The sequence below is a fragment of the Maribacter sp. UH1 genome, assembly GCF_056839145.1.
This window is the reverse complement of sequence record NZ_CM166387.1, coordinates 4,525,120-4,640,462: the sequence shown is the minus strand read 5'-3', so window position 1 is coordinate 4,640,462 and position 115,343 is coordinate 4,525,120. Positions and strand designations below refer to the sequence as shown.

Here is a 115,343-nt window from a genome sequence, read left to right as displayed (position 1 = left end):
AGTTAATTCCCAGTTTTTTAATTAAAAAGGGCATCACGTTTTCTTCAACCTCGGTAAGGGCTTTAAATAAATGTTCGTTCTCAATTTGCTGATGCCCGTGATTTTGGGCAATCAGCTGGGCTTGTTGAATAGCCTCCTGTGATTTTATAGTAAAATTATTTATATTCATTTTCTTTCGGTTTTAGTTAATTGTAATACTTTTGATATGTAATAGTCAACAATCTTACCAATTGAATTTACAAGACAAAATGGCTGTAAATTAGAAAATTTTAATGACATTAAGTCAGTCGTATGTTGTTGAAATGACAATATTAAATTAAGAATTATATGGGAATATTTGGTAGTTTATTTGGTTCTAAAAGTGAAGATGAAGGTAGTTCTTCAGGAATTCCTTGGATTCCTCTAAATTCTGTGAATCAATTAAGTAATATTAAAGAAGCGTCTAAATCTAGACCCCAAGTTATATTTAAACACTCCACATCTTGCGGGATCAGCAGAATGGTGCTAAATATGTTTAAAAGTAGTTATGGTCTTGAAGATGGCCAAATGGATCTGTATTTTTTAGATTTGTTAGCGAATAGGGATGTTTCTAATGCGGTAGCGTCAGAATTTGGGGTAATGCATCAATCTCCTCAGCTTTTAATAGTTAAGAATGGGGTAGTGGTCATTCATGATTCGCATGGTGCAATATCAGATATTAAGCTAGAACAATATGTATAAAAAAAGCCCCGTATTTAAGGGGCTTTTTATTAGTTGAAACGTTGTGTATTCAATATGGTCTTAAGATTATTCTTTAAATCTTCTCCTGCATCATAGACCATTTGTTCGTTGCTGGGGAATGGCACCCTTGCAAGTTGTAAAAGAGATACTAGGTCATTATCTAGCGCTCTTTTATCTCCATCATAATTTGCATATATATGCTCAAATTCGAATTGACTTGATAATGGGTATTGATTTATCTTCTGTTGCTTTTTTAAATCTATAAAGCTTACCACTCCTGTTACTTGAGCGCTTTTAAATTGAGTAAATTGATAGAAATCACATCTAACGGTTTTAAACTTATCAACCTTTATACTGTTGCCAAGACTGTCTGATACCACATTGCCATTTTGATCCTCAACAAAGGTGTAACCATCTTTAATTTGTCTTTCCTTACTAATTTGTTTCTCTCTAATTTGTTCTGGAGAAATATTGATATCTTGAAAGGAAACCTCCATTTGGTAGTCATACAGTTGATTTTGTATTCTATTGGTATGGTATTCTGTCCAATTAGAATTTAATCCGTAAGTATTTAAATTTAAAAGTTCGTCCTCTAATCTTTTTGGTATAATCTGATCTGTATTATTGATCATATCCACAATTACATAATCTAGCCCTTTTTCATAAGCTTCGTTGATTTTAGCGACAACGTCTTTATAATTGGGATTGATTTTATTTAAATAATTAAGATCGTTATAAGATTTTCTAAATTCGGTTTTAAAATTTCCATCCTTCAATTGCACAGTAGCATTGGAGTAAAGGAATTCTGATAACTCAGCTTTAGCGTTAAGTATATCATCATCGTAATTTTCAAAAGTAAAATCAGCTTTTCTACCTTCATCTTCAATGTATAATGGTAGTAAAGGACGAATACGCTCTTGAATAGATTTTAACCTGCCATAGCTATTATAGATTTCCTCATAGTTTGCAGCATTGCTATCTTTTTTAAGAAATTTAATGTGTTGCAATTCCCTTTCGGTATTTTTTTTATACCCTTCTTCAAGAAGAACTATATATTGCTGATTACTTTTTTTGGTCTTATTTTCTGCAATATTCATTACCGCTTTATTGATTGCGGTTTCATAATTACCAGAATTAAGAGCTTCCTGTGTTTTTTTAACACCACTACATGCAAGTAGTAGTCCGATAAAACTAAATAGTAGAAATTTTTTCATATCTATTATTTTTTAGAATTTATAATAGCTATTCAACAGCCGTGCCATAAAAGGGTTTTAATTAAACGTAAAGGGATAAGGAATAGTATATTTTCGAGGACCTGCATAAAATCATAAAATTATAAGCATCTAAAAAGGATATAGTTATTAACTTATTTTGATAAAAAAGTTATGTGTTTATGTTCTTTTTTATATTTCATTAGGTGTGCTATTTGTATTTTTGTCACTTATTTAAAAGATAAAGTACCATGCAACGCGATACCACAATTTTTAATCTAATTGAAGAAGAGAAGCAACGTCAAATCAACGGAATTGAATTGATTGCCTCTGAAAATTTTACTAGTCCGCAAGTAATGGAGGCTCAAGGCTCTGTACTTACAAACAAGTATGCCGAAGGATATCCAGGAAAAAGATATTACGGTGGGTGTGAAGTAGTAGATAAAGTAGAGCAATTAGCAATAGATAGGGCTAAGGAACTTTTTGGTGCAGCATATGCCAATGTGCAACCACATTCAGGTTCTCAGGCAAATGCAGCTGTGTATCATGCATGTTTAAAGCCAGGAGATAAAATTTTAGGTTTTGATCTATCTCATGGTGGTCACCTAACACATGGTTCTCCTGTAAACTTTTCAGGTAGATTGTATACTCCGGTATTTTATGGTGTTGATAAAGAAACAGGAAGATTGGATTATGACAAAATTCAAGAAGTGGCTACAAAAGAGCAGCCAAAATTAATAATCGCCGGTGCATCTGCATATTCTAGAGATATGGATTTTGAGCGTTTTCGTAAGATTGCTGATAGTGTAAATGCTATACTTCTTGCAGATATCTCTCACCCAGCAGGATTGATTGCGAAGGGACTTTTAAATAATCCAATTCCTCATTGTCATATTGTAACTACAACTACTCATAAAACATTGAGGGGTCCTAGAGGAGGTTTAATATTAATGGGTACTGATTTTGAAAATCCATTTGGGATTAAGTTAAAAAATGGAAACTTAAGAAAAATGTCCGCTTTATTGGACTTGGCTGTTTTTCCAGGAAATCAAGGCGGTCCTTTAGAGCATGTTATTGCTGGTAAAGCAATTGCTTTTGGTGAGGCATTAACAGATTCATATGCTACATATATAGCTCAGGTAAAGAAAAACGCCGATGCAATGGCCAAATCTTTTGTAGCGCGAGGATATAATATCATTTCTGATGGTACTGATAATCATATGATGCTAATTGATCTTAGAAATAAAGATATTTCAGGAAAAGATGCCGAGAAAGCGTTGGTTTTAGCAGATATTACTGCGAATAAGAATATGGTTCCATTTGATGATAAATCGCCATTTGTAACTTCTGGTATTCGTTTTGGAACAGCAGCAATTACCACTAGAGGTTTATTGGAAAGTGATATGGAAAAAGTGGTAGATTTTATTGATCAGGTAATTTCAAATCCTGAAAATGAAACTATTATAAAAGAGGTAAGAGGTAAAGTAAATGCAATGATGAATACAAGACCAATTTTTAATGCTTAATTAAAAATTGAAAATAGATTTAGAGTTTTTATTCCGATAAAAACTCTAAATCTCCACTTACGTAAGTGTTTTTGTGTACATCATAAATAGATGCTTCGTCATCTTTGTCAAGATAGATACCCCAGAATTCTGAATATGATTTAGGAGCTGTATTTATTTGATCTTCGTTTGCATCTATATTATCAATTATATCTTCAAATATAGGAACGAAAATCTCATATGGTTTTTGATTGAGCCCTCTTGTTAAAAACACATAATTAAATGCAATTTGCTTTAAAATATCATTTAATTGAGAAGGTATACTTTTATCGTAGATACGTTTTATAACAATACTAGTGTCATTTAAAAAGAATGTAAGCTCTTCAATATCAATACTGTATTGGTTGTTTAGATTCAATATATCCAAAGCATGTTGTAATGGAGACTCTTCTGTACCGTTATTACCCCATCTTCCTGTATTAAAATGAGATAGAAGTTCTAACAAATCTAAATTACAGGATACTTCTAAAACTAAACTAATAGAATTTAATGTAATATGCTTGTTATTTAGTTTTACGTCAGAGAAATAATGAAAACCAATTGAGCTTAGAAATTCATCCAAACCAGCAATATCTTTGGTGTATTCTAATTTTGAATTCTTGATGAAGTTTTCGTAGTTAAAAGGCATAAAGGTGGAAATTTATAGCATTCTTTTATATAAAGATACTTTTCTAACTTCGCAATCTGACCTAGGAAAACCTTAGAATTTCGGAGGATATTATGATAAAATGAAAATTTTTTTAGTAATTTACTGGTAATCAAATAATTGAAAATAGCAGTTTTTAAAGGAAACCTCTAGTTTTTGCTTCGTTGATCAAAGCTAGGTCATTACCATTTTTAACATCAAACAGGGCTTTAAGTTGCCTTTTTCTTGCTTCAACTGTAGTGTTTGCTGAACCAATTAGTGGTGCTATATCTCTTGTGTGAATGCCTTGAGAAAGGTGATATAGAATTTTTTGATCTTGCTCATCAATGATAATATCCGTAGACATTCTTCGGCGTATAGCAGATAGGGCACTTGCAGTGTAATAAGGAGATTCGTTTACAATGGTTTCTACCATAGTTTTAAGAGACATTTCATCAATCTCAGATTTAACCATATATCCATCAGGATTTACAGTTTTAAAAATATTATTGATTCTGTAATTATCGCTGTAAGAAGACATAAATACAACCTTAGATTTAGGAACTTCTGCTCTTGCTATAATTCCTAAATCAATTCCCGTTCTGGGGTCTTTTGATTCTGGTGAGAATAATTGAATATCTAAAAGAATGATATCATATGGAACAGCGCGCTTAGAATTTTCAATTTTTATTTTGCCTTTTTCAAAACTGGTAGCAATTTCTACTTTGACATTAAAATCTGTAAAGTCAGAGTCTTCCAGGATATATTTATACCCTAGAGCTGTCATTTCGTGGTCATCTACCGCTAAAATTCGTACCGTGTTCATAGTTTACGATTCTATTGTAATTTACTAAACGTTTTATAATTAGGTATTATTATTACCTATTTTTTTAATATCAACTTTAATAGGGATGTTTAATGAAATAGTGGTGCCTTGTCCCTCGGTAGAATCTATATGAAAGGTACCATTTAGCTTATCCATTCTAGAAGTTATATTTCTTATGCCAATACCCTTTTTACCCTTATTAACGTTATAACCAATTCCGTTATCACTCATGATAACATTGAAATTATCATCATTTCTATAAAAAGTAACTTCAAAATAAGAGCATTTTGAGTGTTTAGTTGCATTTTGAAAAGTCTCTTGAATAATACGATATACGTTAATTTTAATATTACCGGCTAAACTATCCCAGTTTTCATCTTCATTAAAATGAAAATAGGTCTTTATTTCCTTGTTTTTGTTATTAGCAAGAAGGGTTTCTACAGAATCTGTAAAATTATTTATTTTTTGATACGCGCTATGACTCAACTCATGCGATATAGATCTAATCTCATTCTCAATTTCTTGTAACGACCCTAGGGCTTTAGATTTCTCTTGAATAGCTTCATCTGTAGCACGCTTGTTTAAACCGGTAAGAATCATGCGGGCACCCAGCATTTTACCTAGAACCCCATCATGTAATTCTTCTGAAATTCGTTTTTGCTCTAAGCGTTTAACTTCATCAACTTTTTGCTTTTGCATCAACATTAAATTAAATATTTCTTGGTTGTTTGCCTGCTGTTGCTGATCAAAGCGAAGTTTTTGATTTTTTGCCCGCTGGTTAATTATAATATAGATAGATAGACCAAGTAAAAAGAATCCGGTAGCTATTCCAATCCAAATTTGTTTTTGTTTTGACAGCGTTTCTTTTTCACTTTCAAGCTCTATATTTTCAGCAATAAATTCATCAGTTTCAAAACTTATGCGGGCAAATTTGTTCAATTGTTTACGTTCTGCTATTTGTAGACTATCGTTAAGTTTTGTGAATTTTTGGAAATAGTCAGAAGCATGTTGCTTGTCTAAAATCGCTAAATATTGCCATGTTTTTAAAAGCTGCTCATTTGAATTACCTGCAATTGATGATTCTTCTGCCAATTTAGCCTTGCTAATTGCCATTAATGTATCTCTGGCGTATGCCTTATATTCAGCGTAACTATGGTAGCTTGACGCCAAACTACCGGTATCATCTAATTTTTCTTTTATTTTAATAGCTTTGATTAGTAGACGGTCAACGTTTACAGTGTCTTTACTATATAATTTTGCAGTGGCAAGGTTACTTATTGCTTTGGCATATAGACCAGGGTTATTCGTATATAAGTTATTTGTACTTAAAACTTTCTCAAAATTTTCAATTGCTTGTGGATATTGTTTGTTGTTTCTATAGGTTACCCCTATGTTGTTTATAAGTTGGGCTTCGTTAATAATAGAATAAGAAGTCTTTTTTAGATAAAATAATGATTCTTTGTAATAAGAAAGTGATTTATCATATTCTTTCAAATCATTTAAAACGATACCTAAAATATTGTAACAATTAGATAGTTTAATGTCGTTCTTAATTAATTTAAAATGTTCAATAGCTTTTATGGTATTTGCTTCGCTGCCTATATAATCTTTGATTTTCATCTGAATGACCGCCATATTCAAATGCAATTGCCCAGCGCTATATTTATCTTCAGTAGTTTCAAAAATATCTAGTGCTTCTCCGTAATAAAAAAATGCACTATCCTTTATAATTCTATTATTTAAAAAAGCTCCTAAATCCCAGTAAGCGTTTGCTAAACCTATGGAATCTTTAATCCTGGTATTTACGGAAATGGCATTTTTATTTACTTTACGGTAAAGTAAGCTGTCGGTAATAAAATTTTGGGCAATCGATAGTTTAGAGAAATATATTGCTTTTAAGGAATCGTTGTTTGTATTTTCCGCTAGTTTAAAAGCTTTTAATTGTAGCGCTAATTTTTGTTCTTCAGTAGTTTCGGGATTATTACTTTCAGCTATCCAGATAGAGATACTATCTTTTGAGTTTTTGGTTTCTTGTACAGACTTAGCGGGTTCTTTTTTTGAACAACTAAAGCATAGTAGAAGAAGTAGTGTTATGAAAAAATGAGACCTGTTCAAAAAAATGATTTTAAGGGAATGAAAAAACCAAGGTATAAAAAAAGCCTTTAACGAGTTCGTTAAAGGCTTTTTTTATATTTTAAATTTTGTTTATGCAATTTTCTTTGGCGGATTTCTACTATCGTCTGTTGGATACGAACAATCGTCACATGCCAATGCATTTGAAATATCGTTTAGAAAATCGAATTCGTTAGCTGTGTTTTCAATGACTACTGTAGCCATACCTAATGCCATAACTGCAATTGCTAAAATACTTGTGACTTTTTTCATACTGTTTCTGTTTTTTAGGGGTTTTTGGTTTATGATATAGCCAAAGTAATACCGTTCGTTGATTAACGAAGGCAGAATTTTTAGTCTTAAGTAGATGACCTGATTCTGTTAGTAAACGAACCAATTGTGAGAGAATTCTTTAATTTAAAGAGGAAAAGGTTTTTTTAGAAAGAATATTCTTAAGATTGTTCATATTCTCTCTGTATGTTTTTGAAAAAGGAATATTCTCGTTTACCGCTTTAATGGCACAGATAGATTTTCCGAAATTGATGCGAGAAACATAACTTGTGTTTACAATATAACTTTGGTGAACACGCATAAAATTATCTGGCAAAGTATTTTCAAAAGTCTTTAACGTTTTATAGGCGTTGATAATTGTACCATCTTTCATAAAAAATTCGGTGGTATTGTTATCTGCCTTTAAGTAAAGAATATCGTTGGTATTTAAGTACTGAAAATCATTATATGATTTTAGGCATATTGTAGCGGGCGCCTTCTCTTTTGGCATTCTTTTTTGCAATTTCAATAAAGACTTGCGAATATCAAATTCATTAAAGGGTTGTAACCAGTAATCAAAGAAGCCATTTTTTATAGCATCGTAAGCATAGTTTTTTGTTGAGGCAATACCAATTAAAATAGGGAGCTCTTTAAGGTACTGGTGAATCTCTGTAACCATTAAAAAGATAGAAGCATAATCGTTGTTTAGATTAATGAAAACAATATCTGGAGCGTATTTTAGTATATCATTCAATCCGTCAGAAGGATTGCTAGTGGTGTTAATACACTCAAAATCTCCATACTCCTCCAAAAAAGCATGCAATTGCAAATTTGAAACAGCATCAGGGTCTATTATGGTGTACGTATAATTCAAGAAAAATAGAGTATACTACGAATTTAAACATAGGTAAGAAAAGGAAGACCTAGAATGTCCTTATAAAAACCAAGGATATGTTGATAAAATCAGTGTTCATGGGGTTTGTGAGCGAAAAATCTTGCAAAATAATGCTAGATTTACCTATAAATCCTTCTCTTTTGCTTGAAAAACACCAAGGTCAGGTTTTGGGATTCTTGCTGTTCCTACAATATCAAATGGAGTAGAATTGGCAATATTTAAATCCCCTTTATTAATTATTTCAGAGTCTAATCCAATTCTATAATCATTTTTGAACGGTTGAAAATAATCTAATTCTCCGCTAAGAATTACGTTGAGATAGTGCTCTTCGTTTTCAAAATCATAAAGTTCATCATCATTGGTTGTAGATTGATTCTCATTGAACTTTATAAAGCAATTTTGAAATTTGTAATTAAAGATATTTTGATTGTTCGCTTGAATAGAAATCTCATTGGAGCTACTACCGTCAATTATACAATTGTTGAAATTTGCTTGTAATAGGTCAAAATCGTTTTCGCTATTAGTGTTAGAAGTATTACTTATGGTAACACTAGGATTGAATCTGAAACCCTTGTTCCAATAATTTGCAATAGTAGCATGAGTAAAAGAATACCTACCACCGTTTTCTATTAAAAGAGATGAATTTCCAGATGATCCTAAAACTAGGTTAGAAGCGTCAATGTTTGCGCTTCTAGCCCAAAGATTGTATCTAGAGCTATTGACAATACGGCTGTTGGTGATGGTCAATGTTATTTCTGGTTCATTAGTTTGTCCTTCTACATATAAACCTAATTCGGCATTTTTTATAGTTAAGTGATTAATGGTGTTGCTTCCGCTACCTTCACTAATCCAGATGGTGCCCCATTGTCCTGAAATTTCATCAAATTCTGGCTCTAATCGATCTCCTTCAAATATGACTTCGTTTTCAAATAGTATATCGTCAGAACTTAATTCGCCGTTTATAGTAATAGTAGATTCCTCTTGTACTAATATACCCGAGTTTTCATGAAAGTGAACTCTTGTACCAGGGTCAATAACAAGTTCTTTACCTTTTGGTACAATAGCGTATCCATAGATAGCGTATGATTTTTCTCTATTAAAATTTAAGTGAGTGTCAGGTAATTCAAAACCTTCTATTTCTATAGGGTTACCTGTTTCATCATTATATAAAACTATAGTTTCAACATTGTTCTCATTAGCATCATTAGGATAAAGAAATATAGCATCTTTTACCAGTGTTACCAATTCAACGGTTTGCTGAAATGGTTCATTGTCAAAAAGAATGGCATCGGTGTAAAGTAATTCATTGAGGGAATTGTCAGTAATATCTATTGTAGTTTCTACAAATACAAAAAGGCTGTCTTCAGCGTAAATAGGAGTGTTTACAAATTCTTTGCCGGCAACACCATCAACATTTAGTCTGTAAAAGCTCTCGCTACCATTTCTAAGAGATATATTAGGTATTATAATGTCATCTTTAGTATCGTTATAAACTTTTAAAGTATACGTACTACTACCTATGTTTGAGAAAACAGTATCAAGGTAAACAGTGTCTCTAGAAAAAGAAAGGTGACCATTACTTTCAGCGTATTCAAAATCTTTTCTACATGAAGTACCCCAAAGAAGAGCAAATAGGGCAGAAAGTATAATCAAGATTCTAAGGCGCACAATAAAAGGTTTTACTTCATCTAAGTTAAAGGAAAATTTCTTTGATCTCCTCAGGAATTCGTAAAGGTCTATAGGATTTACTATCAAGGAGACACCATTCTGTACTTGATCTAACCAGTAATTTATTGGTTGTGCCATGTTTCATCTCTACAATTCTAACACATTTGGCGCCAGAACTTGATGCTATGTGTGTTGATATAATAATAGGATCATCCAATACTGCTGCACGTTTATATTCTATATGATGCGTTAGAACTACCCAAATGACATCTTGCTGCATTTTTGTAGTAGCAACTGTTTCCCAATGTTCTTTAGAGATGTCCTGTATCCACTGAACATAACGTACATTGTTCACATGATTTAAATCGTCTAGGTCGTCATGTGAAACAATGAGCTCTTTTTGAAATGCCATATTGCTATTTTTTCTCAATTCGCACTTCAAACATTTTGTCCCAAAACTTTCCGGTAACAAAAAAAGTTTTTCGATTAGCGTGATACGCTATTCCATTAAGCACGTAGTTGGTTTTATCCCAATTTTCGGTTTTGGTAATCATATCGCTCAATCCGCTGAAATTAATAACCCCTTCAATTGCACCTGTTTTACTGTCTATAATCATTACACTAGGTTTTTGATATACGTTAGCGTAAATTTTTCCATCCACATACTCCAGCTCGTTAGCAGAATTAAAAATAGAAGAATTGGTTACGGTTTCTATATATCCTTCTTCTGTCATGGTATCAGGATTTATAAACCAAATTTTCTCTGTACCATCACTTTTGAAAATTTTAGAGCCATCATTGGTTAATCCCCAGCCTTCGCGACTTTTTCCGTATTGAAAATTATCCAATTTTTCAAATGTGTTTAGGTCATAAATAAACCCTAATCCGCTTTGCCAAGTAAGTTGAAAGATTTTATCATTTAATATAGTGATGCCTTCTCCAAAATAAGTTTCGTCCAAATCTATTTGCTCAAATACCTTACCTGATTTAAAATCTAGTTTTCTTAAAATTGATTGCCCCTTTTTACCAGTTGATTCATATAAAGTGTCATTATGAAATTCTAAGCCTTGTGTATAAGATTTTGTATCGTGCGGGTATTCGTTAATAATAGTATACGTGTAAATTTCAGGAGCTTTATCTGAAAGTACTTTTAGGTTTTTGTTGATATCTACAGTTTCACCATCAAAAGTGATTTTTGCGGTCAACACTTTGTTTCCTAATGTTGGTAAATTAAATTTTATTTTATCATTATTAAGGGGAATAGGCATACCGTCAATGCTATATGCTACGCTTTCTATCTCTTTTTCCTTTTTATTTTTAATACTTATACCAATTTCTTGATTTAGTTGAACCTGGTTTACATTTTTCTCTAAACTAATCTCGAATAGGGAAGATGCTTTTTGATTGCCACTGCCACATGCAGTAAATAAGCTGGTAATAAGAACGATACAGAAATAATTAATAATTTTCATTAAGAAAATGGGTGTTTAAGTTGATGTAGTATTTGACTACAAGAAGGCTTTCTTGTTATTTCTAGGCAATTTAATTCATAAAAATAAGAAACTAAAGGATTGTCAAAGTTTTAAAAGATTGTATATTTGCACCCGGCAAGTCCTACACGACCAGCTCCTGTAGAATCCCCCAGGGTGGGAACGCAGCAAGGGTATACGGTCGTAGCGGTGCGATGTAGGTAGCTTGCCTTTTTTTGTGCCCTAAAGTGAAATATTTTATTTTTAGGTAACACATTCATAACCAATTCTATATAATGTTTAGCATCGCTTATTTTCTATAAAATGAAAACAAAAGTAGTACTAATTACAGGTGGGTCTTCAGGTATTGGCAAAGCAATAGGTATACATTTAAAGGAAAAAGGATATAAAGTCTACGGTACAACACGTAGCAAAAGTAAATATCCTTCATTTTCAGATTTTCCACTATTAGAGATGGATGTTAGAAATACAGATACCATTAAGAGTTGTATTGCATCATTACTTGAACTTGAAGATAGAATTGATGTATTGATCAATAATGCAGGGGTAGGTATAACTGGTCCTATGGAAGAAACACCACATGAGGAGGTACTAAAAGCATTTGCAACCAATTTCAACGGACCTTTAAATGTGATGAATACTGTTTTGCCTGTAATGCGTGAGCAGAAAGAAGGTCTTATCATTAATATTACATCTATTGCAGGTTATATGGGGTTACCGTTTAGAGGTATTTATTCAGCATCTAAGGGGGCTCTAGAGATTGTAACGGAAAGTTATAGAATGGAAACGAAATCCTTTGGAGTTCATCTTACTACACTTGCACCCGGTGATTTTGCAACTAATATTGCTTCTGGTAGATATCATACTCCGGTTTACGATGATTCTGCATATAGAAAGGCATATAAGAATACCTTAGAGGCTATTGATGCAGATGTTGATAGTGGAGGTGACCCTGCAGATGTTGCAAAAAAAATCGCAAAAATAATACAGACTAAAAACCCGAAGCCTCATTATAAGGTGGGTTCATTTATTCAAAAATTTTCCTTGACGCTTAAAAATCTACTACCTGGTCGTTGGTTCGAGAAGTTACTTGAAGGTCATAGCTCTCATTAAATTTTATCTGAAAATAATAAAGCTAAATTTTTAGTTTTTATATATGTTAGAAAAACCGTCTACTATTACAGAGTTGTCTGTAATGATAGCCTTGTTCATAGGATATAAAACTAATTTTTCTGTTAGTTCTTTAAAGTCATTACTATGGTACTGTAATGAAGGATCTACACCAATTGAAGCTATAATCTTTTTCCACTGTGCATAATCCGTTTTAATATTAATGCCAATAAGTTGATGGTCGGGCTTTTTCTCCTTAAGTATAGCTATTCTCTTAAAGATGTTTTTGTATTGTCTACTATTGGTTCCTGACCAGAAATAAAATAAAACTTTTTTATTGGCTGCAATCTCTGTTAATGTTTTGCTTTCATTTTCATAACTGACAACATCTAAATCAGGAATCGTCTTTGTGGGTTGAAGATTTGCAATACCCTCGTACAGGTTTTCAATTTCTTCTAGATGCATGTTGTTTTTGGAAACTTTCTTAAATTCCTTCAAGAAAATTTCAGTGTTTTCAGGAGCATCTTTTCTCTTTAATAAATAATCAAAAGCAACATTTCTAAAAAGATTATCTCTTAATTCTTTTTCTACTACAAGGCTGTCTATTAGATGTAGTTTGTGCTTTTTATAATGCAATTGCCTGCTTTCGTTCTTAAAATCATTTTCGCAATCGTTTAAACAGCTCATGTAAGCCAAATTTCCTAAATGGGCTTTCATAAAATCATAATAAGGTCTAAGGTAGGTAAGTGTATGGTCACCGTAGTTTACTTGATTTCTATATGCATAAAAATCTTTAGGTAATTCGTGAAGATTTTCTTCAGCAGTTTTGCTTTTATGTCTAAAGGGATAAATTTCTTTGTATCTATTGTAGGTGTAATCTATACTGCCGTTCAGTAGTTCCATTGCTTCGTTAGATAGAAGACTTTCAGAATTTAACTCGGCTAATTTATTGACCTTATCTTGTTTTAAGGATGTTATTTTATCTAAAAACTCTACCGGTTCCATTTTGTAATATTCTGAGTACATATCAGAATCTTCTTCTTCAGTAGCTAAAAAGAGTTCTAATAAAAAATTATTGGTTTCTTCATTACTGCCAGAGAAAACCAAAGACTCATCAAAATAAATGGTATTTAATCGTACCATTAAACTATCGCCCTTTTCTAAATAAACATATTGATGTTCTGGGGCTAGGTTAAAATGATACAGCCCATTTTCAATTGAAGTTAACTTAAACTTAAATCGGTTTTTATCATCAAGTTTTGCGGAGTCAACTTTTATTCCTCCCTTTAATAAAATCACTTGATCACTCGTAGGATTCACGATTTCACCGGCAAAAAGTACGGTTTCAGAATCCTTTTTAGTGGAGGAACAACCCAATAATAAGGCTACAAATGTAGAGAGTAAAATTCTAGTCATATAGTATATGGGACTGGTGTTAGCCAAAAATAATAAACCTAATCACCAGATGTTGTTAATAGCTAGTTAAATGTTGTGGTGCGCTAACTTAAGAATCTTTTATGGAATTTGATACTAAACTAGGTAGTTCAAGCCTATAAATTCTGTATTTTTGCACGGATTTTTAAAATTTTGTTTCTATGTTATCTGTTTCTAATCTTTCTGTCCAATTTGGTAAACGAGTATTGTTCGATGAAGTAAACGTTGCCTTTACCCAAGGTAACTGTTATGGTATTATTGGTGCTAACGGTGCCGGTAAATCTACTTTTTTGAAAATACTAGCTGGGCAAATGGACCCAACTTCTGGTCATGTGCATTTAGAGCCAGGTAAGAGAATGTCCATATTAGAACAGAATCATAACTCTGCTGATGATTTTACGGTATTAGAAGCTGTTGTTATGGGTAACAAACCGCTTTATGAAATCAAAAAAGAGATAGATGCCCTTTATGCTGATTACGATGATAAAAATGCAGATAGAATAGGGGAGTTGCAGGTGAAATTTGAAGAAATGAACGGGTGGAACGCAGATAGTAACGCAGCTGCATTATTGTCAAACTTAGGTATAAATGCAGATTTGCATTTCACCTTAATGTCCGAGTTGGATTCTAAATTAAAAGTACGTGTGCTTTTGGCACAGGCATTATTTGGAAATCCTGATGTGTTGATTATGGATGAGCCTACCAACGACTTGGATTATGAAACAATTAGTTGGTTAGAAAATTTCTTGGCAGATTATGAAAATACGGTAATAGTAGTAAGTCATGACCGTCACTTCTTAGATACGGTTTGTACTGATATTGGCGATATAGATTTCGGAAAATTGAATTTATATTCAGGTAACTATACGTTTTGGTATGAGAGTAGCCAATTAGCTGCTCGTCAACGTGCGCAACAAAACAAGAAGGCGGAAGAAAAAGCAAAGGAACTACAAGAATTTATTGCTCGTTTTAGTGCAAACGTTGCAAAAAGTAAGCAAGCAACTTCTCGTAAAAAGATGTTGTCTAAGTTAAAGGTAGATGATATTAAACCTTCTAGCCGTAGATATCCTGCAATTATATTTGATAGAGAGCGAGAAGCCGGTGATCAAATATTGAATGTAGAAGGACTTTCCGCTTCAACTGATGAAGGAGATATATTATTCGACAATGTAAACATCAACTTGGCAAAAGGAGATAAAATTGCCATTATTTCAAGAGATTCTAGAGCAACATCAGCGTTCTATGATATAATAAACGGAAATAAAAAAGCAGATAAAGGTACTTTTCAGTGGGGTATTACTACCACACAATCTTATCTGCCAGCAGATAATTCAGACTTTTTTACAAGTAACATCAATTTAGTGGATTGGTTGCGCCAATACGCCAAAACCGAGGAAGAACGTGAAGAAGTTTACATACGTGGTTTCTTAGGTAAAATGCTATTTAGTGGAGAGGAAGCCTTAAAAAAATGTACGGTTCTTTCTGGAGGAGAGAAAGTACGTTGTATGTTGAGTAGAATGATGTTAATGCGTGCAAATGTATTAATGTTAGATGAGCCAACAAATCACTTAGATTTAGAAAGTATTACGGCATTCAATAACTCTCTTAAGAACTTTAAGGGAACTGTTATGTTAACAACACATGATCATGAGTTTGCACAAACAGTTGCAAATAGAATCATAGAATTAACTCCTAAAGGCAACATTGATAGGTATTCAACGTTTGATGAATATATGTCTGACAAGGCATTAAAAGATCAGCGTAACAAAATGTACGCTGAATAAGCATAGAATAGATTAACCCAAATCGATGTTTTATGAAAACCTACAAATATGTGGCCTGCTTTGTGCTGGCCTTTAATTTCTTTGCATGCGAAAAATCTTCTGAACAAGTTGATGAAGAAGAAGTAGCTACAAGTGTACAAGTTGATTACACTGTTTTTCTTCAAAATAACAATCTATTAAATGGGGTTGTTGTGGGATCTGGTAATGAAGAATTTGCAGTAAAAAGTACCTTAAGTTCATTTACTGATATTCCTTCTAACGCTATAACTTATAAAACAGCAACAGATATAAGTTATTACGCTACCACCAATTGCCAAGCAATGTTACAGTGGTATAATGCTGATACTTCAACCTCTGAATCGGTTTCACTTTTTGAAGATATAAATGCATGTGATATAAATGTGCTTTCAATGGCTCATTCAAATGACTTGTTGGCAGTAGCTTACCAGAGAGAGTTGCTTGGTAAGGATAAGCAATTTGTTGTTCGTATAAATTCACTTATTGGTTCGGTTAATGATCCAACAGAAATTTCTTTGGACAAGAAGCCTGTTGATGTAGTTATTTCGACTGACAGATTATTTGTATTAACAATAAACGAATTCATAACAGATGAATTTCATTTATCTGCAATAGATCTGAATACCAATGAAGTTTTAATGGAATTGGATTTGGGATTAGATGCACAACGTTTATTTACCAATAGCAGTGGTGATATTATTATCAGCTATCCTGAATTACACACTATTTTAGACCCTGTTACTTTAGATAAATCGTACACTACTTATGGTGAAAATACGGAACCGGGTTTTATAACAACTACAGATTTTTATATTGATAATAGCGGTAAGTTTTATTTTCAAAAAAACGTGCCAAGTGCAGAGATAGAAGAGGTGCCGGCAATTTACGACTTTGAAAAGAATAGTACCGTTGTATACCTATTTGAAAATTTCTTGACAGAGACTGAGTTAAATATGAAATATAGTGTAGCAAATACATCTGCAATTGCGTACGATGAAAAGAATAATTATGTTCTAATAGGCTATGAGAAAAATGGTCAAACAGACAAAGGAGGTATTCTAAGAATTACTCCTGCTCCTGATTTTAAATTAATTGATAATATTGATTTAGACGGAGTGCCTAGAACCATTTTTGTAGAATAGATTTAGCTATTAAAATATTTACTGTTCCAAATAGCCGGGTTAAAGTTCTTGCCCATTGCAAACCCGTAAAATATTACTACTGAGGCCATACACTTAAACATGAAAAAGAACAATATCCAAAATTGAGCATTAGTGCTTGATTTTGAAAAGAGTCCGTCTGGTATTAGTAATGTTGTAGCAAAACTCAACAAAAATACTATAAAGGCTAAATTGACTATATTTTTAAATGGCCACATCAATAACTTGCGTAACGGGTGCAGGTCATTGCCCCATTGATGTACTAAGTAGTGATATCCATTGCCTATTGGAGCAAATAATAATGGATCATCTTTATCTTCTAGTTTAAAAAGTTTAGACGGAGCAATTATTTTAAATGCTTTTATTTCTAATTCATGTTCTTTCTCTAGCGTTTTAATTTTTGATAACGCTTCTGTAGGAATTTGTCCTTTAAAATATTTTGTATCTAAAAATCGTAATCTATAATCGATGCAAATTTGTTTGATTTCGTCAATGTGATAAATCTTTCCACTATCCAATAAGTCAATATTGAAATTATTAAATGGGATACCTTTGCTTGTTGAAATATTATCTTCAATTCTCTCTAGTTCATTATCAAGATTAGAAAGAATGTCATAGACTTCTTTCATTCTTGTCTCATCAGATAAAATCTGCTTATTTCTAACTTTAGATAGCTTTTGTTCAATATTCGTTTTAGGTAAAAACATATTCTTTTTTTAGCAATACACTCAAAGTTAATCAATTAGTGATTTTATCAAAATCTTGTTTAACTTAATTAAAAGTTAATAAAATGTTAAAATCGTACTATCGCTTATTTTAGACTAGGTGTCAAAGACATCTAATTGTATATTGACGAAGAAATCGAGCCGTTTATCGATTTTTAGAACATTTGCCCCTTAATAACCACCTATTATGAAAAAATGGACATCCCTCGTGTCCCTGTGTATCCTATTTTTTGGGATTCAGACCTATGCACAGGACAATGCAATTGAATTTAAATTCGAGAATCTTATCTCTACTATTAAGACGGAAAAATCCATTTTAGAACGAACAGAGTCTTTTGCTAATCATTCTTCTTTATTAAATGCGCTGAGAGCCACAAATTTAGATAAGGTATTAGATTATACTGGAGAATTTACAATTTTTGCACCTTCAAATATGGCATTTGACAAGTTGTCTAAAGCTACTATCGATAAATTATATGATCCTGAAAATAGAAAGGCATTAAAAGATATGCTTTCCTATCATATTATTGCAGATAAATTATCGGCATCTAAAATTTTAAAAGCAATGTGCAGAGGCAATGGTAGTGCAAAGTTTACTACTATTCAAGGGGACAAGATTACCGCAACCATGAAGGGTATAGACATTGTACTTACAGATACGTTTGGGAACACTGCAACAATTACCACTGCAGATTCTAATCAATCTAACGGCATCATTCATGAAGTTGACACCGTTTTTGTTCCAGAAAAAATGCTTTAATTAACGAAGTGTAGCTCCTAAATTACGCTCGTAGGTATTCTGTAACTTCGACATAATTTTTTCTATCTGTTTTTCCGTTAAAGTACTTTTGTCATCCTGTAAAGTAAAGCTTACTGCATAAGATTTCTTACCTTCTGGTAAATTTTCACCTTCATAGACATCAAAAAGTGTCATGTCTTTTAAAAACTTACGTTCTGCGCCAAATGCTAGATCATGAAGTTCTTTGTAAGTAGCTTTGTTGTCTAGTAATAATGCAAAATCCCTCTTTACTTCTGGGTGTTTTGGAATTTCTTTATAAGCTACAGGCGATGTTTCTATTTGTTTTAGAACAGCACCCCAATCAAAATCTGCAAACAACACATCTTGTTTGATATCAAATTGTTTTAGAGTTGATTTTTTTATGAGACCAAAAGAAACCAATTCTTTCTTTTTATGCGTAAATGATAATCCTTCAGAAAATAAAGTTGAAGTAGTCGGTGTACTTTTTAAATCGGTTAATCCCAGTCTATAAAGTACGGTTTCTACAATAGATTTAAGTTCAAAAAAGTTTGTGGCAACCGCTTTATTCGTCCAGCTATCTGGTACTGAATCTCCGCTTATTAATATGCTTAAATATTTTGGTTCAATTCTTTTGTCCCCTTTGGCATAGTAAGTTTTACCAAATTCAAATAATTTAAGATTAGGTCGTCTACGGTTAATATTATAGCTGGCCGCTTCTAATGCAGAGAATAATGAAGTTCTCCTTAATATTGATAAATCACCACTTAATGGGTTGATGATTTCTATGGATTTACGTTCCTCATCCTCGTCTGCCAATAAAGAAGTATAATCCGGGTTTGTTAAGCTATTGGTCAAGATTTCGTAAAAACCTTTTGCGGCTAATGCATTACCAATTGTGTTTTGAATGGTATGATCAGCAGCTGCTTCCGTAGTTGCAATAGATGCATTTAATTTTTGGCTAAAAGCTACATTGTTGTATCCGTAAACTCTTAAGATCTCTTCAATAACATCTACTTGTCGCTGAACATCTACACGGTAAGAAGGTACTTCAAGACCCATACCTGCTTCAGTTACATTTTTGACCTTAATGTCTAAAGATGCTAATATTGATTTAATAGTGTCTTTCTGAATTTCTTGTCCAATCAGCTTATTGATTTTTTCAAAAGCCAAGAACACTTCAAAATTTAGGTGTTTTTTAGGATAAAGGTCGTAAACGTCAGACGTTATTTCTCCACCAGCAATTTCTTTAATTAAAAGAGCGGCACGTTTAAGACTGTATTCTACATTTTCAATATCAATACCACGTTCAAATCTAAAAGATGCATCTGTATTTAGTGCATGTCTTTTTGCTGATTTTCTTATGGACACAGGATTGAAATAAGCACTTTCTAAAAATATTGAAGTAGTCTCTTCTGTAACTCCAGACCCTAATCCTCCAAATACACCGGCCAAACACAATGGTTTTTCGCTATCGCATATCATCAGGTCATCTTCATGTAAAGTTCTTTCAACTCCGTCAAGTGTCGTGAATTTGGTACCCTTCTCTAATGTTTTGACGACTATTTTGTTTCCTTTAATTTTTGCAGCATCAAAAGCATGTAATGGCTGCCCAAGTTCATGTAAAACGTAGTTGGTGGCATCTACTACATTGTTTTTGGGTGTAAGACCTATGGCTTTAAGTCTGTTTTGCAACCAAGTAGGAGACGGTTGAACAATAAGATTACTTAAGGTAACTCCACAATAACGCGGGGCTAACTCAGTTTTTATTACGTCTATATCAATTTTTAATGATCTATCGTTTATATTGAAATGACTTGTAGAAGGAGTAATTAGTTCCTTTGTGATTTCCTTTTGCTTAAGTCCTGCTTTCAAATCTCTTGCTACGCCAAAATGACTCATAGCATCTGCTCTGTTTGGGGTTAGGCCAATTTCAAAAACCTCGTCCTCTTCAATGTCAAAAACTTCTGAACATGGTGTTCCCGCCTTTAGGCTTTTGTCAAGCACCATGATACCATCATGACTAGTGCCAAGACCCAACTCGTCTTCTGCGCAAATCATTCCAAAGCTTTCCTCTCCTCTAATTTTGCCTTTTTTAATGGTCCAAGCTTCACCTTCAGCAGTGTATAATGTCGTGCCAATTGTAGCAACCGGTACTTTCTGACCTGCAGCAACATTCTTGGCGCCACAAACTATTTGTACAGGTGCCTCTAGACCTATATCTACCATTGTAACATTCAACTTATCCGCATTGGTGTGTTTTTCACAACTTAAGACATGACCAACAACGATACCTTTTAATCCGCCTTTTACAGATTCAAATTTTTCCACTCCTTCAACTTCCAAGCCTAAATCGGTTAAAAGTTCTCCGGTTTTCTGTGATTCCCAATCTATTTGTATGAACTGTTTAAGCCAGTTATATGATATTTTCATTCAAAAAATTTATAGGTTGCAAAGATAAAACAATGCCCGTATACATTCAATAAGCTATGAAGTCTTTATTTTAATTTTTAATTCTGCTATTTTAATTGTTTATTAGAAGTTAAATTAAAAAAAACACTATGAGATTTAGTATTGCAGTACTATCCGTTTTGATGTTATTAGGTGGATGTAAGGAGAATAAACAAAACGTAAACTTGTCTGAGGGTATTTGGCTTGTAGAATTAGGTGTTAAGGATAACCAAGTATTACCCTTCAATTTAAAAGTCAATAAAATGGATGATGGTAATTATGCAATGCAAATTTTTAATGCGGAAGAGGTTATAGATGTAGATGAAATAGAAATAAAAGGTGACTCTATAATTATACAGGCACCAGTTTTTGAAGGTTACTTGGCAGGTACTTTTACTAAAGATTCTATTCAAGGTCAGTTCATTATAGGAAGTTTAGATAGAGTTGTTCCTTTTAAAGCCATTTATGGTATTGAAGATAGGTTTGAATTAAAAAATAACAAGACGGATAGGAATGTATCTGGTATTTGGGAAACCTATTTTAGTCCTGACTTAGAAGCTGAATATGTGGGTAAAGGTATTTTTTTACAAGAAGATAATAAGGTTACGGGTACTTTTAGAACTGCAACTGGTGATTATAGATTTTTAGATGGTGTTTTAGACGGGGATTCTCTAAAATTATCTGCTTTTGATGGAGCCCATGCTTTTCTGTTTAATGCAAAAATTACAGATTCTACAATGAACGGTGTTTTTTACTCAGGCAATCATTTTAAGGAGCCTTTTGTAGCTACTAGAAATGATGGGTTTGAATTGCCAGACCCGGATTCATTAACTTTTTTAAAGGAAGGATATGATAAATTGGCATTTACTTTCCCTGATGTAGAAGGAAACATGATTTCTTTAAGCGATAAGAAATATCAAGATAAAGTGGTCTTAGTTCAATTAATGGGAACATGGTGTCCAAATTGTTTGGATGAAACTAAATTCTTGGTTGATTATTTAAAAGATAATAACGACATTGAAGTAATAGGTTTAGCCTTTGAATCTGCCAAAACAGAAGAAATTGCCAAAAAGGGGATTAAAAGATTGAAAGATAGGGTAGAGGTGACATATCCTATTCTATTGGCACAATACGGGACTTATGATAAGCAAAAAGCTCAAGAAAAGTTACCAATGCTAAATCATGTACTTTCTTACCCTACTACAATTTTTATTGATAAAATTGGGAATGTAAGGAAAATTCATACCGGATTCAACGGTCCTGCAACCGGAGAAAAATATGAGGAATTTAAATCAGACTTTAACTCATTGATTGCTGAATTAAGTAATGAATAGTTTAAATAATCGTAGATTTTCCTAAGCCGATATTTTCGTCGTTAATATTGAAGCTTCCATCTAGTTCCATGATGTTATCGGCTATAAAATCACCTACATAATTAGTACCGTATTTAGAGCTTCCTAAAATATCTGGGGTAACAATTTTTTTAGAAAATGATTTTAAAACTGCAGCAACTACCGCATCAGATTCTTCGTTCATCTTAAAATGTTGCAATAACATGGCCATGCTCAAGATGGAAGCTACGGGGTTTGCAATATTTTTACCAGCTGCATCTGGATAAGAACCATGTATGGGCTCGAACATAGCATGCTCAAGTCCTACTGATGCCGAAGGTAAAAGTCCTATAGAGCCTGCTATAACACTTCCTTGGTCAGAAAGAATATCACCGAACATATTATCCGTTAAAATAACATCGAACTGAGAAGGGTTTAAAATCATCTGTATAGCGGCATTGTCTATAAATAGGCAATTTAACGTTACATCTGGGTAACTTTCAGATATTGAACGTACCACACGTCGCCATAAACGAGACGTTTCAAGTACATTGGCTTTATCTACCAATGTCACCTTCTTTTTTCTTGAACGGGCAGATTTAAAAGCTAAATGTGCAATTCTACTAATTTCAGATTCGGTATATGTACACGTATCCGTTGCAGAATTTTTATCTTCATCAACAGATTTTTCACCGTAGTAAATTCCACCGGCAAGCTCTCTGAAAATAACTAAATCTGTATTCTGTACTTGGGTTTTTGAAAGAGGTGATTGTTTTACTAAAGAAGGAAAAACCTTTACAGGTCTAATATTAGCGAACAATCCTAATTTTTTACGCAATTTTAGTAGACCTTGCTCCGGCCATACTTTTGCTTTTGGGTCGTCATCAAATTCCGGTAAACCTAATGCGCCAAATAAAGTGGCATCTGTACTTTTGCATAATTTTAGAGTTTCCTTTGGTAATGGACTACCTGTTTGTTTTATAGCAGTTGCCCCAATAAGTCCTTTTTTAAAGGTGAAGCTATGTCCAAAAGTTTCTTCAACAGAACGTAGGCACTTAATTGATTGTGCAACGACCTCAGGTCCAATTCCATCTCCTTCTAAAACCGCAATGTCTAAATGCATAATTAGCTAATACTTTGTAAATCTATATTTGAAGTCTCTATAATTTGATGAATATCATCATCTTTTACTTCTTTTCTAGTGTCAGCATATCTCAAGAATTCTTGATACACGTCATCTAATTGTGTTTTTGTTAATTCGTAACCCACTATTTTAGCTCTGTAGGCTAGGGCAGCTCTACCACTTCTAGCGGTTAAAACAATAGAAGACTCCGTTACACCTACATCCGCAGGGTCAATAATCTCATAAGTTTCTCTATTTTTGATAACGCCATCTTGGTGAATACCAGAGCTATGTGCAAATGCATTGGCACCTACAATAGCTTTATTTGGTTGCACCATCATACCCATTTTACTAGAAACCATTAAACTGGTATCATAAAGTAATTTACTATTTATGGTAGTATCAAAATTTAAATTAGGATGTTGACGCATAATCATAACAACCTCTTCTAAAGAAGTGTTACCTGCACGCTCACCAATACCATTTATGGTACATTCAATTTGTCTTGCCCCGTTAATGACACCAGCAATGGAATTTGCCGTTGCCAATCCTAAATCATTATGACAGTGACATGATAGTATGGCCTTGTCTATTCCTTTTACGTTTTCACGTAGGTATTTAATTTTAGCTCCATATTCATCTGGTAAACAATACCCTGTAGTATCAGGAATATTAAGAACAGTAGCACCTGCTTTAATTACCGCTTCGCATACGCGAGCCAAAAACTCATTATCTGTACGGCCGGCATCTTCCGCATAAAATTCAACATCTTCAACAAAGGTCTTTGCATAGCTAACAGCGGAAACTGCACGCTCTATAATGGCATCTCTATTAGAATTGAATTTAAATTTAATATGAGAGTCAGATGTGCCAATACCTGTATGAATTCTTGGTGTTTTAGCATATTTAAGAGCTTCTGCAGCAACTTCAATGTCATTTTTGACAGCACGTGTCAATCCACAAACAGTAGCATTTTTAACGAGTTTAGCTATAGCTTCTACAGATTGAAAATCTCCTGGGCTAGATACAGGAAAACCAGCTTCAATTACATTAACCCCCAATACATCTAGGCGTTCAGCGATGACCAATTTTTGTTCCCGGTCTAATTTACAGCCCGGAACTTGCTCTCCATCTCTTAAAGTAGTGTCAAATATTTGAACGATATCTTTACTCATATTATTTACGTAGTTTTACTCGTCAAACGAATATATAACCTAAAACATAAGGCTAAGAAAATTTGTAAACATGTTTACAACGTTAAGTCAGTTTTTTAGGTGTATAAAACATTGAATTTCAATTATTTAAACTCATTTTTTTACGATGACAAATGCGCATAAAGATGCTTTGTTCGTTTTAGTTAAATCACTTTCCAAATCTGAGAAGCGTCAATTTAAGCTTTATGTAGGCAGATTAGGGGTGAATACCGACGCCAAATTTTTGGCGCTGTTCAATTTATTGGATAAAATTAAACAATATGATGAGAAAACAATACTGGAGAGTGGTATTGTTAAGAAAGCGCAACTTTCTAATTTAAAAGCACACTTATATAAGCAAATATTGGTTAGTTTAAGGCTAAATCCTGTTAATCAGAATATAAGGGTACAAATAAGGGAACAGTTAGATTTTGCCACTATTTTATATCAAAAAGGTCTTTACAAACAGAGTTTAAAAATTTTGGATAAAGTAAAGGGTATCGCTATTGAGAATGAAGAGAAAAATATAGCCTATGAAATTGTTGAGCTAGAAAAGATAATTGAAACTCAGTATATTACAAGAAGTATACCTGACCGGGCGGATGAACTTGCTATTCAAGCCAAAGAATTATCCGGTCATAATGTAATGACCAGTAAGCTGTCAAATTTATCTTTACAGCTATATGGTATGATGTTGAAAGTAGGTTACGTGCGCAGCGATGAAGATTATCAAAAGGTAAAAACATATTTTAATGACCACTTACCCTTATATAATATTGAGGACTTAGGCTTTCGAGAAAAGTTATGGTTATACAAAGCTCATTTATGGTATAGTTTTTTAACCCAAGATTTCCTGTCGTGTTTTAAATATGCCAGTAAATGGGTAGATCTTTTCTATGATCATAAGGACATGATTTATTTAAATCCGGTGTTCTTCTTAAAAGGGAATCATTATTTGTTAGAATCTCTTTTTTATGTTCAGTATAGTTCTCAGTTTAAGGAAGTTTTGGAACGTTTGGAAATTACAATAAAAGAGAAAGAATTTCCAAATAACGACAATATTAATTCACTGGTATTTATGTATTTAAATGCCAATAAATTAAATCTGCATTTTCTTGAAGGAACTTTTGAAAAAGGATTATATCTGGTAAAGATTATTGAATACGGTATCAATAAGCATAGAGATAGAATAGATGTACACCATGTAATGGTTCTTTATTATAAAATAGCATGTCTGTATTTTGGTATTGGAGATAATAAAACCTGTATTCAATATTTAAAAAAGATTATTGAAAATAAGAACTTAAAAATGCGAGAAGACCTAATGTGTTTTGCGCGTGTATTAAGTTTAGTTGCTCATTATGAGGCGGGTATGGACTATCATTTAGAAGTTCAATTAAAAAGCACGTATAAGTTTTTATTGAAGATGGATGATATGCATGCGGTACAAAAAGAGATGATTAAGTTTCTTAGAAGTTTAGGCGGTATTTACCCTAACCAGTTAAAAGCTGAATTTCAAAAATTATATAACGAACTTAAAAAGTACGAGGATCATCCGTATGAAAAAAGGGCTTTCTTATACTTGGATATTTTATCATGGTTAGAGAGTCATTTGCAGAATAAACCTGTCTCTCAAATTATGCGAGAAAAAGCGTTGAAAAAATCACGTTAGGTGAAATTTATGTAGATGAAAAGTAATCACCTTCAGCATTTATTGGAAATTAACCTCGCCATGCTTTTTGTAGCTACGTCTGGTGCCTTAGGACGCTATGTTCAGTTGTCGGTGCCTGTTGCAATTGGTGCCAGGGCAATACTAGCTTTTTTGGCATTGTTCCTATATTGTAAATGGAAAGGATTCAGTTTAAAAATCGATAAAAGAGATGCTCCGGTAATTTTTCTAAGTGGGATATTAATGGGAGTACACTGGGTAACTTATTTCTACGCATTAAAGTTATCTAATGTGGCAATAGGTATGCTTTCTATATTTACATACCCAGTGATAACGGCGTTTTTAGAACCTATTCTTTTAAAAACCAAGTTTCAATTAGTGCATTTGCTACTTGCTTTTTTAGTGCTTACCGGAATGTATTTTCTTAGTCCCACCTTAGATTTTGAAAATTCATATTCAATAGCTATCGGTTTTGGTGTATTTTCTGCTCTTGCATACGCTTTGCGCAATATTATTTTGAAGCAAAAAGTTTCAAAATATAATGGTTCAATGTTGATGACGTATCAGACTGCAATTGTTGGCGTTGTTTTATTTCCTTTCTTATTTTCAGTACCAACAAGTACGCTTTTAAATCAATGGGAAGTATTGGTTGCATTAGCGGTTTTAACAACGGCAATTGGTCATACCATGTTCTTGATGACGTTTAAACATTTCAATATAACAACAGTAAGTATATTAAGTAGTGTACAGCCTGTTTATGGTATTTTAATAGGAGCTATTTTTTTGTCTGAAATACCAAAAGGAACGACAATTTTAGGAGGTATACTTATTTTAAGTTCGGTGGTAATAGAAAGTATACGTTCTAAAAAACCGACTTGAAGTTATTTTTAGTTCTGTGAATTGATACCTGGTGTACTAGCTCCAAATTGATTGATGATATTATCTCCGAATTTGGTAAACTGTTCATTTTTAGCCATCTCTCTAACTTTTATAGGGTCAAAATCACCATTAAAATATAAAAACGAACCGTTTAGGTTGTCGTTGTTGTAAATCAATATCTCTTTTACGGAATTCTTTTTTTCACGTACAGAAACTACATTACGTTTTAAATTATCATTTTTTCTAAATACCTCAATAAAAGAGTTTCCCGTAATTCCGTTCATTTGCTGATTTAAAAATTGGGTTCTATCTGCCGTTGTGCTTGGAAATTGCATGTATCTTAAATCTTTGGTATTTCCTACCATAGCTTTCATTTCTGGAGAGATTTCACTAATCATAGATAACATGAATTGTGGTACACGCACCGCGGTAACTTGATTATCATTTTTATGGGCATTATAAAATGTGTCAATAGAGTTGTAACTACCGCAAGAAGTAATTACTAAGAATATAATTAAGACGAAAATTTTCTTTACCATGGTTATAGTGTTTGTGCTAAAATTAAGAAAATTAAAGACATGCATTCCAAATAGGATCATCTGGTGGAGGAGCAATAATTTCTAGAGGTTCTTTTTTTACTGGATGTATTAAACGCAGTTTTCTAGCATGTAAATGAATACTGCCGTTAGCATTGCTTCTGTCAAATCCGTATTTTAAGTCGCCCTTAATAGGGCTGCCAATGGCAGTAAGCTGTGACCTTATTTGATGGTGACGACCAGTTTCCAAATCAACTTCCAAAAGGAAATATCTATCTAATTTTTTTAAGATGCGATACGTTAAAATTGCCTTTTTACTATCTGGAACTTCTTTGATGTGGGCGTAAGATTTGTTTTGTTTCGTATTACGCTTCATATAATGAACCAATCTTTTCTCAGCTTCGTTCGGACAATTTTTTACCACTGCCCAATAGGTTTTTTTTGCATCTTTCTCGGCAAACATTTTGTTTAGTCTAGGTAAAGCTTTAGAGGTTTTGGCAAATACTACAATACCAGATGTAGGGCGATCCAAACGATGCACAACTCCTAAATATACATTGCCGGGTTTGTTATACTTTTTCTTTAGAAATGCTTTTACGGTGTCACTTAACGGTCTATCGCCAGTTTTATCACCTTGTACGATATCACCTGGGCGTTTGTTGATTATGATTAAGTGATTGTCTTCAAATAGTACTTGAAGATTATCTACGGTAGAATGTTGTTTTTTCGACAAATTTTAGTCTTATCTAATTAATTATTGCACTACCTAAATTGCCAGTTTTTTTCCTCTTATTATTAAGACTATAAACATAAGAACGCCAATGGTAACTGCAACGTCAGCCATATTGAATATTCCCGTTCTCAACACGCCTAATCTAATCTGAAAGAAATCTGTTACGGACCCATAAGCAATTCGATCTATTAAATTTCCTAATCCGCCACCTATGACCAAAGCAAAAGCAACAATCAATAAAAGATTTAAATTGGGTTTACTCATAATTCTATAGAGCATTATCAATAGTAATAACATTGGTAATGCCTGTAGCAGAAATCTCTTTAAAATAGGAGGGAAGTCTTGTCCAAAACCAAGCATAGCACCTGTATTCTCCACATTTGTAAGAATCAAATGATTTTTTATTACAGGAATAAAAACTTCTGGCTCTACTTTTCGGCGTGTTAGTTCTTTAGAAACTTGATCGCAGCCAACCGTCATTAAAACAATGATTAGAATCAAAAATTTACTAAAATATTTAGAACGCTTCAAAAGTGTTTGTTATTTAATACTGCTCTTCATCATTAGGGAAATCTTGACTTTTTACATCGCTTACATAGTTAGAAATGGCATTCCCCATTTCTTCATAAAGGTTCATATATCTACGTAGAAAACGAGGATTGAATTCATGTGTCATTCCTAATAAATCATGCACTACAAGAACTTGTCCGTCAGCGTGCTTACCACCACCTATACCAATGGTTGGTATGGTTAAGCTTTCGGAGACCTTTTTTGTTAATTGAGCGGGTATTTTTTCTAAAACTAGACCAAAGCATCCTAGTTTCTCTAGTAATTTGGCATCTTCCATTAATTTTTCAGCTTCTTCCTCTTCTTTAGCACGAACTGTGTAGGTTCCAAACTTGTAGATGGACTGTGGTGTTAGACCTAAATGTCCCATTACGGGTATACCAGCGGCAAGAATTCTTTTAACAGACTCCTTTATCTCTGCGCCGCCTTCTAATTTTACGGCGTGTGCACCACTTTCTTTCATAATTCTAATAGCAGAACGCAAAGCTTCCTTGGGGTCACTTTGGTAACTTCCAAACGGTAAATCAACCACAACTAATGCTCTGTCAATTGCTCTAATAACAGAAGAAGCATGATAAATCATTTGGTCTAAGGTAATAGGTAAAGTCGTTTCATGACCGGCCATTACATTACTTGCAGAATCGCCAACTAAAATAACATCGACTTTCGCGGCATCTACTATTTTTGCCATTGAATAGTCGTATGCAGTCAACATGGAGATTTTCTCTCCGTTCTTCTTCATTTCTACTAATGATTTTACGGTGACTCTTTTGTATTCTTTTTTAGCTACAGACATATTTCAATATTGATTAACAAGCATAAAAGTAAGGAGTTTTACTGAGATTAAGCATTAAGGATATAGAATCCATTTAAAAGAATACAATTAATAATTAATTAATTTTACAGTGAATTCTTAATCGAAGCGGAAACATGAACAATATCATTATTCTATTTGCATTTTTAACATATAGTTTGGTCAATGCCCAAATAGAAGAAGAGGTGAAGGTAAAGTATGCGGTAGAGACTTTTTTTTATGCTTTAAACGGTAAAAATGAATTAGCGATGAAGCGTGTTGTAGATGCCGATATTAAAATGCAAACGGTAAATTTAAATGTGCTAGGTAAGATGATTGTTAGTGATACGAATTTTAATGATTTAATAAACTTTATGATTACCACACCAGATTCTATACCTTTTCATGAAAAGATTTTGGATTATAAAATACAAATTGATGGTGGTATGGCGCACGTTTGGGCGCCATATGAATTTTGGTACAATGGAGAATTCAGTCATTGCGGAGTTAACTCCTTTCAGTTATTTAAAGAAGAAGATGCTTGGAAAATTATATATCTAGTTGATTCTAGAAGAAAGGAAGATTGCAAGCCGGTTTCAGACTAATTAATAGCATACTATTTCCACGGTCTTGAATTTGAGGCATCAGCTAATGGGAAATCTTTTGGAACTTCTTGAGTAACCTTTCCTGTTGCTGCCCATTCAGCACCACGTTGTAAAGTTGTAATAAAACCAACACATTCCATGGAGTAATCAAAATGGCCTAATGTAGAGTGAAATACACGTCCTTTACCATAATTGATAGCCATTAACTGCGGTACATTCTGTCCTAAGCCCTTAACGTTAGGGTCCCATGGCGGAGCATTTTTCTCCACATCCGCAAAAGCAGTTGCCAATATTGTAGCATTTTCAAACGGTCCCCTCATGCGTTCGTACATTTCGTCTGGTGTGTGCAACCATTTCTCAGGTATGCCTTTCATTATAGGGTGTTCCGGTGCTCTGGTTGTTAATTGAAATTTATACTCCGGTCCGTGAGAGCCACAAACTCCTTCAGACGGATCTTTTATAATTTTACCTGCATCGTTATAATATACATACGGTCCAGACTTCTCATCACGTCCTCCCCATGCACCTAAACCGATCATTTTATTATACTCGTCCCATTCTCCCCAAGCATTGTCGGCCGCATGAACAACCACTAAACCACCACCGTTATTCATATAGGCTTCAAAATCCTTTCTAGTTCCCTCTGGCCACAATGGTGAATCGGCACCTAGGTTAGAAATAATAACATCATAATCATTGAAATTAAATGTAAATTCTGAAGTCTGAATAGGACTCTCGGAAATATGATAGGTCTTATCTTCTAATGGGTAAGTTTCTATAAATGAATGGTAAGTTTCTGGTCTATCTTTATTGTATTTAATACCCAACCAAACAGAGTCCATTCTTTGAACATCTACCGTAAATAAATCGGTTTGTTCTAAATAATCTTTCATCATCATGGTAGTTTTTGGCCAGACGTAGTGGTTGTTCTGTCCGTCAATAATTAAAGCTTTTAATTTAGCCGGTGGTTGAACTTGTTCTACTGTTGCTTTTTTTTTCTCTCCACAAGCTGTAAGTAATAAGCTAAATAAAACAACTGCCATTAAATTTTTCATGTTGATGTATTATGGTTAATTCCAATGTTGACTTTAAATGTACATGAAGAAGTTAAGATGGCAAAAAACAGACAACAATAAGTAAAGAACAAAAAGTAGATTTCTTTTTGCTGATGATAAAAACTGATCTTAAATTAGCATGAAACAAAATTAGAGTACAATGAAAATATTAGGAATAGGATCTAGAATATTACATGCAGAATATGGTAAGGGAGTAATCACTAATGTGTCTAGCAATATGTATTGGGTTACATTCATGGATAAAGGATTGGAAACTATTGAGATTGATGCTGATTTTGAGGTTATAGAAGCTATTGATAATGAAGTGGATACCGTAAGTTTTTTTGATGTAGAAAGTTCATTGGTTGCTATTTTACAAAAATGGAGTGATGCAACCCAGCGTGTAGCTATTGCAGATAAATGGAAAGGCGGAAATATAGTTTTAGAGCCAGGTGAAAGTGGCGGTAGTAACAAAGAAATACCTATTAATACATTTTTTCATAAAATAGTAATGGTACGTGATCGTATACGTGTTATGGAGCAAAAAATAAATGCAAGTAAGAATTTAGATGATCAGGAAAAAATAGACTTACAGCAGTACATTACCCGTATTTATGGTAGTTTAACCACATTTAATGTTCTCTTTAAAGCAAAAAGCGACCATTTTATTGGAGAGAGATCAGGTAAGTAGCTCTTTTGTATTGAAGATTGCATATTTCAATTTTGCACACGGAGCGATTTTGCAATTTCATATTGCTTCTTTATAATATGTTCATTAAATCCATGGGCTGCATTAGAAACGATTACATATTCTTTTCTTGGAGCCCTAATTTTCTCAAAATATGGTTTGTTCAACTCTTTAGAGCATAAAATATCATGTTCCCCTTGAATCATGAATATTGGTAGTTTAAAGGTTAGTGCGGTTTTGTCAAAATCAATATTGCTAACCATGGAGGGTACGCCAATAGTTTTGTCACCAACAAGGTTTAAAAAGGAGTAATCATCACCGTTATATCTATCTCTACTATCTTCATTGTTTTCGTATTCTGCAGCAATTTTCCACCAGTTAGATGGGGCAGGATCTGCAAATTCTTTTTCAAACTGTTTTACTACACGTAAAAGTTGACCGTAGTTTTTAGCTTTTTGGTAAGGCGGCGGACCTAAATCATTAAGTTTTAAAAGGGTAGGGGTATCTTCTTTAATATTTGCTATTTTGTATACATGTGAATAGGCGTCATCAATGTTTCTAGTAAAATCCACAAATTGAGCATGACCAATATAGGCATGAAATAATTCTGGATGCTTCTGCGCCATTTTCGTAGCAAGAATTGAACCCCATGAAGTACCCATCAATATCGCTTTTCTTTGACCTAAACGTTTAAGTATATATTGAGTAACAGCAATACCGTCATTGGTCATATCTGAAATCGATAGCAGATTGTTAGTGTAGAATTCATCATTGATTTCTTTAGGGCAATTTCTGCCAAATGTTCTGCCTGCACCTCTCTGGTCCCAGTGAACAATGGTAAATTCTTTCTGCCATTCAGCATAGATATCATCTTTAAAATGACTCATACTACTACCCGGACCACCATGTATTAACAAAACTACAGGGTTGCTGATGTCGCTTCCGTTAATGGTAATCCATTGATCAATACCACCAATACTAATAAACTTAGCTTCAGCAATTTTTTTTTGAGCAAAAGATGTACTAGTGGTAAGTAATATGAAAAAGAAAATGATATTCCTTAATTGCATTTTGTTGATGATTTGATGATGAATATGGATGCTACGAAGATATCTTTCCTAATTCTAATTATTGGTGTAAGGTGCCTATCTTAACTTTTATTTTGCTTTGTGATATATTGCATAAATTTTTATACCTCTAATTGAAAACGTAAAACGGTTTTTAACTTCTCTTCAGCAACCTTTCTAAAATCAGATAAATAGATTTCTTTATGAACTTTAGACTTTCTTTTTAGGTTTTTTGACATGGCAAAAGCTTCCATTTTTTCAAAGGTTTCAATTTCATTGTCATAACTACCAATATGTAGCATTTGAATACATGGACCTTCGGTAATTTCTGTAAACTGTATACGATCTAAAAGTCTTTGTGGTTTCTTTTTTTTAGTATGTTCTAGCATTTCATTAAAAAAATCAATAGATATAAATGCCGGTTGCCTAATCATTAAATGATAAACCAGTTCATTTTTATTTAGTACGCATTTATAATTCTTTTTTGCACTTTCAGAAATATCCCATGTACCTTCTAATGGGTAAACCGTCCAGTCAATATAGTTTTCAGGTACAATTGTCATTTTTTTTAAAGTCATTTTAATAGCATATGCAACGCTGTATAAAGTTTGAATATGTTCTGTAAAAAGAGAACTACTTGGATTTCCTTCACCATGTATGCTCAAATACTGAAATTTTGGAACATTAATGAGTTCAGGTTTATTTTTTGGCATATAAATACCTTTCTCCGTTTTTCTCCACTCATGTTTTAATGTAGACTTCATATAAACAAAGTAAATAAATAAGGAAGAAGGTTGCACTTATAACATAGGTATTATGCAAATTGTAGTATTTCATAACAGTTTTGTTGCATAGATATCATTCATTTATCTCTTGTTTTGATATATTTTTTAACAACTATGGTTTTTAATTGTGCAATGGCTATTTTAGGATAAAATTTATATTATGGGTAAGGTCATTACATTCGGTGAAGTATTAATGCGAATTTCACCAAGGGGTAATAAGAAGTTTGTTCAATCTAATATTGTTGAATTTTATTTTGGAGGAACAGAATTGAATGTAGGAATTTCCATTTCTAATTTTGGAGGGAATGTAAAACATATTAGTGCCGTATCCGATGATTTTATTGGAGATACTGCTTTGACCTATATTCAAAAGTTTGGAGTGGATACATCAGCGGTAGTTAAATCTAAAAGACCCTTGGGAGTCTACTTTTTAGAAGTGGGAGCCGTAATTAGACCTAGCATGATTTCTTATAACCGATCCCATTCCGCATTTTCTGAAATAGAACCATCTAAAGTTAACTGGGAAACTGCATTGGAAGGTGGCGAATGGTTACATTGGACAGGGATAACACCAGCCTTATCTCAAGGAGCTTTTGACGTATTAAAAGAGGGTTTAAAATTAGCTAGGGAAAAAGGTTTAGCTGTTTCTGCTGATCCAACCTACCGTAGTGGTTTATGGAAATATGGTCAAGACCCTAAAGAAGCACTTATAGAACTACTAAATTATTCTACCATATTTATTGGCGGTGTAAATGAAATCAACGAGGTTTTAGGAACGGACTTTAGTTATGAAAATGATGATTTTATTGAGGCTAGCAAGCAGTTGATTAAAGAATTTCCAAGTATTGAAAAAGTATTCGATAAAATAAGGACTTCTTTGAACTCCTCTTGGCATAAAATAAGAGCACGCATGTGGAATGGTCATGAGTTTAGGGAAACCGAAGATATTGATATCACCCATGTAGTTGATCGTATAGGTACGGGAGATGCTTTTGCGGCAGGACTAATTTATGGGTTACAAGAATATGAAGATTATAAAGCTATGGAGTTTGCCAGCGCAGCATGTGCTTTAAAACATACCTACGAAGGAGACGTCAATTTTGCTACCGTTAATGAGGTCAATAATATAATTGCAGGAAATATTACCGGTAGATTAAAGCGTTGAGATATCATTACATTTATTTCCACTTGCGTAATCTAAGTATCGCTTTTAGCTTATAAATACTTTTAGAAAATGCAAATGAAAAAGAAAAGGTGGTTAATAGCGCAATAAATGCCAGGGCACCAAGAGCACCGCCAAAACCTTGAAATAAATTGTTCTTATTGATATAAATAATGCTAAACAGACATCCTGCAATTGCCAAATGAATGTAACTTCTTCTAGTGGTTGTTGAAATCATACCTATGAAAGAAGTTCCTATAAATACTACAGGTATGTTTTTGGTTAGGTATGTATTTAACAAATCAGGGAAATAGTAAAAAAATAAGCCTACTAAAAGTGATAAAAGGGCAGATGCCCTTACTGCACCTTGATTATGGTGATGACTCACATAAAAAGTTGTTGTTGCACCTAAAATTCCGGTAACTATTATGATAAAATTGTTCATTAAGCAATTAGATTAAGTAGATAGACAATAAAAACACCAAGAAAAGCCATAGTACCTAACTTACCGCCAATACCAATAAATAGATTTTTTGATAATAGAAAAAATAATCCGGCGATGATTCCTGCGGCAATTACAAATCCCAGTGTAGGGGTAATGGTATTACTGGACATACCAACGAACACACCGCAATATATTGCTGTTGGTAGTTCTTTGTAATAGTCAGATTGCTTATTTAATTTTGGGGTAAATGAGCCCAATGTACCAATTATGCCTGCAGATAAAACACTACCCAATTCATAATTTACATTGAGTAAATGGCAAGCAATAGCACCTATTGGTACCCAAATGACAACAGATAGTTTTTCATAATCATGTTTACTATGATGTAGGTCCAGATAGCCATGACCAAGCAAGACTATGACAGAAATTAAAAGTATAGCTACTATGGAAAAAAAATTATTACTGTCGTAATTATTTTTAGCAATTAAAAGTAGAAAGACAATTTGCACAATTAAAACAGTCGCTATCGTAAACCTACGGATCGCTTTGTTTTTTTTCATTACGTAAGTTAAATTTTACGGGTTTTTAAAAACATGATTACATCTTAGGCAAAGTTCAAGAATATGATTTGATTCTACTCCTTACATGTGGCTTTATTTTTATTAATAACATCAGTTTTTAGGTAGTCGGATTTTAAAATAGGATTCCAGTCAAAATCTGTTGTTTCAGTAACTGTAAAATTATTCTTAGGATCAGTAATTAAGAGTTTCTCTGTAAATTCATCTTCCATAGCCTTTAATTTATCCAATTCACAAGATGGTAATTCTCCTTTTACGGCAATTGAGCCAAGTATGTCAATTTCTTTAGGTTTTAAACCAGATTTCATGGCTACTGTAACAGTTTTCTTAGTGTCTATTCTTTGTACTGTATACAGTTCTTTCATTTCATTTGAAATGTAAAACGTATTGAATTGATATCTTCCGCCTGTGTTATAAATTGCAGCATCGGTCAGGCAAGGGGAGGACTTACTTACAATTCTTGTATTGGTGCGGTCAACTGTACCATCAGGGTATAATTCATGAAGGGCTTGTTGCAGGGCAAGATGACCTACAACCAATCCATCACAAAGGTGACCATGAAATTTAACTAGGTCTTCAATATCTATCTGTTGTATATTTCCTAAACGACCTTTTGAGAAATCAGTATCATTTAAGTGAATGGTAGAATTTATACTGGTTCCTATTTTAGGTAGATACAATTTAAAAGATCGGTCGTTGGTTTTTATATTATCTAGATGTCCCATAAAGGTTTGATCATCTCTTAAATAGTGAACATGAACAAAACTTTTTGAACCCGTATAGATGCCCTGATCTTTTTCAGAGTAAAAACCCAATAATTCCCCATTATCATTTGTGAAATTGAATTTTTGAGATTTAATTTCAGGCTTATAACCTTCCACCTCACTATTTCTTGGAGTAACTATATGAAGTGTCATTTGGTCAAACACACCAGCTATTCTAAATGCAAAAGGCTCTTTTAAATTATAACCTTTTTCAACAGCAATTTCGGCTACTTTGTTTTGAATGTCTTCAGTATTGTTCAACGGACCGTTTAATGTAAATTCTTCCCACAACTCAACATTACTATAAACAAAGAATGGAGAGCGAATATCCCAACTTTGACTAACAACTGCTTTACCTTCAATAAATGCCGAAGCATGAAAAGGTTTGCCATCAAAAACAGTTATTTCTCCTTTCATTCTGTCATAAGGTCCCATACCAAACATATTTTTTTTAATGGGTAGTGTATCAAGCCATACCTTTGTTTGGTACGTATTACCCATATCCTTCATTGCACCAATAGAATGAACTTCTGAAATGGATTGACCAATTACAGTTTGTAATAGTAGAAAGAAACTAAAAATAAATAAGTAGTGATTTTTCATTGTAAAGTGATGTTATAAAATGAGATTAAATAAATATCCAGAAATGATAATACAAAGGGTTACTACGCTAAAAAATATAAAAATCAGTTTTACGGACATTACTTTTTTAAGTAAGGTAGCTTCAGGTATTGATAACCCCACTGTTGCCATCATAAAAGCAATAGCAGTGCCTAACGGAACCCCTTTTGCTACAAATACTTGAACCACCGGTACAATGCCTGCAGCGTTCGCATACATAGGTACGGCAAGTAGAACAGCTAATGGAACTGTCCACCAGTGATCACCACCCAAATAATTATTAAAGAAATTCTCTGGTACATATCCATGCATGGCAGCACCTATTGCTATACCGATAATGACATAGACAATAACTCCTTTGACAATGTCCCAAGCACTGCGCGAAATTTCCGGAAGACGTTGGTAAAAAGTGAGTTGTTGCCCTTGAAATTGAGATTGTTGTTGTTTGTTATCAAGAATTTGCTTGACCCAATCAGATAGTAGTGGTTCTAAATTACACCTTCCTAGAAGCCAGCCTCCAATGGTTCCTAGAACAATACCGGAAACGGCATAAATTAAAGTAGCTTTTATACCGAACAGCCCTAAAAACATGGCTACTGCCACTTCATTTACCAAAGGAGATGTAATCAAAAATGCAAATGTTACGCCTAATGGAATTCCGCCTTGCACAAAACCAATGAATAAAGGTACTGAAGAGCAGGAGCAGAAAGGTGTAATAGCGCCAAAAATAGAAGCAAAAAAATGTTCTAAACCGTATAGTTTCTTCTTGTGTAGATAATCTTTTAAACGTTCAATAGGGAAATAGGCATTTACAATTCCCATTATAAAAACTATGATAAACAAAAGTATTAGAATCTTAAGGGTATCATACACAAAGAAATTTAATGCATCACCTAGGTGAGAGCCTATTTCAATACTAAATACCGAGTATATAAGCCAATCAGCAAAATGTTGTAACCAATTAAACATTGGGTGTTCTTATAATTGTTCCATCAATTTGGCAAACTTGTTTTACCGTATTGTATATGGTTCCATATTTCTCAATATTCTTCTTCAGCAAATCAATATTCAGTTTGCTGTCGTCACTATAAATATTTAGATTGTAGACTATGTTATCCATTCTTGGAGGGTGGTCAAGCCTAACAGCCTTTACTATTAAATCGGTTCTCTCGTATTTGAACTTCATCATTTCAGAAAATCGTTCCACATTTTTTAGCATGCAAGCGGCAAATGACCCTAAAAATAATTCAGCAGGATTTGGTAATACCTCAGATGTTTTAGCCGTGGTTCCAAAATCTATCTCAGATTCCTTTATATGAATTACTGCATCATCACTGAAGTTGGAAAAAGCCTTTATTTGATAATTCATAATGCTGTGTTTATTCATTTAATAGAGCAAGAACTTCAGCTTTAGTAGGTACTCTACCTTTAATAGAAATTACACCATCAATCGCCAATGCGGGAGTTGTCATTACATTAAACTTCATTATTTCCATAATGTCCTCAACTTTTTCAATAGTTGCATCTAGGTTGTTTTCAGAAACTACTTCTTTTACCACGCCGGTCATAGATTGGCATTTTGGACAACCTATGCCTAAAATCTTTATTATTTTACTCATGCTATTGTTATTTTAATGTCTTTGAACGTTTATGTTTATTATTCTAGAAATTGTTTAAATAAGATTCTAGTAGTGTTCCATTTATCCTTATTAATACAATACTTAATTTTAGGAGGCTCTAATTCACCTTTAATTAGTCCCGCGTTTTTTAATTCTTTTAAATGTTGGGAAACTGTAGACTGGGCTAAGGGGAATACATCTACTAAATCACCTGTAAAACAGCTTGAGCGATCTTTTAGGTATTTTAAAATTGCAATTCGTGTAGGGTGACCTAAAGCCTTAGCCAATAGGGCTAATTCTTCCGTATCCTCTTTATATTCTATATGGTTTATACTTCTTTTCATAATTACTATCGTAAATGTACGATGGGTAATTATTCTAAAATATGACTTAGGTCATGATTGAAAATTTAAGAGGGGGCTTTCTAAACGCAATTTATATTTGAAAAGAAGGAAGATGTTGGGAAGTGCGTATAATTTTAAATCACTACTTAATTATAAAAATAGATAAAATGAATCTCTACTATATAGGTTTGAAGTTATGATTCCTCTAAATATTTATAAATAGAATTGAGAATAGATTATTAATTAAGAAAACTATCTAAGGGCATATCAGTATAAAGGATTTCAGATATTTATTGATTTAGAAATCTAAAATTCAAATGGAATTACAGCGATGAAGAAAGAAAGTTAAAATTATTAAACCGCTTCCTTTTTTTCGGACAAGTATTTCCAGTAACGCTTTGGTACATGTTGCACATGTAATTTGGTGTTAATACGAGATTTAATGGTGGTACTTTTAAAGTAGTTATTCCATAAGTCTTGATATTCATATTCTTCAACGGTAAAAGCATCGCTCTTCTCAATACTATTAGTATGAATATCAGTAAGATCAAGCGAAATAATTTCTACGGTTTGTAAATCATAAAAAATACCATACTTGCGTTTTAGGTCGTAAATAATCCATTGCTGATCCGCATATCTATTTCTAAAGTGTTTGGATACTAATGGCAACACATCAAAATCTGGTTCTATATTGGCAAAATAAACATCATCCTTGGTCAATTGAAACCGTACAAAAGCCTCCATTCTATGCTTTTCTCTTCCTACTTTATGCGCTAATTGGTTAATCTTTAAAACACCCGCATCGCTAAAATCCGTAGTGCCTAGGTACATGCCTCCCATTAACTTTTGAATATAATGATAGAGTAGGGCCTCAATATTATTCTGCTCACTTAAAAAAGCAAAGTATATGTTCTTTATTGCCGAATTACTTTTTTTTCGCACTCCGTTCCAAACGCGTTGTGCTTTATCAATATTGGTGAATATAGTTTCAGTATCAGCAAATAGTCCACTTTGAAATTGACTATTTTTTTGAATATCGGCATGAGATAATTTTTGTTCAAAGCCGACAAAAACAGCGGTCAAAAAACCATTAAAACTACCATCGTAAACTAAAGTTTTTGAAGTATTCATATAAACAGTTTTAGAAGTTGAAGAAAAAGATTCGAGATACAATTTTCAGCCTTTTCTTAATTTTAGTTTTTAATAATACCATTTGGTATCCCAGGGCTAACATTTGACTTTGACTACGGTCAACCACAGTACTAAACATTGATAAATTCTGTGAATTAAGGGTGCTATTTAGGTTTTCCATAGTCGAAAAAAATGATTAAGTTATACTTTAATTAAATAATGATAATTGATTGTTATATTGATTTTTGAATTTTCCATTTTGAGATTGTAAAATCATTCCCTTTATCGTGGAAGCATCTAAATCTCTTCGTTCCCAATCATTGGAATTACAGATGATAAAATATTTAGCTCGGTTAAGCGCTATTCCCATTTTTTTAAGATGTTCCCAGTTTAAACTACGGTACTTTCTACCACTTATAATTTTATGAACAGAGCCCATTCCTATACCAGGAATTCTTGCCAACATTCGTGGTTCAGCTTTATTAATATCTACAGGAAAATAATTTAGGTTTCTAAGTGCCCACATTAGTTTGGGATCTATGTCCATATCTAAATTAGGATTGTCCGCATCTAATATTTCGTTCACGCTAAAACCATAAAAACGAAGTAGCCAATCTGTCTGATATAGTCGGTTTTCACGAAGCATTGGAACTTCGGAACCTAAAGAAGGTAATCTGCTATCTGTAGAAATGGGTACGTAACCAGAGTAATACACGCGTTTCATTTTATAATTCTTGTAAAAATGAGTTGCAGAGTACATGATGTCCTTATCACTTTCGCCTGTTGCACCTACTATCATTTGGGTACTTTGTCCTGCAGGGGCATATTTGGCAGTGCTTTTAATGATTTTTCGCTCTTCTTTATAACGAATAATTTCATCTTTTACCTTTTGCATAGGTTTAATGAAGTCTTCATGTTTTTTGTCTGGAGCCAATAGTTTAAGGCCGGAGATAGTGGGGATTTCAATGTTGACCGACAAACGATCAGCATATAAACCGGCCTCATACATAAGTTCATCACTGGCGCCTGGTATAGACTTTAAGTGAATGTATCCGTTAAAATTTTCTTCTTCACGCAATTTTTTAGCTACAGAAATAAGTCTTTCCATTGTATGGTCTGCACTTTTAAATATGCCAGAACTTAAGAACAGACCTTCTATATAATTTCTTCTATAGAAATTAATGGTTAAATCCACTACCTCTTGAATTTTAAAAGCAGCTCTTTGTATGTCGTTACTTTTACGTGTTACACAATAGGCGCAATCAAAAATGCAATGATTGGTCAGTAAGATCTTTAATAAAGAAACACAACGGCCGTCCTCTGTGTATGTGTGACAAATTCCGTTTCCAGTATCTCCTAAGCCATTATCCTTATTCTTACGGTTACTGCCGCTACTAGAACAAGACACATCGTATTTAGCAGCATCCGCGAGTATATTTAATTTTTCCTTTATTCTATTAAAATCCATAGCAATTTGTAATTAATCCAAAATTATGGAATAATTCCTAATTATGGAAATAATCCAAATAATATTTTGGATATAATCCATAATCACTATATTTGATGTATCGAGAATGCTAAATACTTGATTGATACCAAGCTATATTATGGAAAATGAATTGACATTAAAACGATTTACGGATTTACGACGGGAACTGGGTTATACACAGGCGGATTTTGCTGCCTTGATTGGTGTCTCTAGTACAACTGCAGATATAGAACGAGGTAGGACTAAACTTTCCGGTAAAGTGGTTTCAGAATTATTAAAACAATTCAAGATTAATCCGTTGTGGTTATTTGGCGAGAGTGAGGAACAGTATTTAGAGACTTCTAAGACAAGTGTAATACCTAAGGTAGTAACGGTAGATTCTGCCAATAGGGATAACATGGTTTTGGTGAATGCAAAAGCAGCGGCAGGATATCCACAAAATATATCCGATACCAGTTGGTATCAACAATTACCAGCTTTTGATTTACCTATTCCTGAATTTAGAAATGCAACCTATCGCGGGTTTCAAGTAGAGGGTGATAGTATGTTGCCTAATTTACATCCGGGTGAGTGGGTTTTAGCTAGGGCAATTGAACATATAGATTATGTAAGCGCAAACAAAATGTACGTGGTAGTTTTACAAGATTCTATAATGGTTAAAAAGGTTGAGAAGCGACCAAATTCAAATAATGTAACGTTGATTTCTTTGAACGAAACATATCCACCTTATGATATTAAGCCTTTTCAAATTCAAGAAATTTGGGAAGTAAGTAGCAAAATAACGTTTAATGTAGATGCTACTACCGATAGCGGACTACTACGACAATTACAAGAGTCTATGAAAGAGTTAAAAGATCAATTACAACATGTTAAGAAGGTTAATTAAACTATAGGTTTAATATTTTTTAATATACATTCCACTTTCTTTCAGCTTAAATCCTAAGCTTTTATAAAGAGAAATTGCAGCGGTTCTGTGGTGACCGCTAAATAATAATACATCATCTAGTTTTGATGATTCTGCTTGTTCTAATAGTTTTTCCATTAGCTTTCTTCCAATGCCCTGACCTCTATAATCAGAGGAGACAACTACGTCTTCTATCATACCTTTATGACCGGATACTACCTTGTATTTTGCCATCATAGCAATACCAACTAATTTATCTTCATCCATACAGATTACGGCCTCAGTGGTGTTGTAATCAGATAATGCACTCGCAATATCCAATTGCGTCAAATCTGCATTTAACTGCTTATAAAGTTCCGTAAGTTGAGATTGCAGGTCTGACGTCACCTCATTTAGTGTTATTAATTTAATTTCCATATGCTAAAATTTTCTTTAAGAACTTAAAATTACTTCATTTTTCATCATTTAGGTAATCCATGTAAACATTCTAAAATGATTATATTAAGAAAAATAAAATCTCCTCCTATTATGAGAATGCTATTATTCGTTTGTGTATTACTTTTTTCCTTTTCTTCAAATAGTCAGACAGAAGGTGAAAGATTACGTATAGGATATACTTCTGCAGCACCCTTTATAGTGAAAAACGGAGAGCATATTGAAGGGCTTAATGTCTGGTTATGGAAAAGGGTAGCTAATGATTTAAACCTGGAGTATGAGTTGATACCCATGCAGTTCTCTCCCATGTTAGATTCTTTACGTTCTGGTGGGATTGATTTAAGTATAAATCCGTTAACCATTACCAGTCAGCGTAGTAAAGAAATGGAGTTTACGCATTCTTTCTATGCTTCTAATGCAACCATAGCTATAGCTGAAGTTTCTTCAATAGATAGGTTAAAGTCTTATTTAAGGGGTTTTTTAAATGTTGGATTTCTAAGTGGTTTGTTGATTTTACTGTTTGTTATATTCTTGTTCGGGGTATTGGGTTGGCTATTTGAACGAAAAAGAAACCCGGATGTATTTAGACCGGGAAGTAGAGGACTATGGGACGGTATGTGGTGGTCTGCCGTAACACTGACCACTGTTGGATATGGAGATAAAGCTCCCGTTACCAAATTTGGAAAAATTACCGCTTTGGTTCTAATGTTTGGCGGACTACTGTTTATCTCAGGATTAACAGCAAGTATAGCATCTAGTTTAACTGTTAATCAGTTAACCAATAACCCAGACGGTTTTAATGAGTTTAAGGATAGGGCAGTGGGTACTATTAAGAACTCGGGTACGGAAAATTTCTTATCGGAACATTTTTTTAAAAAAATACATACTTATACAAATGTACCAGCTGGTTTAAAAAATTTGAACCAAGGTAACATAAACGCATTCATATACGATGAGCCTATTTTAAAATATGCCATTCAAAGAGATTCTACGCTACATAAATTAGAATTGTTACCTGTAAAGTTCGATATACAGTTTTATGCATTTGCACTCCCCAAAACACATGTAGAGTTAGAGCAACGCATAACTCAGCGAATTCTCGAAATTATAGAAACCGAAGAATGGGATATCGTTTTAAATGAATATGGATTGGCAGAATTTTAGCCTTTACGGCGTTCTAATAATACCATCATCATTAAGCTTAATATGATAATATCATCATCATTACCGTTCAGTTTTTTTACTTCACTAACCTTAAAACGGCGACCAACTAATGATTTTTCTTTAGATAAACGCACCACTGTCTCATTGTTTCCATTGATGACCAAGTAAGCGGGATTAAGAAATAAACCTGTAAATAGGTTGATAATAGGAATTTGACCAACCAAACCGTCCATTACTTTAACCCAGGCATTTTCTTCTCTAATGGTATACTTTAATTGTTTATTTTGATCAAAAACCTCATAATGCGCTTTCCATAAAGAAGCCCATCCTTTACGACCTATTTTGCCAAATTCCTTACCAGTAGGGTCAGAAAAAGAATAGCATGCAGAGAAGTCAATCCACCTATCAGCTTTAATATTGTAAAGTAAATTGGTTTTACTGTCATTTTCATAAACACCAACATTCTCCTTGAATTTAAAAAGCTTTTGCTTTACATAAGCAACCATTTTTCCATTGGCGTCTACGGCTGAGAAATCATTTGATAAAGTGCCAATGTGGAAAGTAAAATCTAAAGGAAATTTATAATCTTGCATGAAGTTGATTTTATGTTGGTGTCCTAAGCTAACTCAGTTAGCCATATTATATTATGTTTTAACAAATAAAATAGATGTTAGCGCCCACTAACTTCGCCCATAGAAATAGAGAGTGGACCAAGTTTATGTTGTGTAGGTAAAAAGACGCCGCTTTCTGTTTTAACCCATTCTTCCCATGTAGCTTCTACACCGCCAATAGGTATAATTTTTGTCCAAAGTTTAAAACTCTTAGGTCTTCCGCTGGGTTCAATAATCCACATATAAGAATCTCCCGGGGTATCTCCGCCTCGGGTATATGTAACCAATAATGCTTCTGAACCATCTTTCATATCTACTAAATATCGTTCGGTACCTCGGTCAAAAGCTTTAAAAGGAGCCACAAGCCAGAAAGAATCATTATTAAAATAGCTTTGTGCTTTTTCAATTAAGTCTTGTGTTTTTTCATATGCAACAGGTACATTATTAATAGCTGCTGTGCTGGAAGAAGGGGTTATTAGATCTAATTGAACGACAATGTCGTCCCAAGAAACGGTAACAATCTCTTTCTCTCTATTCCAGATGTAATGGTGATCGCCTCTGAAAGACCATTCCAATACCTTTGTGTTGTTATAATTTTTATAATTAAGTGCATCGAACATTCTGTATGCTAAAGCATCCGCTTCTGGTCCAGATTCTCCAGTAGGTAAAGGTTCGTTATAGAGGTAATATAAGACTCCATAGCCTATTATGGCTAGTAAAATTAGAATACCTAATAACTTAAATAATTTTTTTAGCATAATGTATTTAAATATTTCAATAATAAATTGTTGTATAAAGTATATAACCTTATTAAATTTAATTCAGAGTTGATTAAAAACCTACAGCGGCATCATCTCCACGTTTATCAGCACCCCCTTCAAGTTTTCCATTTGCTAAAACGCGAATAGCATCAACTTTACCTATAATAGGTGTTCTTTCTTCATTAATAATATATCCTTTAGATTTCATTTCTTCTTTTAATTCAGCAGAAAATCCGTCCGGTTCAAAAATGACCATATCTGGTAACCATTGATGATGAAAACGAGGAGCGTTAACGGCATCTTGCATGCTCATTTTAAATTCATATCCATTTAAAATAGTTTGTGCCACAGCAGTAATTATTGTAGATCCTCCTGGAGTTCCAACAACCATCCATAATTTACCGTTACGTTCAACAATAGTTGGGGTCATACTGCTCAACATTCTTTTTTCAGCAGCAATACTATTTGCCTCGGCTCCTACAAGACCAAACATGTTGGGTACGCCTGCCTTAGAGCTGAAATCATCCATTTCATTGTTTAAAAAGAAACCAAGTTCATCTGAATATAATTTAGAGCCGTAAGCGCCGTTAAGTGTTGTGGTGACCGATATGGCATTACCTTCTTGATCTACAATAGAGTAGTGGGTGGTTTCCATGCTCTCTACGATCTCTATATTTCCATGTTCAACTTCGGAAGATTTAGTAGCCTTTTCAAAAGAAAAGTTAGCCATTCTTTCGGCTAGGTAATCGTCACTCAATAATTTATCATACGGAATTTCAACAAAGTCAGGGTCCCCTAAAAAGTAATTTCTATCAGCATAAGCTCTTCTAGAAGCTTCTGTGAATAACTGAACCATTTTTGGAGAATTGTGACCAAGTTTTGCAACGTCATGTTTTTCCATCATTTTGAATATTTGGTTGATGGTTACGCCACCACTACTAGGTGGGCTCATAGAAATAATATGTAAATCTTTGTAGTTGAAGGTAATTGGGTCTCTCCATACCGCCTGGTATTTTTCTAAATCATCTTCAGTAATATACCCCCCTTTTTCTTGAATGAAAGCGGCTAGTTTTTGAGCTACTTCACCTTTATAGAATCCGTCTCTACCATGCTTTGCAATGCTCCTAAATGTATTTGCCAACGCAGGATATTTTATGGTGTCATTAGTTTTGAAGGCAGTAGCAAACTTAGTGCTGTCACTGTTTACCTCTATAAATTTATCGCGTTGGCTAGCTAGTCTTTTTTCTTGATTAGCGGTTACCACAACACCACGTTCCGCTAAAGCAATCACCGGAGCCATGATTTCCTCTAAAGGAAGTGATCCAAACTTTTTATGCACTTCAATAATACCTGCAACTGTACCGGGTACACCAACGGCAGTGGCGCCTAAAGTACTTTTACCGGGAATAACGTTACCCAATGAATCTAAATACATGTCTCTGTGAGCAGATAAAGGAGCTTTCTCCCTATAATCTAAAGCACCAACTTCACCATCTGCTTTTCTATACACCATAAAGCCGCCGCCGCCAAGATTTCCTGCAAATGGATATGCGACCACCAAAGCCATTTCTGTGGCTACCATGGCATCAAAAGCGTTACCGCCTTTTTCCATAATATCACTTCCTATTTTAGAGGCTTCTTCGCGAGCAGATACTACCATTGCTTTTTCTGTAACTGTGCCTGTTGGGGTCGCAGGATTCTCTTTGCAACTGCCTAGAATAACTAAGATGGCAAGTGAAATTGTTGTTTTAAATTGGTTCATAAGTGTATTAAATTAAAAGTTTAGGTAGATTGATTCAAAATTTTGATATTAAATTATTTATATTATAAATATTGAGCCTTAATTTGATTTATTGGTTAATGAAATTGATTATGGAATTCTTTCTTTTGGGTATATTAAAGTCTAATTGGTCTTTTATAAGTGAAATTAATTTTGTCATTACTTTAATACTTCAAACATATATTCATTATCACTGGTTGATGATCTGAAAGTAGTTTCAAGGTTTATATAGTTAATCAAATCATCATTGTATTCAGAAGAAAAATTATAAATTAAATTATCTGCATATAATGGTTTCATTTTAAATTGACCATCTTGCCTCAATAGAATGCCATGTCTTGCAATATAAAAGGTATTTACCAATGTCGCTTCAGATGAAACGACACGAGTGTCATGTTCGTAAGGACTCAAAGTACCGGTTATGTTTATGATTTCACTTTTAGAAATATTTATAGTTGCAGGTTGTTCAAATTCCGTTTCTAAAAACATTGATAAATTAATTAATGCGGTGTTTTGTGATGTAAGCTCGTAAATGTTTAATTCTTTACCTTCAACATCCTTTAATACATTCGGTATTTGAACATTGACCCATAAGGTGTCACCAACGGTAAACACATTTTTATCATCTTGTATAAAAATAGTATTTGGAACTTTTACCGTATAATCATCATAATTTGGTTCATTTTCTTCCTTACAACACATGCTTGCACAAAGAATATATAACGGACAAAAAACGTAAATTAAGAATGGCTTTAACATTATGAAACTATTTATTTAAAGAATTGAATTTTTGTTTTGAGAAAATAATCAGCTCTTTGAAGAACTCGGTAAATTCAGCTTCAAAAGCATCATAATGCTCTTCAAGGTCAATGATGGCAAAATTCATTTTAGATTTATTATTCGTTCTACGGTTCATACCGTTCAGTACACGAGCAATTCCGTCCATTTTAGAATAGTTAAAAATCCAATTATCAGCAATCATATAAGGCATCATCTTTTTAACCCCAATAGGTAATATTTCGTAATTGTCTTCTAAGAGGTCGTAAAAATTATCTACAAAAACATCCAATGGGATATCTGAATATTTAGACCAATTTTTGGCTAAAAAGTGATCGTAATAGATGTCAACGATAACCCTACTGTAATGGCTGTAATTTGCATGAAGTCGTTTGCTGCTTATTTTAGGAATTGGATGAGAGTCGGTATAGGTGTCTATATGTCGATGTAATTTTATTCCCTTTTGTACCTTATTAGGTAAGTGATCAAATTTATTGGCACGTATGCTATCGGCTATAAAGTTTCCTATCGTAATTTCTTTGTCGTTGAAAGAAAGAAATATGTGTGCTAAAAAATTCATTGGATTAAATTACGCTTCTAAAGTCTAATTTACAAAGAAGGGCAATAGTGATAAGTATGATACGTTTATATTTGCAAAAAACTTATTAAGATTATATGACACTAATAAAATCTATTTCAGGAATACGTGGAACCATTGGAGGTAAGCCCGGTGACAATCTTACACCTATTGATGCGGTAAAGTTTGCCGCTTCTTACGGAATTTGGTTAAAAGACTATTCTAAAAAGGAGAAGTTGAAAGTAGTTATTGGTCGTGATGCACGTTTGTCTGGCGAGATGATTCAAAATCTTGTAGTTTCTACTTTAGTTGGTTTGGGTATAGATGTAGTAGATTTAGATTTATCTACAACACCAACTGTTGAAATAGCGGTGCCAATGGAAAAGGCGGATGGAGGTATCATCTTAACGGCAAGTCATAACCCAAAACAATGGAATGCACTTAAACTATTGAATGAAAAAGGAGAATTTTTAGATGCTGCCCAAGGTGCTAAAATTTTGGCAATAGCTGAAAAAGAAGATTTCGACTTTTCAGATGTAGATTATTTAGGGGTTATAAATAAGAATGACAGTTATATAGATATACATATAGATGAAGTTTTAAACCTGTCTTTGGTAGATGCCGAAGTGGTAAAAAAAGCGAAATTTAAAGTTGTGGTTGATGGAGTGAATTCTACAGGAGGAATTGCGATACCAAAACTTTTAAAGGAATTTGGCGTTGAAGTGGTTGAGTTGTATTGTGAGCCAACCGGTCATTTTCCACATAATCCAGAACCATTAAAAGAACACTTAAAGGATATTTGCGATTTAGTAGTTAAAGAAAAAGCTGATTTCGGTATCGTTGTAGATCCAGACGTTGACCGTTTGGCATTTATAAGTAACGATGGTGAAATGTTTGGTGAAGAATACACCTTGGTGGCTTGTGCAGATTATGTTTTGGGTAAAACCAAAGGTAATACGGTTTCTAACCTATCATCTTCACGTGCTTTAAGAGATATTACACAAAAGCATGGTGGTACTTATGAGGCTGCGGCAGTTGGTGAAGTTAATGTAGTTACTAAAATGAAAGCAAATAATGCCGTTATTGGTGGTGAAGGTAATGGAGGTATCATTTATCCAGAAAGTCACTACGGTAGAGATTCATTAGTAGGTACTGCATTGTTTTTAATGTTAATGGCTGAAAAAGGTGGTACAGTGGCAGAGCTTAGAGCTAGCTACCCAAGCTACTTTATGAGTAAAAAGAAAATTCAGTTAACACCTGGTTTGGATGTTGATGGTATATTAAAGTCAATGGCAGAAAAATATGCATCTGAAGAACTGTCTACTATAGATGGTGTAAAGGTTGACTTTGCTGAAAACTGGGTGCATCTTAGAAAATCTAATACGGAGCCTATTATTAGAATTTATACGGAAGCTAAAAGTCAGACCGAAGCAGATGGTCTTGCAGATAGAATTATTGGAGAAATTAAATCTATAGCCGGTTTATAATCATAGAACCAGTTGTGAAAATAAGAAACCGGAAGTAGTTCAACTACTTCCGGTTTTTTCTTTTTATCCTTTTAGTTTACATCGGCAAATGCTGCAGGTTTTTTACCTCTATGTTTCCATCGTTTGTGGGTCCATAGGTAATATTCTGGTTTTTCTCGAATTTGCTCTTCGGTGAGTCTTAGGAATTTGTCCGTGATTTCATGTTCTCCGGTTTCTTTACTATTTATAGCAATAGGGGTAAACTCTGCTTTGTAGTGTCCGCGCTTTACCTTACTAACTTTAAGGAAAACAGTAGCCAATCCTGTTTTACGTGCCAATGCTTCTCCGCCGTTAAAAATTGGTACGGTGATACCCATAAAATCTGTCCAATAATGAGCTCTGTGTGCTTGCGGAGATTGGTCACTGACCATACCGTAGGTAGCACGGACATTATTTCTAAAATTATGAATAACCGTTTTTGCAGTTTGTGCCTGGGTAATTAAAGTGGTATTCCAGCGGGCTCTTACTTTTCTAATAAATTTATCAAAATAAGAGTTGTTTATTTTTTGATAAACCGCATATCCTTTAGAGTTAACGTAATTGTTAATGCTTACATTCCATTCCCAATTGGCATAATGTGCGCATAAAATAATAATGCTTCGTTCTTTTTCTATCTCCAGTAAAACTTCTGGATTAACAAGGTGGTATTTTTTTGCAACGGCCTCCTTGCTTAAATTCATGGTTTTTACCATTTCTAAAAACATATCACAGAGGTGTTTGTAGAAATCTTTTTCAATACGATGTATTTCTTCTTTAGACTTGTCAGGGAAAACTAAGTTTAAGTTTTCTTGTACCACTTTTCTTCTATAACCAAATACACGGTATATGAAGAAACAGGCAATATCAGATAAACCGTAAAATAGACGATGTGGCAAAATGGAAACTACCCATAAAAACGGATAAATTAAAACAAAGGCCAATAGTTGCATTCTCAAAAAAAATTATGGACAAATATAGTTATATTTGACGCCAAATAAAGGGCAGATAATGTACAACATTGATATAGCGACCATAGCAATAATAGCGGCAAATGTATTAGTGTCAATGAAGGGATTCAATGATACTACTTTTTTTGAACGATATAAATTCAGTATTGGTGCTATAAAGGCGGGGCAAAAAGATCGTATGGCAACTTCGGGATTTTTGCATGTAGATATTTCCCATTTGCTTTTTAATATGCTAACCCTTTATTTTTTTGCGGGTGTCGTAATTAATTGGTTTGATACTACAAAATTTCTGATTATTTATGCCGTAAGTCTTTTAGGAGGTAGCTTGTTGGCATTAAGTTTCCATAAAGATGAACCCTATTACTCGGCAGTTGGTGCCAGTGGTGCAGTAACGGGTATTTTGTATTCGGCGATTCTTCTTCAACCAGACATGAGATTAGGTATCATGTTTATACCGATTCCTGTCCCTGCATATGTTGTGGGTATTGGTTATTTGTTGTATTCTATTTATGGTATGAAGAAAAGATTGGGTAACATAGGGCATACGGCACACTTTGGGGGTGCAATAGGCGGTTATTTAACTACACTCTTGTTTATGCCAAGTTTGTTACAAACAGATACGCTAATGGTGGGCTTACTAGCATTACCAATTTTATTGTTGTTGGTCCTAGAAAAAATGGGTAAGATTTAAGCTACTTTGTACATTTTTATAGATAAAGTGTATGATTTACGCTAAAAAAGTGCATTTCATCGTATTTCCCTGTGTATAGACAACAATCGCAAAGGTCGGGTCGTTATTGCAAAAACCCCGATTAAAATGAATTTACCCCTATCTGTAAGAAAAGTATGTTTAACTGCTGTAACTGCATCTTTGTTTATAGCAAGTTGTAGCGATGAAACAACAGTTTTTGAAAACCCTGAAGATAATTTAGTAAGTGAAACTGATCAGTCTAAGCTAGATAATAGTGTTAGCTTTGAGCGGGCCGGTGTTTTGGATATTTTTGAAGATCCGATTAACAGTGCTAAAAGATCAAGTGTTACAGGAAAAGACGAAGAAGAGGAAGCAGGTGATTATCCGCTTTCACTTGTAGCTCAGATTGAACCACCTACATTCACAAACGGTGAAAACCTAGCCGCTACCCATGTTGCTTTAGATGGTGATTATGGCTACGTATCATATAATACAGTTGGTCTAGACTACGTTGGTGCTATAGATGTAATTGATATTAGTGACCCTACAAGTCCAAGGGTAACCTCTAGAGTATATTATACAAATGCAGATTTAAACTCAATTGCTTATGACAATGGATATATATATGTAGCCGGTGGTGTAGATTCTGAGCAATCGGTTACCGCAACGGCTAATTCATTGGTGGCTAAAATTGCAGTAAGTGGTGGTAGAATGAATACTTCTAATATTTCATACGGTTTTCAAGAAGGCTTTAATGCTACTGATGTTCGTATAGTAAATGACAATGTAGTTGTAACAAGTGGTCAAGATGGCTTTGTAGTCGTTTATAATAAAACTGACCTAAGTGTATTGAACGAGGCTGCTTTTTCAGATTTACGTTCTGTAGCATATAATGGGAGTGAAATGGCTGTTTTAGATGCCGCGCAAGGTGTTAGCTTCTTAGATCAAAATTTGAACACTACCCGTAGTATCGCTATTAATTCTGATTTTGGAATAGATGCCAAACGTACTTTGGACTTTTTGGATGAAAATATTATTGTTTCGGAAGGAACAAAAGGTGCCGGGGTATATAATGCAACTTCAGGAAGTTTTGTAGAATATTTGCCTATTTTAACAAGTCCGGAAAATGCGGAGCCAGGTGAAATAGTTACCAATGGTGTAGCGGTAAACGAAAATGTGCTGTTAATGGCTAACGGTGCCGGCGGATTAAGTCTTTCTGAAACTAATAATGACAACACTGTTGGTGTTGGTGTAATTGAGCTAACTGGTTCAATAAATTATGTAGCAACAAAAGGTGATTATATTTTTGCTGCATCAGGTAAATCAGGATTTCAGATTATTAAACTTAATAGACCTAGCGATAGCTTAACAGAGCGTTGTTCAGATTTAGAAAGTTATTCCGGTAGTGCAAATTTAAACGTAAACGGCGGCGACGATTTTGCATATAGAGGGTCTAAAAGATTCAATAGTATGAACATTGGAGGCAATTTGTTGCTATGTGGCTCTTGGACCGTAAAAGAAGGTGTTAATATCAATTCAAATGGATTGTTTGAGATGAATGGAACTATAGTGGTTGGTAGAAATAATAGCCAAAGAAATATTACTGTGAATGCAGGAGCAACTCTAAGAGTAGAAGGTAATTTAACCATATATGGTAATTTAACTCTTAATGAAGGTGCTACTATTGAATTTATAGGTGATGATTCTGTAGTTAATATCTTTGGTAATGTTACTAGAGGAGCGAATACTACAGTGGATGGTACTTTTAGAGATGTAAGAGATGTATTTTAATTAATAAGTAAAGACATAAAAAAAGCCCGAACATAAAATGTTCGGGCTTTTTTTTAATATTATTTGAAAACCTAGTTCAGTAACTCTGCAACTTTAGCTTCAAGAGCAGGACCTCTTAAGTTTTTGGCAACGATAACACCGTTTTCATCCAATAAGAATGCAGCGGGTATGGCATCAACATTATAAAGCTTGGCAATTTGATCGTCAAAGTAAGCAATGTTAGAAATATGGTTCCAAACCAATCCGTCTTCTACGATAGCTTTTTTCCAAGCTTCTTCTGTTCTATCCAGCGAAACACCTAAAACGTTTAGACCTTTGTCATGGTATTTGTTATATACTGCCACAATATTAGGGTTCTCAGCTCTACATGGTCTGCACCATCCTGCCCAAAAATCAATTAAAGTAACTTTTCCCATTACATCTTTCAAGGCAAGTTCAGTTCCGTCAGGGCTAGGACCTGAAAATTCAGGAGCCTTTGCGCCAATACTAGAGTTTTTACCAGCTGCCTCAGAAGCCTTTAGTTTTTCAATACCTTCTTGTATTTGTTTTCCAGGTTTAGAGTTTTTAATCTCTTCTGAAAGCGTTTTGTAAATATCTTCAGCTTCCTCTAGTTCAACTGCTTTGGTAGCAACAGCTCTATCTAATACTAAGGCTGAGATTAACGCTTTAGGGTGACTTTTTACATAGTCAAGTTCAAAAGTTTTATACTCCTCTTGAAGTTCTTTCATTTCATCTTGTAGTGCCAATGCAGACTCACCAGATGCAGCTTTCATATCTTGTTGTATAGATTGTGCTTGAAGAGATATTTCTCTTGATTGCTCCATATAATCTGCGAAAGTGTCATTTTGGAAGGTTCCACTTATATCTGCAAAGCCCATACTATCTCTTTGAGCACTAAATTGAATTTCTCCGTTTTCAAGTATTACGGCAGTATAGCCAGGCAATTGTTCAACAAAGATATAATGAAGCTCAGGAATATCGGATTTTCCGGTAAAGGTAAATTCACCATTTGTTGTAGTAGCGGTATCAACTTCCATGGGTTGATTGTTTTCTCCTATTTTCTTCAAGAAAACACGAGTGCCATCTGTCATTTCACCTCTCAACTTACCATTTAGGGTAAAGCCTTCTGGCTTTGAGTTGCAGCTAAACAATAAAACGCCTGCAAGCAGTATTAAAATACTATTTTTCATAAATTTCACTTAGGTTAAGTTACAAATGTACTTATATATAGGATATAAAAAAAGACCCTTAACGCAATGGTTAAAGGTCTTTTCAATATCGTTATAACTGAGATTAAAACTGGTAGCGTATACCGAGTCCGATATCAAAATCAAAATTATCCGAAAAACCGTCGTAACCTACTACTCCAAGCTCTGGTCTAAAATCCAATGATATAATTAATGGAATGTCAAAGTTGTATTCTATACCTACGTCGCCAGCGGCAAATACAAATAATCCACCGTCATCTCCAGGGAAATCAACACTTCCTAATCCGCCTCCAACGCCATAATACCATTGAAAATCTCCTTCTATTGGACGAACCCATTGGTAAAGCCCTGCAATTTTAAACGCATTAAAATTTCTACTATCTCTCCATCCTAGGTCAAATTCAACCCTGGTGTCTCTTGTTAGTGATTTTTGATAACTGATTTCTGCTCCAAATCCGTCACTATCCCCTAATCGTAATCCTAATGCATGATTAGATATTTCTTGTGCGGAAAGCGAACAGGTTGCCATAAAAATGAATACGGTAATACCTTTTAAAATCTTCATATAGTTATTCCTTTTTGTGATGAAAAATGAGCCGATTTGTAATGTGGCTCACACAATAAAACTTAATTTAGCAATCAAAATTGTGTTACGTTGGATAATAATTCGCTGTTAAAGTTACGACAAGATATAGAGGGAGATGTACGATTTGATAATCTTACGAAGACTATTTATGCTACAGATGCATCGGTTTACCGAAAAATACCTCTAGGGGCAGCTTTTCCAAAGAGTGTTGATGATATTAAAAAAATCATACGCTTTGCCAACGATGAAAACGTAGCACTTATACCAAGAACTGCAGGAACTTCTCTAGCTGGACAATGTGTAGGTGATGGTTTGGTGGTTGATGTGTCAAAGCATTTTACGGAAATCATAAGTCTAGATAAGGATAAGAAACAAGTAACTGTTCAACCTGGAGTTATTAGAGATGAGCTGAATCAATTTCTAAAACCATATGGATTGTTTTTTGGACCTAATACATCAACATCAAATAGATGTATGATCGGTGGTATGGTGGGTAATAATTCTTCTGGTACTACATCTATACAATATGGGGTAACTAGAGATAAGGTTATTTCAATGAAAACCATACTTTCAGATGGTAGTGAAGCTGAATTTGGAAGAATATCAGCAGCAGATTTCAAGCAAAAACAACTTGGTAAATCACTTGAAGCATCACTTTATAACAACATTTTTAAAGAGCTAGATAATAAAGGCATAGCATCTGAAATAAAAGAACATTTTCCTAAGCCTGAAATTCACAGAAGAAGTACTGGATATGCCGTAGATGAATTATTGAAATCAGATATTCTAGGAGGTGAATTACCGTATTTTAATATGGCAGAATTGCTGTGCGGAAGTGAAGGTACATTAGCTTTTACAACAGAAATTACCGTTCAATTAGACGACCTTCCGCCGGCATTATCTGCAATGGTTGTTACGCATTATACCTCTTTGGAAGATTGCTTAATGGATGTAGTTCCTGTAATGGAGCATCCGTTGCAACTATGTGAAATGATGGATAAAGTCATTTTAGATTGTACAAAAAATAACCGGGCGCAATTAGCAAATCGTTTTTTTGTAGAAGGTGATCCGGCAGCATTATTAATGCTACAAGTTTCTGCACATACAGAAACTGAATTGAAAGAAGCGGTAACGTCATTACAAAAAACCATAGCCAAATCTGGACTCAGTTATTCCAATCCTGTGTTATATGGAGATCAGATACCAAAAGCGATTGAGCTAAGAAAAGCAGGGTTGGGTCTGTTAGGTAATATAGTTGGGGACATGAAAGCCGTTGCCTGTATAGAAGATACCGCGGTAGCCTTGCCGGATTTAAAGGATTTTATTGCGGAGTTTTCGGTAATTATGAAAGGTTATGGTCAGAGCGCGGTATACTATGCTCATGCAGGTGCTGGTGAACTGCACTTAAGGCCTATTCTAAATCTTAAAAAATCAACAGATGTAAGTTTGTTTAGAAACATAACCACAGATGTTGCCAAATTGACTAAAAAATATAAAGGTTCATTTAGTGGGGAGCATGGTGATGGTATTGTCCGTGCGGAGTTTATCCCTATAATGATAGGTGATAAGAACTATGAACTTCTAAAAAGGATTAAATCTTATTTTGATCCTAAAGGTATTTTTAACCCAGGTAAAATTGTAGACGCCTATCCTATGGATAAGTCGTTTAGATACGAAGTTGACCGTAAAGAACCGGAGATAGAGACATTGATGGATTTTTCGGATAGTGAGGGAATACTAAAAGCAGCTGAAAAATGTAATGGAAGTGGTGATTGTAGAAAGACCCACCACATGAACGGTGGTATGTGTCCAAGTTACCACGCAACCAAAAATGAAAAAGATACTACTAGAGGTAGGGCAAATACCTTAAGAGAGTTTTTGACGAACCCAAGTAGTTTGGCAAAGAATAGTTTTGATAGTCCTGAAATTAAGGAGGCGTTTGATCTTTGTTTAAGTTGTAAGGCTTGTGCAAGTGAGTGTCCAAGTAATGTAGATGTATCCACTTTAAAAGCAGAGTTTTTATATCAATATCAAGAGGCTAACGGGTACTCTTTAAGAGGTAAATTGTTTGCATATAATACCAAGCTAAATGGATTGGGGAGTAAGGTTTCTGGTTTAACAAATGCTGTTTATGATTCCAAATTTCTAGGCGGATTATTAAAAAAGACTAGCGGAGTAGCTAAAGAACGAACTTTGCCAAAAGTTTATAGTTTTAATTTCGATAAACATCTTCAAGAATATGGTAGTCAGTATACTAAGTCAAAGAGTAAAGTAGTTTTATTTATAGATGAATTTACTAAATACTTAGATATTGAAGTAGGTAAAGATGCTATTGAATTATTATCTAAACTAGGCTACGAAATTGAATTGTATTATGCGGAAAGTGGAAGAACATTTCTTTCAAAAGGCTTTTTAAAGCAAGCTCAAAAGTTAGCGATTAAGAATACGCAAGAATTAAAAAAGTTTGCAGATGCAGGTTTGCCTATTTTAGGTTTAGAGCCTTCGGCCATTTTGTCTTTTAGAGATGAATACAAACGTATGACCTCGGATAAAGAGATGGCGCAGAAGATAGCAGATAATTCATTTTTGATAGAAGAGTTTTTAGCAAAGGAAATAACAGAAGGCAATTTAAAATCATCTGATTTTACAGATGAAGCTAGAGATATAAAAATTCATAATCATTGTCACCAAAAAGCATTGAGTAATCAAAAAGTAACTTTTGATGTTTTGAATTTGCCCATAAATTATAAGGTCACCATTATAGCATCTGGTTGTTGTGGCATGGCGGGCTCTTTTGGTTATGAAGAAGAGCATTATGAAACCAGCATGAAAATTGGGTCTTTGAAATTATTCCCTGCAGTGAAAAAATCATCTGCAGAAACAATAATTGCAGCCAATGGTACTAGTTGTAGGCATCAAATATTTGATGGTACCAAGAGAATAGCCAAACATCCAGTAAGTATATTGAAAGATGCTTTGGTGTAATTCTTAGTCATTAAGACCATTTCTTTCATTTTGATTCAGTTCCCTGGTCTTACGTTGTGTAATGGTAGCTATAAGCTCGTTCATGTCCATAGACTTAAGTTCTTCATCCATATAGAATGAAGCTAGCTTGTCGTTTTCGTAACGGTAGAGTTTCCAACGTTTAAAAGAATATTCAAGGGCTGTCATATGCTTAACCCAATCTCCAGAATTTAGATATAGGCATTCTCCCTTTTTTGTTTCAAAAAGTTGTTTGTTAGGTGCATGGCTATGTCCACATACGACATGGTCAAAATGCTGTTTTATAGCCATTTTAGCTACATTTTTTTCAAATAAGGCTATTTGTTCAGGGTCACGATTACCATGTTCTAATTCTGGATTGGAGAATGGTTTATTTTTCTTTCCAAATAATTGCAGTCCCTTGGTTTTTAGTTTTGCTAGTTTTAATAAAACATCAAAACCTGCTCCACCAAAATTTAGTAGCCATTGGGAGTGACGAAATGAAAAATCGAAAATATCACCATGAAAAAATAATGTGTTTTTCCCATTAAGTTTTAATGTAAGTCTATCGGAAACTTGTATTGCTCCCATGTAAATGTCGTCTATCTTACGAAAGGGCTCATCACGATTACCGGTAATATAGTGAACAACGGTACCTTTGGCAGCCAATGAGAATATCTTCTTTACTACCTTAAGATGAGAAGGAGGAAAGTAGTTATTGCGCATTTTTTTTGCATCAAGTATATCCCCATTAAGAATAAGAATCTTAGGGTCTATGCTAGATAGATATGTCAATAACTCCTCTGCATGACATGCATATGAGCCTAAGTGAACATCTGATAAAACAGCTATTTCGAGACGGCGTTTTTTCAAGGGGATAATTTTAAGGACAAAATTAATCCTAATGGTATACGTGGTGGTTATTTAGTTGGTCAACAATTTTTAATCATAAGGTTAAATAATCATTATCACAAAAGAGTAAGGTTAAGCTAATATTAAGCACTTTTTAAATTTTTCTTTCCAGCATTTAACATTTACCTTTGAAGCTAGTTGAATTGTAAGTTTACAATCTGTATTATATTATTTAGAACGTACATATTATGGCAGGAAATACCTTTGGAAACATATTTAGGGTAAGCACTTTTGGAGAATCTCATGGAAAAGCAATTGGAGGGGTTATAGATGGCTGTCCATCAGAAATAGAATTAGATTTTGATGCCATACAGAATGATCTTAATCGTCGTAAACCAGGACAATCTGCCATTGTAACCCAAAGAAAAGAGCCAGATGAAGTAGAGTTTTATTCAGGAATTTTTGAAGGTAAAACTACGGGAACACCAATAGGTTTTGCGATTCATAATACAAATCAAAAATCTAAAGATTACGGACACATAAAAGATTCTTACAGACCATCACATGCAGATTACGTGTATGATAAAAAGTATGGATTTAGGGATTACCGTGGTGGTGGTAGAAGTTCTGCACGTGAAACGGCAAGTAGAGTAGTGGCAGGAGCTATTGCAAAACAGTTTTTGAAAGGGATAGAAATACAAGCTTTTGTATCTCAAGTTGGGGATATGAGTTTGGGTAAGCATTATACTGAATTAGATTTATCGTTAACGGAAACTAATGATGTACGTTGCCCTGATCTAGAAATGGCTTCTAAAATGGAAGAATATATCAAGTCTATTAAAAAAGACGGAGATACCATTGGCGGAATTATTACCTGTGTCGCCAAAAATGTACCGATTGGTTTAGGAGAACCGGTTTTTGATAAACTTCATGCAGAATTAGGCAAAGCAATGTTATCTATAAACGCTGTTAAAGGATTTGAATACGGAAGCGGATTTGAAGGTGTGAAGATGAAAGGTAGTGAACACAACGATCAATTCAATAAAGATGGTTCTACAAAAACTAACTATAGCGGAGGTATACAAGGCGGAATTAGTAATGGTATGGATATCTATTTTAACGTAGCTTTCAAGCCCGTTGCAACCGTAATTCAAGGCTACGAAACAATTGATAAAGAGGGTAATACCGTTAAAACTCAGGGTAAAGGTAGACATGATCCCTGTGTGGTACCTAGAGCAGTACCAATAGTTGAGGCTATGACTGCATTGGTTTTGGCAGATTACACCCTATTGAACAGGACCATTAAATTATAGGTTCCGTTTTTAGCACTTTTCCTTGCAAAATACTATCTTACTTCCCTAAACTAATTTATATATGAGGAAGCTTGAGTTGCATTGGCAAATTCTAATAGGAATGTTAGCGGGAGTTTTATTTGCTTTAGCCATGGTTCAATTAGAATGGGGGCCAAAATTCATTTCAGATTGGATCAAACCTTTTGGTAATATTTTCATCAACTCATTAAAGCTTATTGCCGTTCCTCTTATTCTAGGTTCATTGATAAAAGGAGTGTCCGATTTAAAGGATATCTCTAAACTTTCTCAAATGGGCGGTCGTACAATCGGTATATATATTGCAACTACGGTTATAGCTGTTACCATTGGTTTAGGTGTAGTGAACATTGTAAAACCCGGTGCATCTATTACGGAAGCAACCAGGATGGAATTGGTTGAAAATTATAAAGGTGATGCAGATGCTATTAAAACAAAGGCTGATAAGCAGAAAGAGGCTGGACCTTTACAAGCTTTAGAGGATTTAGTTCCAAGTAACATCTTTGCGGCAGCTTCCGATAATGGGAATATGCTACAAGTTATATTCTTTGCCATTTTCTTTGGTATAGGGTTGATATTGATACCTGAAGAACAAGCAACACCTGTTAAAAAATTCTTTGATGGATTTAATGAGGTTATTTTAAAGCTAATAGATTTAATAATGCTTGCGGCTCCATATGGTGTATTTGCGCTATTGGCGGCATTAATCGTGGAATCCCCAAGTTTAGATTTGTTTAAAGCATTGGCGTGGTATGCTTTCTGTGTAGTATTAGGACTGGCATTGATGTTGGGTGTTTATCTTCTTTTGGTTTGGGTATTTACTAAAACTTCACCAAGCACCTTTATGAAAGGTATGTCACCTGCTCAACTCCTAGCTTTTTCTACGAGTTCAAGCGCTGCAACCTTACCGGTAACTATGGAAAGGGTAGAGGAGCATTTGGGTGTAGATGAGGAAGTAACTAGTTTCGTACTTCCAATTGGTGCAACAATTAATATGGATGGTACAAGTTTATACCAAGCCATAGCTGCAGTATTTATTGCGCAAGCTTTTGGTATGGAATTAAGTTTGTCTGCTCAACTAGGAATTATAGTTACAGCAACTTTAGCTTCTATAGGTAGTGCTGCAGTACCTGGAGCCGGTATGGTTATGCTTGTTATAGTCCTTGCGCAAGCAGGGATTCCTGAAGCAGGTTTAGCGTTGATATTTGCGGTGGATAGACCATTGGATATGTGCAGAACGGTAATTAACGTATCAGGTGATGCATCCGTTTCTATGATGGTAGCAAAATCCGTTGGCAAGCTAAATGAGCCAAAAGTTAAGAATTGGGATGACAATTATAAGAAGTAAATTTATTTCTTCTTAGATTTTTTGTCATTCAGTTTATCGGCAGCATCTGTGGCGTCTTTGTAATTAAGGTCATCGTCTACAACCTCCTTATAAGCTTGGACCCATGCGTTTCTAAATATTCTTGAGACTGTGGGCCAAATCTTTGTTTTAACGTTGTTAAGGTCTCCCTCTACGGGTATTTTAGTTGCTAAGGTATCTTTCTTGTGATTTTTTAGAACGAACTTAAAAAAACCTACAAAACCTTCCCATAGCGTTTTAAGAAATCCATCGTCCTTACCTATTAGCTTGGCATCTTTTAAAATAGGTTTAAAAGAACCTTTCATATATCCATCTGCAATAGCTAGCTCTCCAAATAAATCAAAAGAACCTTCATCAAAATCGATACCTGCATAATAGTTGGTAAAATCATTTAAGGCTTTAGCAGTGGCGTTTTCTAGACTAAAGGACATATCCATATCAGGAATCTCCTTAACCAAGTTCATATCCCCATCTAATATGACATCTCCATTTCCAATTGATGTTGCTGTAGCATGAATGTTAGAAGGTAGCGTTCTTGATTTTTCAACGACGTTTCTAAGATTGGATGCAGATAATTCTACGTTAGATAAGTGTAAATCAATATTTGGATCTGCTTGTAATTGTAAAAACGCAAATTTGCCATTTTTAATAGTGAATTGGTTAATGTCTATAGGAACTAAATCTGTAAGTGCTTTAGACCAATCCTCGGTATCGGCAACCCCAGTGGTGTCCTGTTGATCTTCAAATACATATAGTATGGTTGGTTCTGTCATTTCAATTTCACTTACTATTTTTCCATGAAAAAGCGCGTTCCATTCTACTGAAATGTCGGTTTTTTTAAAGTCTAAAAAAGGAAGTTCAGTATTACCATTCACCGTGTTTAGGTACATGCCGTGTATGGTATAAGCTCCGCGAATAATAGATAAATCAATATCTTCTACTTGGCCGTAGTAACCAGGTATGTCGGCAAGAACTTTATTTACGTAATTTTTTACAAAATAGGGTAGGGATAAACGAATTACAACGAGAAGTACAATCAATACTACCGGTATCACATATCTTTTTTTCTTATAACGTTTCCTATGTACTTCACTCATAAAAATAAATCTTTATTTCAAACATTGATAAGATAAATGAATGAAAATAAAAGTGTTGGGTTGCAAAGTGATAGGGGTAAAAGTTTTAATATTAGGATTAAAAATAGCTTTAAGGGCTATTAAAGTGACATTTAAATGAATTTGCTCTTTAATTCTTCGGTAGGTATCATGCAAGCCTCTTTTTTACCGTACCATTTGTACCTATTTGCGGCAATAAAATCGTATACGATATTCCTAAATGACTCCGGAAGCCAAAGTAAAATGGATGAAATTGTGCGAAGTCCTTTCAGATCTTTCCCAATTTCCAGCGCTGCGGTAGATTTTGTGTAATAGGCGATATTGGGTATAATAAGAATGATGGAATCAATTTCATTAGTATCGATATTTCGCTCGGCCAATAATTTTTCACCTGTTTCGCTTTGAATAGCTGCATATCTAAAAATATCATTTTCATCTCGTTTAATAGCAAACTGAACACTACTGTTGCAAAGGTTGCAAACACCATCAAAAAGAATGATTTTTTTATTTGAATTCACATTGTAAAATTAAAACAATTTTTAATCAACATCTCACAACTTTTCTATAATAAACATCTCGTGTTGTATAACAAAATTAGTTGCAATGAGTGCTATATATAGTTTTAAAAGCTGTAAATAATCGTATACGATTATTTACAACTAGCTGAAATACAGCGTTATTTCTTCTTTTGAACCATTTCTAGTTGGTCTACACTAACATTGGTAGTAAATATGCCATAATTGACTATAGCCTTCCCTTTTTCAAGTGAATCTATACTACCTACTGCTTTACCATCTAACATACGAACGCGGTCACCAATTTTAAAAACAGGTCTTGGTTTATTCTTTTCCTTGAAAATAGCTTTCTTCTTTTCAACCTTCTTCTTCTCACGAATAACCTTTACTTCCTTTTGGACTTCTTGAGCCACCTTTGCCTTTTTAGCTCGCTCAGCCTTAGCCTGATTTGCAGTTTTCTTCTTGCGCTTGCTATTTTCGGTTTCAACTATTCTCAATAGCTCGGAAACCAAAGGTCGTTTCTTGTTATCTTGAAAATATTTATCTGCGGCAACATTAACTTTATTGCCCAGTTGAATCATACGCTGGTCATGATCATAAAGTTCTTGGTAGTTCTCTAGTTTAGATTTTATTTTGGCATTTAGCTTTTCCAATCTTTCATTCTCTTCTCTAGCCTTATCTTCTTCCTCTTTTAACCTAGAGCCTGTTTGCGCCATTTTACTCCGTTCTTTTTGCAGTTTGGCAATAGTAGCATCAAATCTAACTTTGCCACGCTCTATTTTCTTTTTGGCTTTGTTAATGAGTGAATAGGGGATGCCGTTCTTTTGGGCAACCTCAAATGTAAACGAACTACCTGCTTGTCCTAAAATCAATTGAAAGGTTGGTTCTAGGGTTTTACCATCAAAAAGCATGTTTGCATTAGTTACATGCGGTAATTCGTTGGCCAGTGCTTTTAAATTGGCGTAATGAGTTGTAATTACGCCGTAGGAGCCCCTTTCGTAGAACACTTCCAAGAACGCCTCGGCAAGGGCGCCTCCTAATTCTGGATCACTTCCAGTACCAAATTCATCGATTAGGAATAAGGTGTTATTGTCGCAACGCTTTAAAAATTGGTTCATGTTCTTTAAGCGGTAACTGTATGTACTTAGGTGATTTTCAATACTTTGGTTGTCGCCAATATCCGTTAGAATTTTTTTGAAAAAGCAAACTTCACTTCTTTCATGAACGGGAATCAACATTCCGCTTTGAAGCATTACTTGAAGTAGACCAATAGTTTTTAATGTAATACTCTTACCGCCTGCATTAGGACCGGATATGACTATAATTCTATTTTCGTCATGCAGTTCAATTGTTTGCGGATATGTCTTTTCGCCTTTGCGCTTATTGTTTAAAAACAGTAGTGGGTGATATGCATCTCGTAAAAACAATCTATTGTTAGAATTGATTTTTGGCAAAAGAGCGTTAATATCTTCCGCGTGCTTAGCTTTTGCCGCAATTACATCTACTTGTGTTAAAAAATCCTGATAATTGCTTAAAAGCGCTCTAAATGGTCTTATTTGGTTCGTTAACTGCTTAAGTATGCGCTGAACTTCTTCCCTCTCTTCAAATTCTAAATTATTTAGTTCGCGGCTGTATTTTAATGAAGCTTCAGGTTCAATGTAGACGATACTCCCGGTTTTTGAAGTACCCATTACGGCACCCTTTACTTTTTTGCGGTACATTGCCTTAACCGCTAAAACTCGTCTGTTTTCCACTACAGACTCTCTGATTTCATCTAAATAATCTGATGATTGGTAGGTGTTTAATGCAGAGCCGAAGCTTTGGCTAATTTTTCCGCGAACGGCATTTATTTGCCTTCTTATGACAAATAACTCGTTAGATGCATTGTCCTTTACCTCACCAAAACGGTCGATTACGTTGTTAATTAAAACGGGAATTTCCGTGTTTTGCTCAAGTTTTAAAGCGAAATCATAAAATAGGGGATAGTACTCTTTAAATTTTTTAAAGAATTTCTGATGCTGAGCTACAGTAGTACAAATACTAGCTATTCTTTTGAATCCTTGTAACTCCAGCGTTGTATTTTCAATTTTCAGCAGTTTAAGGTCGGCATTAATGGCGTCGAACCCGTGATTGGGAATTCGGTTTTCACTAATAAGCGATGATAAATATTCTGCTGTTTTACCAAGCTCTACTTTTATAACTTCATCAGTAATAAACGGAGCGATTTCCAATGCCGCTTGTTTACCTAATTCCGTGTGGCAACGCGCAGAAACTTGTTGTAATACGGAAGGAAATTCTAAATCTTGTAATGTTTTCGAATGTATGTTTGCCACGTTCTATTTAAATGAGCTGCAAAGGTACGCATTGACAATGAAATTTTATAAAGTAGCAGGTAATGAGCGATTCTGGATTAGGTTCTAAATTATAATATGGGCTTTTAATATATTAATGCTTTCTTGAAATTGACTTTCCACTAGGTTAATGGTAAATTTGGTACGGAGTTAGAAAATGGATATTTCATGTATTTTGATTTAGATAGTAGCTGGGAGAAACAATTGTCACAAGAATTTGAAAAGCCCTATTTCAAAGATTTGATGAATTTTGTAAAGCGTGAATATGAAGAGCATACGTGTTATCCCCAGTATGCTGATGTATTTTCGGCGTTTAATCATTGCAAATTTGAAGATACCAAAGTGGTCATTATAGGTCAAGACCCTTATCATGGTCCTCAGCAGGCTAACGGATTATGTTTTTCAGTAAAAGACGATATAAAGCATCCACCATCGTTAGTCAACATTTTTAAAGAGATTGAGAGCGATTTAAATATTCCTTATCCTGAAAGCGGAAATCTAGAACGATGGGCTGAACAAGGTGTTTTGCTATTAAATGCAACGCTTACGGTAAGGGCTCATGAAGCTGGAAGCCATCAAAAACATGGTTGGGAAGTTTTTACTGATGCAGTTATTTCAAAGCTCTCAGAAAATAGCGAACATATTATTTTTATGTTATGGGGAGGCTTTGCTAAGAAAAAAGCAAAGCTCATAAATGCGGAAAAACATTTCTTATTGACATCTGGTCATCCTTCGCCTTTAAGTGCCAATCGTGGATATTGGTTTGGGAACCGACATTTTTCATCTTGCAATAAAATATTAACTGATTTAGGCAATAAAAGCATTGCGTGGTAAGTTAGATATTTATTAAATACTTTAAATTTAGTTTGTATTTTGGGGTACAATGCTAGATGATAACTTAAATAACAGCTCAAATGAATAATTTAGACAGGTTAAATACTATTTTATTGGTAGACGATGATGATGCAAGCAACTTCTTACATTCTATCTTTATCAATAAATTAGATATGGATGTGAATATCAATTCTGCGTTGAACGGTCAAGAAGCCATAGATTTCATTCTTGGTAAGGGGCAGGAACAATTAGAATTGCCATGTATGGTTATGCTAGACTTAAGAATGCCTGTTATGGATGGTTGGCAGTTTATTGATGCTTATCATGAACTAGTTCCTAAAAAACTAAAAGATCAAATTACTATTGTTCTGGTTACAATTAGTGATAATAAAGAAGATAAGGAACGTGCTACCGATGATAAGTATATTGCTGATTTTGCTCAGAAACCACTTTCTGATGAAACATTCAAAGCATTAATCCAAAAGCATTATAGCTTAGCTACCATCTAATTATTTTAATATTTGAGAGACGGGAATTATTTTTTCTATCAAATTTAATTCCTTTAACGTCTGTTGAACTTTTTTCAAAGTACCTTCCGTTAGTTGTTTTTGGCTCCATTCCGTAAGTTGCAACCATTCCTGTATATCCTCTAATTTTTGATGATATCTATTGGCTAAAGTAGCATCTATTCTAGGAATCTGTTTGAACTCAACGGTATACATGTTAATGATTTCAAGTATATGATTCAATATACCCTCGTTTTCTTTCAAAAATGAATTAGTACCTACCAAAACGAAACAAGGCCATGGTGTGGGGCAATTTCCTAAGTGTTTAAAAACACCACTATCTACCAATGGTTTAGTGGTAAAACGTTCCCACATAAAATAATCGGCACTACCAGAAGATAGACTTTGAACAGCGCCGTCTAAATTGTTCACCAATTCGAATTTCAACTTTTTTGTATCCCAACCCATCTCTGTGGCTTGAACGTAAGACATAAGGTGGCTTCCGCTGCCATAACGACTAATAGCAGCTGTAGTATCCTTTAAATCGGTTAGGGAGGTAAAGGAGCTTTTGGCATCTACGTGAATTCCCCAAAGGAGGGGAGAGGCAATGTATTCTTGAATAATTTTCACCTCATTACCTTCGGTTATGCTTTTTACAATCCCTTCGGTTAAGATAATTGCAAGGTCGGTATCCTTGTTTTTAAGCATTTCGCTCATTCTACCTGTACCTTCGGGTATTTCTGTCCATTCTAAATTAATTCCTCTTTCTTCAAATGCCCCTTCTTCAATAGCCAAGTGCCATGGAAGATTAAAATGTTCTGGAACACCTATAATTCTAACCGTTTTCATCTAGTTTGTTTTTAAGGTAATTGTAAATGGCATATTGAGAGCGTATACTTTCTTCATTGGGTAATTGCGCTACTTTTTTATTGGTATTTTCTAAGTCTAGTACACGAGCTTTTTGGTTATCACTGAGCTGCAAGCTTAGAATATGTTTTAATTCCTCAAAAATATCAGGATCTAGAATAGGAGTCAATACTTCAATTCTTCGGTCTAAGTTACGGGTCATCCAGTCTGCAGAACCAATATACATTAATTCGTCTCCTCCATTTTCAAAGAGGTAAATTCTACCATGCTCTAAATAACGATCTACGATACTGGTGATGAAAACATTATCCTTCATTCCGTCGCTAGGGTCATCATTGGCAGTTAGATAGCAACAGAACCCTCTGACTATAAGCCGAACATCTACACCTGCATTAACGGCTCTGTACAATGACCTTATCATATCAGAATCCTCAAGACTGTTCATTTTTGCAGTAATGGCCGCTTTTTTACCTTCTAGCGCAGCATTGATTTCGTTTTGTATAAGATTTAAAAATGTAATTCTGGTGGTAAATGGAGAAACCAATAAGCATTTTAGCTTTGGAACTATGATTTTTCGCTCCAAAACCTGAAAAACCTGTCCTAAATCTTTTGTTATTTTCTTATTGGCGGTAAATAGTCCGTGATCGCAATATATTTTGGAAGTTTTAGCATTGAAATTACCGGTCCCTATGTAGGCATATCGTTTTACTTTGTCATCTTCATTTCTATATACCATTGCTATTTTAGAATGCACTTTTACTTGAGGTATACTGAAAATAACTTTGGCGCCCTTTTCCTCAAAAATACGTCCCCATTTAATATTATTTGCTTCGTCAAACCTAGCTTGGGCTTCTACAAATAAAGTAACCTCTTTGTCATTATCCAATGCAGTTAAAATAGCATCTGCCAGTGATGAAGACTTGGCAATACGATAGATGGTCATTTTTATGGCAATAACATTTGGGTCTGTGGCAGCTGTAGTCAGAAACTCTTCTACTACTTTAAAGTCTTGATACGGAAAATGTACCAATTGGTCTTTAGTGGAGATGGTTTCAAAGATATTCTCGGTAAAAGATAATTCCGGATGTGGTAAAGCCGGTTTTACTTGGTATTGTAAGTGTTCAGTTCCTATTGGTAGAGGGAAAGAAAAGAAGTCAGATAAATTATGATATGTTCCGCCAGGCGATAAATCTACTGTTCCTAATTTAAAATCGGTCTTTAACGAATCTATCAACCAACTTGGCATAGATTCATCATACAGTAAACGCGTTGCTTGTCCGTATAAACGTTTATCAAGCGAATTGTAGATTTTTTCTACTAATTCAATATCAGAATAGTCATCTTCTAAGTATAGTTCAGCATCCCTAGAAAGTTTAATAGAATAGCAGCCAACAATTTCTTTTTGAGGTATTAATTTTTGAATATTCAATCTAATGGCATCATCCAAATAGCAAAATTGATGTCCTTCGCCGGGTAAACTTATAAATCTGTCTTGGTCTTGGGTTGGTATCTCAACAATACTGTATTCTTGATTTGGGTGAGCTACCGCTAAATAAAGGGCTCCATCGGTTAATTCTAAGTTTTCTTTATGAACCTCACAAAATTCTTTTATACGTTCGTCAAATAATGATTCTAAGAATCTTTTTTGTTCGTTTGTGAAGTTTGAGGTATTGCGAACATAAATATCATGGTCCTCTAATTTAGCTAGCGTATCTTTTATGACATTTCCAAACTCAACTTGTTGCTCATTTATCGTTTTTAATATGTGCTGTAAAGTGGTATTGGCCTTAAACATTAGTTTCTTTCGAAACTTTTTGTCTAAATGCTTTATTTGGCGTAGTTGAGAAACACGAACTTTAAAATACTCATCTAGATTAGAAGAGAATATGGCAAGAAATTTTAATCGTTCTAATAATGGCGTGTCGGTACTTTTTGCTTCAAGCAATACACGTTCATTAAAATAAAGCCAATTAATATCTCTATGCTTAAAGTTGTCTTTTTTCATGATATGGTTTGCGTAAAAATAAGAAGTACAATATCAAAATATTGTAAAAGTATGTTAAGCCAATCGGTTCAAGCAAAATTCTATTAGCCTATCAACCGATTCAGTAGGTGTAACTGAAAATTCTCCTGTTGATCTATTGGCTAAAATACAATTCATAGAAACCGCCTCATGACCTAAGAGTTGAGCCAAAGCATAAATACCTGAAGTTTCCATTTCTAGGTTGGTTAATTGAAGCTCTTTGAATTTAAACGTTGATAATTTCTCCATCAATTCCATTTGGCTAGGCTTAATTCTTAATTGACGCTGTTGTGGTCCGTAAAACCCTGTATTTGTTGCTGTAAAACCTAATCGTATACGATTATCATTAAACAGTTCTCCAAGTTTTTTAGAGTAGGAGAGTACATATGGTCTTGCTTTATAAGTATCCCAAGAGGTATGTGCTATAAATTCATCTTCTATTTCTGGATAGTTGATTTTATCATGCTCATAGAAGTGCAGTAAACCATCAAACCCAATTGAATATTTACTGATCAAAAAAGAATCAATTGGAATATCTGGTTGTATGGCTCCTGTAGTACCAATTCTAATGATATCTAAAGAAGTGTGTTTCTCTTTAAGTGTTCTTGTCTTAAAATCAATGTTTACAAGAGCGTCTAACTCGTTTAAAACGATATCGATATTGTCCGTGCCAATCCCTGTAGAAATTACCGATATACGTTTACCATTTAAATGACCGGTATGTGTATGGAACTCGCGTTTACCTTTCTTTACTTCGATAGTATCAAAATGTTGAGATACCTGATGAACCCTATCTGGGTCACCTACGGTAATAATGGTGTTCGCAATATCTTCTGGTAATAAGTTGAGATGGTAGATGCTACCATCTTCATTGATGATAAGCTCAGCAGGCTTTAATTGCATGCTATAATTTTAAGATTCGGTTCGTACTAGTGTTATACAGGAAATTGTACTTTAAAGCACCTCCTAAATACACATCATTGTCTTGAATACAAGAGTAATAACTTGTTTGACCATCTAAAATCTCTTTTCCTTTTTTAGAAAGACGAACAGGGTTTAGGCTAGTGATCAAAGGTTTTAACCTACTTAAGGCACGATCATATTGAGTGTTGGAAAAACCGAGGTTGCCCTGGTTTTTTAACAAAACATCCATATACTCGGTTTTTGACTTCGGTTTTCTGTCAATTGCAAGTTGCAAAATGGTATTCTCCATTTCATTTAAACCGTTGTTGATGCTAGGAAAACGTTTTAAATGAGTTTTAACGGCATCACCTAGGTAATCAAATTGATAGTTTTCAAAGTCCGTCAAGTTTTCTAAACGAATAGGATTGTTACTACAATATAATTGCCATACATAATCTGCGTACTCCGTATCATCTTGTGACAACACCTTCTTATTGTTATATAGCCCCAATAATTGTTCGTCAGAAAGTTCGTTAAGACTATATAATTTATCGGAATTGTCTTCTTTGCCGCTACAGACCAATGATATTTGGGCGTATTTTCTGTGCGTTAACAACCAGCTGATAACCGCTAGCATATTTACTTGACAAAAAAGATCATACTCGAACCAAAGCACGATATGATCTTGTTGTTTGTGGCTACATAAAGACCTGTATTCTTTTAAGGTCTTTTCTATAAACCAAGATTTTGAAACTTTATAATTTTTATTCAGAAACTCGAATCGAGCTTTCCAAAAAGATTCTGTACCCACATTAGGTAAGGTTTGTCCTTCGCATAGCATTTCACGCCATGTGATGACATCGCCATCTAAGTTTAATTTTTGGAGACGTTCGGTGAAAACATCGCCGTTGGTTATGTGCAAGAGAGAACTCATACCAGGTTTGATTTAGTTTGATTAGATTAAAAATAATACTAATAACAACGTTAAAAAATTATTTAACAGAAAACAAATGGAGCTTTCAAGGTAGTGCTTTTCACTTAATTAACCGCCTACTCGCTTCACAGAAAAGCCTTTATCTTTCAGTATTGCCATGATTTTATCCCTATAATCGCCCTGAATAATAATTTTATTATCCTTGAAACTGCCTCCTACACTAAGTTTGGTCTTCAATTCTTTAGCTAGTTTCTTAAAATCTTCATCGGCGCCGTTGTATCCCTCTAGAATAGTTATCGGTTTGCCTTTACGTTTTTCATACTTGCATATAATAGGGTCATCTTGAAGCCAAATAGGATTATCCGTTGATTTTTCAACGGGAGTTTCCTCAGCCTCATGATCGGGAAATAAGTTCTTTAATTGGTCTTTAAGATCCATATGAATTACTTTTTAATTAACCCAAGGTCTATTAGTCTTTCATGCAAAAATTCACCAGCTGTAATATCTTCGTACAGTTTCGGGTGGTCTTCGTCAATGCAGTTCTCCAGGCAATTTAAAGGCATCTCACTAACAGGGTGCATAAAAAATGGAACTGAATATCTAGATGTGCCCCATAATTCTCTTGGCGGATTAACTACTTGATGAATGGTAGACAATAGTTTGTTGTTCGTAAGACGAGAAAGCATGTCACCAACGTTAATCATCAATTGATCTGGTCTTGCAATGGCATCAACCCACTCGCCATCGTGGTTTTGTACTTGAAGTCCCTTACCATGGGCACCCATTAACAGTGTAATAAGGTTAATATCTCCATGAGCTGCTGCTCTTACTGCGTTTTTAGGTTCAGATGTAATTGGTGGATAATGTATAGGACGCAAGATTGAATTTCCATTTTTAATGAAATCATCAAAATAAAATTCATCTAAATTTAAATGCAAAGCCAAAGCCCTTAACACGTATCTGGCAGTTTTCTCTAACATTTTATAGGTTTCTTTACCTACTTCATTAAATTTTGGAAGTTCTTCTACTATGACATTTGCAGGATATTCCTTTTCTAGTTCGTCATTATCTTCTACATATTGTCCAAAATGCCAGAACTCCTTTAAATCGCCTTCTTTTCTACCCTTGGCGTGCTCCTTGCCAAATGAAGTATAACCGCGTTGCCCACCAATACCTTCTATTTGGTATCCATCCTTTACATCACTAGGTAAATCAAAAAATTCCTTAATTTCTGAATATAAGGTATCTACAAATTCCTCGGATAAAAAATGTCCGCTTAATGCTACGAATCCTATATCTTCAAATGCTTTTCCAATTTCATCAATAAACTTTTGTTTTCTTTTTGGGTCTTCCGAAAGAAAATCCGACAAATCAACACTAGGTACTAAGCTCATATTTTAAAAGATTTTACGTAAAATTAATAATTATTGTCCATTTATAAGCGTTGTTATAATCGATACTTGCTATATGCATTTTTGTTACATTTATATTTTAATAGCCTAAACTGACCTGATTAATGAATTACACCGATTTTAAAGTAGCTCAAGATGTTAAGTTAACACTTTATAAATCAATGCTTAAGCCTCGTATGATTGAGGAGAAAATGTTGATTTTACTACGTCAAGGCAAGGTTTCTAAATGGTTTAGTGGCATTGGTCAAGAAGCAATTTCCATTGGTGTTACTTCTGCCTTAAGTAGTGAGGAATACATACTTCCCATGCATAGAAACCTCGGAGTTTTTACTACAAGAGAGATTCCGTTGTATAGATTATTCGCGCAATGGCAGGGAAAGGCAAGCGGATTCACCCAAGGAAGAGATCGTAGTTTTCATTTTGGTACCCAAGATTTTAAGATTGTAGGAATGATATCACATTTAGGTCCGCAATTAGGTGTAGCAGATGGTATAGCTCTTGCACATAAATTAAAAAAGGAAAAGAAGGTTACCGCTGTATTTACTGGAGAAGGAGGAACTAGCGAAGGAGATTTTCATGAAGCGTTGAATGTGGCCTCTGTGTGGGATTTACCAGTGCTTTTCTGTGTGGAAAATAATGGCTACGGGTTATCAACACCCACAAATGAGCAATTTAGGTGTGAAAATATTGCGGATAAGGGAGCGGGCTATGGCATGGAATCCCATATCATTGACGGTAACAATATTTTGGAAGTCTTTTTTAAAGTATCGCATCTGGTCAGGGATATGAGAATAAACCCAAGACCGGTGTTATTAGAATTTAAGACTTTTCGCATGCGTGGGCATGAAGAAGCTAGCGGAACAAAATACGTGCCTCAGGAACTTTTAGATACTTGGGCAGAGAAAGATCCCTTGGAGAATTATACACAATATCTAATTGGTGAGAAGTTGTTGACTGAAGAAAGTATTGCCAATTACAAGGCAGATATTCAAGCTGAAATAGATGAACATCTAAGAATAGCCTTTAGTGAAGATACGATTACACCTAATGAAAGTAAAGAATTAAGTGAGGTATATCAAAAATTTGATTTAAAAGAAATTAGACCAAGCAGATTTGTAACTAATATTCGTCTAGTAGATGCTATTTCTGAAGGATTGCGACAGTCTATGAAGAAATTTGACAATCTTGTCATCATGGGGCAAGACGTTGCAGAATATGGTGGGGTATTTAAAATAACGGACGGTTTTGTAAATGACTTTGGCAAAGAGCGCGTACGTAATACACCTATCTGTGAGTCGGCAATTGTATCGGCAGCTATGGGATTATCCATTAACGGAATGAAGGCGGTCGTGGAGATGCAATTTGCAGATTTTGCAAGTAGCGGATTTAACCCTATAGTTAATTATTTAGCGAAGAGTTATTACCGTTGGGGCGAAAAAGCGGATGTTGTTATTAGAATGCCTTGTGGCGGTGGTGTTGCTGCCGGGCCATTTCATTCACAAACAAATGAAGCGTGGTTTACTAAAACTCCCGGTCTAAAAGTAGTATATCCTGCATTTCCTTATGATGCAAAAGGTTTGTTGACAACTGCCATAGAAGACCCTAATCCAGTTCTGTTTTTTGAACATAAGGGATTATATAGAAGTCTTTATCAGGAAGTCCCTGTGGATTACTATACATTACCATTAGGTAAGGCAAGTCTTTTAAAACAAGGCGATCAGATTAGCATTGTAACCTATGGTGCTGGTGTGCATTGGGCTTTAGAAGCGTTGGAGAATAATCCAGAAATACGAGCAGACCTTTTAGATTTAAGAACCTTACAGCCTTTGGATACCAAAGCTATTTATGATTCTGTGGTAAGAACAGGAAAATTGATTATTCTTCAAGAAGATAGCTTGTTTGGTGGTATTGCCAGTGATATTTCTGCTATGGTAATGGAAAATTGCTTTGAGTATTTAGATGGACCAATAAAAAGAGTGGGTAGTCTAGAAACTCCTATTCCTTTCAATGCTAACTTAGAGCAGCAATATCTTGCAAAATCAAGATTTGAATCTGATTTAAAAGAACTAATCGCGTATTAGTTAAACTGCATTGGGCTAACCCGTAATACATACTAAAAGAGCAAATGTTAAAATTTCTACGGTTGCCGACTGGGTTGGCAAGCCGTAAGGCTTTATAAAAGCGCCTCTCGAGTAAACCCGTTAACAAATTTGTTAAAAGAGGTAATAGGTAATCATGTTTAGCAACATCTTTGCATTGTCATTTGGTCGAATAAATGGATTTTTTTCATCCAACAAATGACAATTAACGTATATAAATCAAACCTAAATATTTACTTATGAAAAAAATGATTTGGCTATTTAGTATTATGCTTTTAGCATCTTCATGTTCAGTGTCTAAAGATGCTAGAGCAAAGCGCAATCTATTAAGCGGCACATGGGCATTGAACAATGTTTCTTTTGAAGGGAATACTGGAAATGTAAAAGCGGTATTATTCAATGATGTGGAGGATATATGCCTAGAAGGCAGTGAGTGGTTCTTTCGAGATAACAATAGTACGGGTCGTTATACAATTGCCCCATCAACATTTTGTACCGGTGGAGATCGTTACATTAGATGGTCTGTTGTAGAGCGTGAAGAGAACTACACTAGCCAGTTACAGTTTAAATTTATCAACGAAAAAAATCAGGATATTTCTGGAGGTGCTGGTTACCGTTTAAACATTGAAAATCTTACAGAGTCGGCTATGACCTTAAAATCTAATGTCATGGTAGAAGGTGCTCCGGTAAATGTCGTTTACGAATTCAGTAAAAAATAAAATCTACTAAAAAATTTAATATAAGCATATGAAAACAATGATATTACGTAGAACTAGTTACGTTCTTGCTCTTGCCTTGGTAATGAGCTGTAGCACTATAAAAAATGCAAATAAAACACAAAAAGGAGCCGCAATAGGTGCTACTGGTGGGGCTGTTATCGGTGGTGTTTTAGGAAACAATGTTGGTAGTGGTAACAATACAGCTTTAGGTGCAATTTTAGGAGCAGCTATTGGTGGTGCCGCTGGTGGTTATATTGGTAATAGAATGGACCGTCAAGCAGAACGTATTGAAGAAGAAATTCCTGGTGCAGAAGTAAAACGTGTGGGTGAAGGTATTAACGTTACCTTTAATGAAGATGCCGGTGTGTATTTTGATACCAACAAAAGTAATGTGCAAGGTACATCTGCAGTAACTTTAGATAAATTGGTTAGTATATTTAAGGAATATCCTCAATCTAATATTTTAGTTGAAGGCCATACCGATAGTGCCGGTGCAGATGAGTATAATTTAAACTTGTCTAAGCAAAGAGCAGAATCTGTAACTAACTATTTAATCAGTCAAGGTATAGATGCTAGTCGTTTTGATACTAAATGGTATGGTGAAACACAACCAGTAGGTGATAATACTACTACAGCCGGTAAAGCAAAGAACAGACGTGTTGAGTTGGCTATTGTTGCTAGTGAGTCTTTAAAACAAGAAGCACAAACACAAACCAACTAATAGCTATAAATTTTAGTATTGAGTTAAAATTAAAGCCCTGCATTTGCAGGGCTTTTTTGTTTTTGGTGTAACTTCCATGCAGTGAAAGAGCATGGCATACTAATTATTGGAGGTGGATTGGCAGGGTTGACTGCTGCTATTCATTTGGCTTTGGAAGGATTGGATGTCGCTGTGATTGAAATGCAACAATATCCACATCATAAGGTTTGCGGTGAATATGTATCTAAAGAAATTGACCCGTATTTAAAACGATTAGGTGTAGATCTAAAGGCTAAAGGGGCTAAAGATATTTCACAGTTTCAAATAAGTACTGTAGACGGATATATCGCTGAGACGGATTTACCCTTGGGCGGATTTGGTATAAGTAGATATGCGCTTGATCAGTTGTTGTACATAAGAGGACAGGAACTTGGCGTACAGTTTTATTTTGAAAAAGTGATTGAAACAGTTTTCAAAGAAGACGTTTTTACAATCAAAACTAAGTCCGGATGCTATTCTTCTAAAATAGCCATTGGTGCCTATGGTAAACGTTCTGTTATTGATAAAACTTTAAATAGAGACTTCAGTAAGAAAAAGCAATCTTGGTTAGCGGTTAAGGCACATTATGAACTTGAAGATTTTCAGGAAGATGTAGTGGCTTTACACAATTTTAATGGTGGTTATGGCGGACTCTCAAAAACGGAATCCGGAGCGGTCAATTTTTGTTATCTAGTTAATTATGGAAGTTTTAAAGAATACAAGGATATTCATAGTTTCAATACTGCTGTGGTTGCTCAGAACCCATATTTACAAGAGTTTCTATCAAATGCAGTTCCTGTTTTTGAGAATCCTATGACCATTGCTCAAATAGCCTTTGACGAAAAAGATAATGTGGTCGATCACATGCTAATGTGTGGCGATACTGCTGGGCTTATACATCCACTTTGTGGTAATGGTATGGCCATGGCTATTCATAGTGCAAAAATAGCCTCAGAGTTGATTTTAAAATATGTTAACGAATCTGGTTATAATCGCAATGATTTGGAAATGGATTATAAAAAGGCTTGGTCAAAAGCTTTTGGTAAGCGTTTGTGGTTCGGTAGAAAATTACAGGTCATTTTAATGAATAAAAGATTAGTTTCCATGGGAATTAAATCCGTTGGAAAGTCGAAATCATTATTGAAGTTTATTATTTCTAAAACCCATGGAGAACTAATATCATAATGGAGGATTTTACAGTAAGAAGTAGTGAAGTTGAGATTATGGATACTTTTTCAGGTACCATTGATGAGTTGGAAACGATACTACAAGACATTAATAGGGTGAATAGCTTACTTGGGGGCTATGGTATTACCTTAGATGCTGTTTTTGAGTTACTTGAAAAAGAAAACAAAGAATCGTATACGATTTTAGATATGGGTTGTGCGGAAGGAACTATGCTTAGAAAGCTAGCTGAACAAGCAAGAAAGCGGAATGTAACCCTTAAATTGATTGGTGTAGATTTTAATGAACAGGGCTTACAATTAGCAAAGCAATATTCGGCTGATTACCCTGAAATTAGTTACTTGAATACAGACATCTTAAGTACTGATTTTTCTGGATGGGATGTTGATGTAGTAATGACGACTTTGACCTTACATCATTTTTCGGATGAAGGCGTAATTAAGTTTGTGAATCGGTTTGTGGATATCGCAAAATTAGGGGTGGTCATAAATGATTTGGAACGTAGTCCCGTTGCCTATTATTTATTTAAAGCATTCAGTTTCTTTTTCATTAAAACGAAGATTGCAAAGAAAGACGGACTGTTATCCATCCGTAGGGCATTTAAAAAAAAGGAATTACAGCATTTTGCTACCCAGGTTACCAATGCATCTCATATCATTAAATGGAAATGGGCTTTTAGATATGTATGGATTTTAAAAAAGAAATAGGTAGATTGAAGATTAAGAATAATTATGAATCATACAAGAATTGTTAGTGTTACCAAAGAACTGCCACCGTATTCTAGAGATACCAAGGATATTATACCGCTTGTAGAATTCTGGCTAAGCGGACAAGAGGATCGTTTTTCTAGAAAAGTCGTAAAGATTTTTGAGGGTGCTGCTGTAGATAAGCGCTATTCTATTATGCCACCTGAAGACGTATTCATAACGACTTCTTTTGAAGATAAAAACAAAATTTACAGTAAGGAAGCTAAGCGCATGGGTGCTAATGTACTCAGAAACGCATTAAAGAAAAGTGATTGGGATGCTTCTTCCATTGATTATATAATTACGGTAAGTTGTACGGGTATTATGATTCCGTCCTTAGATGCCTATTTAATAAACGAATTGGGAATGCGGCAAGATGTGGTAAGGCTTCCTGTAACAGAGATGGGTTGCGCAGCTGGAGTATCAGGACTTATTTATGCCCATAACTTCTTAAAATCGAACCCTGGTAAGCGTATCGCATTGGTTTCTGTTGAGAGTCCCACAGCAACATTTCAGTTACAAGATTATTCAATGGCAAATATGGTGAGCGCCGCTATTTTCGGTGATGGTGCAGCTTGCGTGTTGTTGTCATCAGAACAAGATGCTGTAGGTCCCAAGATAATAGGAGAAGAAATGTATCATTTTAAGGATGCTACACAAATGATGGGGTTTGATTTAACTAATCATGGATTAAAGATGATTCTTGATCCGGCGGTACCAGAAACCATTTCTAATCATTTTGCCGATATCGTACATCCGTTTTTAGAAAAGTATGGAAGTGATATTAAAAAAGTGGACCATTTAATTTTTCATCCCGGAGGAAAGAAAATAGTACAAACGGTAGAATCGCTATTTGGTGCTCTAGGTAAAAATATTAATGATACCCGTGAGGTATTACGTCTTTATGGTAATATGAGCAGTGCTACTGTTTTATACGTCTTAGAGCGTTTTTTAGAAAAAGACATAGTAGCAGGTGAGCAGGGATTGATATTGAGTTTTGGTCCCGGTTTCTCGGCACAACGGGTATTGATAGAATGGTAGTATAATCAAAGAACAATTATGAAAAATAGCTATTGGGCTTTAATATTAGGAGGAAGTAGTGGACTTGGTTTAGCTACGGCAAAGAAATTGGCAAGTCATGGCTATCATATTATAATCATGCATCGTGATCGCCGTGCGGCAATGGATGAGATAGAAAAAGATTTTGATGAAATTCGCTCTTACGGAAATGAGTTGATAGCAATGAACGTAGATGTATTGAATGCCGATAAACGGGCAGCAATCATTTCAGATATGCAGCAACAGTTACCAGAAGGGCATCAAGTAAAAGTGATGATACATAGCGTTGCAAAAGGAACCTTGAAGCCCATGTATTCAGAAAATAGACCAACTTTGGTCGATACCGATTTTAGGATCACTTTTGATGCTATGGCGTTGAGCTTGTACGATTGGACCAAGGCACTGGCAAAGGATGGTTTATTTGCTGATGATGCTCGCATTATATCATTTACAAGTGAGGGGAATACAAAAGCATTACCAAATTACAGTGCAGTTTCCGTGGCTAAAGTAGCCTTAGAGGCGTTGACCAGAAGTATTGCTTTGGAGTTTGCGCCAATGGGTATAAAGGCAAACTGCATACAGGCAGGTATTACCATGACAAAGTCTTTATCTATGATTCCCGGGTACGAGAAAATAAAAGAAAATGCATTAAAAAGAAATCCGCAGAACAAACTGACTATGCCCGAAGACGTTGCAAATGCAGTGTATTTGTTAACTATGGATGAAGCAAAATGGATTACGGGAACCGTCATAAAAGTTGATGGCGGCGAAAGTTTGATGTAATATTTATCAGCTGATGAAAGAATCTTATAATTGGATATTGAATTGTTTGCCCTACACGGAACCATTTCTTTTTGTAAATGAGATTTTGCATGTAGATGATAAAGGTGCTGAGGGTGTTTATAGGTTTTCACCCAATGCAGATTTTTATAAAGGTCATTTCAAAAACAATCCTGTTACACCGGGAGTGATTTTGACCGAATGTTGTGCACAAATCGGTTTGGTATGTTTGGGTATGTGTCTATTAGGGAAAGAGTCTGAAATAGGGAATATGGCAATAGGTATGAGCAGCTCACAAATGGAATTTTTGCAACCTGTTTTTCCTGGAGAACGAGTTAAGGTGGTTTCGGAATTAGTCTACTTTAGATTTCAGAAATTAAAATGTGAAGTAAAAATGTATAATGAAGACGATAAACTGGTCTGTAAAGGAGTTTTAGCGGGCATGATAGGAACAGCATATGAATAGACGCGTTGTAATTACGGGGTTGGGAGTATGTGCGCCAAACGGAGTAGGACTTACTGATTTTACAAATTCTTTGCTAGATGGTAAAAGCGGACTAAGGCATCAGCCAAATTTAGAGAAGCTTGGTTTTGGTTGTCAAGTAGCGGGAGAACCTTTGGTAAAAGATAAGCTTATAGATAATTACTTTACGCCTTTAGAGCGCAGAGGGCTGAATGCAACGGGAATCGTGTATGGTGTAATCGCAGGAATGGATGCTTGGAAAGATGCCGGTTTAGAGAAAAATACAACAGATGAGCCTAGTTGGGACCGAGGAATCATTTTTGGTACCGGTATTTTAGGGGTAGATAAATTTAGGGAAGCCATTCATTTAATTGATGAGGGCAATGTCCGTAGACTTGGAAGTACCTCGGTAATACAGACTATGGCAAGCGGTATAAGTGCCTATTTAGGTGGTTTGTTAGGTTGCGGAAATCAAGTTACCACGAACTCCGCAGCATGTACCACGGGTACCGAGGGTATACTAATGGCTTTTGACCGAATTAGTCAAGGGAAAGCCGAAATTATCTTGACAGGTAGTTGTAGTGATAGTGGACCGTATGTATGGGGTGGTTTTGATGCTATGCGTATTCTGCCTAGAGGCTATAATGATAACCCTACAAAAGCAAGTAGGCCCATGAGCGCAACAGCTGGCGGATTCATACCTGGTAGTGGAGCAGGAGCACTGGTATTAGAGTCCTTGGAAAGCGCAGAAAAGCGCGGTGCCCATATATATGCAGAAGTATTGGGAGGAAAAATCAATAGTGGCGGACAAATTGGGCAAGGGTCCATGACCGCACCAAATAGTATGGCGGTGCAACGTTGCATTAGAAACGCGGTGACCAATGCGGGTATTAAATCTTCAGATATAGATGTTATTAACGGTCATTTGACCGCAACATCTAAAGACGGACTAGAAATAGAAAATTGGAGTAAAGCGTTAGGCAGAGAACATGACGATTTTCCGTACATCAATTCATTTAAAGGTTCTGTGGGTCATTGTTTGGCTGCAGCTGGTAGTATTGAAAGTGTTGCTTCCATATTACAGTTTAAAGAGCAGGTAGTTTTTAAGAATGTGAACTGTGAAGATATTCATCCGGAGATTTCAGAATTAATATCGGAATCCTGCATCCCAAGGGAAACAAAAAAACATGCCCCTAAAGTAATTGCAAAAGCAAGTTTTGGATTCGGGGATGTAAATGCTTGTGTTATATTTAAGGCATTTAATAAAGATTAATAAAAACCATAATTATACCAAATAGTATTTTTAATTGAACTTATATATGCTTAAAGAAGAAAAATACCAAAAACTGAAAGAAATCATTAAAATCTATCTTCCCGAAGACGTAGCGGTTACTGACATTGAACAGGAAAGTCACTTCATGAACGATTTAAACATCAACTCTGCAAATCTTGTCGATATTGTGCTCGATGTAGAAGATGCTTTCGACATCCGTCTAGAAAATGAGGACATGGAAAAAATGCAAACAGTAAATGATGCCATGGCTATAATCGATGTCAAGCTAGCGGAGAAGTAATATTTTTTAGGACCCTGTAGCGAGTTATTCTTTATTTTTAATTAAGGTCGAAGCTAGAATTCCAGCAATTAATGAAACTGAAATTACGGTCAATGAAACCCATTCAGGTAAATGAATATAATGGGAGAACAACATCTTCAATCCTACAAAAGCTAGAATGACCACCAAACTGTAGTTGATATACTTAAATTTCTCTAGCATTCTTGAAATTAAAAAGTACATAGAACGCAATCCTAAAATTGCCAATATATTAGATGTAAATACGATAAAGGGGTCTGCGGTAATGGCTAGAATTGCAGGTATACTATCCAAGGCAAATAGTATATCGGTAAGTTCAATAACAATAAGGGCTACAAATAGGGGAGTAGCAGCATTAAGTCCCATTCTTTTTACAAAGAAATCATGACCGTGCATAGTCGTAGTAACCGGGTATATTTTCTTTATCTGCTTAAAAACAAAAGAGTCTTTTGGGTCAAAATCATCATCATCACCTTTTAGCATATTAAATGCTGTGTAAAGCAAGAATACACCAAATACATAAATAATCCATTCAAACTTGGTAATAAGTGCCACACCAAAGAATATCATTAAAGCCCTAAAGACAATAGCGCCTAAAATTCCCCAAAATAACACGCGGTGCTGGTATAATGGCGGAATCTTAAAAGAAGAGAATATCACTGCAATAACAAAAACGTTATCTACACTAAGAGAAAGTTCAATAAGATAACCGGTAATATACTTAAGTACAGCGTCATTAGGAGTCAGTCCTGTTGGGTTGGCAACAATCCCAGCATCAAAAACCCAGTAGATTATGCCGCTGAAGGCAAAAGCCACAGTTACAAAAATAGCGGTCCAGATTCCGGCTTCTTTAGATTTTATAACATGTTCATCCTTGTGAAAAACACCCAAATCCAAGGCAAGGAAAATAAGAACAAATGCAATAAAAGCGATCCAGACTATCATAGAATTTTTTTGAAGTTGCAAAGGTATTAAAAATTGACTTTAACAATTCCATTTCTCAAAAATGTTCAACTATTATAAATCAATATTTAAATGATTTCTTTTTACATGACAAATATCCAATAGATAAATACATATCATTAATGTAATCCTGTATTATTTTAATCATAAAAATTGAAGCTATAAATTGATGGTAGTACTGTTAAAATACAGAGATAAACATCATTTTATTAATTTTAACAGGTGCTAACAAAGTGCGTAAGTTTTTTCAACATATTGATTGTCAGGTAGTTTTAAGCCCTAAAAATATAATAAGTGTGTTCTGTCGGATAAACGACATTTTTTACTCGATGAAGTGTAATTTTATTTTGAAATCAAGAGAAGTATAATTTTTTTGTCTTAAATTTAGGGTAGAACAAGCTATTAAAATGAAAAAATTAACCATTTTTTGTGGTTTTTTGCTATGCCTTATTTTGGGTACGCAAAAAGCACAAGCACAAGATTCCCTACAGTCAGATGCAAGGGTAAAACAACGGATGCTTTTGAATCAGTTTGAATCTGATTATGTATTAACTGCTTCTGAAAGAGTTGCTTTAAGACAGAGTCGTTTGGCACATCAATACCGAATGAAAGAAATTCTAGATTCTATTGATATATCTGATGCAAGAAGAAAACGTTTAATTCAAGAATTGAAAAAGAATCCATTCTCAGAACGGGTACAATCCGTAATTGCAAATCACACTAATTCTACGGATAGTTTGGAATAATAAAAAAAATGCAGTCTAATGAGACTGCATTTTTGCTTTTCTTCTTTCCAATTGTCTTTTTAAATCTTCGATAGAAGAAGCAATCGCTGCTTCAAAACTATCTGAAGACGACTGTGCAAATAGGCGAGGACCTGGTGCACTCAAACGTATATTACATACCATACCTGAATCTGGAGAAGAGGTATTCTCTTTTTTAAAGAAAACATCCGACCGAACGATAAAATCGAATTTATCCAATAGTTTCTCTAATTTCTCAGCAGCCATTATTTCTAATCGGTTGCTAGCTTTAACATCGTCGTATTCAAAATTGATATTCATAGATTAAAAAGTTTAGTTTAAGGTACTCATTTCAACAACGCATTACAATTAAAAAATTCTTAATATTTTTTGCCGTAGGAGTTAAGAATTATTAATCCTTTTGTTTCTAAAAGGTTAGCTAAAATGTGTTCAATTTAAAGTAAAGTTAAACTTACACAAACATAGCTTAAATATACTCCTATTTTCTTATCTTGAAGTAAAATTCCCACAATAACATTTTTAAATCTTCTGCCATGGAAAATGTAAAGGATAAATCTACTTGTTTAGGAAAATTGGAACGCTGTAAAAACACCATTCAACATTTTAAAATTAGGGTAGATTCCTATTTATATGAACCTTCTACGGTGGCGCTGTTTGAAACTAAAGTGTATTTGAAAAATAAGATTTCTAAACTTTCTGAGGCGAATAAAAAGCTCTTAGAATATTTAAGGGCAACAAAAGAAGTATTACCTGAGCAATACAAAATGGTCAATTTTCATATTCGGGAAACTTCTGAGCTCGAATTTGATTTTATGGAATATACTTTAAAATTTAGGAAACCGGTTAATATAAGACAACACGTTTAAATACCTATTTCTTAGGTAATTGGTAAAAGGCAGTATTATTTGCCTATAACATTCATGTTTATGTATCATTTAAAAAAAATGTTACTAATTTAGACGTAGAACATTAATGAACTTGATATGAAAATTTATATGCGGCTAGCTATTTGCTGCACCTTTTTCTGTACGGCAATGTCGTATTCACAAACGAAAGATTCTACCACTATAAAACCAAATGAAGAAGACGAAGGTCCGGTAATGTTTCAGTTCGAACCTAATTATGAAACTGCCGTAATGTTACAAAGAGAGGCGCTGAAGCAAAAGATTAGAGGATTGGATACCTTAAATATATCTGACCGAAAACGTCAACGTATGATCAAGGCATTATATAAGGAGTCGCGCAACTTAAACTTCAAGAAGTCGGTATTGGTGAATACTGAATTCGAGGAAGAAGATTTTGAGGATTAGAACAAATCTTTTGGCATAGATTTCGTAGTGTAAAAGGAGAACGAACACATCGTATTAATGAGAACTCCATTTTTATTATTTATCGCTTATTGTATTTTATGCAGTTGCAAATCGTCAAAAACGATTATTAGCGATTCGCACCCTATTCATGCTTTAGTGACATCAAAAAATATTGAATTTACAGCTACTTCTGCAAGCCCAATGGTTACACAAAGTATGACTGCAATAGCCAATAGCGGACTCATTGCTCCGGGTAATACCGTTTCTAGAATAGATTTAAACGGTACCGGTAATTTCTTAAAGATAGAAGGTGATAGTGTATCGGCTAATTTACCTTATTTTGGTGAGCGTCAATTTGGTGGTGGTTATGGAACTACTCCGGGAATCGAGTTTAACGGACCTTCAAGTAATTACATTCAAGAATTTAATAAGGATAAGCAAAAATATACTATCAGCTTTCAGATCAACAATTCATCTGATAGATATATGGTTTATGTTGATATCTTTCCAAATATGTCTAGTGTAGTCTCTGTGAACATGGCAAATAGAAATGCGATCCAGTATAACGGTCGTGTAAATGCTATTGATAAAGGGCAATAACTTGTTTAAAACTAGTATTTTACTCGAATTTTTTAACTGATAATGTTAAGAAGAGCCCAAAAACGGAAGGTTTTACCATAATCTTCGTTATTCCCTATTAAGAACAATACCTTTGCACCTCAATTAAGTTAAATAGTAGAATTTAATAGTATGAGTAAAGTAAAAGCAGATAGTCAAGTAAAAGTACATTACACAGGTAAACTAAGTAATGGTCAAACATTTGACAGTTCAGTAGGTAGAGAGCCATTAGATGTAAAATTAGGACAAGGTAGCTTAATACCAGGTTTTGAAAAAGGATTGCTTGATATGGAGGTTAATGATAAGAAAACTATCGTTATCGCTAAAGAAGATGCATACGGTGAAAAGCAAAAAGAGCTTTTTCAAACAGTTCAAAAATCAGATTTACCAGCAGATATGGAGCCAAAAGTAGATATGGCACTTATGGCAACAAATGCAGATGGTAGCGAAAGACAATTACGTGTTGCGGAAGTAAACGATAATGATATCGTTGTAGATGCAAATCACCCATTAGCAGGTGAAGATTTAACCTTTGAATTAGAATTGGTTGAAGTTCAATAAAACGTATTGAATATTATTGAAAAAACCGCCTTGTAGGCGGTTTTTTTGTTTTTAAGCCTATAGGTTTCATAGTGCTAAATAGTATATTTGAATATGCATTTAAGAACACTGATATTCCTTACTACCGCGATTGTGATTATAGGTTGTAAAGAGAAAAAAACCACAAAGCCCCAACCTGAAAACAAGGAAACCGTTTCAGAAAAAGTGGTTACTTCTACTTTTGAAGATATAGAGGGTAACCCTATAGAATTAAGCGATTACAAGGGTAAGCGTGTATTACTAAATTATTGGGCAACCTGGTGTAGACCATGTATAGAAGAAATGCCGGATATGGAAAAAGCTCAAGCCATTTTAGCTGATGAAAATTATGTTTTTCTATTTGCATCTGATCAGTCCAAAGAAAAGATCGTGAAGTTTAAAGATGCGCGCGGATTTAAGTTAGAATTTATAAAGTTTAATGGTGTGTATGCAGAAGAAAATGTAAGTGCCCTTCCGGCAACATTTATATATAATGAGGCAGGGGAGAAGGTATTACGTTTTGATGGCGGATTGAAATGGGATAGTCCAGAAATGATTGATAAACTTAGAGCAGTACAGTAATGCGATTAAATAGTAGTTCCGTAGTTCTTTTTGTAGTAGGTAGTTTGCTTATGGGTTGCAGGGAAGAATCAAAAGCACCAAAGGCAGAAGTGCCAGTAGCTGTGGTGCAAGAAATAAAATCTCCCGCTTCGGCATCAAGTGCATTACCACACCTAATGTCCAATAAAGATGTAGCATTGCTTTCATGGGTAGAAACTTCCAATGATACTATTTCTACCATGCGATTTTCAGAATTGATTGATGGCGAGTGGCAAGAAGCACAAAATGTACTGAGTGGTACAAATTGGTTCGTGAATTGGGCAGATTACCCTATGATTACCGAAAACAACGGTAGTTTATGGTCTCACATATTAAAAAAATCTACTGAAGGCACCTATTCATATGATATAAAGATAAACGTGAAGCCTAAAGGTGCAACTGTTTGGAAAACAGACATGCCTTTACATACAGATGGTACACCTACGGAGCATGGCTTTGTAAGCATTGTGCCATATAACAATAACTTTTTTGTGAATTGGCTAGATGGTAGAAATACCGAAGAAAATGAAGCAGGGGAGCGAGGAGCAATGACACTTAGAGCAGGTGTGGTTTCTGTAACGGGAGAACTATTGCAGGAATATGAGTTGGATGCACGAACCTGCGATTGCTGCCAGACAACTTCCGCAATAACCGATAATGGTCCTGTTGTAACCTATAGAGATCGCTCAGATAATGAAATTCGAGATATTAGTATTGTTCGTCAAGTGGAGGGGGAGTGGACTACACCCAAGGTAATTCATGAAGATGATTGGCAGATAAAAGGCTGCCCGGTCAACGGACCTAAAGTTGATGCACTTGGTAATAGTTTGGTAGTAGCTTGGTTTACCGGAGCATCAAAAAAACAAAAAGTACAAATTGCTTTTTCTTCGGATGGTGGCGCGAAATTTACAAAACCGGTTATAGTTGCGGAAGGCGCTATTATGGGTCGGGTAGATGTGTTATGGATGGATGAAGATCAAGCTGTTGTAAGTTGGATGGAAGCCAATGACAAAACCGCATTATTCAAAGCTATGATTGTACATAAAGATGGCACAACTTCCAAGAAACAATTAATTACTGAAATGGCAGATTCCCGTAAATCTGGATTCCCTCAAATGGAAATAGTGGAAGAAACCCTCTATTTTGCGTGGACAGAGCAATTGGGCTCAGTTACACAAGTACGTACAGCAAAGATGTCTATTGACGCGTTTTCGTTTAATTAACTGAAATCAATTCGATATCAAAAACTAATACAGAGCCACCAGGTATACCATTAAAATCAAAACTACCATAAGCTAAGTGAGAAGGAATAAGCAATACGCCATTTCCGCCTTCATTGAAAAGGGGAATACCTTCTGTCCACCCGGCGATAACTTGATCAAGACCAATTGATAATCCGTCAGTACTTTGGTCAAAAACAGTACCATCTAAAAAATATCCTCTGTACGCAACCGTAACATTTGATGTGGCCGATGGTTGTGCTCCGTCACCTTGATTTTCAATAATATAATGCAAGCCAGATGCCGTGGTTTGTGATTCTAGTTCGTTTGCAACTAAATATGCATTGATTTCTTCTTCATTAATAACGGTATAATCAATAGGCTCAACAACCGTAGGCGTTTTATCATCTGATGACAAGCATGAAACCATAGTGGTCGCAAGAAAAAATAGAACTAAATATTTCATTATATAAATTTTTGATGGAAGATAGTACTTGAAGTAATACTATTGATATATCTTAAGAAGCATTTAACCATTAAGATGTTATGTAGTAAATAAACTAGGCAATGAATGTGTTTACAGAAAACCGAACACTACAATTCTTATACAGATATTTTTGAAATTTAATGGCGTGAGATTGCGATTCAAAAATAACGGCTTCTGTAATGCTGTTCGCTAAAACAAGATGCCCAATAAGGTATTCTACGTAGTAGGTATTGTTTTCAGAAAGGAGAACAAAATTTGGTTTGGTCGTCACGTTTATTATTTTACGATACTAAAATAAAGCATTTATTTATGTGATCCTAATTTTTTTGAAATTCCTTGTAAAATGGTTAATCTATTAGGGTTGGATCGGTAAGTTTTCTATATGATATGTAATACCCATTAACTCATATGCAGCTGGTATTAAAAAATAAAATTTAGATAGTTTTTGATTTTTGGCATTATAATTGCAACTTCACAAGTAATTATTAATATCAAATTATATTACATTTATGAGTACAGGAACAGTTAAATTCTTCAATGATGAAAAAGGCTTCGGCTTTATTACAGAAGAAGGTTCAACGAACGATCATTTCGTTCACATTTCAGGATTAGTTGACAAAATTCGCGAAGGCGATGAAGTAGAATTTGAACTAACCCAAGGAAAAAAAGGTTTAAACGCAGTTAACGTTAGAGTTATAGAATAAACTTCAAAAAGTCCGTCAGCAATGACGGACTTTTTATTTGGTATAAAACCCAAATACGGTGCTAGGCAACCGTTTCTATTAAATGCCTACTATCTTTATAGATATCTCAAGGTAAGTGCAATCTTGTAACGCCTTCTTAACCACAAGTAATACCATTATTAACTATATATATTATAAACACTATGTTAGATCAATTAAAGCAAATGGCAATTGAAAAATTGCAAGAAACAATGAGTGCAAATTCTTTAAATTCTGAAGCAACTAGCGGAGCTGCTGAAGAGGGAGCATCTTCACTAATAGACGGACTTATGGAAAAAGTAGGTGCTGGCGATTTAGGAGCAGTAACCAGTTTGTTTTCAAATGACGGAAATGCAACTGAAGACAGTGGTATCGTTCAAAATTTGAAAGGTAAACTAGCTGAAATACTCGAGAGCAAAGGCATGAATGCAGAAGAAGCACAAGCAGAAGCTAGTAATGTAGCACCAGGCTTGGTAGATAGCCTTAAAGAAAAGTTTTTATCTGACGAAGCATCAGATTCCGCTTTTAGTTTAGAAAGTCTTAGTGGTTTAGTTGGTGGCGATGCCGGCAGCTTACTTGATAAGGCGAAAGGACTTTTCTAAGAGTAATTACTTTTCTCATAGTACATATGAAACCGTTCAGCAATGAGCGGTTTTTTTATTTAAAAGCTTTATATGGTTTTTTGTGTATTAGGTCTGATTTTTGAGGAAAATTCATTTTTTAACACAATCAATTGTAAAATGACACGTTAATTCAATAAAATAATTGGTTTATGAAAATTTCATTGAGTTCCCAAAAAGTAGCTGTTTTATCTGAATTGGAAAGAAAAAGAAAATCGGTAGAAGAATTGTTATTGAAGATGGAATCTTATTTATATGAACCGCAAACCCAAAGTCGCTTTCAAAAAAAAGAGATCTTAAAATCGAACATAAGTCGTACTGCGGATAGTACCGGGTCGTTATTGGAAATTTTAAGGATGAACGATATTTCTATTATGGAAAGTATGGATGATGTAGAACGCCAAATAGAAGAATGTTATGAGTTGGAATTAGAAGTGGCAAAGTATGTTTTAAACCGATAACATAAACCGTATAATATTTATGAAAACCGCTCAGAAATGAGCGGTTTTTTTTATGCCTATTTGTTGTGTGCTAAGTATTTAAGATATAATAGGGTAGTGACAAGTATTTGAAATAGGGGAGTTGGTACACTAAAACATGTATACAAAAGTTGTATATATAACCACAATTTTAAATGACCTTTTAATGGAGACGTTATTACCTATCTTAAAAACAGCTGATTACCGTAAAGATGAAAAACTACAGTTTAAAGAACTTTTATTTAATGACAGTATAGCCCCTGTGGTGGCTTATGGTAAAGATAGCGGTAATGCCATGGTGTATGAAAGTGCTTCGGATGAAACAGATTTGTATAATAGATTTCCGGGAATAAAGAAAGAGGCGCTTGCGAATTTAAAAGCAATAGATGTAGACTATCAAATAACAGATGCAGAGGGGTCAAAAATACTATTTGCCGAAGGCAATGAATACGCCAGTGAAAAGATATTGGATAAGGATTTCATGATCAAGATTGCTGCAGAGCTGAAGTGCGATACGCTGATGGTTGGTATACCTTTTAAGGGTGTGTTGATGGCTATTGATTCTAATTCAGAGATGCGTTTAAAGCTACCAGTGGTCGTAAAACAGTACTTTGAGAATCCGCAGCAAGACCCCATTTCAGATAAAGTATTTTTGGTCCAAAATGGGGAAGTGGTTGCCATGGGAGGAGAGAAATTACCAGAAAATAAATCTGATGAAAATTTTGTGATTTCTGAGAATAAGGCGCAAAACTATGGTATCGAACTAAAAAGTAAGAATATAGAAGAACTGGTAACCGATATAAATACATCTTTTCAGCAGGTTATGCTTATGATATTGCAACGTAAATCTTTTGGCGGTGAAATAACCTTTAAATTAAGTAAGGCTATTGTTAAAGATGACACTTTAATAAATAAATGCAATTCTATCATAGAGCAGATTGAGAAGAACGAGATGCTACAAACCATTTCTCAGGCATTGGCATCAAGTAAAGTACAGTTTAAGTTTTTGCATGATGGTATACTAATAGCTCCAACAGCTACAGCTATACCAATTGAACCCAAGCCAATAAATTCACCAAAAGAAGTTGTCAAAGAAACCATTAAGAAAATAGAACCAGTTGCTGTAAAGAAAAAAGCACCGGCGACGACCAAGAAATCTAAACCATGGTGGAAATTTTGGGCAAGTGAAGAACAAGAAACTCCAGAAATGATTAAAGCTGCAGAAGAAAAAGCAAAACTAGATGAACTGAAATCTGGTACACAAAGAGATTTCGATAAGTCTGATCATAATAAGTTTATGCCAAAATAACTTAAGTTTTTGAATGTTAACAAATGTAATGAAATATGTATATAATAGTGGAGTCTCAAAAAGTCTATTTTACATAATATAAATTATAGAACAATTATAGTGTTTTTGTGTATAGCGCATTTCCGCGCTATTATACATAGTTACGTTATAAGGCGCGCAGGAGAATTATAACTAAGTAATTATGTAAAAACGAAACTACGGTAAGTTCAACTATATTCTAATTTAGGCAACGGTTTCATTTCGTATGCAAAAGCAATTTGCCATTGGCTAATCTTATTTATCACGGGTTATGTAAAATTGCAGCACAGCCAATCGCTCGATTGCTTTTTAAAAATAAACGCTTTATGGTGTTCATTTTAAAACACAATTTGGCAACGCTTGGCCAGCGCCAAAAAAAGCAAAACTGGTAGATTCTTTTAAAATTTGCGATTTATGAGAAACTATCTGCCCGTAAATTTTTCAGGAGATTCTCGGCAGTTTGCCGCAACAGCTCAAAATTTCGAAAATAAAATTTCTGAGCACTTGCTACCTAGAGCGTTCCTAGAAACCTTTTTTCAATTTCTATTTTACATAATGTAGAGATATGAAATTAGTTTCTCAAACTTTAATTGCATCTTAATCTTGACCTATACCAACTGCATTCATTATTGCTGTCTAACCCACAAACCATTAAATAGCCTTGCCCATCACAATAATCCTCTCCGCACCTACATCTGTCAGTTAAACCCTCTCTTTCAATTTCTTCCTTGGTGGCTAACGTTACCTCTACCATTTGACCTCGAATTTTTAGTTTCTTAGTTGACATAATTGTTTGATTTTATGATTATTAATAGAATAAATAATAAGTTAAGTATTTTCTTTTTTTCTTGATAAAAAAAGAAACAAAAAAATCAAGGCTTACAGATAATTTTGGAAACAATGTACGGGTTGGTCACTAAATTTTAGGATCCATTGTAACTTTTAAGACTGCTTTAAGGTTAAAGAACCTTTTTAATTGTCAAGAAAAATAGTAACCAGCTCCCTAAAATTCTTAACGCTCCTCTCCCCTATTGTTTTGCCAAAATTCTCTTAGGCCGTATCCGAATTAAATTTAATTTAAGTATTCATAATAACTAAATGGTTTTCCAAAATACATATCTTCCATATTCTTGGGTAATTCATCTGGGTTATCTGATTTTATATCAAGATGTGAGATTAATCTATTTAAATATGATATTTGCTGTTCTCTTCTTTTATCTAATTCCCTAAGTTGCCTTGATACAATTTTGTTGTTACTTAGTAAACAAAACCCATTTGTCCAGCATAGACCTTGATTAAAATTTTCATTATCATAATTATATAAAGTAATTCTTCCAACTGACATTGAAAGAAGACGTTGTTGTAAACTAAATATTATTTGTCTTTTACTTTTTCTGGAATACTTATTTATATCAACTAGACACCTATTTCTATTCATTCCTAAGGCTAATAAGATTCTTTGAGTTTCTTTAATTTGCTTTCTAACTTCTTTATTAATTGAACTTTTTCTTATTCTTAACTCTCCTTTATAATTAATTTGATATCCTACAAAAGCCAACCAGGGCACATTGTTTTTACTTTCATATTTATTACCCCAGTAATAAGGTTCCTTTGATTTAGCTTTCCAGAATTTCTTTGCAGAAGTTTTATAATCTTTGCATTTAACTGTTTCATGAAATAAAAGAAAACTATCAGTTAAGCCTTTTTTAAATGTTTCAAGTGCATTCTTACATACTGTTTTATCCGAATGTGCAATTACCATATCATCGCAATATCTAACGTATAAAAGGTCTTTATCTACTTCAACAACAGACTCATCTACCTTACTTAGTATTAGGTTTGCAATAAAGCAGGAAACGGCATTGCCTTGTGGTACTCCAATTTTGAAATCATTTACATATTCTTTTGAATATTTTGTTTTTAATTGGTTACCAACCCATCCAAATTCACCAGCTGGGACACCATTTTTTTTGAAATAGTTCGGCTCTAAGTTTTTTGGCAAAACATCTTTATTAAATGAATATGAATCAAGGAATAAGTAAAACAACCTAATTGCTTTTGGTGAAATATTTTCTCCCCGCAGTTTTAGTTTTTCTATTCCTTCATAGAAAACTTTTTCTAGATGTCTATGCTGTACTATATCAAAAAATTTTTGGATATCACATTCCGCTACCCATAGTTTAGTAAACTTTTTTTTGTGTTTTAAAATTTTCTCGATTGAGTCATGATGGTTTGGAATTTTACCATTTTTTCGAGCTCTAAATGCAAAGGAGCAATCTAAAAAAATCGCATCAAATTTTACAGTTAAATATCTAGAGAAAGCAGATGTAATAATTTTATCAATTAAACCATATTTTGCAATAGGTCTGTAAACAAATTTATCTCCTTTAGCAGACTTAAGAAGAGGGAATAATTCAGGTTTTGTTATTTTAAATCCATTGTCATCAATATGATTTACACTATCCCTGATAGATTCACAAAATCTCAACAGCTTTGTATACCATAATTCTGGTACTTTTGATTTCTTATCAACTTGAAACTTCTCGTATTTATATGATTTCCAAAGTCTATGTTGATTTCTCTCTATACTATTAGTGTATTTAGAAGAATGTAGGCGTTCATTTTGGTTGAGTTTTTTCCAATTTCGTCTTGTAGGAAAGATTGATTGTAAAAATTGAAAATCTTCATCAGAATCGGTTATCGAAATATTGTTAGTCCTTTTGTGCAGACTTATATCTCGAATCATATGTTTTTTATGTCTTTTATGAGAAATACCAGCTCTATGTTTACAGAGCATTTTTATTAAAGAAGTATCAGAATAATAATTTAAGAAATCGTCCATTTGAATAAGGCGTAAACGTAGTAACCAATTTGATTGAGATACATTGCCGCATACAAATACAGCAGAGACCGTTAACAACAGGATTAATAGGTCTCGTTAATTGTTTCAGCGCTTTCTATTATAACCATTTGACAATTATCTTACTCACACCTAAAGACTATGCGTCTTCTACCTGCTCAACATAATGAGGTATAAACCCCACCCTTCCTTACGCCTTAAATCAAATAGACTATATTTATTGTTTTTAATTGTATATCAAAATATGAAAGTTTCAAAGTTCAATAATATTTATTCTAAAAGTGTAATACAATCGGAATTACTTAATGAACTTATCGACATTAAGAAGGGAAAGTACAAAAATATTATAGAAAAATGTAGATATTTTACTAATAAAAAAGAATATGATTCTTACAAATCTATAAAAATAAGTTTACCTACAGTTACTTTTTGTGGAACATTTGAAAATGGTAGAAGACTTGAACATCTTGTTTCGTACAATAAGATTATGATTCTAGATATTGACCATGTTGATTCTAAAAATATTCACTCAGTAAAAAAACAAATACAAAACGATAAATATATATATTCTGTATGGTTATCACCATCAGGGGAAGGTTTAAAAGCCTTAGTAAAGATTGATGGCTCTCCTGAAGAACATAAAGCAAGTTTCGTTTCTTTAAAGGAATATTTTCTTTCTACTTATCAAATAGAGCTAGATAATAGTGGCAGCGATATTACTAGATTATGTTTTGTTTCTTGGGATGAGAATTTATTTCTAAATAAAACATCAGTAGTATATAAAGATAAAGCGAAAATAGAAAGGGTTAAATTAAAGGACAAAAAAAATATTAATAAAGCAAATACATCTTTAGTTAAAAGTGCTTTTGCAACTGAGGGTCTTAATAAATCTGAGCATAGAAAAATGATTAGTTTGATAATAAAATATTTGAAACGCAAAAACCTGACTATTACAAATACTTTTGATGAATGGTTTAGAGTAGCTATAGCCATTGCTGGTACATTTAGTTATGATGTTGGAGAGAAATATTATTTAAATTTATGTGAATTGGATAAGGAGAAACATAATGAATTGGAAAGCAAAAACATTCTCAAGTATTGTTATAATAGAAGAAATTTAGATAACCAATCAGGGATATCTTTCGGAACTATTGTTTTTTATGCTAAACAAAAAGGCTTCATTACTAAAAAAGAAAAATATTCAAGTTAAACCATTTCACACACATTGCCTTCCCTCCTACTGTCGCTCAGTTAATAAGTGTTCCATTACCCTGTATAAGAAGCTTTTAGAAGAAAAGTTTAAAGAAAGTGAAGTGCCAAATACGCCAGCGCACCATCTCGCTCAAAAAGATAAAGGTCTCCCAGACCTTCATATTTTATGCCGTACCCAAGCAAAGTTACATAACGCAAGACATTATAATTCAAAAAATGAATCATAATTTGTTGTGATATAAAATAGCGGTAAGTTATTGCGAATATTGAGCTAATTCAACAAACTGGCGCTATCAATAGTAACAAATAATTACTTCTTAGAAGTTTGCTCTAAATAGGTGCTTTCAAAGATTTTATCAGCATTAGCAGCTTCAAAACCTTCTCTTCTGTGCTCCCTTTGAATATCATTCTTGGCTAAAGACTTAAATTCTGGTAGTATAGAACGCTCTGCGAATTCAACATAACTTCCTGAAATTTTCATTTTTTCGTTATGGGCAAAAGTCGCGTCTACCATTTTGGCTACCGAACTACTTTGACGTAATAATCCATCATTACTGGTTTTTATAATTCCGCCAGATGAATTTAGAACAATTCCCAATCCTTTTAAAAATTCATTGAAAACCTCTAGGGAATTATATGGAGAAGGCAAATCATGAACGCTAATAGTATAATGATTTAAATAATAGCGGTTATAAATTACCCAAGCTGCATACTCACTTTCCTCCGATAGTTTTTGAAAATCAGCTAATGTTGGCAACTTCCATAACGGCTTATAGAAAAAATCTCCAACAGCCTGGGTGTCGTCTAAATCAATGGCATCTATCGGGTCGGCGTTGATGGTATTGGTATATTCAGAAATGATACGTTGTGCATGATTAGAAAGGTCCTCTACTCTTAACTCGCTAATAAATATTCTAGGATATTCTGGACTTGGCGGTGCATACCAATAGGCATCTAATTTTTTAGCAGCAAAGTGATAGGAATCCATTTTAGAATATCCGTAGTGTAAAAATATCTTTTCAAAAGAAGAAATTCCCAAATTGGGAACACCAAGTGTACGAAACGCTATATGATCGTTTATAATCTCATTTTCGTTAGCGATCATATTGGCTTCGATCATTGCCTTGGTAATTTTTTCTACATCGGTTACACTTTTTTTATAGGGAAGAAACAAAGCTGTTAACACTTTATCTAAAGCAGTATTCTGTTCAAAATTCATAGTACGCAGGTATTAAGATTTGATGGTAAGATTAATTTAGCTATAATTATTGTACAAAGTTCTTGTCTATTTTAACAATAAACAATTAACATTGTATGTTTATTGATAAGCATGACTAATCAATTAGAATTTAGACACCTCCACTACTTTTTGGTATTGGCAGATACCTTACATTACCGAGAGGCGGCAGAGAAATTGTACATATCTCAATCTGCCTTAAGCCAACAAATACAGCGTTTAGAATTTATTTTGGGGAAGAAATTATTTATTCGGACCAATAGAAAGGTACGTTTAAGTGCTGAGGGAATTCTTTTTAAACAAGAGGCGGTGCTGATTCAAAATCAGGCTACGGTGTCTATGGAACGTTGGAAATCTGCGGTTTCTGGCAAACAAGGATTACTTAAAATAGGATTTGTAGGTTCCGCCATGCAAAAATACCTGCCTCTTATTATTAAAAAATTTACCGAGACGCACCCGAATATCGAATTTTACCTGAACGATCTAAGTAACACTGATCAGCTTTCCGCTTTGGAAGCAGGCAGCATTGATATTGGGTTCATACGCTCTAATATTGTTTCCCCTGCCATGGAAATTAAGTCGGTATTCAAAGAAAAATTCACCTTGGTTCTACCTAAAGAACATGCCATATCTAAAGCTAATTTTAAAGACGTTTCGCAATTATCAGAGGAGTCTTTTATTCTGTTCCCAAATGAGAATAGTCAAATGTATTATGACCAAATTGTAGCGCTTTGCAATGACCATGGTTTTGCTCCTAAAATATCACATCGTTCTATACATGCCCCTACTATTTTTAAATTAGTAGAAGGCGGTTTGGGTATTTCTATAGTACCAAACTCTCTTAGAGATGACAAGAACGATAACATTAAATTTATTGAATTAAACAGTGTACCACAGGAAACCGAGCTATTTGCGGTTTGGAAGAAGGCAAATACAAATATAGCTCTGCCTTATTTTTTAAAGATTTTGTAACCTCATTTTTAGTTGAAAAGTTATAAGTTTAATTAAAGAGAACTCCAGTTGATTCTACATTTTACTATAGAATCAAAATTTAATAAGAGTTTGATGGCTTTTCTAATAATACAATCTAAAATCCAACATTTTACAGACATTGTAATGCCTTTGGTGCAGTTCTTCTACGACCTCGAACATATCATCATCTTCTTTAAATAAATTAAAGAATGCTTTATCAAGATTTGCACTGCTTACGCCATTAAAAGCATTTCCGTAGCCAGAAACGGCTTTGGCGTTTGTAATATCTAAAAAGTACTGGGCTTCTTCTTCGTCTAGATCCAGGATTTTTGCATTTGAAAAATGCAGGATTTTACCTTTTAATCGACCTTCAAAGATTTCTGCAATTTCTTGTAATGTATAGTAGTAGTCGTTTAAGCAAATACTATTTGCTTCGCCATGCATTACTAAATAGATGATTTCGTAATCCTTAAAATTATGATCATCTAACACCAATGCGTTTAGACTATCTTCTAGTCCTTCTATGGTATCGCACGTTTTGTAGATACTTGCAATGCCATATTTCATGGCGAGCTGTTCCAAGCTTTGTTGTGCTTCGGTAAGTTGTTCAGTTTCTATATCATCGACACCTTCTAAACAGTAAATGAAATGGTCTTCATCTGTTAATTGTTCTTGGGGTAATTGTCTTCTTTTCTCTAACAAGCTTTTGTATTATTTGGGGTGTATGAAATACAAAATTACAGCAACTGTTTTATTCTTTTTAGCGTTTTTGGGATAAATATGGTTTGTAATAGTTGAGCTTCCCTCCCATTTACAGCTAACATTGTTAATAGCCCATACTAGCCCAGGAAGCTATTGTTGTATAGCATCTAAGAATGGATGCATATCTAATAGCTCAATATCATCGCGCTTACGGAGTTCCCTTAAAAACCAACCTTTATGGCCTGCGCCATAGGTAATTAAAATCCGTTTACCTTGATAGCGGTGTTTTTCAAGAGCCTTTTCTATATTCCAATAATGTGCAATATTTATATTTTCCCATCCACCAAGACCTAGTTCTTCATTAAATAGCTCATTATAGGTTTGTAACCCTATATCTTGAATACTATCATATGTATTGGTATGTATAAAATAAGGATCATTAACCTTGCCACTTGCTTTGTATAAAGAATCTGTACGTTTATTAGCGCTAACGTATGCCGTCCAATCAGCTGTTCTAGAAGTGTCTTGCCTGATTGCCCCTAATTTCTCCCCTCGCTCATCTGCCATGATCTTAGTCCAACCAGCGGTAGGGATAATTTCAAAATCCATAGTTTTGGATAGCGGAAAAACAACATCTACATATTCAGGAAAACGCATGGTACGCGGCTCAGAAATACTATCGTCTCTTTTAAACCCTTCATAGGCAGCTTTAAAACGATTTGGAGGAATTTCGGTTAATATGTAATCTGGATCAATGTTCTTAATTAATCTTTTCAGGTAGATGGTTGTATAGACACTATCCGTAAGGTGTCCGCCGTGAATAGTTCCTAAAACTAATACTTCGTTTTTTACTTTTTTAACGTCGTCCTCTTTTTTGCTGGTTTGCTTGCAACTAATAATGGATAAAAGTAAAGCGCATAGTATATAAAAATAGATGGTAGGCTGTCTCATGATGTGTTGAGGGTATAATTAGATTTGCTTTAAAAAGTTTTTTACGGCGTTCCAATAGCCATCATTATCCTCAAACTTTTCCCATAACGCGCGCGAACCATGATTTCCTTTGGTTGCCGGTACATAGGTTACTTTTGTTGTGGTAAGTATAGCATCGTTTATGGCAGCCCAATTATCTTGTTCGTTTTGCGCAGAAGTAATAAATGTGGGTACTTTAATGTGTGCGGCGCTATTTTTTATGAAATCGTCTTTGCCAAAATATTCTCCCGGAGAAAAAGCCATTGCGGCATCTACGCTGTCAGGGTAGTCGCCTGCATATTTAAGTACCAAAGAAGAAGAGTAAGAGCTGCCCCAGATAACTATTTTCTTTGGCATATATGTATTTTTCACATAAGCTACGGTTGCCTCAATATCTTGAAAAGCGTTTAGGTATTTAACCTCTTTCCCTACTTCTACCGCTCTTTGGTTGGTTTGGTTGGTAACGGAATTTACCGCTCCACCGGAACGTTGGTCAATTGCCAAGCAGCTATAGCCCAAAGTGTTTAGTTTAGGCGCTATTTCTTTGTATTCTCCACGGCTCCAACCTGCTTGATGAAAAAGCAGTATAAAGGTTTCGCTTCCTTTGGTTTCATAGTAATCTGCTGTAATCAATAGACCGTCTTTAGAAGGAAAGTCTATAGTTTTCTGTGCGAACATACAAATGGAGCTTAAGCTTAAAACAAAAGAGAAAATCGTTTTCATAAATAGCGTTGTTAGGTTATACATGCATGAGTCTACCATTACTGCATTTGCTTACAAAAAGTGGAGAATAAATCTTTTTCAACGACCTGATATAGCGTATTGATTCTGGAGTGTGTGAAATACCAAATTAGGATGACTATCTTATACTTTTTATTGTTTTTTGTTAGATATGAGTTATAATAAATAGTGCCTCCCACCCATTGATAGTTATTGGGGTTTTGCAAATGCTGCTAATTTTTGCTACTAGATTTCAACCTACGAAAACCAAGTATCATCAAGACGACTATTAAAACTAAAAAATAAATAGTGGTAGAGCTACTTTTAATAATTGAAAACATACTGGTGATGTTTACAGATGTCTCTGTAACAGTTGGGTAGGCATTTAGCATGGAAATAATACCGATGTTTTCAATATAATCCGCTATACCGGCAATTATAGGCAATAAACACAGATAAAGGAATTTAGGGTTCAATTTAGGTAGTTTGGTGAGGAAATAAGCCAGTACTGCAGCATAAGAAATAGCAAAGAGTAATGGGTAAATCATATCTATAGGAATTTGTTTGCTGAGATACGTTTGGCGACCAATATCTCCTAGAGTATGAAAAAGGGTGTTTACAACCTTTAAATCATATCCTGCGGGCATCATATCCAATAATTGCAATCCGTTCGAGAAGGCCATCGTTGCCGGAATGGTAACTAAAAGCATATACCCATAAACGATATTGGTGAGTAAAAAAAGCACCAGCACCTTCTTACCAGAATGTTGTTTTTCTAACTGTTTTGTAATTTTTTCCATTTTACTATAATCCTATTTAATTGACTTGTGAAGAACTATAAATGACAGGCATCTGCCCTTTCCACTTATCCCATAGGTTATCGTCATTAATGAGATCAGCCATAAAATGAGCGACATTGATACGGCTAACTTTGCCGGCATTAAATATGGCACTTCGCGTAGGTGAAGGAAAAATTTCATATTCACTTACGTTGTCTTCGTTTATTAATCCGTCTGGTCTTACAGCAACCCATTCAACGGCTCTGTTGTTTTGACCAATTTGGGTGCGTAGATAATCTGCTGCCTTTTCATTATCTACATGTGGCGGAAGTAATAGGCGAAGCAAACTAATAACAAATTTTTGTGCAAAAGAAATACGCTCGTTCAAATCACGATTTCGATTTCCGGTAGTATTCATCAGAACAAATTTTGTAGTGCGTTCTAATTTATTAGATTTTATGGCATTGCATAAACGTTTTGTAGCAACGGTAACCAATTTTCTGGGGTGACCATAGATACCCTTCCAGGTTAAATTGTGTCCTAAGCACGATGCTACTGCATCGCAATCTTTGACTATATTTTCTATTTCATAATTGCTTAATGCTAAAATACTCGCATTGATAATTTGAAGGTTTTCATTGTTCTTCCATGATTCTGGGAGCTTATGGGGAGAACGTACAATTACTTTTACGCAGTGTTGTTGCAAAAGAAGTTGCGCTACCAATTGGCTACCTGTGGCACCACTGGCGCCAACTACTAAAACTTTCATATTGATTGATTGATTGATTGATTGATTGATTGATTGATGATTTGACTGTAAGACGATGAAATGCTAAAATTGTTACAGATTTTTGTCTGTATATGTTTAATTTTAAGTTAGTTATAGGGTTTTATAGTTGTTTAGCTTTACGTAATATTTTAACCACACGGCTATGGGTAATTTGTAGCAAATTCCATTGGTAGCCTTCAAAATCGGTCGTGTTCATAAATTGAACAACTACGGCGTCAATATCCTTATGATATTCAGCCATACTTTGGTAACCGGGTATTAATCCGCCATGATTAAATTCATAAATAGATGCATATATTTCCATCTCTTTTTCATTAAGTAACCTGCCATCGTTTAAAGCCCTTAGAAATATACCAACATCTTCAGCAGATGCAATCATAGAGCTGTAATCGGTCGTTTTAATATCCTTATCAACACCAATATAATAGCCGCTCATTAAGTCAGCCATGTCTATTTCGTCCATAGAGCCGTATGTATTATGAAGTTTTAAGGGTACTAGTATGTTTTCCTTTATAAACTGAAAATTAGGTTTGCCTGTTACCTTTTCTACAAGCATGGAAAGCAATAGATAATTGGTATTGGAATAGGCATAATCTGCATCAGGGGCAAAATCAGCAGGCTTACCCAAAATAAGAGCTAAAGCATCTTCACTAGATTTTGGTGGCTCGTTCCAGAAGTTTGGTGTATCGGTTAAATTAGGGATTCCACTTCTATGCTGTACCATCATTCTAACGGTGATCTTTTCTGCATTTTCAATTTGTCCAACAAGCTCAGGAAAGTAATCGGCAAGAGTTTTATCAAGCGATAAACGGTTGTCATGGACTAATTTGGTAATTGCTACGGCATCATATAATTTACTGATGCTGGCAATTTTGAAGAGTGCTTTTGGGTTAACGGGAATTTTATTTTCAGTGTTATGATAACCAGCACCATAAAACGCAGGAGGTTTTCCGGCTTCATCTACATATACAATGACTCCGTCAAATCCGTAACTTAAAGACTGATCGACTTGTTCTTGAACCGTATTCGGTAAGGGTAAAATCCAAGCTTTCACTAAAATCCATGGTACAAACCATAAAGAAATGAAGGTACTGGCAAATAATATGATTCTGAATATTTGTTTTTTCTTACTGGTCTTTGGTTTGGTATGTTCCATGATGCTGTCCGTTTGATTGATGATGCAAACCTATATGGAATTAAGATAACATTAAATTGAGAATTACTGAATTGTAATTTAATTGGGATGAATTGCGTGAAATCTCATGAAGATGTCAGTAAATCAACTTTCTTTTGATGTATTACTGAATTACATTACTTAACCTTGGTCTATTCGAAAAAAAATCAAACTATTCCATTTTAAGAATCACATTCCCCTTCAAATCCTTAAATTAGCCATGTAAACTTTAGGAGTAGCTATTTCATAGTTTGAGAAATATCCTTAGAACCTGATTTGATTAATATCAACGTAGGGAAAAGTTATCAGGATCAACAACCTGTACTTTCCTTTTATCATTTTCTGTTCTTTCTGTTCTTTCTGTTTACATCAAAAAAATATAGTAGCGAATACGCTTCAATTAACTAGTGAAACAGATGATACACATTAAAGTAAACAACACCACTCACCTATTTAAGCCGAACGTTACACTAGATGAAATCATTAAAGGTTTGGATATTTCTGTCAACGGAATAGCCGTGGCGGTAAATGAGAACATTATTACCAAAACAGAGTGGCAAACCAAAACACTGAACGAGAGCGATGAGGTATTGGTCATTAGAGCTACCCAAGGGGGTTGAAAACCAGGCTTTATATTTTTATGTTGCCCACATGAAGCAAGAGAATTTCCATTACCATACTTAAATCACATAAATGATTGTATTAATAGCTCCAGAAAAAGATATCCCGAATGAAATTGAATTGCTACATCAGTTGTTTCAAGAAGGTTTGGCGTATTACCATTTAAGAAAACCTTTGAAGGACTATCAAGAGCATTGCGATTATTTAAATGCTATCGACACCAAATATCATAATAGAATTGTAGTACACTTTTTTCATGAATTGATCAACGAATACGACTTAAAAGGGGTTCATTTTCAAGAGCAAAAAAGAATAGACCATATTGACAATCCTGGACAGTATTTTAAAAACTTAGATATGTACGGTAAGACCATAAGTTCTTCTTTTCACGATCCAAAGGTTTTAGAAGATTGTGAATTTGAATTTGATTATCATTTACTGAGTCCGGTGTTTTCTTCTATCTCTAAACAAGGCTACGAAGGCAAAGGTTTCGACGTCAACCAAAGTGAAAAGTTAATCGTGGGCATGGGCGGTATCACCGATAAAACCGTACAACAAACACTAAAGCTCGGTTTTAAGGGAATTGGCGTTTTAGGCGGAGTCTGGAATATGGAAAACCCTGTTGAAAGCTTTGTAGCCTTAAAAAAGCACTATGAAGCAGCATGGATTGAAGAGAAGAAAATAGCTAGTAGAAATAGCATGAAGTAAACATTTATATGATACCAACATTACATTATATATCACAAGGCAGTACACCGCAAGAACACATAGAAAACATTCAGAAAGTGTGTTCTTCTGGGATAGAATTGGTGCAATTGCGTTTAAAAAATCAACCTGAAAAAGTAGTGCTTGATACCGCACAACAGGCACGAGAAATAACGGCGAAGTTTCAGACCCGCTTAATTATCAACGATCACTATAAAATTGCTGCTGCGGTAAAAGCAGACGGTGTGCATTTAGGTAAATTAGACGCCTGCCCTACTAAAGCAAGAAAAGAGCTGGCTTCTTGGCAAGTCATTGGTGGCACCGCCAATACGCTCGAAGATTGTGAAACACTGATCCATAAAAAAGTAGATTATATAGGTCTGGGACCTTTTAGGTTTACCGAGACCAAAAAGAATTTGAGTCCCGTTTTGGGCATCAACGGTTACTTGACCATACTTGAAGAACTCAAAACAGCTATTCCTGTAATTGCCATAGGTGGTATTGTTATAGATGATGTTTCAGAAATCATGAAAACGGGTATTCATGGTATTGCAGTTTCCGGTGAAATAACGCGCAACTTTAATAGCATTTCAGATTTTAAGAAACGCATCAATGGTGGCGAAGTACAAGAACAACGTTGGATATCCGAAGAAAAAAGAAAATAAGATGTTACAGATAGCAGATAAGAAGTTTAGCTCAAGGTTGTTTACGGGAACGGGAAAATTCAGCTCGTCGCAACTCATGAAAGAAGCCATATTGGCATCAGAGAGTGAATTGGTGACCGTCGCCTTAAAACGGGTAGATGTTGGTGATGCTCAAGATGATATATTAAGCCATTTGGACCATAGCCGCATTAATTTATTACCCAATACATCGGGAGTTCGTAATGCAAAAGAAGCTGTTTTTGCTGCTCAATTATCTCGTGAAGCCCTAGAGACCAATTGGGTGAAATTAGAAATACATCCCGATCCAAAATATTTGCTTCCCGATCCCATAGAAACTTTAAAAGCTGCGGAAGAGCTTGTTAAATTAGGTTTTGTAGTTATGCCCTATATACATGCCGATCCTGTGCTATGTAAACGATTAGAGGAAGTTGGTGTGCAGTGTGTAATGCCTTTAGGCGCACCCATAGGAAGTAATAAAGGTTTAAAAACACAAGAGTTTTTGGAGATCATCATTGACCAAAGTAATGTTCCCGTAATTGTAGACGCCGGTATTGGTGCCCCTTCACATGCAGCTTTTGCGATGGAACTTGGTGCAGATGCCGTTTTGGTGAATACTGCCATAGCCGTTTCTCAAAACCCTGTAGAAATGGGCAAAGCATTTAAAATGGCGGTTGCAGCAGGCAGAATGGCTTTTGAAGCGAAACTGGCACCCATAGTGCATAAAAAAGCCGAAGCAAGTAGTCCCTTAACCAGTTTTTTGAATTAGAAGTATGAGCAGTTTCAAAGACCTATTCGATACTTACAATTGGGACGATACCCTAGCCAGTATTTTTTCTAAAACAGAGCAAGATGTGCTACGTGCATTAAGTAACACAAAGAGAGATTTAGAAGACTTTAAAGCATTGCTATCGCCTGCAGCAAAACCCTATTTGGAGCAAATGGCGCAATTGAGTCGTCAACTCACCAAGAAACGCTTTGGGAATACCATACAAATGTATTCGCCCATGTATTTAAGTAACGAATGCCAGAACATTTGTACTTACTGTGGCTTTAGCATGACCAATAAAATTCCGCGTAGAACCTTGACCGACGCTGAAATTTTAAAAGAAGTAGCATATATAAAATCTAAAGGCTATGACCATATTTTATTGGTTACGGGCGAAGCCAATAAAATTGTTGGTGTAGATTATATCAATGATGCGCTGAAATTGATTCGTTCTCAATTTTCAAATATTACCATAGAGGTACAACCCTTGCTGCAAGATGAATATGAGCTGTTAATTGAAAATGGACTTTATGCCGTTTTGGTATACCAAGAAACCTACCATAGAGAGGAATATAAAAAACACCACCCAAAAGGCAAGAAATCTAATTTTGATTTTCGATTGGATACTCCAGACCGATTGGGCAAAGCCGGAATTCACAAAATAGGATTAGGCGCATTGTTTGGGTTAGAAGATTGGCGTGCAGATAGCTTTTTTACGGCATTGCATTTAAAGTATTTACAGAAGACGTATTGGAAAACGAAATACTCCATATCATTTCCTAGATTACGCCCCCATTCAGGTGGCTTAGAACCAAAGGTTGAAATGACGGACCCAGATTTGGTACAACTCATCTGTGCCTTTAGGTTATTAGATGAAGATGTAGAACTCTCCATGTCTACGCGTGAAAGTGAGGTGTTCAGGGATAATATTGTGAATCTGGGCATTACCTCTATAAGTGCAGAGTCTAAAACCAACCCTGGTGGCTATGCCGTTGAACCAGAATCTTTAGAACAATTTGAAATATCAGATGAAAGACCAACAGAAGACATCACCGCCATGTTAAAAAGTCAAGGTCTAGATGTGGTTTGGAAAGATTGGGCTAATAATTGGCAAGACTAGGTATTCAATTTAATTTACCCTTTTTAGAGTTTATTAATAATGTAAGTTTTTTGATATAAAAAGTTAATTATAGGATTAACTACGTTAGTCTGTTATGTAAAATAGAATATAAATTCGCTATAATATTTGACAGATTGAATAACTCACACAACTAATTCTATTGGGTTTAGAAGTTAATCACAAGAAAGTTTACAACTCCAACCACGTCTAAAACACAGAAGTAGTTATCAGAACCACAATTAGACGAAACCTATGAATTCTATTTTCCATGATGGGCAATTAGCGGTACAAAAAATAGCCGGTGAAGAAGCCATTGCCATACAAAGAATACCCATGCTTGCAGCATCGCTTCATCCAAGATCTACTGCTTTTATAGAACATCAGGTATTGGCGTTTGCAGGTAGTGAAGATACAAATGGAGCTATTTGGTTATCGTTATTGGTGGGTGAACGTGGTTTTATTAGTATCCCATCCGTAGAAGAGATAAAATTTGATCTAACCAAGGTTACCAGTACTACAGACGATATTTTCTTTACCAACATTATAACAAAACCAACGGTTGGACTGCTATTTCATGAAGCAGCGAGAAGGGCGCGTTATAGAGCATGGGGAGAAGCTACAAAAACGGACAATGAAATTAGTGTTGCTATAAAAATGGGTTACCCCAGTTGTCCAAAACACATACAACGAGAAGAAATAGCAGTTCCCTCCAAAACAGAAAATATATTAAAAACAAGCTTTAAAAAAGGCAGTAGCTTAGGCGAATCTGAAAAGAAATGGATCAGCACGGCACATACTTTTTTTATAAGTACACAGACTAAAAAAGGAGATATTGAAGCATCGCACCGAGGTGGTGATCCCGGATTTATAGAAATTCTAGAAAATGGGCAGTTACGTGTACCAGATTACTTGGGCAATAGTATGTTCAGCACTTTGGGCAACATTTATGAAAACCCTAAAGCAGCTTTGCTTTTTGTAAATTATGAGCAGGGAGAAACCTTACAACTTTCTGGTACTGCGGCATTAGAATTTGATCAAAACTCTACCGATGATTTTTACAAATCTGGCGAGACGGGTAGATTCTGGACTTTTGAAACCAAGCAATGGGTAAGAACGGTAAACCACCATAAAGTGAATACCGAATTTATTGACTTCTCCCCTTTTAATATTTTGAGTAAAAAATAAATAGCGCTTCCTGAAATTAACTAAAGTGCTTCATTTGATCATTACAGTCCCCTAGCCTATTGTTCTCGTATAGCAGCGATTACACGACGGAGGCCTTCTTCTAATCGTGCTCTGGGGCAAGCAAGGTTTAAGCGTATATATCCGTCGGCATTGGCAACGAACATATTTCCGCCTTCCAATAAAACACCAGCATTACGTGCAAAGAATAAGGTTAGGTTTTCATCAGATTTAAAGTAATGACCCACATTTACCCAAGCCAAATAGGTAGCTTCGGGTATTACAAAATCTGTTTCTGGCAAGTGCAGGTCTAGCTGTTCTTTTAGATACTGAAAATTAGCATCTAGGTAAGCGGTTAAATCTGCCAACCACGCATGACCTTTTGTATAGGCAGTTTCTGCCGCAACAATACTCAAGGGATTTTCTACGGGCAAATAGGTTTCTTTATATTGCTCTCTTATAGCATCGTTAGGTATAATGATATTGGCAAATAAATTACCGGCCAGATTAAATGTTTTACTGGGCGCCATACTGGTAATAATACAATCAGTATCTGGAAACAATTTTGCCATAGGCGTAAAAGACTGGTCGTCTCTAACCAAATCGCAATGAATTTCATCAGATATAATCGTTAGTCCGTTCGCTAAGCAAATCTCGCCCAATTCTTGTAACTCATCGCTAGACCAAACCCTACCAGTTGGGTTATGAGGATTACAGAAGATACCCAATACGCATTTCTCATTAGCGGCTTTTGTTCTAATATCGTCCATATCAATAACGAATTTGCCTTGCTCCTCTTTCAATTCAGAACACACCAATTCAATACCATTATAATCGGCAGCATGTTTAAAAAAGGCATATGAAGGGGTAACAATAAGTACCTGCTCATCTGGTTTGCAAATTTGACCAATAAGACTGTACAATGCAGGTATTACACCTTTTGCGTGAACGAGGTGCTGTTCATTAAAGGTCCAATCATACCGATCTTGACACCATTTTTGAAAAGCTAAATGATAGGCAGGATCCGCAACCATAGAATAGCCCAATAATGGGTGTTCTAGTCGCGTTTTTAAGGCATCGATAATCACCGGAGCTATGGCAAATTCCATATCTGCCACCCACATAGGAATAAAATCTTCTTCGAGATACTTACCACTTAAATTTTCATTTGGATCAAAGAGATAGCCTCTATAGCCAGTACGAGACATTGCGTTGGTACCATCTCTGTTTATGATTTCATCAAATGAGTAAGTTGTAGTAGCCATCGATATTCTAATTAGATATGTAACAATTGAATTGAAAATTTAGATGATTCTTGAACAAAACATCATCTAACTCACAAACTTAAAGATCTAAAATCGATTTTATAAGATCATTGTTTAGAATTTCGTCAACTATTTTTGAAGCTTGTACAGGAGTTGAAATTTAAGGTATGCCTCTTATTGGTCTTTTTGAATAAAATAGCTAGGAACACCAACATTGCTGGAGAATTGACTTTGATGGATTCAAAATTAATTTACGTTATATTTTATGGATTTGGGGCATCATTTTCTGACACCAACATTCCTTTACCTGCCGTTACCAAAACAATAAACTCATTAGAAACATCAATATCGGTTACAGGGGGTACTACCCTTTTAACCGTAGCGTCTGCAATATCGATCCAAGAATTAGTATTGGTTTCAGGTTGTTCATTTCTATATAATGCAGTGTCTGATTTGTTTACGCTTTCAGGTTCTGCAAAAACCAAAAGTCGACCATAGGAATCTAAAGCAATAGCCCCAGGATTATTGGTAGGAACCATTAGATTAGCATTGGCACTAGAAATAGAAGCTTCTTCTATTCGTAACACTTGAGTAGGTGTTGAAACGTACAAACGATCATTGGCGCTATCAAAAGCCAAATAGCCTTGATCTTCACCAGCAGGTGTTGCCAATATTTGTGTCCAGCTTTCTCCATAATCGGTACTTCTCCAGACTCCGGTTTTACGATCGTAGACAAAAATAGTAGATGCCCCGTTAGATGCTACAGAGCAGCGTAAACGACCATTATCTTGTGCTCCCATAAATGCTGTAGTCCTTGTATTCCATGAACTCCAAATTCCATTAGTACGATCTAAAGTTCTAATACCTCCATTATCAATAGCGGTAACCAAACGTTCAGTACCATCAGGTAAGTTAATCCATGCCAAGCCCACGATACGTTTAGGAGCAGCGGGATTGTTCACTTCATTAAGTGCAGGCGATGTTGGTGTATTTGGAGAAGAAACAACTGCTAGTTTACCCGCTTCAATATTATTATCACGTTCACCATCACCAAAAGCTAATTCAGTACCATTAGGAGAAAAATTGAGTCCGTGCCCTGTTGTGACACCTCCTAATCCTACTGCATTCCATTCCGATCCCCCGTCAATAGACAAGACTACATCGTGATCCACATTACCGGCAGCTATAACACCTGTAGCACTAATTTCAACATCACGAAAGGTCAGTATTTGAAAGCCGTTTGCAGGTTTCCAAGTTGCACCGGCATCTACCGTGGTCCAAATAGCGGAAGTAGCACATACCACCCAGGCATCTGGATCATGAGGAGAAACTTGTATGGTAGCAATGTCACAGTTCGATTTTCCTATGGCCCAACTTGGGTGACTGTCAAAAACAATAAGGTCATTACTACTGCCCCACGGATTAATAGCAACACCGGATGACGTGGTATTCGTCCAAGTAGTACCACTATCATCAGACATCCAAACATCGCCATTGCCTTCTGCAGTACCAACTACTATTCTATCTGTATTCCAGGTTCCCGCAACACCATGTATGGCGGTAGACATTACAGTGGTACCTATGTCACCTGTAATATCATTTAAATTACTGTTTGAAGGGACATATCTTCGAACTCCAAACTCACCACAAGCCAAGTACATTCTATTGCCTAGAACCACGATAGACTCTACAACATCTGGAATACCGATGACCTTACTTGCTGACGGATTTCCATCTAAATTGCTGATTTTCCAAAGTCCTTTATTTTGAATAGAAGTATCATCTCCCCATAAGCCAACATAAACGGTGTTGGCATCATCTGGCGACATAGCCATGGCACGTACAAATACATCCCCTGTAAATACATCTATTTTACTCCAGCTGGTTCTATCATTTGTAGAAATCCATACGCCATCTTTATAGGTGCCGGCAACCCAAGTAGACCCACTTACCCATTGAATTAAACTGGGATCGGTAGAACGGGGTCTACCTGTGGGTAAAGGAGCGTTACTGTTCTGGGCAGAGAAAGAAATTTCCGATGAATCATGATGCCAAGTATCACCACCGTTAGACGAAGAAATAACCTCGCCACCTGTACCTTTAAAACCTGTACCGCCTACGATTACGGTAGAACCATTAACATTTACAGCATTAAGGGCAGCTATCTTTTGATGTGATTCTTCATAACCAAGACCACGACCTACCGACTCAAAATCTTTTCCATAATTAGTAGATCTACCTGTACCGCCAATATCAGATCCATAATAGATTTTACCTGGCACATTAGGATCCCAAGTAACCACATTGGGGTATCCACCGCCAATTGGTCCAGCTTGACTAAAGCTTATGGTACCACCAATAATGGTATCATCATCGGCATTATCGTTAATGCCATCATTATCACTATCAGTACCATTATCGTTTATACCATCGCCGTCGGCATCTACATCAGATCCATCGGTAATGCCATCATCATCGGTATCGGGATCCGTTGGGTCAGGATCAAGATCATCTTGAAGGTCATCATTATCATTATCGGTTGGATCAAGAACGTCATCATCAATACCGTCATCATCAGAATCCGTACCTCCGGTTTGGTCAACATCAGAAGCATCATTTATACCGTCACCATCTGAGTCTGTGCCGTTATCGTTAGTACCGTCACCATCAGGGTCTACATCTGACCCATCAGAAATACCATCGCCGTCACTATCAGAATTAAATGGATTAGGGTCTAAATTATCTGCTAAACCATCGTTATCTTTTTTAACGCTTTCCGTTTCAGTAGCACTAGCTAGCTCTATTAAATCATTGTCCTTTTTACAGGCTGAAAATAAAAGGGTACTAACAAAAAGGATATGGACTATCCTCTTAAATATTTTAAAACTTGAGGTCATCTCTAAAATTTAAAAGATGGGCTAACGGTTATCAATAGCCATCAGTATAAATTCTAACGTGCTTGTAATTAGTTTATTATTATTTGTGTATCGCAAAACCGTGTTGCATTATTACGTGGGTAAGGCTTTATGGCTGTGTATTTTTTCTTTTAAAATTTACCCACCCTATTGTTTTAAGATACCATAATAGTGCATTTGATACTGCTCCTCTGTCGTTTAGCCTAACTGATTTGTATAGGAACCATTCTTCTACTTATAAATTACATCTATTATTAGTGTAGGAGTTTACTTTGTAATATGATTCCAATTTTATAATAATACTCGGCTAATTCTGTTATTTTAGCATAAAACTATCCCTATGCTTATATCTATTGTATTAATTGGTATCGTCCTTATTTTGTTTTTCTATGCTATTTCAGTGTATAACGGTTTGGTTAGAAAGAAAACAGAAATGGCAGAAGGCTGGAGCAGCATTGATGTATTCTTGAAAAAGCGATATGATCTGATTCCTAGTTTAGTAGAAACCGTTAAAGGCTATGCTACGCACGAAAAAGAAACCTTTGAAAATATTACCAAAGCTAGAAATTTAGCGCAAAACGCTTCTTCTGTTGATGAGCAAGGAAAAGCTGAAAGCGCCTTGAAAAATTCTATGGTCAACCTTTTTGCCGTTGCCGAAAATTACCCGGATCTAAAAGCCAATCGTAATTTTAGTGAATTGCAAAATGAGCTGTCTTCATTAGAAGATGATATTGAGATGACCCGTAGGTATTACAACGCTACGGTAAAAGAAAACAATATTGCTATTGAAAGCTTTCCGTCTAATATTTTTGCCAATATGTTCAATTTCAGCAAGGGTGAGTTTTTTGAAATTGAAAATTCGAAAGAGAAAGAACCGGTTAAATTTTCTTTCTAATTTCGATGAACAGAAATGTATATGCTACATATGATGTGTTCCCGAGCGCAAAAGGAGCCTCAACACATATTAAAGAGATGATCAACGTATCATCACAAGAATGTGATGAATTACAATTATTCTGCTTACGAGGTAATAGCACCTACCCTGCCGTACAAACGGAAGGGAATATTGTTATAAAGCGTTATTACAACGAAGAGGAGATGAACTATTTAGAAAAAGCATCTCTTTTTTCTCAGCAGCTATTTATCGATATTCAAAAAAATAAAGAATCCATACAAATAGGTCATTTTAGAGATGTTTGGAGCGGCATGGGATTAACTGCCGAACCTAGTATAAAAACGATCTTTGAGGTAAATGCTTTAACATCTATAGAGCTACCTTACAGATACCCCAATTTAACGCCAACTTTTTTAGAGAAATTAAGAGAGATAGAATCGCAATGTTTACAAAAGGCGACCGTAATTATTACGCCTTCAGAAGTTACCAAAGCATATTTAGAAACTAATTATGCTATTGATACTGCGAAGATAAAAGTGATACCGAACGGGGCACATATACCAGAATCTTATGACAGACCGGTTGATGCTCCTGAACAGTACATTATCTATTTTGGAGCCATACAACCTTGGCAAGGAGTAGATGTGTTGCTTAAAGCCATGACGTATTTAGAAGATTTTGAAGATCTAAAACTGGTCATTTGTCTAGCGGTAAAAGAAAAAGCCTTTAAACCTTATAAAAAGCTGGTAGAGAAACTAGGCTTACAAGATCGTATTATTCTAAAGTCTAGATTATCTAAAAAGGAGTTGTACAACTATGTGCATTATGCAGCAGCTTCTATAGCCCCTTTAAAAGCATGCGACAGAAATATTACACAAGGTTGTTGTCCGCTTAAGATATTAGAGAGTATGGCTTGTGAGACGGTTGTAATTGCGTCTGAATTACCAGTGGTGACCGAGTTGGTTACCGAACAAGAAGC

117 protein-coding genes, 1 other RNA gene and 1 riboswitch (2 of these 119 only partly in view) are annotated in these 115,343 nt (G+C 34.8%); of the genes, 54 read left to right on the top strand and 64 right to left on the bottom strand.

The window, feature by feature from the left end:
• Positions 1–169, bottom strand: partial view of an ATP-dependent chaperone ClpB gene (gene clpB, locus UH1x_RS20265; protein WP_405414373.1) — the start only. 2,432 nt of this gene lie to the left of the window's left edge; only the first 169 of its 2,601 coding nucleotides appear in the window; the start codon lies at positions 167–169; the stop codon falls past the left edge of the window.
• 158 nt (positions 170–327) lie between these two features.
• Here clpB and ytxJ point away from each other — a divergent pair, with 158 nt between their 5' ends.
• Complete coding sequence (ytxJ, locus tag UH1x_RS20260) at positions 328–720, top strand: bacillithiol system redox-active protein YtxJ (protein WP_482623994.1); 393 nt, start codon at positions 328–330, stop codon at positions 718–720.
• A gap of 29 nt (positions 721–749) precedes the next feature.
• On the opposite strand, the gene UH1x_RS20255 is transcribed toward ytxJ, so the two are convergent.
• The gene (locus UH1x_RS20255; RefSeq protein ID WP_482623992.1) at positions 750–1,934 is read right to left on the bottom strand and encodes a hypothetical protein; all 1,185 of its coding nucleotides are present in this window, start codon (positions 1,932–1,934) and stop codon (positions 750–752) included.
• A gap of 248 nt (positions 1,935–2,182) precedes the next feature.
• Here UH1x_RS20255 and glyA point away from each other — a divergent pair, with 248 nt between their 5' ends.
• Complete coding sequence (gene glyA / locus UH1x_RS20250; RefSeq protein ID WP_482623990.1) at positions 2,183–3,457, top strand: serine hydroxymethyltransferase; 1,275 nt, start codon at positions 2,183–2,185, stop codon at positions 3,455–3,457.
• 28 nt (positions 3,458–3,485) lie between these two features.
• On the opposite strand, the gene UH1x_RS20245 is transcribed toward glyA, so the two are convergent.
• From UH1x_RS20245 to UH1x_RS20210, 8 genes are all read right to left on the bottom strand, one after another.
• On the bottom strand, positions 3,486–4,124 hold the full coding sequence (locus tag UH1x_RS20245; RefSeq protein ID WP_482623988.1) for a hypothetical protein: 639 nt from the start codon (positions 4,122–4,124) through the stop codon (positions 3,486–3,488).
• A gap of 154 nt (positions 4,125–4,278) precedes the next feature.
• Positions 4,279–4,947 carry a response regulator gene (locus UH1x_RS20240; RefSeq protein ID WP_482623986.1) on the bottom strand — a complete coding sequence of 223 codons (669 nt, stop codon included), beginning with the start codon at positions 4,945–4,947 and terminating at the stop codon, positions 4,279–4,281.
• A gap of 39 nt (positions 4,948–4,986) precedes the next feature.
• Positions 4,987–7,062: a tetratricopeptide repeat-containing sensor histidine kinase gene (locus UH1x_RS20235; protein WP_482623984.1), complete on the bottom strand. Its 2,076-nt coding sequence runs from the start codon at positions 7,060–7,062 to the stop codon at positions 4,987–4,989.
• Positions 7,063–7,152: 90 nt separating this feature from the next.
• On the bottom strand, positions 7,153–7,332 hold the full coding sequence (locus tag UH1x_RS20230; protein ID WP_482623983.1) for a hypothetical protein: 180 nt from the start codon (positions 7,330–7,332) through the stop codon (positions 7,153–7,155).
• Positions 7,333–7,471: 139 nt separating this feature from the next.
• A complete protein-coding gene (locus UH1x_RS20225) occupies positions 7,472–8,203 on the bottom strand; it encodes a LytR/AlgR family response regulator transcription factor (RefSeq protein WP_482623981.1) in 732 nt (243 codons plus the stop codon).
• Between the two features lie 144 nt (positions 8,204–8,347).
• A complete protein-coding gene (locus UH1x_RS20220) occupies positions 8,348–9,892 on the bottom strand; it encodes a hypothetical protein (RefSeq protein WP_482623979.1) in 1,545 nt (514 codons plus the stop codon).
• A gap of 25 nt (positions 9,893–9,917) precedes the next feature.
• Positions 9,918–10,304: an acyl-CoA thioesterase gene (locus tag UH1x_RS20215; protein WP_482623977.1), complete on the bottom strand. Its 387-nt coding sequence runs from the start codon at positions 10,302–10,304 to the stop codon at positions 9,918–9,920.
• A gap of 4 nt (positions 10,305–10,308) precedes the next feature.
• Positions 10,309–11,364, bottom strand: a complete 1,056-nt coding sequence (locus UH1x_RS20210) for a glutaminyl-peptide cyclotransferase (protein WP_482623975.1) — start codon at positions 11,362–11,364, stop codon at positions 10,309–10,311.
• Between the two features lie 133 nt (positions 11,365–11,497).
• Between UH1x_RS20210 and ffs the strand changes: the two genes are divergently transcribed.
• An RNA gene (gene ffs, locus UH1x_RS20205) (signal recognition particle sRNA small type) lies at positions 11,498–11,596 on the top strand.
• 89 nt (positions 11,597–11,685) lie between these two features.
• Positions 11,686–12,495 (top strand): SDR family oxidoreductase, encoded by an 810-nt coding sequence (locus UH1x_RS20200; RefSeq protein WP_482623973.1) that lies wholly within the window; start codon positions 11,686–11,688, stop codon positions 12,493–12,495.
• 30 nt (positions 12,496–12,525) lie between these two features.
• On the opposite strand, the gene UH1x_RS20195 is transcribed toward UH1x_RS20200, so the two are convergent.
• Positions 12,526–13,908 carry a transaldolase gene (locus tag UH1x_RS20195; RefSeq protein ID WP_482623971.1) on the bottom strand — a complete coding sequence of 461 codons (1,383 nt, stop codon included), beginning with the start codon at positions 13,906–13,908 and terminating at the stop codon, positions 12,526–12,528.
• A gap of 179 nt (positions 13,909–14,087) precedes the next feature.
• Between UH1x_RS20195 and UH1x_RS20190 the strand changes: the two genes are divergently transcribed.
• Positions 14,088–15,710, top strand: coding sequence for an ABC-F family ATP-binding cassette domain-containing protein (locus UH1x_RS20190; protein WP_482623969.1), 1,623 nt, complete (start codon positions 14,088–14,090; stop codon positions 15,708–15,710).
• 32 nt (positions 15,711–15,742) lie between these two features.
• Entirely contained in the window at positions 15,743–16,870 is a 1,128-nt protein-coding gene (locus UH1x_RS20185; protein ID WP_482623968.1) for a hypothetical protein, read from the top strand.
• Between the two features lie 2 nt (positions 16,871–16,872).
• Here the strand turns inward: UH1x_RS20185 and UH1x_RS20180 are convergent, their stop codons facing one another.
• Complete coding sequence (locus tag UH1x_RS20180) at positions 16,873–17,595, bottom strand: hypothetical protein (protein WP_482623966.1); 723 nt, start codon at positions 17,593–17,595, stop codon at positions 16,873–16,875.
• A 205-nt stretch (positions 17,596–17,800) separates the two neighbouring features.
• Between UH1x_RS20180 and UH1x_RS20175 the strand changes: the two genes are divergently transcribed.
• Positions 17,801–18,373 carry a fasciclin domain-containing protein gene (locus UH1x_RS20175; protein ID WP_482623964.1) on the top strand — a complete coding sequence of 191 codons (573 nt, stop codon included), beginning with the start codon at positions 17,801–17,803 and terminating at the stop codon, positions 18,371–18,373.
• Here UH1x_RS20175 and pheT read toward each other — a convergent pair whose 3' ends face one another.
• The gene (gene pheT / locus UH1x_RS20170) at positions 18,374–20,803 is read right to left on the bottom strand and encodes a phenylalanine--tRNA ligase subunit beta (RefSeq protein WP_482623963.1); all 2,430 of its coding nucleotides are present in this window, start codon (positions 20,801–20,803) and stop codon (positions 18,374–18,376) included. It abuts the gene before it with no gap.
• A gap of 128 nt (positions 20,804–20,931) precedes the next feature.
• Between pheT and UH1x_RS20165 the strand changes: the two genes are divergently transcribed.
• A complete protein-coding gene (locus UH1x_RS20165; protein ID WP_482623961.1) occupies positions 20,932–22,155 on the top strand; it encodes a TlpA family protein disulfide reductase in 1,224 nt (407 codons plus the stop codon).
• A 1-nt stretch (position 22,156) separates the two neighbouring features.
• Here UH1x_RS20165 and leuB read toward each other — a convergent pair whose 3' ends face one another.
• Both leuB and UH1x_RS20155 read right to left on the bottom strand, forming a co-directional pair.
• A complete protein-coding gene (gene leuB, locus UH1x_RS20160) occupies positions 22,157–23,275 on the bottom strand; it encodes a 3-isopropylmalate dehydrogenase (RefSeq protein WP_482623959.1) in 1,119 nt (372 codons plus the stop codon).
• Positions 23,276–23,277: 2 nt separating this feature from the next.
• Entirely contained in the window at positions 23,278–24,450 is a 1,173-nt protein-coding gene (locus UH1x_RS20155) for a 2-isopropylmalate synthase (protein ID WP_482623957.1), read from the bottom strand.
• Positions 24,451–24,595: 145 nt separating this feature from the next.
• On the opposite strand from UH1x_RS20155, the gene UH1x_RS20150 reads away from it, so the two are divergent.
• Together UH1x_RS20150 and UH1x_RS20145 are read left to right on the top strand one after the other, a co-directional pair.
• The gene (locus UH1x_RS20150; RefSeq protein ID WP_482623955.1) at positions 24,596–26,140 is read left to right on the top strand and encodes a hypothetical protein; all 1,545 of its coding nucleotides are present in this window, start codon (positions 24,596–24,598) and stop codon (positions 26,138–26,140) included.
• Positions 26,141–26,155: 15 nt separating this feature from the next.
• On the top strand, positions 26,156–27,016 hold the full coding sequence (locus UH1x_RS20145; RefSeq protein ID WP_482623954.1) for a DMT family transporter: 861 nt from the start codon (positions 26,156–26,158) through the stop codon (positions 27,014–27,016).
• An 8-nt stretch (positions 27,017–27,024) separates the two neighbouring features.
• On the opposite strand, the gene UH1x_RS20140 is transcribed toward UH1x_RS20145, so the two are convergent.
• Genes UH1x_RS20140 through panB form a run of 4 tightly spaced genes read right to left on the bottom strand, consistent with a single transcriptional unit; the run spans position 27,025 to position 29,648 of the window.
• A complete protein-coding gene (locus UH1x_RS20140) occupies positions 27,025–27,555 on the bottom strand; it encodes a DUF4252 domain-containing protein (protein ID WP_482623952.1) in 531 nt (176 codons plus the stop codon).
• A 31-nt stretch (positions 27,556–27,586) separates the two neighbouring features.
• Entirely contained in the window at positions 27,587–28,285 is a 699-nt protein-coding gene (locus UH1x_RS20135) for an RluA family pseudouridine synthase (protein ID WP_482623950.1), read from the bottom strand.
• A 33-nt stretch (positions 28,286–28,318) separates the two neighbouring features.
• On the bottom strand, positions 28,319–28,786 hold the full coding sequence (lspA, locus tag UH1x_RS20130) for a signal peptidase II (RefSeq protein WP_482623948.1): 468 nt from the start codon (positions 28,784–28,786) through the stop codon (positions 28,319–28,321).
• 43 nt (positions 28,787–28,829) lie between these two features.
• Positions 28,830–29,648, bottom strand: coding sequence for a 3-methyl-2-oxobutanoate hydroxymethyltransferase (gene panB, locus UH1x_RS20125; RefSeq protein ID WP_036154808.1), 819 nt, complete (start codon positions 29,646–29,648; stop codon positions 28,830–28,832).
• Between the two features lie 134 nt (positions 29,649–29,782).
• Here panB and UH1x_RS20120 point away from each other — a divergent pair, with 134 nt between their 5' ends.
• A complete protein-coding gene (locus tag UH1x_RS20120; RefSeq protein ID WP_482623946.1) occupies positions 29,783–30,250 on the top strand; it encodes a nuclear transport factor 2 family protein in 468 nt (155 codons plus the stop codon).
• A gap of 11 nt (positions 30,251–30,261) precedes the next feature.
• On the opposite strand, the gene UH1x_RS20115 is transcribed toward UH1x_RS20120, so the two are convergent.
• Entirely contained in the window at positions 30,262–31,305 is a 1,044-nt protein-coding gene (locus tag UH1x_RS20115) for a ThuA domain-containing protein (protein WP_482623944.1), read from the bottom strand.
• A gap of 160 nt (positions 31,306–31,465) precedes the next feature.
• Here UH1x_RS20115 and UH1x_RS20110 point away from each other — a divergent pair, with 160 nt between their 5' ends.
• A complete protein-coding gene (locus UH1x_RS20110; protein WP_482623943.1) occupies positions 31,466–31,996 on the top strand; it encodes a hypothetical protein in 531 nt (176 codons plus the stop codon).
• Between the two features lie 26 nt (positions 31,997–32,022).
• On the opposite strand, the gene UH1x_RS20105 is transcribed toward UH1x_RS20110, so the two are convergent.
• Complete coding sequence (locus UH1x_RS20105) at positions 32,023–33,063, bottom strand: alpha/beta hydrolase (protein WP_482623941.1); 1,041 nt, start codon at positions 33,061–33,063, stop codon at positions 32,023–32,025.
• 119 nt (positions 33,064–33,182) lie between these two features.
• On the bottom strand, positions 33,183–33,824 hold the full coding sequence (locus tag UH1x_RS20100) for a GyrI-like domain-containing protein (RefSeq protein WP_482623940.1): 642 nt from the start codon (positions 33,822–33,824) through the stop codon (positions 33,183–33,185).
• A 181-nt stretch (positions 33,825–34,005) separates the two neighbouring features.
• Between UH1x_RS20100 and UH1x_RS20095 the strand changes: the two genes are divergently transcribed.
• Entirely contained in the window at positions 34,006–35,010 is a 1,005-nt protein-coding gene (locus UH1x_RS20095; RefSeq protein ID WP_482623938.1) for a sugar kinase, read from the top strand.
• A 13-nt stretch (positions 35,011–35,023) separates the two neighbouring features.
• On the opposite strand, the gene UH1x_RS20090 is transcribed toward UH1x_RS20095, so the two are convergent.
• From UH1x_RS20090 to UH1x_RS20050, 9 genes are all read right to left on the bottom strand, one after another.
• Positions 35,024–35,452, bottom strand: coding sequence for a hypothetical protein (locus UH1x_RS20090; RefSeq protein WP_482623936.1), 429 nt, complete (start codon positions 35,450–35,452; stop codon positions 35,024–35,026).
• The gene (locus UH1x_RS20085; RefSeq protein WP_482623934.1) at positions 35,452–36,012 is read right to left on the bottom strand and encodes a hypothetical protein; all 561 of its coding nucleotides are present in this window, start codon (positions 36,010–36,012) and stop codon (positions 35,452–35,454) included. Before UH1x_RS20085 ends, UH1x_RS20090 begins: the two co-directional genes overlap by 1 nt.
• 74 nt (positions 36,013–36,086) lie before the next feature.
• On the bottom strand, positions 36,087–37,397 hold the full coding sequence (locus UH1x_RS20080) for an FmdE family protein (RefSeq protein ID WP_482623933.1): 1,311 nt from the start codon (positions 37,395–37,397) through the stop codon (positions 36,087–36,089).
• Positions 37,398–37,409: 12 nt separating this feature from the next.
• Positions 37,410–38,384, bottom strand: a complete 975-nt coding sequence (locus UH1x_RS20075) for a permease (protein ID WP_482623932.1) — start codon at positions 38,382–38,384, stop codon at positions 37,410–37,412.
• A complete protein-coding gene (locus UH1x_RS20070; RefSeq protein ID WP_482623930.1) occupies positions 38,377–38,784 on the bottom strand; it encodes an OsmC family protein in 408 nt (135 codons plus the stop codon). Before UH1x_RS20070 ends, UH1x_RS20075 begins: the two co-directional genes overlap by 8 nt.
• A gap of 10 nt (positions 38,785–38,794) precedes the next feature.
• Entirely contained in the window at positions 38,795–39,034 is a 240-nt protein-coding gene (locus tag UH1x_RS20065) for a thioredoxin family protein (RefSeq protein ID WP_482623928.1), read from the bottom strand.
• 38 nt (positions 39,035–39,072) lie between these two features.
• Positions 39,073–39,378 (bottom strand): ArsR/SmtB family transcription factor, encoded by a 306-nt coding sequence (locus UH1x_RS20060; RefSeq protein ID WP_482623926.1) that lies wholly within the window; start codon positions 39,376–39,378, stop codon positions 39,073–39,075.
• Between the two features lie 354 nt (positions 39,379–39,732).
• Positions 39,733–40,509 carry a TIGR03915 family putative DNA repair protein gene (locus tag UH1x_RS20055; RefSeq protein WP_482623924.1) on the bottom strand — a complete coding sequence of 259 codons (777 nt, stop codon included), beginning with the start codon at positions 40,507–40,509 and terminating at the stop codon, positions 39,733–39,735.
• A gap of 208 nt (positions 40,510–40,717) precedes the next feature.
• Positions 40,718–41,977 (bottom strand): putative DNA modification/repair radical SAM protein, encoded by a 1,260-nt coding sequence (locus UH1x_RS20050; RefSeq protein WP_482623922.1) that lies wholly within the window; start codon positions 41,975–41,977, stop codon positions 40,718–40,720.
• Positions 41,978–42,116: 139 nt separating this feature from the next.
• Between UH1x_RS20050 and UH1x_RS20045 the strand changes: the two genes are divergently transcribed.
• Positions 42,117–42,884, top strand: coding sequence for an XRE family transcriptional regulator (locus tag UH1x_RS20045; RefSeq protein WP_036154788.1), 768 nt, complete (start codon positions 42,117–42,119; stop codon positions 42,882–42,884).
• A 9-nt stretch (positions 42,885–42,893) separates the two neighbouring features.
• Here the strand turns inward: UH1x_RS20045 and UH1x_RS20040 are convergent, their stop codons facing one another.
• Positions 42,894–43,319, bottom strand: a complete 426-nt coding sequence (locus UH1x_RS20040; protein ID WP_482623920.1) for a GNAT family N-acetyltransferase — start codon at positions 43,317–43,319, stop codon at positions 42,894–42,896.
• A gap of 75 nt (positions 43,320–43,394) precedes the next feature.
• Between UH1x_RS20040 and UH1x_RS20035 the strand changes: the two genes are divergently transcribed.
• Positions 43,395–44,501, top strand: a complete 1,107-nt coding sequence (locus tag UH1x_RS20035) for a transporter substrate-binding domain-containing protein (RefSeq protein ID WP_482623918.1) — start codon at positions 43,395–43,397, stop codon at positions 44,499–44,501.
• Here UH1x_RS20035 and UH1x_RS20030 read toward each other — a convergent pair.
• The 5 genes from UH1x_RS20030 to UH1x_RS20010 all read right to left on the bottom strand — a co-directional run bounded on the left by UH1x_RS20030 (position 44,498) and on the right by UH1x_RS20010 (position 49,010).
• A complete protein-coding gene (locus UH1x_RS20030; RefSeq protein WP_482623917.1) occupies positions 44,498–45,094 on the bottom strand; it encodes an LURP-one-related family protein in 597 nt (198 codons plus the stop codon). The two genes, UH1x_RS20035 and UH1x_RS20030, sit on opposite strands and share 4 nt — an antisense overlap.
• Before the next feature lie 77 nt (positions 45,095–45,171).
• Positions 45,172–45,870, bottom strand: coding sequence for a hypothetical protein (locus tag UH1x_RS20025; RefSeq protein WP_482623915.1), 699 nt, complete (start codon positions 45,868–45,870; stop codon positions 45,172–45,174).
• Positions 45,871–45,943: 73 nt separating this feature from the next.
• Entirely contained in the window at positions 45,944–47,635 is a 1,692-nt protein-coding gene (gene ggt / locus UH1x_RS20020; RefSeq protein WP_482623913.1) for a gamma-glutamyltransferase, read from the bottom strand.
• 177 nt (positions 47,636–47,812) lie between these two features.
• On the bottom strand, positions 47,813–48,355 hold the full coding sequence (locus UH1x_RS20015) for a hypothetical protein (RefSeq protein ID WP_482623912.1): 543 nt from the start codon (positions 48,353–48,355) through the stop codon (positions 47,813–47,815).
• A 64-nt stretch (positions 48,356–48,419) separates the two neighbouring features.
• The gene (locus UH1x_RS20010; RefSeq protein WP_482623911.1) at positions 48,420–49,010 is read right to left on the bottom strand and encodes an acyl carrier protein phosphodiesterase; all 591 of its coding nucleotides are present in this window, start codon (positions 49,008–49,010) and stop codon (positions 48,420–48,422) included.
• Between the two features lie 95 nt (positions 49,011–49,105).
• On the opposite strand from UH1x_RS20010, the gene glmM reads away from it, so the two are divergent.
• Complete coding sequence (gene glmM / locus UH1x_RS20005) at positions 49,106–50,494, top strand: phosphoglucosamine mutase (protein ID WP_482623909.1); 1,389 nt, start codon at positions 49,106–49,108, stop codon at positions 50,492–50,494.
• A 71-nt stretch (positions 50,495–50,565) separates the two neighbouring features.
• Here the strand turns inward: glmM and UH1x_RS20000 are convergent, their stop codons facing one another.
• Complete coding sequence (locus UH1x_RS20000) at positions 50,566–51,462, bottom strand: lysophospholipid acyltransferase family protein (protein WP_482623907.1); 897 nt, start codon at positions 51,460–51,462, stop codon at positions 50,566–50,568.
• Between the two features lie 58 nt (positions 51,463–51,520).
• Between UH1x_RS20000 and UH1x_RS19995 the strand changes: the two genes are divergently transcribed.
• On the top strand, positions 51,521–52,171 hold the full coding sequence (locus UH1x_RS19995; protein WP_482623905.1) for a rhomboid family intramembrane serine protease: 651 nt from the start codon (positions 51,521–51,523) through the stop codon (positions 52,169–52,171).
• Between the two features lie 126 nt (positions 52,172–52,297).
• Complete coding sequence (locus UH1x_RS19990; protein WP_482623903.1) at positions 52,298–53,962, top strand: LVIVD repeat-containing protein; 1,665 nt, start codon at positions 52,298–52,300, stop codon at positions 53,960–53,962.
• 71 nt (positions 53,963–54,033) lie between these two features.
• On the opposite strand, the gene UH1x_RS19985 is transcribed toward UH1x_RS19990, so the two are convergent.
• Both UH1x_RS19985 and UH1x_RS19980 read right to left on the bottom strand, forming a co-directional pair.
• Positions 54,034–55,152, bottom strand: a complete 1,119-nt coding sequence (locus UH1x_RS19985) for a redoxin domain-containing protein (RefSeq protein WP_482623901.1) — start codon at positions 55,150–55,152, stop codon at positions 54,034–54,036.
• A gap of 103 nt (positions 55,153–55,255) precedes the next feature.
• Positions 55,256–55,735 (bottom strand): hypothetical protein, encoded by a 480-nt coding sequence (locus tag UH1x_RS19980; RefSeq protein WP_482623900.1) that lies wholly within the window; start codon positions 55,733–55,735, stop codon positions 55,256–55,258.
• Between the two features lie 90 nt (positions 55,736–55,825).
• On the opposite strand from UH1x_RS19980, the gene UH1x_RS19975 reads away from it, so the two are divergent.
• Positions 55,826–58,741, top strand: coding sequence for an FAD-binding and (Fe-S)-binding domain-containing protein (locus tag UH1x_RS19975; RefSeq protein ID WP_482623898.1), 2,916 nt, complete (start codon positions 55,826–55,828; stop codon positions 58,739–58,741).
• A gap of 3 nt (positions 58,742–58,744) precedes the next feature.
• Here UH1x_RS19975 and UH1x_RS19970 read toward each other — a convergent pair whose 3' ends face one another.
• Complete coding sequence (locus UH1x_RS19970; protein WP_482623896.1) at positions 58,745–59,611, bottom strand: UDP-2,3-diacylglucosamine diphosphatase; 867 nt, start codon at positions 59,609–59,611, stop codon at positions 58,745–58,747.
• A 227-nt stretch (positions 59,612–59,838) separates the two neighbouring features.
• On the opposite strand from UH1x_RS19970, the gene aroC reads away from it, so the two are divergent.
• Both aroC and UH1x_RS19960 read left to right on the top strand, forming a co-directional pair.
• Positions 59,839–60,903: a chorismate synthase gene (aroC, locus tag UH1x_RS19965; protein WP_482623894.1), complete on the top strand. Its 1,065-nt coding sequence runs from the start codon at positions 59,839–59,841 to the stop codon at positions 60,901–60,903.
• A 61-nt stretch (positions 60,904–60,964) separates the two neighbouring features.
• Complete coding sequence (locus UH1x_RS19960; protein ID WP_482623892.1) at positions 60,965–62,266, top strand: dicarboxylate/amino acid:cation symporter; 1,302 nt, start codon at positions 60,965–60,967, stop codon at positions 62,264–62,266.
• 2 nt (positions 62,267–62,268) lie between these two features.
• Here the strand turns inward: UH1x_RS19960 and UH1x_RS19955 are convergent, their stop codons facing one another.
• The 3 genes from UH1x_RS19955 to UH1x_RS19945 all read right to left on the bottom strand — a co-directional run bounded on the left by UH1x_RS19955 (position 62,269) and on the right by UH1x_RS19945 (position 66,247).
• Entirely contained in the window at positions 62,269–63,381 is a 1,113-nt protein-coding gene (locus UH1x_RS19955) for an AsmA family protein (protein ID WP_482623890.1), read from the bottom strand.
• 131 nt (positions 63,382–63,512) lie between these two features.
• On the bottom strand, positions 63,513–63,917 hold the full coding sequence (locus UH1x_RS19950; protein WP_482623889.1) for a thiol-disulfide oxidoreductase DCC family protein: 405 nt from the start codon (positions 63,915–63,917) through the stop codon (positions 63,513–63,515).
• 158 nt (positions 63,918–64,075) lie between these two features.
• Positions 64,076–66,247 carry an endonuclease MutS2 gene (locus UH1x_RS19945; RefSeq protein ID WP_482623887.1) on the bottom strand — a complete coding sequence of 724 codons (2,172 nt, stop codon included), beginning with the start codon at positions 66,245–66,247 and terminating at the stop codon, positions 64,076–64,078.
• A gap of 186 nt (positions 66,248–66,433) precedes the next feature.
• Between UH1x_RS19945 and UH1x_RS19940 the strand changes: the two genes are divergently transcribed.
• A complete protein-coding gene (locus UH1x_RS19940) occupies positions 66,434–67,099 on the top strand; it encodes a uracil-DNA glycosylase (protein WP_482623885.1) in 666 nt (221 codons plus the stop codon).
• An 80-nt stretch (positions 67,100–67,179) separates the two neighbouring features.
• Positions 67,180–67,608 carry a response regulator gene (locus UH1x_RS19935; RefSeq protein WP_482623883.1) on the top strand — a complete coding sequence of 143 codons (429 nt, stop codon included), beginning with the start codon at positions 67,180–67,182 and terminating at the stop codon, positions 67,606–67,608.
• On the opposite strand, the gene UH1x_RS19930 is transcribed toward UH1x_RS19935, so the two are convergent.
• The 6 genes from UH1x_RS19930 to UH1x_RS19905 all read right to left on the bottom strand — a co-directional run bounded on the left by UH1x_RS19930 (position 67,609) and on the right by UH1x_RS19905 (position 73,726).
• Complete coding sequence (locus UH1x_RS19930; RefSeq protein WP_482623881.1) at positions 67,609–68,454, bottom strand: substrate-binding domain-containing protein; 846 nt, start codon at positions 68,452–68,454, stop codon at positions 67,609–67,611. It abuts the gene before it with no gap.
• A complete protein-coding gene (gene ppk1, locus UH1x_RS19925) occupies positions 68,441–70,477 on the bottom strand; it encodes a polyphosphate kinase 1 (protein WP_482623880.1) in 2,037 nt (678 codons plus the stop codon). The genes UH1x_RS19930 and ppk1 overlap by 14 nt, the downstream gene beginning before the upstream one ends.
• A gap of 54 nt (positions 70,478–70,531) precedes the next feature.
• Positions 70,532–71,398: a nucleoside phosphorylase gene (locus UH1x_RS19920; protein WP_482623878.1), complete on the bottom strand. Its 867-nt coding sequence runs from the start codon at positions 71,396–71,398 to the stop codon at positions 70,532–70,534.
• Between the two features lies 1 nt (position 71,399).
• On the bottom strand, positions 71,400–72,332 hold the full coding sequence (locus UH1x_RS19915; protein WP_482623876.1) for a DUF1835 domain-containing protein: 933 nt from the start codon (positions 72,330–72,332) through the stop codon (positions 71,400–71,402).
• A gap of 108 nt (positions 72,333–72,440) precedes the next feature.
• Positions 72,441–72,770, bottom strand: coding sequence for a translation initiation factor (locus tag UH1x_RS19910; RefSeq protein WP_036154753.1), 330 nt, complete (start codon positions 72,768–72,770; stop codon positions 72,441–72,443).
• Positions 72,771–72,775: 5 nt separating this feature from the next.
• Positions 72,776–73,726, bottom strand: coding sequence for an isopenicillin N synthase family dioxygenase (locus tag UH1x_RS19905; RefSeq protein WP_482623874.1), 951 nt, complete (start codon positions 73,724–73,726; stop codon positions 72,776–72,778).
• A gap of 122 nt (positions 73,727–73,848) precedes the next feature.
• On the opposite strand from UH1x_RS19905, the gene UH1x_RS19900 reads away from it, so the two are divergent.
• From UH1x_RS19900 to UH1x_RS19855, 10 genes are all read left to right on the top strand, one after another.
• Entirely contained in the window at positions 73,849–75,825 is a 1,977-nt protein-coding gene (locus UH1x_RS19900) for an alpha-ketoacid dehydrogenase subunit alpha/beta (RefSeq protein WP_482623872.1), read from the top strand.
• 257 nt (positions 75,826–76,082) lie between these two features.
• Positions 76,083–76,562, top strand: coding sequence for a lipocalin family protein (locus tag UH1x_RS19895; RefSeq protein ID WP_482623870.1), 480 nt, complete (start codon positions 76,083–76,085; stop codon positions 76,560–76,562).
• A gap of 28 nt (positions 76,563–76,590) precedes the next feature.
• A complete protein-coding gene (locus UH1x_RS19890; protein ID WP_405414472.1) occupies positions 76,591–77,283 on the top strand; it encodes a YiaD family glycine zipper/OmpA-like lipoprotein in 693 nt (230 codons plus the stop codon).
• Between the two features lie 81 nt (positions 77,284–77,364).
• Complete coding sequence (locus UH1x_RS19885; RefSeq protein WP_482623868.1) at positions 77,365–78,486, top strand: NAD(P)/FAD-dependent oxidoreductase; 1,122 nt, start codon at positions 77,365–77,367, stop codon at positions 78,484–78,486.
• On the top strand, positions 78,486–79,193 hold the full coding sequence (locus tag UH1x_RS19880; protein ID WP_482623866.1) for a methyltransferase domain-containing protein: 708 nt from the start codon (positions 78,486–78,488) through the stop codon (positions 79,191–79,193). Before UH1x_RS19885 ends, UH1x_RS19880 begins: the two co-directional genes overlap by 1 nt.
• Positions 79,194–79,217: 24 nt before the next feature.
• Positions 79,218–80,273 (top strand): type III polyketide synthase, encoded by a 1,056-nt coding sequence (locus UH1x_RS19875; RefSeq protein WP_482623865.1) that lies wholly within the window; start codon positions 79,218–79,220, stop codon positions 80,271–80,273.
• Between the two features lie 18 nt (positions 80,274–80,291).
• A complete protein-coding gene (locus UH1x_RS19870; RefSeq protein WP_482623864.1) occupies positions 80,292–81,074 on the top strand; it encodes an SDR family oxidoreductase in 783 nt (260 codons plus the stop codon).
• A gap of 13 nt (positions 81,075–81,087) precedes the next feature.
• Entirely contained in the window at positions 81,088–81,537 is a 450-nt protein-coding gene (locus tag UH1x_RS19865) for a 3-hydroxyacyl-ACP dehydratase FabZ family protein (protein ID WP_482623863.1), read from the top strand.
• A complete protein-coding gene (locus UH1x_RS19860) occupies positions 81,530–82,807 on the top strand; it encodes a beta-ketoacyl-[acyl-carrier-protein] synthase family protein (RefSeq protein WP_482623861.1) in 1,278 nt (425 codons plus the stop codon). The genes UH1x_RS19865 and UH1x_RS19860 overlap by 8 nt, the downstream gene beginning before the upstream one ends.
• A gap of 46 nt (positions 82,808–82,853) precedes the next feature.
• The gene (locus tag UH1x_RS19855; RefSeq protein WP_482623859.1) at positions 82,854–83,108 is read left to right on the top strand and encodes an acyl carrier protein; all 255 of its coding nucleotides are present in this window, start codon (positions 82,854–82,856) and stop codon (positions 83,106–83,108) included.
• Between the two features lie 24 nt (positions 83,109–83,132).
• Here UH1x_RS19855 and UH1x_RS19850 read toward each other — a convergent pair whose 3' ends face one another.
• Positions 83,133–84,071, bottom strand: coding sequence for a TerC/Alx family metal homeostasis membrane protein (locus tag UH1x_RS19850; protein WP_482623857.1), 939 nt, complete (start codon positions 84,069–84,071; stop codon positions 83,133–83,135).
• A gap of 425 nt (positions 84,072–84,496) precedes the next feature.
• Here UH1x_RS19850 and UH1x_RS19845 point away from each other — a divergent pair, with 425 nt between their 5' ends.
• Complete coding sequence (locus UH1x_RS19845; RefSeq protein ID WP_482623855.1) at positions 84,497–84,835, top strand: hypothetical protein; 339 nt, start codon at positions 84,497–84,499, stop codon at positions 84,833–84,835.
• A 15-nt stretch (positions 84,836–84,850) separates the two neighbouring features.
• Here the strand turns inward: UH1x_RS19845 and hpf are convergent, their stop codons facing one another.
• Entirely contained in the window at positions 84,851–85,153 is a 303-nt protein-coding gene (hpf, locus tag UH1x_RS19840; protein ID WP_036154725.1) for a ribosome hibernation-promoting factor, HPF/YfiA family, read from the bottom strand.
• Between the two features lie 233 nt (positions 85,154–85,386).
• Here hpf and UH1x_RS19835 point away from each other — a divergent pair, with 233 nt between their 5' ends.
• From UH1x_RS19835 to UH1x_RS19810, 6 genes are all read left to right on the top strand, one after another.
• A complete protein-coding gene (locus UH1x_RS19835; protein ID WP_482623854.1) occupies positions 85,387–85,719 on the top strand; it encodes a hypothetical protein in 333 nt (110 codons plus the stop codon).
• Positions 85,720–85,836: 117 nt separating this feature from the next.
• Complete coding sequence (locus tag UH1x_RS19830) at positions 85,837–86,163, top strand: hypothetical protein (RefSeq protein ID WP_482623852.1); 327 nt, start codon at positions 85,837–85,839, stop codon at positions 86,161–86,163.
• Positions 86,164–86,319: 156 nt separating this feature from the next.
• Positions 86,320–86,763 carry a DUF4251 domain-containing protein gene (locus tag UH1x_RS19825; protein ID WP_482623850.1) on the top strand — a complete coding sequence of 148 codons (444 nt, stop codon included), beginning with the start codon at positions 86,320–86,322 and terminating at the stop codon, positions 86,761–86,763.
• 150 nt (positions 86,764–86,913) lie between these two features.
• The gene (locus tag UH1x_RS19820) at positions 86,914–87,342 is read left to right on the top strand and encodes an FKBP-type peptidyl-prolyl cis-trans isomerase (protein WP_405414490.1); all 429 of its coding nucleotides are present in this window, start codon (positions 86,914–86,916) and stop codon (positions 87,340–87,342) included.
• Between the two features lie 93 nt (positions 87,343–87,435).
• Positions 87,436–87,942, top strand: a complete 507-nt coding sequence (locus UH1x_RS19815; protein WP_482623848.1) for a TlpA family protein disulfide reductase — start codon at positions 87,436–87,438, stop codon at positions 87,940–87,942.
• Positions 87,942–89,183 (top strand): hypothetical protein, encoded by a 1,242-nt coding sequence (locus tag UH1x_RS19810; RefSeq protein ID WP_482623846.1) that lies wholly within the window; start codon positions 87,942–87,944, stop codon positions 89,181–89,183. The genes UH1x_RS19815 and UH1x_RS19810 overlap by 1 nt, the downstream gene beginning before the upstream one ends.
• On the opposite strand, the gene UH1x_RS19805 is transcribed toward UH1x_RS19810, so the two are convergent.
• Complete coding sequence (locus UH1x_RS19805; RefSeq protein WP_482623844.1) at positions 89,176–89,646, bottom strand: FKBP-type peptidyl-prolyl cis-trans isomerase; 471 nt, start codon at positions 89,644–89,646, stop codon at positions 89,176–89,178. The genes UH1x_RS19810 and UH1x_RS19805 overlap by 8 nt on opposite strands.
• A gap of 94 nt (positions 89,647–89,740) precedes the next feature.
• Positions 89,741–89,938, bottom strand: coding sequence for a hypothetical protein (locus UH1x_RS19800; protein WP_084684675.1), 198 nt, complete (start codon positions 89,936–89,938; stop codon positions 89,741–89,743).
• A gap of 238 nt (positions 89,939–90,176) precedes the next feature.
• On the opposite strand from UH1x_RS19800, the gene UH1x_RS19795 reads away from it, so the two are divergent.
• The 4 genes from UH1x_RS19795 (at position 90,177) to UH1x_RS19780 (ending at position 92,797) form a co-directional block, all read left to right on the top strand.
• Complete coding sequence (locus UH1x_RS19795; RefSeq protein ID WP_482623842.1) at positions 90,177–90,371, top strand: cold-shock protein; 195 nt, start codon at positions 90,177–90,179, stop codon at positions 90,369–90,371.
• 182 nt (positions 90,372–90,553) lie between these two features.
• Positions 90,554–90,991 (top strand): hypothetical protein, encoded by a 438-nt coding sequence (locus tag UH1x_RS19790; RefSeq protein ID WP_405397155.1) that lies wholly within the window; start codon positions 90,554–90,556, stop codon positions 90,989–90,991.
• Between the two features lie 170 nt (positions 90,992–91,161).
• On the top strand, positions 91,162–91,470 hold the full coding sequence (locus tag UH1x_RS19785) for a hypothetical protein (protein ID WP_482623840.1): 309 nt from the start codon (positions 91,162–91,164) through the stop codon (positions 91,468–91,470).
• Positions 91,471–91,654: 184 nt separating this feature from the next.
• Positions 91,655–92,797, top strand: a complete 1,143-nt coding sequence (locus UH1x_RS19780; protein WP_482623838.1) for a hypothetical protein — start codon at positions 91,655–91,657, stop codon at positions 92,795–92,797.
• A 1,090-nt stretch (positions 92,798–93,887) separates the two neighbouring features.
• Here the strand turns inward: UH1x_RS19780 and UH1x_RS19775 are convergent.
• Entirely contained in the window at positions 93,888–95,657 is a 1,770-nt protein-coding gene (locus UH1x_RS19775) for a reverse transcriptase domain-containing protein (RefSeq protein ID WP_482623836.1), read from the bottom strand.
• 262 nt (positions 95,658–95,919) lie between these two features.
• Between UH1x_RS19775 and UH1x_RS19770 the strand changes: the two genes are divergently transcribed.
• Positions 95,920–96,885 (top strand): BT4734/BF3469 family protein, encoded by a 966-nt coding sequence (locus UH1x_RS19770; RefSeq protein WP_482623834.1) that lies wholly within the window; start codon positions 95,920–95,922, stop codon positions 96,883–96,885.
• Between the two features lie 312 nt (positions 96,886–97,197).
• Here the strand turns inward: UH1x_RS19770 and UH1x_RS19765 are convergent, their stop codons facing one another.
• Positions 97,198–98,106 (bottom strand): 2-oxoadipate dioxygenase/decarboxylase family protein, encoded by a 909-nt coding sequence (locus tag UH1x_RS19765; protein WP_482623832.1) that lies wholly within the window; start codon positions 98,104–98,106, stop codon positions 97,198–97,200.
• Between the two features lie 111 nt (positions 98,107–98,217).
• Here UH1x_RS19765 and UH1x_RS19760 point away from each other — a divergent pair, with 111 nt between their 5' ends.
• Positions 98,218–99,096, top strand: coding sequence for a LysR family transcriptional regulator (locus UH1x_RS19760; RefSeq protein WP_482623831.1), 879 nt, complete (start codon positions 98,218–98,220; stop codon positions 99,094–99,096).
• 102 nt (positions 99,097–99,198) lie between these two features.
• On the opposite strand, the gene UH1x_RS19755 is transcribed toward UH1x_RS19760, so the two are convergent.
• From UH1x_RS19755 to UH1x_RS19730, 6 genes are all read right to left on the bottom strand, one after another.
• Positions 99,199–99,798 (bottom strand): DUF6642 family protein, encoded by a 600-nt coding sequence (locus UH1x_RS19755; RefSeq protein ID WP_036154663.1) that lies wholly within the window; start codon positions 99,796–99,798, stop codon positions 99,199–99,201.
• A 150-nt stretch (positions 99,799–99,948) separates the two neighbouring features.
• Positions 99,949–100,749 carry a hypothetical protein gene (locus UH1x_RS19750; protein ID WP_482623830.1) on the bottom strand — a complete coding sequence of 267 codons (801 nt, stop codon included), beginning with the start codon at positions 100,747–100,749 and terminating at the stop codon, positions 99,949–99,951.
• 18 nt (positions 100,750–100,767) lie between these two features.
• Positions 100,768–101,490, bottom strand: coding sequence for an alpha/beta hydrolase (locus UH1x_RS19745; protein ID WP_482623828.1), 723 nt, complete (start codon positions 101,488–101,490; stop codon positions 100,768–100,770).
• Between the two features lie 230 nt (positions 101,491–101,720).
• Positions 101,721–102,287, bottom strand: coding sequence for a hypothetical protein (locus UH1x_RS19740; protein ID WP_482623827.1), 567 nt, complete (start codon positions 102,285–102,287; stop codon positions 101,721–101,723).
• 16 nt (positions 102,288–102,303) lie between these two features.
• Positions 102,304–103,035, bottom strand: a complete 732-nt coding sequence (locus UH1x_RS19735; RefSeq protein WP_482623825.1) for an NAD(P)-dependent oxidoreductase — start codon at positions 103,033–103,035, stop codon at positions 102,304–102,306.
• 121 nt (positions 103,036–103,156) lie between these two features.
• Positions 103,157–104,212 carry a serine hydrolase domain-containing protein gene (locus UH1x_RS19730; protein WP_482623824.1) on the bottom strand — a complete coding sequence of 352 codons (1,056 nt, stop codon included), beginning with the start codon at positions 104,210–104,212 and terminating at the stop codon, positions 103,157–103,159.
• 239 nt (positions 104,213–104,451) lie between these two features.
• Positions 104,452–104,545: riboswitch (TPP riboswitch) on the top strand.
• A gap of 101 nt (positions 104,546–104,646) precedes the next feature.
• Between UH1x_RS19730 and thiS the strand changes: the two genes are divergently transcribed.
• The 6 genes from thiS (at position 104,647) to UH1x_RS19700 (ending at position 109,292) form a co-directional block, all read left to right on the top strand.
• On the top strand, positions 104,647–104,850 hold the full coding sequence (thiS, locus tag UH1x_RS19725) for a sulfur carrier protein ThiS (RefSeq protein WP_482623822.1): 204 nt from the start codon (positions 104,647–104,649) through the stop codon (positions 104,848–104,850).
• Between the two features lie 73 nt (positions 104,851–104,923).
• On the top strand, positions 104,924–105,559 hold the full coding sequence (locus tag UH1x_RS19720; protein ID WP_482623820.1) for a thiamine phosphate synthase: 636 nt from the start codon (positions 104,924–104,926) through the stop codon (positions 105,557–105,559).
• Between the two features lie 8 nt (positions 105,560–105,567).
• Complete coding sequence (gene thiE / locus UH1x_RS19715) at positions 105,568–106,221, top strand: thiamine phosphate synthase (protein WP_482623818.1); 654 nt, start codon at positions 105,568–105,570, stop codon at positions 106,219–106,221.
• A 1-nt stretch (position 106,222) separates the two neighbouring features.
• A complete protein-coding gene (locus tag UH1x_RS19710) occupies positions 106,223–106,987 on the top strand; it encodes a thiazole synthase (RefSeq protein WP_482623816.1) in 765 nt (254 codons plus the stop codon).
• 4 nt (positions 106,988–106,991) lie between these two features.
• Positions 106,992–108,107, top strand: a complete 1,116-nt coding sequence (thiH, locus tag UH1x_RS19705) for a 2-iminoacetate synthase ThiH (protein ID WP_482623814.1) — start codon at positions 106,992–106,994, stop codon at positions 108,105–108,107.
• Positions 108,108–108,359: 252 nt separating this feature from the next.
• The gene (locus UH1x_RS19700) at positions 108,360–109,292 is read left to right on the top strand and encodes a pyridoxamine 5'-phosphate oxidase family protein (RefSeq protein WP_482623812.1); all 933 of its coding nucleotides are present in this window, start codon (positions 108,360–108,362) and stop codon (positions 109,290–109,292) included.
• 56 nt (positions 109,293–109,348) lie between these two features.
• On the opposite strand, the gene UH1x_RS19695 is transcribed toward UH1x_RS19700, so the two are convergent.
• Positions 109,349–110,554: a MalY/PatB family protein gene (locus UH1x_RS19695; protein ID WP_482623810.1), complete on the bottom strand. Its 1,206-nt coding sequence runs from the start codon at positions 110,552–110,554 to the stop codon at positions 109,349–109,351.
• Positions 110,555–110,817: 263 nt separating this feature from the next.
• A complete protein-coding gene (locus tag UH1x_RS19690) occupies positions 110,818–113,451 on the bottom strand; it encodes a hypothetical protein (RefSeq protein ID WP_482623808.1) in 2,634 nt (877 codons plus the stop codon).
• A 358-nt stretch (positions 113,452–113,809) separates the two neighbouring features.
• On the opposite strand from UH1x_RS19690, the gene UH1x_RS19685 reads away from it, so the two are divergent.
• Both UH1x_RS19685 and UH1x_RS19680 read left to right on the top strand, forming a co-directional pair.
• Positions 113,810–114,364, top strand: coding sequence for a LemA family protein (locus UH1x_RS19685; protein WP_482623806.1), 555 nt, complete (start codon positions 113,810–113,812; stop codon positions 114,362–114,364).
• Between the two features lie 5 nt (positions 114,365–114,369).
• Positions 114,370–115,343, top strand: partial view of a glycosyltransferase family 4 protein gene (locus tag UH1x_RS19680; protein WP_482623804.1) — the 5' portion only. The gene runs 178 nt beyond the window's last position; only the first 974 of its 1,152 coding nucleotides appear in the window; it begins with the start codon at positions 114,370–114,372; its stop codon lies beyond the right edge, outside the window.

Bases quoted from the DNA above. Each gene is read 5' to 3' on its own strand.
- ytxJ (WP_482623994.1), top strand. From the start codon at position 328: ATGGGAATATTTGGTAGTTTATTTGGTTCTAAAAGTGAAGATGAAGGT.
- UH1x_RS20255 (WP_482623992.1), bottom strand. From the start codon at position 1,934: ATGAAAAAATTTCTACTATTTAGTTTTATCGGACTACTACTTGCATGT.
- glyA (WP_482623990.1), top strand. From the start codon at position 2,183: ATGCAACGCGATACCACAATTTTTAATCTAATTGAAGAAGAGAAGCAA.
- UH1x_RS20245 (WP_482623988.1), bottom strand. From the start codon at position 4,124: ATGCCTTTTAACTACGAAAACTTCATCAAGAATTCAAAATTAGAATAC.
- UH1x_RS20240 (WP_482623986.1), bottom strand. From the start codon at position 4,947: ATGAACACGGTACGAATTTTAGCGGTAGATGACCACGAAATGACAGCT.
- UH1x_RS20230 (WP_482623983.1), bottom strand. From the start codon at position 7,332: ATGAAAAAAGTCACAAGTATTTTAGCAATTGCAGTTATGGCATTAGGT.
- UH1x_RS20215 (WP_482623977.1), bottom strand. From the start codon at position 10,304: ATGGCATTTCAAAAAGAGCTCATTGTTTCACATGACGACCTAGACGAT.
- UH1x_RS20210 (WP_482623975.1), bottom strand. From the start codon at position 11,364: ATGAAAATTATTAATTATTTCTGTATCGTTCTTATTACCAGCTTATTT.
- UH1x_RS20200 (WP_482623973.1), top strand. From the start codon at position 11,686: ATGAAAACAAAAGTAGTACTAATTACAGGTGGGTCTTCAGGTATTGGC.
- UH1x_RS20195 (WP_482623971.1), bottom strand. From the start codon at position 13,908: ATGACTAGAATTTTACTCTCTACATTTGTAGCCTTATTATTGGGTTGT.
- UH1x_RS20190 (WP_482623969.1), top strand. From the start codon at position 14,088: ATGTTATCTGTTTCTAATCTTTCTGTCCAATTTGGTAAACGAGTATTG.
- UH1x_RS20185 (WP_482623968.1), top strand. From the start codon at position 15,743: ATGAAAACCTACAAATATGTGGCCTGCTTTGTGCTGGCCTTTAATTTC.
- UH1x_RS20180 (WP_482623966.1), bottom strand. From the start codon at position 17,595: ATGTTTTTACCTAAAACGAATATTGAACAAAAGCTATCTAAAGTTAGA.
- UH1x_RS20175 (WP_482623964.1), top strand. From the start codon at position 17,801: ATGAAAAAATGGACATCCCTCGTGTCCCTGTGTATCCTATTTTTTGGG.
- pheT (WP_482623963.1), bottom strand. From the start codon at position 20,803: ATGAAAATATCATATAACTGGCTTAAACAGTTCATACAAATAGATTGG.
- UH1x_RS20165 (WP_482623961.1), top strand. From the start codon at position 20,932: ATGAGATTTAGTATTGCAGTACTATCCGTTTTGATGTTATTAGGTGGA.
- leuB (WP_482623959.1), bottom strand. From the start codon at position 23,275: ATGCATTTAGACATTGCGGTTTTAGAAGGAGATGGAATTGGACCTGAG.
- UH1x_RS20155 (WP_482623957.1), bottom strand. From the start codon at position 24,450: ATGAGTAAAGATATCGTTCAAATATTTGACACTACTTTAAGAGATGGA.
- UH1x_RS20150 (WP_482623955.1), top strand. From the start codon at position 24,596: ATGACAAATGCGCATAAAGATGCTTTGTTCGTTTTAGTTAAATCACTT.
- UH1x_RS20145 (WP_482623954.1), top strand. From the start codon at position 26,156: ATGAAAAGTAATCACCTTCAGCATTTATTGGAAATTAACCTCGCCATG.
- UH1x_RS20140 (WP_482623952.1), bottom strand. From the start codon at position 27,555: ATGGTAAAGAAAATTTTCGTCTTAATTATATTCTTAGTAATTACTTCT.
- panB (WP_036154808.1), bottom strand. From the start codon at position 29,648: ATGTCTGTAGCTAAAAAAGAATACAAAAGAGTCACCGTAAAATCATTA.
- UH1x_RS20120 (WP_482623946.1), top strand. From the start codon at position 29,783: ATGAACAATATCATTATTCTATTTGCATTTTTAACATATAGTTTGGTC.
- UH1x_RS20115 (WP_482623944.1), bottom strand. From the start codon at position 31,305: ATGAAAAATTTAATGGCAGTTGTTTTATTTAGCTTATTACTTACAGCT.
- UH1x_RS20110 (WP_482623943.1), top strand. From the start codon at position 31,466: ATGAAAATATTAGGAATAGGATCTAGAATATTACATGCAGAATATGGT.
- UH1x_RS20105 (WP_482623941.1), bottom strand. From the start codon at position 33,063: ATGCAATTAAGGAATATCATTTTCTTTTTCATATTACTTACCACTAGT.
- UH1x_RS20100 (WP_482623940.1), bottom strand. From the start codon at position 33,824: ATGAAGTCTACATTAAAACATGAGTGGAGAAAAACGGAGAAAGGTATT.
- UH1x_RS20095 (WP_482623938.1), top strand. From the start codon at position 34,006: ATGGGTAAGGTCATTACATTCGGTGAAGTATTAATGCGAATTTCACCA.
- UH1x_RS20090 (WP_482623936.1), bottom strand. From the start codon at position 35,452: ATGAACAATTTTATCATAATAGTTACCGGAATTTTAGGTGCAACAACA.
- UH1x_RS20085 (WP_482623934.1), bottom strand. From the start codon at position 36,012: ATGAAAAAAAACAAAGCGATCCGTAGGTTTACGATAGCGACTGTTTTA.
- UH1x_RS20080 (WP_482623933.1), bottom strand. From the start codon at position 37,397: ATGAAAAATCACTACTTATTTATTTTTAGTTTCTTTCTACTATTACAA.
- UH1x_RS20075 (WP_482623932.1), bottom strand. From the start codon at position 38,384: ATGTTTAATTGGTTACAACATTTTGCTGATTGGCTTATATACTCGGTA.
- UH1x_RS20070 (WP_482623930.1), bottom strand. From the start codon at position 38,784: ATGAATTATCAAATAAAGGCTTTTTCCAACTTCAGTGATGATGCAGTA.
- UH1x_RS20065 (WP_482623928.1), bottom strand. From the start codon at position 39,034: ATGAGTAAAATAATAAAGATTTTAGGCATAGGTTGTCCAAAATGCCAA.
- UH1x_RS20060 (WP_482623926.1), bottom strand. From the start codon at position 39,378: ATGAAAAGAAGTATAAACCATATAGAATATAAAGAGGATACGGAAGAA.
- UH1x_RS20055 (WP_482623924.1), bottom strand. From the start codon at position 40,509: ATGAATACTTCAAAAACTTTAGTTTACGATGGTAGTTTTAATGGTTTT.
- UH1x_RS20050 (WP_482623922.1), bottom strand. From the start codon at position 41,977: ATGGATTTTAATAGAATAAAGGAAAAATTAAATATACTCGCGGATGCT.
- UH1x_RS20045 (WP_036154788.1), top strand. From the start codon at position 42,117: ATGGAAAATGAATTGACATTAAAACGATTTACGGATTTACGACGGGAA.
- UH1x_RS20040 (WP_482623920.1), bottom strand. From the start codon at position 43,319: ATGGAAATTAAATTAATAACACTAAATGAGGTGACGTCAGACCTGCAA.
- UH1x_RS20035 (WP_482623918.1), top strand. From the start codon at position 43,395: ATGATTATATTAAGAAAAATAAAATCTCCTCCTATTATGAGAATGCTA.
- UH1x_RS20030 (WP_482623917.1), bottom strand. From the start codon at position 45,094: ATGCAAGATTATAAATTTCCTTTAGATTTTACTTTCCACATTGGCACT.
- UH1x_RS20025 (WP_482623915.1), bottom strand. From the start codon at position 45,870: ATGCTAAAAAAATTATTTAAGTTATTAGGTATTCTAATTTTACTAGCC.
- ggt (WP_482623913.1), bottom strand. From the start codon at position 47,635: ATGAACCAATTTAAAACAACAATTTCACTTGCCATCTTAGTTATTCTA.
- UH1x_RS20015 (WP_482623912.1), bottom strand. From the start codon at position 48,355: ATGTGTTGTAAGGAAGAAAATGAACCAAATTATGATGATTATACGGTA.
- UH1x_RS20010 (WP_482623911.1), bottom strand. From the start codon at position 49,010: ATGAATTTTTTAGCACACATATTTCTTTCTTTCAACGACAAAGAAATT.
- glmM (WP_482623909.1), top strand. From the start codon at position 49,106: ATGACACTAATAAAATCTATTTCAGGAATACGTGGAACCATTGGAGGT.
- UH1x_RS20000 (WP_482623907.1), bottom strand. From the start codon at position 51,462: ATGCAACTATTGGCCTTTGTTTTAATTTATCCGTTTTTATGGGTAGTT.
- UH1x_RS19995 (WP_482623905.1), top strand. From the start codon at position 51,521: ATGTACAACATTGATATAGCGACCATAGCAATAATAGCGGCAAATGTA.
- UH1x_RS19990 (WP_482623903.1), top strand. From the start codon at position 52,298: ATGAATTTACCCCTATCTGTAAGAAAAGTATGTTTAACTGCTGTAACT.
- UH1x_RS19985 (WP_482623901.1), bottom strand. From the start codon at position 55,152: ATGAAAAATAGTATTTTAATACTGCTTGCAGGCGTTTTATTGTTTAGC.
- UH1x_RS19980 (WP_482623900.1), bottom strand. From the start codon at position 55,735: ATGAAGATTTTAAAAGGTATTACCGTATTCATTTTTATGGCAACCTGT.
- aroC (WP_482623894.1), top strand. From the start codon at position 59,839: ATGGCAGGAAATACCTTTGGAAACATATTTAGGGTAAGCACTTTTGGA.
- UH1x_RS19960 (WP_482623892.1), top strand. From the start codon at position 60,965: ATGAGGAAGCTTGAGTTGCATTGGCAAATTCTAATAGGAATGTTAGCG.
- UH1x_RS19955 (WP_482623890.1), bottom strand. From the start codon at position 63,381: ATGAGTGAAGTACATAGGAAACGTTATAAGAAAAAAAGATATGTGATA.
- UH1x_RS19940 (WP_482623885.1), top strand. From the start codon at position 66,434: ATGTATTTTGATTTAGATAGTAGCTGGGAGAAACAATTGTCACAAGAA.
- UH1x_RS19935 (WP_482623883.1), top strand. From the start codon at position 67,180: ATGAATAATTTAGACAGGTTAAATACTATTTTATTGGTAGACGATGAT.
- UH1x_RS19930 (WP_482623881.1), bottom strand. From the start codon at position 68,454: ATGAAAACGGTTAGAATTATAGGTGTTCCAGAACATTTTAATCTTCCA.
- ppk1 (WP_482623880.1), bottom strand. From the start codon at position 70,477: ATGAAAAAAGACAACTTTAAGCATAGAGATATTAATTGGCTTTATTTT.
- UH1x_RS19920 (WP_482623878.1), bottom strand. From the start codon at position 71,398: ATGCAATTAAAGCCTGCTGAGCTTATCATCAATGAAGATGGTAGCATC.
- UH1x_RS19915 (WP_482623876.1), bottom strand. From the start codon at position 72,332: ATGAGTTCTCTCTTGCACATAACCAACGGCGATGTTTTCACCGAACGT.
- UH1x_RS19910 (WP_036154753.1), bottom strand. From the start codon at position 72,770: ATGGATCTTAAAGACCAATTAAAGAACTTATTTCCCGATCATGAGGCT.
- UH1x_RS19905 (WP_482623874.1), bottom strand. From the start codon at position 73,726: ATGAGCTTAGTACCTAGTGTTGATTTGTCGGATTTTCTTTCGGAAGAC.
- UH1x_RS19900 (WP_482623872.1), top strand. From the start codon at position 73,849: ATGAATTACACCGATTTTAAAGTAGCTCAAGATGTTAAGTTAACACTT.
- UH1x_RS19895 (WP_482623870.1), top strand. From the start codon at position 76,083: ATGAAAAAAATGATTTGGCTATTTAGTATTATGCTTTTAGCATCTTCA.
- UH1x_RS19890 (WP_405414472.1), top strand. From the start codon at position 76,591: ATGAAAACAATGATATTACGTAGAACTAGTTACGTTCTTGCTCTTGCC.
- UH1x_RS19880 (WP_482623866.1), top strand. From the start codon at position 78,486: ATGGAGGATTTTACAGTAAGAAGTAGTGAAGTTGAGATTATGGATACT.
- UH1x_RS19875 (WP_482623865.1), top strand. From the start codon at position 79,218: ATGAATCATACAAGAATTGTTAGTGTTACCAAAGAACTGCCACCGTAT.
- UH1x_RS19870 (WP_482623864.1), top strand. From the start codon at position 80,292: ATGAAAAATAGCTATTGGGCTTTAATATTAGGAGGAAGTAGTGGACTT.
- UH1x_RS19865 (WP_482623863.1), top strand. From the start codon at position 81,088: ATGAAAGAATCTTATAATTGGATATTGAATTGTTTGCCCTACACGGAA.
- UH1x_RS19860 (WP_482623861.1), top strand. From the start codon at position 81,530: ATGAATAGACGCGTTGTAATTACGGGGTTGGGAGTATGTGCGCCAAAC.
- UH1x_RS19855 (WP_482623859.1), top strand. From the start codon at position 82,854: ATGCTTAAAGAAGAAAAATACCAAAAACTGAAAGAAATCATTAAAATC.
- UH1x_RS19850 (WP_482623857.1), bottom strand. From the start codon at position 84,071: ATGATAGTCTGGATCGCTTTTATTGCATTTGTTCTTATTTTCCTTGCC.
- UH1x_RS19845 (WP_482623855.1), top strand. From the start codon at position 84,497: ATGAAAAAATTAACCATTTTTTGTGGTTTTTTGCTATGCCTTATTTTG.
- hpf (WP_036154725.1), bottom strand. From the start codon at position 85,153: ATGAATATCAATTTTGAATACGACGATGTTAAAGCTAGCAACCGATTA.
- UH1x_RS19835 (WP_482623854.1), top strand. From the start codon at position 85,387: ATGGAAAATGTAAAGGATAAATCTACTTGTTTAGGAAAATTGGAACGC.
- UH1x_RS19830 (WP_482623852.1), top strand. From the start codon at position 85,837: ATGAAAATTTATATGCGGCTAGCTATTTGCTGCACCTTTTTCTGTACG.
- UH1x_RS19820 (WP_405414490.1), top strand. From the start codon at position 86,914: ATGAGTAAAGTAAAAGCAGATAGTCAAGTAAAAGTACATTACACAGGT.
- UH1x_RS19815 (WP_482623848.1), top strand. From the start codon at position 87,436: ATGCATTTAAGAACACTGATATTCCTTACTACCGCGATTGTGATTATA.
- UH1x_RS19810 (WP_482623846.1), top strand. From the start codon at position 87,942: ATGCGATTAAATAGTAGTTCCGTAGTTCTTTTTGTAGTAGGTAGTTTG.
- UH1x_RS19805 (WP_482623844.1), bottom strand. From the start codon at position 89,646: ATGAAATATTTAGTTCTATTTTTTCTTGCGACCACTATGGTTTCATGC.
- UH1x_RS19795 (WP_482623842.1), top strand. From the start codon at position 90,177: ATGAGTACAGGAACAGTTAAATTCTTCAATGATGAAAAAGGCTTCGGC.
- UH1x_RS19790 (WP_405397155.1), top strand. From the start codon at position 90,554: ATGTTAGATCAATTAAAGCAAATGGCAATTGAAAAATTGCAAGAAACA.
- UH1x_RS19785 (WP_482623840.1), top strand. From the start codon at position 91,162: ATGAAAATTTCATTGAGTTCCCAAAAAGTAGCTGTTTTATCTGAATTG.
- UH1x_RS19780 (WP_482623838.1), top strand. From the start codon at position 91,655: ATGGAGACGTTATTACCTATCTTAAAAACAGCTGATTACCGTAAAGAT.
- UH1x_RS19775 (WP_482623836.1), bottom strand. From the start codon at position 95,657: ATGGACGATTTCTTAAATTATTATTCTGATACTTCTTTAATAAAAATG.
- UH1x_RS19770 (WP_482623834.1), top strand. From the start codon at position 95,920: ATGAAAGTTTCAAAGTTCAATAATATTTATTCTAAAAGTGTAATACAA.
- UH1x_RS19765 (WP_482623832.1), bottom strand. From the start codon at position 98,106: ATGAATTTTGAACAGAATACTGCTTTAGATAAAGTGTTAACAGCTTTG.
- UH1x_RS19760 (WP_482623831.1), top strand. From the start codon at position 98,218: ATGACTAATCAATTAGAATTTAGACACCTCCACTACTTTTTGGTATTG.
- UH1x_RS19750 (WP_482623830.1), bottom strand. From the start codon at position 100,749: ATGAGACAGCCTACCATCTATTTTTATATACTATGCGCTTTACTTTTA.
- UH1x_RS19745 (WP_482623828.1), bottom strand. From the start codon at position 101,490: ATGAAAACGATTTTCTCTTTTGTTTTAAGCTTAAGCTCCATTTGTATG.
- UH1x_RS19740 (WP_482623827.1), bottom strand. From the start codon at position 102,287: ATGGAAAAAATTACAAAACAGTTAGAAAAACAACATTCTGGTAAGAAG.
- UH1x_RS19735 (WP_482623825.1), bottom strand. From the start codon at position 103,035: ATGAAAGTTTTAGTAGTTGGCGCCAGTGGTGCCACAGGTAGCCAATTG.
- UH1x_RS19730 (WP_482623824.1), bottom strand. From the start codon at position 104,212: ATGGAACATACCAAACCAAAGACCAGTAAGAAAAAACAAATATTCAGA.
- thiS (WP_482623822.1), top strand. From the start codon at position 104,647: ATGATACACATTAAAGTAAACAACACCACTCACCTATTTAAGCCGAAC.
- UH1x_RS19720 (WP_482623820.1), top strand. From the start codon at position 104,924: ATGATTGTATTAATAGCTCCAGAAAAAGATATCCCGAATGAAATTGAA.
- thiE (WP_482623818.1), top strand. From the start codon at position 105,568: ATGATACCAACATTACATTATATATCACAAGGCAGTACACCGCAAGAA.
- UH1x_RS19710 (WP_482623816.1), top strand. From the start codon at position 106,223: ATGTTACAGATAGCAGATAAGAAGTTTAGCTCAAGGTTGTTTACGGGA.
- thiH (WP_482623814.1), top strand. From the start codon at position 106,992: ATGAGCAGTTTCAAAGACCTATTCGATACTTACAATTGGGACGATACC.
- UH1x_RS19700 (WP_482623812.1), top strand. From the start codon at position 108,360: ATGAATTCTATTTTCCATGATGGGCAATTAGCGGTACAAAAAATAGCC.
- UH1x_RS19695 (WP_482623810.1), bottom strand. From the start codon at position 110,554: ATGGCTACTACAACTTACTCATTTGATGAAATCATAAACAGAGATGGT.
- UH1x_RS19690 (WP_482623808.1), bottom strand. From the start codon at position 113,451: ATGACCTCAAGTTTTAAAATATTTAAGAGGATAGTCCATATCCTTTTT.
- UH1x_RS19685 (WP_482623806.1), top strand. From the start codon at position 113,810: ATGCTTATATCTATTGTATTAATTGGTATCGTCCTTATTTTGTTTTTC.